Origin of the sequence: Halogeometricum rufum, assembly GCF_900112175.1 — an archaeon.
Taxonomy (GTDB): Archaea; Halobacteriota; Halobacteria; order Halobacteriales; family Haloferacaceae; genus Halogeometricum; species Halogeometricum rufum.
This window is the reverse complement of record NZ_FOYT01000002.1, coordinates 551591-657162: the sequence shown is the minus strand read 5'-3', so window position 1 is coordinate 657162 and position 105572 is coordinate 551591. Positions and strand designations below refer to the sequence as shown.

Genomic DNA, 105572 nt, shown 5'->3' with positions numbered 1-105572 from the left:
ACGCCCCGGAGCCGATTCACGGCAAGGCGTTCCCCGTCGACCACGACGGCCGCGGCGTCTTCGACGGACTGGACCAGGGCTTTCAGGCCGGCCGCTACCACTCGCTGGTCGCCACCGAGGTGCCCGACTGCTTCGAGGTGTCGGCGACGACGGACCACTTCGGCGAGGAACTCGTGATGGGCGTCCGCCACCGCGAGCGACCCATCGAGGCGGTGCAGTTCCACCCCGAGAGCGTCCTCACGGGCGTCGGCCACGACGTGATTCGGAACTTCCTCGACGTGGTCGTCGACCGCGAACGCGCCGTCGCCTGACACCGAGTCCGCTCCGGCGGCAGGACCTCTCGGACGGCAACGCCCCCACTCCTGCGCGAGGACCTGTGTCTGCGTCCCGAGCGCGTCCCGCCGTTTGCGCCTCTTGTATGTGATGGCCCCGAAACCGCCGGAAACGACCGCGACGGGCGTTCTGGCCACCAGATACAACCCCCTCACTCGTCTGTGTTCGTCCATGGTCGACATCATCGGACACGTCGGAATGGGACTGCTCTGGCTGACCGTCGCCGGTTGGCTGGCGTACGAAGACGAAGCGGCGCTCGGGTTCGTCGCCCTCGGCGCACCGTTCTCGCTCCTGCCGGACATCGACCTCTGGCTTTCGAAGGCGTTCGCCGGCATCAAACACCACGGCGTCGTCCACACCGTGCTGTTCGTGAGCGTCGCCGCCATCGCCATCGGCGCCGTGCTGGGCAAGTGGGTCGTCCCGTGGCTCCGCTCGCGCTACCTGCCCGCGAACGCCATCGGCAACGACTACCTGTACGCCATCGGCGCGGTGTGGGTCGGCGGCGTCGCCCACGTCTTCGCCGACATGCTCTCCGCGCCGGACATCGCGGACAGCATCGAACCGCTCTGGCCGCTGTACCGGCAGTCGTTCGGCATCGACGTCTTCTACTACAACGACCCGGTCGTGAACTGGGGGCTGTTCCTCGGCGGCCTCGCGTTCACGGCGATTCTGTGGTGGCAGGCCGATACCGACGACACCGCCGCGACGGCGTAGTCGCGCCTCGCTGTCGTCGCCCGTCTCGTCCCGACTCGAAACCACACGTCGAACGCGGACTCGAGGATACTCTTTCTGCGAGCGCGTCCAACGGACCCCGGCGACGGCCTCAGAGGCCGATGCCGAAGAACGAGAGCAACAGCAGGATGCCGATGATGACCGCCGCGATGGTGACGAGTCGCCACGCGATGTTCAGGACGATGCGTCCGACGATGACGACGACGGCGAGGGCCACGACGACGGCGAACGCCTGACCGAGCGGTGTCGAGAGCAGTCCGCCGAACTGCATCGGGAGGGAGGGGAGCGTCGCGAGCGCACCCGCAAGTGAAGGGTACATGGCGGATATATCAACCGCGGAGAGAATAAGTCTGTGGGCGTCGGTGCCGGACTGTCCGGCGATAGGACGGTCAGGAGAGAGGTCAGTCGGGCGATAGAACAGGTGGGCGGCCGGGTGACAGGGTCGGACGCTCGGGGTACCGTCGAGAGTCGCGACGGGGGAGGCTGACCGCCTCGGGATAGATTTAACACAGTGGTCCCGTCTGGTTTCAGTTAGAATGTCTACACGTACTGTCCGCGGGACGGTCGGCGGGATGGCGGAGTTGGCGAACCCGGCGTTCGCCGGCGGGGTCGTACTGGTGGCCGTCTCGGCGCTGGGATACGCGCTCACGGTCGCCTCGATACAGCACCACACCTACGTTCACGTGATGACGGGCCTGCTCTGGACGGGCATCGACGTCTTCCTCGGTGCCGTCCTCGGCCCGGTCGTCGGCGGCCTCGACGAGGAACAGAGCGCCGCGGTGTTCCAGCGACTGACGCCCAAGACGGCCTTTCTCCTCCCGTCGCTGGCGTTCGTCACCATCGCCTCGGGCCTCGTGCTCGCGCAGCGACTCGGCCTGTTCCCCCACTCGGAGCCGTGGCTCGCCCTCTTCACGGCCGCCAACCTGATACCCGTCTTCCTGCTGCTCGGCTGGCGGCTGAACGCGTGGTCCGACCTGCGCTGGCAGGCGCCGTTCGCCGTCGCCACCGTCGGCTCGCTGACGTGGGTCGGGCTCACGCTCGGACAGTTGCAGATGACGACGCCCGCCGTCGTCGTCGCCCTCGCCATCGTCACCCTCCTCTCGGTGCAGGGGTTCGGCTTCCTCATGCCCGGCGAGATTCGGATGTACGTCGAGATGCGCTCGCCCGACCCGGACCCGGGCGTCATCAGCGCAATCGGACAGCAGAACGCCAAGCTCGGCGGCGTGCAGGGGTTCTTCCAGCTGATACTGATTCTCGTCATGGTCTACCTCCGCTTCGGCGGGTTCTGAGTCGGTCCGACGGGGCCGTCGCGTTCCCGTCGTCGTCCCGGCGACTGAATTCCACACCGGCCGTTCTCACGGCGCGTTCAACGGTCTGAACGAGAGTAGTAATAGTTCTGATACTACGCCGGTGAACACGGGGTATATCAAATTCAAGTACCCCAACGGGTCGTCGTTGCTTATATACTCCCGGCGGTTCGTGAGCTGTCGAACCCCCCTTCGGTTCCCGTGGATAACTTCACTCCATCTGTCGATTCCCGACCCGAGCACAACACTTTCACTCCGCTTTGGCTACCGTTATTGGCAGACGAGCCGTATCCGATACCAGCCCTGTCGGAACTGACGGGTGCGGTGCCGACAGTATGAACGGAATATGACAGTTCGGACGCTGTTCACCGATACCGAAGCCTTAACGGACGCACCCACAATTACAAGCCATCGTTACAATGACCGGAACTGAGTCAGTCACACGATTCGAAATCGCCCAGCGTGGGGACACTGGGCGGGAGGAACAGTAGATGAGTCGCGCGGACCTCTCGGCGGACGACCTCGTCCTGCCCATCAAACGCACCGAGGGTGAGACGCTCGAAGACCGACTCACAGCGAACGCCTACCAGAACATCCTGCCGGCGCGCTACCTCCGCAAGGACGCCGACGGCAACCCGACGGAGGCGCAGGAGGACCTGTTCGCCCGCGTCGCCAAGAACATCTCGCTGGCCGAGGCCGTCTACGAGGCCGAGAGCCGCGACGTGGACGTCACGGTCACGCCCGAGCAGTTGAAGCCCGACCACCCGCGGCGCGACGAACTCGCCGCCGAGGTGTTCGGCAAAGGCGTGTCCGCCGAGGACGACGCCGAGACGACGCTGTCTGTCTACAACGTCAACAAGTTCGCCTACGACACCGTCGTCCCCGAACTCCCCGACGACATCCGGGCCGTCGTCGAGGAGAAGCGCGAGACGTTCCAGGAGATGATGGAGTCGCTGTCGTTCATGCCGAACTCGCCGACGCTGATGAACGCGGGCGACGAACTCCAACAGCTCTCGGCCTGCTTCGTCGACTCGCCCGACGACGACATCACGGACATCCACCAGACGGCCAAGGAGGCGGCCGAGGTGTTCCAGTCCGGCGGCGGGATGGGGTACGCCTTCTGGAAGCTCCGACCGTACGGCGACGCCGTCGGGTCGACCGGTGGCATCGCCTCCGGTCCCATCACGTTCATGCGGACGTACGACCAGATGTGCGAGACCATCGCGCAGGGCGGCGCGCGCCGCGGTGCGCAGATGGGCGTCATGCGCGTCAGCCACCCCGACGTCATCCAGTTCATCCACGCGAAGAACAAGGACGTCTCGCTGGCCCACTCGCTCCGCCTGAACGATCCCGACGACTTCACACACAACTCCTTCGCCGAGGCGCTGGAGGAGGCGCGCGAACTCATCGACGACGACGGGCGCGTGCCCAAGCACCTCCGGAACGCCGTCGAGGGGCACCTGTCGAACTTCAACATCTCCGTCGGCGTCACCGACGACTTCATGGAGGCGCTGGAGAACGACGAGGAGTTCGTCTTCACCAACCCGCGCACGGAGGAACCCCACGTCGCCACGCCCGAGACCGAGGAGATCTACGAGATGTTCGGCCTCGGCGAGTACGTCGAAGTGGGCGAGGTGCTCTCCGTCCCCGCCGAGGAACTGTGGAGCCAGATGGTCGACGGCGCCTACGAGAACGGCGAACCGGGCGTCATCTACCTCGAACGCGTCAACAAACAGCACTCCTTCGACGTGGAGAAACACCCCGACCACCGCATCCTCGCGACGAACCCCTGCGGCGAACAGCCGTTGGAGGAGTACGAGGCCTGCAACCTCGGGCACATCAACCTCTCGACGCTCGCCGACCTCGACGCACCGGACTGGCGCGTCTGGTACGACGAGCACGGCGACGACTACGACGACTTCGCCGCGGCCGTCGACGCGTTCCTCGAAGCGGCCATCGACTGGGACGAGTTCGACCACCGCATCGACGAGGGGACGCGCTTCCTCGAGAACGTCGTCACGATGTCGGACTTCCCCGTCGAGAAGATAGCGGAGAAGGTCCGCGCGATGCGGAAGATAGGCCTCGGCGTCATGGGACTGGCGCAGCTCTACATCCAACTGGGCATCCGTTACGGCTCCGACCCCGGTAACGAAGTCGCCCGACAGCTGATGACTCACATCAACCACCAGTCGAAGTGGGCCAGCCACGAACTCGCCGAGGACCGCGGCGTCTTCGAGGACTGGGGCGACTCGAAGTTCGCGGACCCGACCGAGTACCGCGAGTGGTTCGAGCACCACACCGGACTGGACGCCGACGAGTGGGCCGACGGCTTCCCCGTCCGCAACCACAACACGACGACCATCGCGCCGACGGGCACCACGTCCATGATCGGCAACACGACGGGTGGCTGCGAACCCATCTACAACGTCGCCTACTACAAGAACGTCTCCGACGACGTGCAGGGCGACGAGATGCTCGTCGAGTTCGACGACTACTTCCTCCGCGTTCTGGAGGAGAACGACGTCGACGTCGAGGAGGTCAAGCGCGAGGCCCAACAGCAGATGGCGAACAACGAGTTCGACGGCGTCGAGGGACTGGAGACGGTGCCTGACGCCATCGGCGAACTGTTCGTCGTCACGGGCGACCTGTCGGGCAAGGACCACGCGGCGGTCCAGTGCGCCTGTCAGGAGGGCGTCGACTCGGCCATCTCGAAGACCTGCAACTTCCCCAACAGCGCCTCGAAGGAGGACATGGACGAGGTGTACCGCTACATCTACGACAACGGCGGGAAGGGCGTCACCGTCTACCGCGACGGTACCCGCTCGAAGCAGGTGCTGACGACGCGCGCGAAGAACACCGACTTCTCCGACGAGGGCGAGGCCGCGGAGACGCTCGTCGAGCAGATAGAGGACGTGTTCGGCGGCATCGAGGGCTTCCTCGACAACGAGGCGGTCCGCAGCGCACTCGACGGCGAAGTCGAGCGACTCCTCGCGGCGGCCGACGGCGAGGTCGACCACGGCAAGAAGCGCCCGCGTCCGGACGTCCTCCACGGCGTCACCCAGCGCGTCGACACCGGCTACGGGAAGCTGTACGTCAACATCAACGAGGACCCCGAGACGGGCGAACCGTTCGAACTGTTCGCCAACATCGGCAACTCCGGCGGCTTCACCGCCTCGTTCACCGAGGCGCTCGCGAAGACAATCTCGACGGCGCTCCGGTCGGGCGTCGACCCGCAGGAGATAGCCAGCGAACTGCAGGGCATCCGCAGCCCGAAAGTCGCGTGGGACAAGGGCGAGCAGATAAACAGCATCCCGGACGCCATCGGCACCGCGATGCGTCGCTACCTCGACGGCGAGATAGACAAAGGCTACCCGCAGCAGCAGAACCTCACCGAACTGTCCGAGGAGGCCGGTGCCGGCGCGGAGAGCGCCGACGCGCCCGAACCGGACGGCGGGGCGGCCGTCGCGGACGACCCGAACCGCGAACAGGACACGCCCGCGAACGACGCGATGGACGACCTGTTGGCCGCGGGCGAGAGCCCCGAGTGTCCCGAGTGCGGGAACATGACGCTCTACTACTCCGAGGGCTGCAAGACGTGCGAGTCCTGCGGCTGGTCGGAGTGCTGAGCCGGTAACACGAGGGGTTCGTCCCTCTCGATCTCTCTCTCTTCGGTCTCTCTACGCTATCCGTTCGACCTGCACCAACGCCACGGGGCCGTCCCAGTCGAACGCCTCGGGCACGTCGCCGACGCCCGTGATTCCGGGGTGTGGGGTGACGACGCCGTCTTCGGCGAGGGACGGGTCGCTCGACCCCGTTCCGTCGACTCCCTCGCGGTGCTCGCCGGTGAGCGACTGCGCGGGCGGCACCAGGTCCGCGAACTGCTCGGTGTTCTGCTCGGTGCCGGCGTCGTATCCGGCCGCGAAGTACGTCAGCGACCCGTTCACCGCCTCCGGAAGCGGCACCGTGTCGAGGCCGGCGAAGCCGTCGTTGGTGGCGACGAGCATGCTGACGAAGCTCAGGTAGCGGGCGCTGGCGTCGGCGGAGACGTGGAGTTCGGCGAAGTACGGATGTCCCGTGTCGCCGGGGTCGGTGCGGGGGACGAGGGGCCCCTCGCCGACGGCCACGCCGCGGACCGCGTTGGACGACTCGGCGAACTCCGAGAGCGGTCCGAGGTTGCCGTTCTCGGCCACCTGTTTGACCGCCTCGCTCGCCGCCTCGCCCACCGCGAACACCTCGACGTCCGGTCGGTGGGCGACGACGGCGGGCGGCGTGAACGGCTGGTAGTCGGTGCGGTTCGCGACGGTGACGCGGTAGTTCCGCGCGCCGTTCGACCCGTCCTGCTGTGCGACTGCTGACCCGCCGAGGGCGAGACTCCCGACGGCGGCGACGCCCGCCGCGCCGAGAAACGCCCGCCGGGTGGTCGAGAGCTGCTTTCGTGACATCGAATTCCTCCGTCGGAACGGACGAGAACCGGGATAAAAGCCGTTTTTCGAAGTTCGTGTCGACTCTCTACACAATTCCGTTCGGAATCGGTGACTGTCCGGAGATGGGCTTCGTCGAAACTCTCGGCAACGGACGCGTACGACGTGCTGGATACAGAGGACATGTTCAGTACAGCAGCTTCATCTCTTTCACGCTGAAGAAAGCAAACCAGCTGGTCAGTAGGTGTACTAAGTGAACACGGAGACTCTACCGTGGTCCAAAAATAATTTCTGGGGCAAAGATAGTGAAACTAAACAACCCAGTCAACAAGAGAATCGCGGCGACACGCAATCTACCCGCTATCTGTCGGCGCTCCGTTGGTAGGGACTCAGCAAGTCCAGACAGAGCGAATCCAACCGCCATGCGAGCTAATGTCGGAAACACCGCGTAGAATATCGTAGTAGATGTAAATACCCAACATGACGAGCGAGCTAGCAAACATTACGAACGCGTGGGTCCTTCCAGATGGCTCACTGAACACAATGTCTCTGATTTTGGAGGGCATGGGACGGTCTATTCTCCGGATAATGTAAATAAATGTGCTAAAACGACGAGCAGCCAGCCATGGTCTTTCCATGGTGCCGAGCCACGCACAGACAGACCCAACATTGACCGATTCACAGTTCTGATTCGTATCCGAAGGTCGCTGACCGACTTGCGCCTTCTATTCAGCACGGCCCCAGCGAACTATCGGCGCCGGAGGATTTCAACGGAGCCACGATTCTCTATCCGGGTCGATTTCACGGGTGAACTGCTCGAAGAAGTTCTCGACAAAGTCCCAGCGAGACTCCCCGAGGCGTCGGCCTGGGTCGGTGTATAGCGAGTCAAGACGTTCTCGCGCCCACTCGCGTAAGAGGTCGATATCCGGTAATTCAGGATAGTCTCCTTCGAGTGTGGACGCGTCGTCGATAACTGCGTACTGCTCACCGGTGCGCCCTGAACGCTCGCCGACGATACAGGCGAGTCGTACGATCCCGACCGCGCCAGCGGCGTCGAGCTTGTCAGCGTCGAAAAGCAGTTTCGCCTCAGTTGTCTCTGGTTCGGGAGAGTTCGCCCGGATGCTATGTGCACGAAGGCAGTGCTCGACAGCGGTGACCCGGTCAGGTGCCACGTCTTCAGCCTGGAGAAGGGGTATGGCTTCGGTGGCCGCCCATTCGTCGTGATCTTCGATCTCTCCGATCCGTTCGAGTGGTCGGCCGATATCGTGGAACCACGCTGCTGCAGCCAGTACGTCTCGGTCGATACTATCGGGATGCTGGTCCGCTAACCGGAGAGATACGTCACGAACTCGTTTCGCATGGAAAATGTCGTGTGCAGGAAATGCATCCTCGTAGTACGAAAACGATAGCTCTCTGGCGAGGGGACCTAATCCGGAGGGCATTGCTGTCAGAGAGTTGCCGCAGAACGCTTAGTGGGTATGAAGTACGCAAGTTGACCTAAAACGGGTTCACGACTGAGGGTGTGGAACAAACCATACGCAACTGCTGACCGCAGAGGGTGTATGCAGCACGCCGGCTTCTTTTCTTTCGTGCTGGAGACGTTGAACCAGTCGCTCAGTGAGCCTGCGAATCGAGTGGTTTGGGTTACCGGGGAGTCAGGACCCGCGCCACTTGTGGCCGCACTCGACGCAGGTGAACAGCCGAACCTCGTAGGAACCGCCCGGCTTCGGCATCATCTCGTAGTAGGCTCGGTCGCTGTCGCAGTCGTCGGCTGGACAGGGCTCCTGCATCGTCTCGGTGGAGTTTTGGGTCGCGTCGGCCACGGCGGGTGCCCCGTCGTCCTGCTGTCCGTCCTGGATCGCCATCTCCGCTTCCGCTTGCGAGTCCCGCGACTCCTCGTTCTCACAGGAGCGACACGTCCACGTATCCCCCTCCGTATGCATCATCGAACCACACTCGTCACAGAATTGCATATAAACCAGAAAGACACTGTCGTCGGATATATGTGTTAACTTCCGATTCGTCGTGGATTTCGGGCAACTGCTCACGCTGACTGTATCGACCGGTTCTCTGTGCACGCTATTCGAGCAGATCGTCGTGCGAGGCTCGCGCTCTGTATTCAGCACAGCTACTGCAGTCTCTCACCGGTCAAAGATTTCAGCCCTGCCTACTGTGGGCTCTCTGAGCGACCGTCGAACAGCGAGGTAAACCGTGTCAGCAGTGCAAGCGCGATGGCGATGCCGAGCATCGGATATTCGACGCTGACGACCATCCACTTCAACGCTTCAGAGCTGTTCGTGAGACCGATCAGGATGGTCGCGTACTCGTCGGGATTCGTGTAGATGAGGATGACCCAGAGGTTCTCCAGCGAATCGAGAAGTCGAGAGACGACTGTCAGGCCCATCCCTATCTTCGGTATCAGGACGAGCCTACCGCGGCCTGCCAGCGCCTTCATGCAGACCGAATGGAGCGAGAAAAACAAGAAGAACCCTGCGACGATGAAGACGTAATCGAGGACGGAGAGAAGCATCACCGATTCCACGACCGGGTCGAAGGCTTGTAGTATCGTGTCCACCTCCGCCCGGGTCGTCGCGGCCTGCAAATCTGTAGTGGAATAGCCGGACGTCTCGATTCGGCGAGTCACCGGAACGAACCCCAGAGCGATCACGCCGACGAAGATGCAAAACGAGACAACGGCGACGATGCCGTGATTTTTAGCGGAGAGCGCATCCGCGTACCGTTCGAGAGGGCGAACGAGTGCATCCAGCCACTGCATACGAGAACAAGACTGTACTCGCGTTTCAGTCGATCGATAGTCCGCCTTCACGGTCCTGCTTCTCGGTCGAAACTAGGTGGCCGATTTGCGCGCTCTATTCGGCACGGCCACGGTGACATCTACAATCGCTGTCAGAAAAGGTGTGCAAGACTTAGCGGGTGTGTGCAGCAACTCAATCTCGTGTCTCTCCTCTCACTCGTAGTGAGTCCCCCGTGAGAACGAACTCGTTACAACAGCAGTGAACCTACCCCGACCGGCTCTATCACCTAGTGAGGAATTCGGGCGCGAAGGCGATGATAACGAGAAGGCTCACCAGTACGGAGATCGCCGTGAGTCGTAGGACACCGGCTGCCCGTCGACGAATTTTCGGCAGGGACTCGGCAATTCCGGACAGGGCCAGTCCGGCGCTCAAAAACAGTACGGAACTGGTCGGCGTCACAGCTCCCACGACGGCGTAGTATCCATACGCCCCCGACAACAGGAGTGCTCCACAGAGGTAGACCACTCCAAGGGGACGGCCGGAGGGCTCGCTAAACACAGTTTGGTCGACGATGGAGGGCATCGGGCGTGTAGTTTCCCGCGAAGGATACATACGAATTCGCCTTCGTACGTGCCCGTTCCCGTCCACTCGGTCAGTTCTTTCGGGTCGAATACGGCGTCGAACGAGAGGCTCAGAGCATCGAGGACGTAAAGATGCCGAGCGAATTCGCCGAGATGCTCCGGACGGGTCCCAGTTACCGACGACCGAGTGGCCCGACCGGGAAAATCGGTCGAGACGCCGTCAGAACGACAGCGCGTTCTTGATCGTCTCGGTTACCCGTTCCGAGAGGGACCGTTTCGTTTCGAGGTCCCGCGCGACGTCTTCGATCTCGTCGAAGAGTTCCGTCACTCGACGGTCCAGTTCATCCCTGATCTCTCGGACGGTCTCGAAGTCTTCCCCCTCTGGGTCGCGGAGACCCCACTCCCTGTGCTCGACGCCGTACGTAGAGGGGTGAAACTCGTTGATCGTACAGCCCATCGTGATCACGAAGTGACTGTGTTCGAGGTCCTCGACGACGACCCACTTCGGTTCCCGATCGGAGATGTCGATTCCGACTTCGTCCATCGCCTCGACGACCGATTCGTGAACCTCGTCGGCGGGTCGCGTTCCCGCCGAGTGTACCTCGACGACGTCTTCGAGTCCACGTTCGGACCCCTCTCGTTCGGCGAATGCGGCTGCCATCTGGCTCCGGCCCGCGTTTTCCACACACAGGAAATCGACGCGTAGAGTCTCTTTCGTTGCCATACCGGACATCTCTTCGTCGGAGTCCTAATGCGTTTCATATGTGGGCACAGTACTGCTCCCTACCCGTACATAGGTCGTTCGCCGGGTCGCGGTTCGGGCGAAGCGGAGACCGACGCTCGACGACTGAACTCAGCAGCAGTCGCTACCTGCGTCGCAGACCTCGCCGTACTCGAGGCGGGTCGTCTCGGTGATCGCTTCGTTGCACGCCACGAGAATCGACTCGAACTCGGAAGACGTCGACTCCGACTGAAGCGTCTGAAGTTTCTTCCCGAGGTCGGCGGCGGCAGTCAACACGTCCTCGTCGGATGTACTCAACAGCACCCACCTCCGAGCGACCGTGCGAACTCCTGACCGATTCGTTCGCTTATCGCGTCGTTGGTCCGTTGGAGGAGGTCGACGAGTTCCGCCTGCGCGTCTCGGTGCTGCTGGATCGTCTCGTTGTTCGAGAGTTCGGTCTGGAGGTCTCGCAACTCACCCATGACCGAGGGATCGAATTCGTCGTCCTGCAACGTGTCCTGTTTCTGTCGATACGTCTCGAGCAACTCGACCGCCTCGGAATCCGCTTCGAGTTCCTTCTGCGCCTCCACGAACCGCTGGCAGGTCTCGGAGTCGCGGAGCGTCTCGAGGAACTCTCGAAGCTCCGTCTCGACAGCAGGCGCTTCGGCTCGACTCTCGCTCACGACGGCGTCACCTCCTCCTGTGTCTCCTCACGAACGCTAGACAGACCGGCAATCTCCGCCCCGAACGAACGGAGTTCGTCCAGTCCGACCGGTTCGTCTCGTCGAAGTGGTGCGAGCATCGTCGGTGCGTCGAACCGGTCGCTGATCTCGTCGAGGTACCGTTCCTGCTGGGCACGACGGTTCTCGAAGAACGCGTTGTCGCCGTACTCTTGGGGAAGTAAGTAGTTAGCCACGACCAGCGAGGTCTCGATACCGACCTGGTCTCGCAGGTCTTCCGCCGCCCGGTACGCTTCCATCATCGGCGTGTACTCGGGGTACATGACGAACGCGAACGTACTCTTGTCGGGGTTCTGCATCGTCTCGATCACGTCGTCGTACTTGTCTCCCTTCTCGGGTGCTGCTCCCTTCGTCAGTGACCCGAGGTCCATGAAGCCCTTCCAGTCCGACGGGAGTTCGAGCAGTCGGAGCGTGTGGCCGGTCGGCGCGGTGTCGAAGACGACCACGTCGTACCCGTCTTCGTCGAAGTAACTGACGAACTTCTCGAGTGCCGCCATCTCCTCGGCACACGGTGACTCCAGTTCTTCCTCGACGTTCTGGATGGCGGCGTCGACGTCGATCGCACTGTCGTCTTTCTCCTCGTACATCTCGGTGACGTGGTCGAGAACGTGCGTCCGATACTCCTCGAGTGCCTCCTCCTGATCGATGCGGGCCGCGTCGAGGTTCTCCTGACCGACCGACGTGGGGTCGTGACCGACGGACTCCTCGAAGATGTCCTCGAGATGCGCCGCTGGATCGGTTGTCACGACGAGCGTCTCGTAGCCTCCTTCGGCGAGTGCGGTCGCCGTCGTGGAGGCGACGGTGCTCTTTCCGACACCGCCCTTTCCGGTGAAGAAGAGGTAGCGCGTCCCGTCGACCGGTCGCAACTGTTCTGCGACGGCATCGGGGTCTGTGAGCGAATCGAAGTCTACCGACCGTTCGTCCGTCGTCGCGTCGGGGACGGTTTCGACGTCGACTGTGGCGTCTTCGCCGTCGTAGAGGACGCCGCCGACGTTCGAGAGCAGGTCGAGCCCGGTGATCTCACCCGGCTGGAGCGGATAGGTGGCGAGCGCCTGTTCGTCGAACGTCGACGCGACGCGGTCGATGACCGACTGCTCGTCGGTTCGCTTACCGCGGAAGAAGGGGTCCTCACAGACCGATTCCGGGAGATAGCCGTTGACGACGAGCATCTGAGATTCGATCCCGAGGTCGGCGAGGTCGGCAGCGCTCCGCTCTATCTCGTCGATCGAGGAGGCCTCGGGTTTTCCGACGAAGGCGAACGAGGTCCGGTCCGCGTCTTGTAGCGTGTCGATGGCACGCTCGTAGTCGGCCTTCTTGTCTTCCATCGACGCCGCCGGACCGATACACGTCGAGCCGCCCTTCTCGAGTTCCGCGTTCCAGTCCGAGGGGAGTTCCATCAGGCGGATGGTGTGACCGGTCGGCGCGGTGTCGAAGACGACCACGTCGTACTCTGGGCTGTCCATGAAGTCGACGAAGTTGTCGAAAGCGGCGATCTCCTCGACGCACGGACTGTTGAGTTGCTCTTCGACCGTTTCGAGTTGCTCGTCGTCGAGTAACTGCCGCATGGGTTCGATCGTCTCTTGACGGTACTCCTCGGCGGCGGCGTCCGGGTCGATCTCGATGGCTGCGAGATTCTCGACCTCGTCGATCGCCGTGACCTCGTGACCGATGTTCTGATCGAAGATGTCGGAGAGGTTCGGTGCAGGATCGGTCGTCACCAGCAGTGTGTCGTAGCCGTTGTCTGCCAGCCAGGTCGCGGTCGCGCAACTCACGGTACTCTTGCCGACACCTCCTTTCCCGCTGAAGAAGACGAACTCGGTCCCGTCGTTCGTCGGTTCGACGACGGTGCGAGCGTCGGTCGGTTTCGACGTCATCGTGACGCCTCCTCAGGTCCCGTGTGATCTTCGAGGATCGACTCGAGTTCGTCGTAGTCGAGATACTCGGACTTCCCGACGATTTCGTCGTCGACGACCGTGATGGGGAGAATCGACGGCCCGTGTTCCTCGACGAGGGCAGAGATACGCTGGGTCTGGAGGAACTGGTCGATGTCGTGTTGCATGTTCGCCCGCGAGACGTCGACGTCCTCGAACGCCGTCTCCAACTGGTCGAGGGCGGCACTGACTTCGACTAGTTCGTCGTCGGGGTCGGGTCCACAGACGCCGGTGGAACAACACATCGCTTCTTCGTACAGGGTAAGTTCAGTCATTCGTGATGGTGAATCGATCGTTCAATTGTCTGGACACGGGACGGACAGCGTGGGGCACCAAATCGTGATATCGCTCCCACGCTCATATGAGTATTTTCTCAACTAATGTATAAGAACTGCGCTTTCGAGCTCGAAGGATTTCGACCGGATTAAATCCGACTACCGGTCGTTTTAACTCCAAATGAGCCCGTGAGCGGTGGCAAAAACCGATGTAGACTTCGGAAGTCATCTTAGAGAATCTGCAATCGTACTACGCTGGTGTTTCTCACACCCACTCCACAATACTTAATCACGTCTCCGTTCGACTGAGAGGTATGTCATCCACCGAGCGACTGCAGCGCTATCTCGCTAGTGAACGGGGTGGTTGTGGCGACGACGAAGTTACCGAACGGTTGGCTGAACTCGAGGAGTTAGACGCGGTCGCCGGCGGCCCGGCTCTCGAAGACGACGTCGGAGTACTCTCGGCACTCGCCAACGAGACTCGGTACAAAATCGTCCGCATTCTCCACGTCGCCGACGAGGAGCTTTGCGTCTGTGAGTTCTCTCCGCTGCTCGACGTCAGCGACAGCGCGATCAGCCACGCGCTGTCTCAGCTAACGGACGCCGGGCTACTCACCCGCCGAAAGGACGGCAAGTGGCGAAAGTACCGTGCGACTCCACGAGCCAACGCCGTTGTCGTCGCCCTCGACGGATCGCGGGGATTGTGACACAGCAACCGACGAACAGGAATCTCGTGGTCACACGTCGTCGCTGAAACGACCGACGTCACAGCGAGTCGTCTGGGAGACGGCTTCTTCTGAGCGCGTGTCTCTTGTCTCCTATTGTGTGATATAGTGAACGAGAGAGAGAACATACGAAGCCTGAAGTCGGTACTCCGGGAGGGTCGACCATGCCGAACGAGTCGACGACGAAACTCGGGTTCGTATGTGTACAGAACGCTGGCCGCAGCCAGATGTCGACGGCGTTCGCCGAACGTGAGCGGGAAGAACGTGACCTCGGTGACGAGGTCGAGATACTCACGGGTGGCACACGTCCTGCCGAGACGGTCCACGAAGAAGTCGTCACGGTGATGGGCGAACTCGACGTCGACCTCTCGGACCGAACCCCGAGAGAAGTCTCGACGGCTGAACTCGAATCGTGCGACATCGTAGCGACCATGGGCTGTTCGACGCTCGAACTCGATGCCGACGACGTCGACGTCCGCGACTGGGCGTTAGCGGATCCCGACGGACAGAGTCTCGATCAGGTGCGTGAGATTCGTGATACCATCGAACGACGGGTCGAAGAGCTGTTCGACGAAGTCGAACCACGGATTGCACAGCAGCGGTAGCCGAACGACCAGTCTCCGTCGAGACCAGACTCCCGACTGTGCGGCGATTGGAATATCGCTGAACCAAGTCGGAGGAATCGTCGTACTGGGTGCTGTAACTATACGGTTCTCCCAGCGACCGCATACGCGCGCTGTATTCGGCGTGGCCTCGACAAATCGGCGTGGCCTCGACAAACTATCGGCGGCTCCGGATTTCGAGAGAGCCCGCCGACGTGGCCGGTAGGTGGGTCGTCCCGACGGCCGTTCACCGCCGCTCACTGCACGGTCACGTACGTGAGGAAGCCGAGCGCGACCAGTTGGAGGGCGCGGAGGGCCAACACCGCCTGCTGGACGTGCGGGTCGCCGGAGTAGAAGCTCTGCATGCTGAAGAAGAAGTAGAGCGCGAGGGCGTTCTCCGCCAGCATCGCCGCGCCGAAGGCGACGAACCCGCCGACGAGCGGCGTCTTGAACGTCCGGTAGTTGTTCACCCACACTGCCGTGAGCGCCACGAGGAGGATGATGTTCACTCCCGCGAGCGCACTCGCCGCCAGAATCGTCGTCTCCATTGCCATCAGTCCAGTTGCTCCGTGATTCGGTCGAACGTCTCCCTGTGCGTCTGGAACCGGTCCGTGAGGAAGTACAGCTTCCCGTAGTCGTTGTCGCCGCCCTCGACGACGCCGTGTTCTTCGAGCAGTTCGAGGTGGTGGCGTATCGTCCGATACCCCAACTCCAGTTCCGTGGCGAGTTGATTCGCGTTCATCGGTCGGTCGGAGAGTGCTCGCACGATACGGACGCGGTTCTCTCCACCCCGCGTCCCCGCGAACAGATACCAGAGCGCCTTCTCCATCGGCCAGTCTCGTCTCTCGTTCGGCGAGCGAACGTATAGTACCGCCCCCGCCGTCGAGCGAGGGCCGGCGCCACCGACTCGCGCGGCGTCCGGGCGGTTCTCACCGACTGTCGTCGGCGACCCCTCAAGAGTCTTGTTCGAAGTTCGTGCCGAATCGCGGTCGCGTCGGCGGGCAGTGGCAACCTACTTGCCCGTCCCGCCCGTCGACTCTCCCGTGAGCGACTCGGAGACGGAAGGAGACGTCGAGGCGGTTCGCGGCCGGCCGTGTCCGCTCTGCGGCGCGTCGATGGCCCGCCGCCACTGCAAGTACGTCTGTCCCGAACACGGCGTCGTCTACGACTGCAGCGACACCTTCTGGTGACCGACGACACCCGGGCGGGGACGAACGCGACGGGGTCGCAGTCTGCCGTTTTTTCGACCCCGAGCCACACGGTGTAGGACTCCCCCGGGTTAAACCTTCGCACGAACGATTATGTCTATGCGAGTGCTAGAGATGTCCAGTAGATGCGTGGTCGCGTCGTCACTGTTCGAAGCGTGCCGCCACTCGATATCCCACAATGGTAAGACAGGACCCGGTCCAGCGAAGCAAGGCTATTCAGCGAAAGACAGGTAAGACCTTCCACCTCGCGACGAGGGTGCTTCCGGAGCGAGTTCGGCACGCGACGTACGTCCTGTACGCATTCTTCCGCGTCGCTGACGAAGTCGTCGACGCCGAGGACACCGCCGAACCGGCGGTGCAACGGGAGCGACTGGAGCAACTGCGGGCGGAGGCGTTGGGTGACCGCGAGACGGACGACCCGGTGCTCTCCGCGTTCGCCGAACTCCGCGAGGAGTACGACATCGACGCGGAAGACGTGAACGTCTTCGTCGACGCGATGCTGTCGGACATCGACAAGAGTCGGTACGAGACGTACGAGGAACTGGAGGCGTACATGGACGGCTCTGCGGCCGCCGTGGGACGGATGATGACCGACATCATGCAGACGCCCGACGCCGAGAAGGCGCGGCCGCACGCGACGAAACTCGGCGAGGCGTTCCAGATGTCGAACTTCCTGCGCGACGTGCGCGAGGACATCGTCGACAGGGACCGAATCTACCTCCCGCAGGAGACGCTCCGGAACCACGGGGTCACGGAGGAACAACTGCTGTCGTTCCGCTGTGACGACGGGTTCCGGGCGGCGATGCGCGAGGAGATGCGCCGGACGGAGTCCCTCTACCGGGAGGGCGTCCGCGGCATCCAGTACCTCCCCGACGACTGCCAGTTCGCCGTCCTCCTCTCGGCGGTGCTGTACGCCGACCACCACCGCGAGATTCGCCGCCGGAACTACGACGTGCTCTCGGTCACGCCGTCCATCTCGACGACGCGGAAACTCGCGCTCCTCGCGAAGACGAGGCTCCACTGGGCGTTCAAACGGGACCCCGAGGCGGTGTTCCGGACCGTGAGCGCCGTGCCGTACCCCGCCGAGAGCGACGACCACACCCACCGCGAGCACGGCCACTCCGGCGTGGCGCGTTCGCTGACGCCGAGCCTGTTCGGCGGACGGCTCAGCGACTGGGTCCGCAGTTTCACGCGCGGCGAGTAGGCCGCACGCAGACGGCTACGGGTCAGTCGGAACTGTTCTCGCCGGACTCCCGGCGTCGGCCGAACCGAAGCACGCGCGAGTCGAATCGCTCGGTCTTCAGGAGGCCGACGCCGAACAGGGCGGCGACGGCGACGGCGAGCCAGTTACCGAACCACGCGTTGATGCCGCCCCAGAGGATGACGAACGAGACGAGGTCGTCAAGCATGAACTCGCACTCGGCGAGGCGGCCGAGCAGGACGCGTCGGTCGTAGCCCCAGTCGAGGAGGACGACGGCGACGGTGGCGCTGAGCACCCAGCCGACGTAGTTCGAGAGCGGGACGCCGTAGAACGCGCCCGGCGGGTAGTACTCCCAGAAGCCGAGCGCGACGGCACCGGGGTCCAACACGACGTCCATCGCCAACACGGCGGCGACGACGGACCCGAGGCGGACGGCCGCGTTCTCGGCCCTGTCGCCCAGCAGGAGCAGACAGAGCAGGTACGCGTTCATCACGAGGGGGACGAAGAACACCGGCAGGCCCAGCGGAACCCCGGCGACGGTCGGCCCGAGGTCGACGCCGTAGGCGAACTCGCCGTACGGGACGCCGGTGTGGACGCCCACGTACTCGATGGCGTAGGCGTACAGCGCCAACAGGCCGACGCCGGTGGCCGCCCGGCGGGTGGTGTGCGGGAGGACGCCGACGAGGAGGGGCGAACGCATCACGAGCGTTCCGAGCAGGATGAACAGCCCGTTGAACGCGAGCGGTGCGAGCGGCGTCCCGGCGAAGACCCCTTCGGCGCTGGCGAGGAGGAGGAAGACGCCGTTCAGCGGGAAGAACACCGAGATGGTGAAGCGGTTCTCCCGGACCAGTCGGTCCAGTCGGTGCTCCCACTCCTCGCGAGTTCCCGGCAGCCGGTTCGACAGCGAGAGGCCGGATTCAGCCATACAGGAGCCTCCAGAGCGCGCCCATCGTGAGCGCCATCCCGACCAGCGTGTTCAGCGCCGGGAACCACCAGTACGCGCGGTCGACGCTGATGCCCGAGGCGGCGACGGCGACGACGGTGAGCGGGTACGCCAGCAGCACCGCGCCCAGTCGCCAGTCGACGAGGGCGAAGGCGGTTGCGGCCGCCAGCCAGCAGGCGACGCAGTAGACGTACGTCCGACGCTCGCCGAGGAACGTCGCCGTCGTTCGGATGCCCGCCTCGCGGTCCGGTTCGATGTCCGGGACGGCCGAGAACGTGTGCATCCCCATCGCCCACGTCCACGCCCCGACGAGGGCCGCCAGCGGCGGGTGACGACCCGCGACGGCCGCGAACGCCGCCGCGCCGGGGAGGACGTAGAGCCCGTTCGACAGGGAGTCGAGGAACGGCGTCGTCTTGAACCGGAACGGCGGCGCGCTGTACTCCACGCCGAGGACGAAGAACCCGGCGAGGTAGGGCCACGCGAGTCGGGGGACGACGGCGAACAGGGCGAGTCCGAGCAGCCCCGCCCCGACGACGGCGGCGGTGACGGCGGCGTCGCCCCGCCAGCGCGCCTCCCGTTCGTCCTTCTTCGGGTTCGGTTCGTCCACGTCGGCGTCGAAGGCGTCGTTGACGCCGTAGAGGAGGACGTTCCCCGGGACGAGGAAGTAGCCGAACAGGACGACGGCGGCGGTCGTGAACAGGTCGCTCGTGGCGTCGGCGGCGAACGCGACGCCGACGAGTATCGGGCCCGCGAGGTAGAGCCAAAAGCGCGGGCGCGAGAGGGTGAACAGGTACGTGAGCCGGCCGCGTGCGTTCATCGCGCCGCCCATCACGCCGTCCGCTCGGCCATCTCCTCGGCCGTCAGTTGCCCGCTGATGAGACACATCGGAACGCCGATGCCGGGCGTGGTGAACGAACCGGTGAAGTAGAGCCCCGGAACCTTCTCCGAGTGGTGGGGCGGGCGGAGGAGCGCCGTCTGTCGGAGCGTGTGCGCGAGGCCCAGCGCCGTCCCCTGCGTCGCGTTGTACCGCTCCGTGAAGTCGTCCACGCAGAACGACTCCTCGAGGACGATTCGGTCGCGCAGGTCCTCGCCGGTGTGTTCGGCGATGTCGTCCAGGACGAGGTCACGGTAGCGTTCGCGCTGTTCGGGCGTGTCGTCGAGTCCGGCCGCGACGGGGACGAGGACGAACAGGTTCGAGTGGCCCTCGGGCGCGACGGTGTCGTCCGTCTTCGAGGGGACGCAGAGGTAGTACGCCGGGTCGTCCGGCCACGCCGGGTCGTCGAAAATCTTCTCGAAGTGGTCGTTCCAGTCCGTCGGGAGGACGAGCGTGTGGTGTTCGAGTTCGGGCACGTCGCCCTCGACGCCAAGGTACAGCAGGTACGCCGAGGGGGCGTACGTCCGTGACTCCCAGTAGTCCTCGTCGTACTGCCGCTTCCCCTCGGGCAGCAGTTCCATCTCCGTGTGTCGGTAGTCGGCGTCGCTGACGACGTAGTCGGAGTAGAACTCGCGGCCGTCTTCGGTGCGGGTGACGAACGCACCCTCGCGCCCCCGAATCTCGGCCACCGGGCTATCGACGCGGAAGTCGACGCCGAGTTCCTCGCCCAGCGAGACCATCGCGTCCACGACGCCGCCGAGGCCCCCCTCCGGGTAGTAGACGCCCATGTTGAAGTCCACGTGACTCATCAGGTTGTAGAGCGCGGGCGTGTTGTTGGGCGCGCCCCCGAGGAAGACGAGGGTGTACTGCATTATCTGCTGGAGTTTCGGGTGGTCGAAGTAGCGCTCGACGTGGTCCTGCATCGACCCGACGAGCGACAGTCCCCGCGCGTTCTTCACGACGTTCCAGTCGGCGAAGTCGGACAGTTTCGTCCGGTCGGTGTAGACGAAGTGTTCCATCCCCACCTCGTAGTTCTTCTTCGACTTCTCCAGATACCGCTCGAACTGCTCGCCCGCGCCGGGTTCGTACGACTCGAACGTCTCGCGGTTCCGTTCGCGGTCCGGAACCATATCCACCTGGTCGCCGTCCTTGAAGAAGATGCGGTAGTGGGGGTCCAGGCGAGTGAGTTCGTAGTAGTCGGAGGGCGTCCGGTCGAAGTGGCCGAAGAAGTCCTCGAACACGTCGGGCATCAGGTACCACGACGGTCCCATGTCGAAGCGGAACCCGTCCCGTTCGAGGCGACTGGCCCGGCCGCCCAACTGCTCGTTCTTCTCCAGTAGCGTCACGTCGGCGCCCGCGTCGGCGAGGTAACACGCCGTCGAGAGGCCGCCGAATCCGCCGCCGACCACGACCACGGACGCTCCGTCGAGGACGGAGAGGTCCGAGACTGCGTTCATATACCCTCTCTAGGGATGACGAAACTATAAATCGACTGACTGTGGGAGCGCCCGCGGCCGGTTCCGGGAACTGTGGCTTTACCTCCGCTTCGCCCCAAGGGACCGTATGGACCTGACTGGAAGAACGGTCGTCGTCACGGGCGCGAGTCGCGGAATCGGTGCGGCCCTCGTCCGCGCGTTCGCGGGGGAGGGAGCGCACGTCGTCGCGTGCGCCCGCGACGCCGACGCCCTCGACGACGCGGTCGCCGCGGTGGACGTCGTAGACGGGTCTGCGGAGGCCGTCCGCGCCGACGTGCGCGACGAGTTCGACGTGGAACGCCTGATGGAGACGGCCGCGCGAGGCGGCCACGACGACGGTATCGCCGTCCTCGTGCCGAACGCCGCCGTGAACCACGGTTCCCCCGGCGAGACGCCGATGGGCGAGGAGTCGTACACCCGGTTCGACGACACCCTCCGGACGAACGTCCGCGGCGTGTTCGCCGCCGTCCGCGAGGCCCTCCCCCACGCGGCCGACGACGCGCGCGTCCTCGTCCCCTCGGGGTCGATCGCGGCCGACACCAAACCCGGGATGGGGGCCTACGCCGTCTCGAAGGCGGCCGTCGAGGGACTCGCCCGACAGTTCGCGGCCGACACCGCGCCCGCCGTCGGCGTCGTCGACCCCGGACTGGTGGCGACCGAGTTGACCGACGGGCAGGGGAGAGGCCCCGACGACGTGGCGCCGATGTACGTCTGGGCCGCCACGGAACTCCCCCGGGAAGAACTCGACGGCGGCCGGTTCGACCTCCGCGCGTGGAAGAAGGCGACGCGGTAGGTCGGGTGCGAGGGGGGAGTCGCGGACCGTCACCGTTATCGAATCGAGGAGGGAGAGTCGTATCGTGAGCCCTATTAACCACAACGCCGGAGTTAATAGCGTGACACGACTCTCGCGCGTCGGCGTCGGCGCCACCGTCGTCTTCGTCGGTCTCTCGGCGTACGCGGCCAGCGTCGGTGCGTGGAAGCTTCTGGGCATCACGTGGGTGGCGTTCGCGGCGATGGCGCTGGCGGCACCGCTCGGGGTGCGCCACCACGACGAGGGAGCGAACGCGCTCGTCTGGGGGTACGGCCTCGCCAGCGGTGCGATGGTGACGAGTGCGGCCGTCTTCCTCGTGCCGCAGGCGATGGGCCACCACCCGCAGTACGGCGGGTTCGGCATCGCGGCGGGGTTGCTGATCGGTTTCGCCTCGCACACGATCGGTCACCGCCTCGCCCACATGGACCTGCCCGTGGACCGCACGGTGGCCGAACTCGCCGCGCACGCCTTCTCGGCCGGCCTCATCATCGGCATCGTCTACGGCAACATGCCGGATCTCGGCCCGACGCTCGGCCTCGCCATCGTCTCGCACAAGGGACCGGCGGGCTACGCCGCCGCGCGACGCCTCGCCTCGAAGGGACGCGCCGTCTCGGCCCTCCTGCTGCCGGCGGCCGCCCTCGGCATCGCCGCCATCCTCGCGAGCGTCGTCGTCCTCCCCGAGTCCGCGCCGTTCCGCGGCCTCGTCTTCGGCTTCGCCGCCGGCGTGTTCCTCCACGTGGCGATGGACTTCCTGCCGCGCTGTGAGATCGGCAGCGAGATTCACGACCACCTCGCCGTCGACGGGGACGCCCACGCCATCCTCGACCGACTCCGACTCCACGCCGTCGCCAGCACCCTCCTCGGCGGCGTCGTCGTGTTCGTCGCGTGGCTGTTCGTTGCGTAGCGTCGCGCGCCCTCCCGGCTACGGCCCGAGGTAGCCCCACGCCTGCAGTCTGTCGCCGTCGCCGGCTATCCACCGCTCGCCGATGTCGTCGCGGTAGTAGAGGTTCGGGATGACGATGTCGTCCACGCGCTGGTAGGCTTGTCGGCGAGCGGTCTGCATCGTGTCTCCTTTGCCTGTCACGACGAGCGGCATGCCGCTCTCTCCGGCGACCCGCCACTGTCCATCGATCTTTTTTACGTCTTCCAAGTGGATTCCGTCACGGCTCTCAGTCTGGAAGACGACGGCGGCGTTTCGGGAGTTCTCGTCGTACGTCTTCTCGTCGTCGAACGGGAACGGCGGGAGGACGACGCGCACACCGATCTGATAGCCGTTGTGGACCTCTAACTCAGGGTCGTTTCCGTGGGCCAGGTCGTAGAAGAACTGCCCGGTCGAGGACTCGAACGACTCTTCCTGTAGTGCGATCGTCGGATAGCCGAATCGCGGGGTGAACTCTAGCGGATAGATGCCGGTCTCGTTGACGATGCAGTTGATGTCGATACTCCCGACGTAGCCCTCCTCGGCGAGCCAGTCTTCGAGCCTGCCGAACGTCTCCTCGAACAGTTTGTTTCGGCCGCCCCAGAACATCGACGTACCCATCTCGCCCGTCGACGGGCCGATGTTTCCTGGGAACAATTTCTTATGCTCAAAGTTGAAATTGACCTGGTCGATGAACCGCTCACCGTCGAAGAACCCACAGATGGCGATCTCCACACCCTCGACCCGACGCTGGAGTTGGAACCCCTTCATCCGGTGCCCCCACGCCTTCTCGTAGGCCTGGAGCACGTCCACCACGTCGCTGCCATCGTCCTCGTCTCCGACGTAGAGGAGTCGCTTGACGTTCTGGACCTCGCCGAGCGGTTTTACGACGTACGGCGCGGGGTTCCGTCGGATGTGGTCGATTGCCTCCCCGAAGTCGTGGAAGACGTGGTGGTCGACGGTGTCGACGCCGTGGCTCTCCAACACGTCCATCGCGTACCCGCGGTCCTCCTCCAGTCGGTCGGTGTTGGGCGTGCCGCCGACGACGGCCTTCCCTCGCTCTCTGAGTTCCTGCGCCAGTTCACCCGTCCCCACGTCGGACCCGACCCAGACGTCGTCGAAGACGACGACGTCAGCCCAGTCTACCTCGGCGCGCCAGTCGTCGGTCTTCGGGACGAAGCCGTCGCCTATCTCGCGGTCGCTCTCGGCCTCGATGTAGTACTTCACGTCGTGGCCCTCGCGATGGACCTGCCACGCGAGGTCGGTGACGAGGGCGGCGTCGGCGGAGACGAACAGGAAGTTCGGCATGACTCGACCCACGCGGGACGGGGGGAAAAGTTTGTACCGCGGTCCGGGAGCGACCGTCCCGCGTCCGGCGTCCGGACGGCCGTCACTCCGACGCGTCCGACCCGGTGAGGCGGCGCAGTTGCACCGAGATACCGAGGGCGGCGACGAGGAGGACGACGAGGTTGAACGCGGCCTGCACCGGCGCGCGGTACTCGTAGACGACGAACGTCGAGATGGTGCGCGAGATGGCCCAGTACAACTGTACCGCCGAGAGCACCGCGAGGAGCAACAGGCCCGCGAGGACGGCGTAGTTGAGGACGGTGCGCAGTCGGTCGACGGTCTCGGACCCGTCGGACCCGTCAGACGCGTCCGACCCGCCGGGGTCCGCCCCCGGGGGTCCGTCGCCGTCCTGCCGGTCGCTCCCCGACCGGTCGCCCGCCGTTCGTTCGTCCGCGGGGCCGCCGGTCGCGCGGTTCGGCCCGTCGGCCGTCCGGTTCGCCGCCTCCGTCGTCTGCTCTGTCTCGTCGGTCATCGGTGTCGCCTCCGTGCCAGAAGCGCCGCCGCCGCGAGGGCGACGACGGCGGCGACGGGCCCGAATCCGGGCTGTGACGTCGCCGTCCCCGCTTCCGTCTCGAACTCCGTCTCGCGCTCGACTCCGTCGCCGTCGCCGGACTCGAAGTCCTCGACGCGGAACTCGACCTCCTCCTCCGTCTCGTTGACGGAGATGCGCTTCGTGGGATCGAGGTTGACGGCGGTGCGCGCGGTGTCCACGACGACGCCGTCGCGCGTCAGCACGGCGTCGAGATAGTAGTTGTACTCCGTCGGCACCGTCGCCGTCGCCGTCGTCGTCGCGGTTCGTCCCGGCCGAATCGCGTCCACGTCGCTCGTCGCCCGCGTGGCGACGACGTTCGAGTCGGCCTGCCGCAGGACGAACGTCACCGCGAGGTCCTCCGAGGGGGCGTCGCCGCCGTTCGTCAGCGACGCCGCGAGGTCCAGCGTCGTTCGGTTCCCGGCGGCGTCCGCGACGGAGACCGAGAGCGGGGGGAGCGCCGCCCGGTCGCTGAACGCGACGGTCGAACGGGCGTACGTCGGCGTCAGCGCCTCCAGTCCGCGGACGGTCTTGCCGGTTCCGTCCACTCGCCGCTCGTCCTGAAACAGCACCGTCTCGATTCGGTAGCCCCCGGCGCGTTCGACCGTCACGTTCGTCGCGACGACCGTCTCGCCGTCGTCGCGGAGCGTTCCGACGTCGACCGTTCGGGTCGTCTCGACCAGTCCGGAGTCGGCGTCGACGGCGCGAACGAGGAGCGTCACGTTCGGCGTCGGATTGCCGCGGTGTCTGACGCGCGTCTCCACGCCGAGCGTCACCGTCTCGCCGCGGACCGCCGACTCGTCGTAGCCGATGTTCGTCTCGGCGATGTCGACCGGTCCGGGGCGCACCGGCCCGTCCTCGGTCGGGTCGGCGAGGACACCGGGGACCGCCACGACTGCGAGGAGGGCGAGGGCGGTCACCCCGACGGCGGCCCCCGCGAGGGCGGCGTCGCGGTTCATAGGTCGTCTGACACGTGAGTTCGGTATAGGTTTTGTGCCGTGCCGAATCGCGGCCCCGCACGGGCGGAGCGCTCGAAGGGGTGGATTTTTATCGTCGTACGACCGTCGTGGGATATGACAACGTACGTTCTGGCGACGAACCACGTGGACACGAGCGCCGTGCTCTGTGACTACCTGCAGTCGCGCCTGGCGGCGGACGACACGGTGTACGCGGTGAACTCTCTCGTCGGCGGTTCCGAGACATCCAGCGAGGACGTCCTCGACGGCGAGGAGGCGCTCAACGTCGTCAGTTCGCGTCTCGGCGGGGTCGCCGAGGTGGAGACGCACCAGTTCGTCCGCGGCAACGACCCCGACGAGGACGTCCTCTCGTACGCCGAGGAGGTCGACGCCGACGAACTCGTCATCGGTATCCGCAAGCGCAACCCCACGTCGAAAGTCGTCTTCGGCAGTACGGCGCAGTCGATTCTCCTCAACGCGAACGTGCCGATGGCCGTCGTCCCTCTCGAACAGGTCGACTGAGCGTCTCTCTCGAACGGGTCGACTGAGCGTCTCTCTCGAACGGGTCGACTGAGCGTCTCTCTCGAACGGGTCGACTGAGCGTCTCTCTCGAACGGGTCGACTGAGCGTCTCTCTCGAACGGGTCGACTGAGCGTCTCTCTCGAACGGGTCGACCGAGCGTCGGTCGGCGGACGAATCGATACGGGGCCCGAACCGACTCAGCGTCCGGGGCAGTGACCGCCGCGCGAGTCGTCGGACTCCGAGTCGCCTCGGTCGTTCCCTCCGTCGCCCTCGGCGTCGCCGCCGTCCGTGACGGCGCTCTCGCCCGTCAGTATCTCGTCGGCCAGCGTCGGCACGAACGTCCCGATGTCGGTCACCATGCCGATGGCCTGCGAACTCCCCCGGTCGAGCAACTGCGTCACCGTCGCGGGGTTGATGTCCACGCAGACAACCTTCGTCGTCGAGGGGAGGCAGTTGCCGACGGCGACGGAGTGCAGGAGGGTCGACAGCATCAGCACCATGTCGGCCTCGTGCGCCTGTTCGCGGATGGCCTTCTGGGCCTCCACCGCGTCCGTGATGGTGTCGGGGAGGGGGCCGTCGTCCCGGATGGACCCCGCGAGGACGTACGGCACGTCGTTCCGGACGCACTCGTACATGATTCCGCTCCCGATGAGTCCCTCTTCGACCGCCTCCTCGATACCGCCCGCGCGGATGACCTCGCTGATGGTGTAGATGTGGTGTTTGTGGCCCTTCCGGGGGTGTTCCATCGTCTCCATGTCCATCCCGAGCGAGGTCCCGTACAGACCGCGTTCGATGTCGTGCGTGGCGAAGCCGTTGCCGGCCGAGATCATGTCGACGTAGCCCTCCCGAACCAGACGCGCTAAGTCGTCGCCCGCGCCCGCGTGGATGAGTGCGGGTCCGGCGACGACGAGCACCTTCCCGCCCTGCTCCTTCGTCGCCTCCAACGCGTCGGCCACCTCCCTGATGAGCGACTCGGAGGGTCGCTCCGAGGAGACGCCGCCCTGCATGAAGCCGAACGGCCCCGACGAGTCGCGGGGGCGTTCCGGCGGTTCGACGCGGATGCCCGCCTCGTCGGTCACGACGCGGTCGCCCTCCTCGATGGCGTTCAGCACCTTCGTGTACGCGCGGACGCCGCCGTCCGTCTCCTCTAGCACGATGGCGCAGTCCATCTCGATGTCGTCGACCTCGACCCACTCGCCCTCGTAGCGGACTTTCGTCGGGTGGTTGGTCGTCGAGTAGAAGCCGTGGGGGACGACCCGGTCGGCGGGGGCGGGTTCGACGTGCGCGTCCACGGGGTCCGTGAGGTTCGCGCCGATCTGGTGGAGTTCGTGCAGTATCTCCTGTAAGTCGTCGTCCGTCTCGGCCGTGACGGCCATCCGGCAGTACGACTCCTTCGTCTTCGACTTCCCGACGGTGAACTCCTCGACGTCGAAGTCGCCGCCGAGGTCCATCACGATGCCGAACGCTCGCTGCATCATCCCCGAGTCGATGATGTGTCCTTCGAGTTCGACGGTGCGCGTCGCAGTCATTGTCGAAGGTGTGCGGGGGCGGCCCAAGAAGGTCACGCACGCGCCCGATACTGCCGGTCAGCGACGGGGTCTCAGAAGAGCAGTCCCTTCAGCCCGTTCGCGACGGTCCACACCGCCTGCGAGACGAAGTGACCTCGCTCGCCGTCGATGCGGATGTCGTCGTTCGTGACCGCCGACCGGAACGCGGCGGCGGGGTTCTCCGAGTCGATGATTCGCTGTACCGTCGCGCGGTCGGTCTCGATGCGGACCGTCGCGTCGTCGTCGGGTTCGGGCTGGATGTCGACGATGCGCATCTGGTCGTCCAGCGCGAACGAGAACGCCGTCTCCTCGTCGCCGTCCGTCACGTAGGCGTTCACGCGGGCCCCCGCGAGGAGGCGTTCCGCGACGCCGAGGTCCAACGAGGCCGCACGCTCGTTGTACAGTTCGGACATCTCGACGAACGTGTCGTACGTGGACGCCTCGGCCGAGGACTCGTCGCTCTGCGCCGCCACGGGGACGGCGACGGCGGCAAGTATCAACAGGGCGACGACGGCGACGCGAACTGGGCGCGAGAACTGACTGGTCATGGGTGCGCTACAGAGGCTACCGGGGAATATAACCGTAGCGGCGAATGTATCCGAATCTGACTGTTTTGTCGGTGGCGGCGTCGTCGGCCGGAGGCGGCGTCGACGAACCCGACACCCCGAACGGCGGCGGTCAGCCGTCCACTTCGGCGTCGAGGAAGGCGACGCCGTGGCCGACGACGTGTTCGAGTCCCGACCCCTCGTAGGCGTCGAAGTGACCGACGGGGAGGCTGACGAACGTCGCGTCCGCGAGTTCGTCGGCGGCCGCGGCGACCGAATCGACGGGGACCACGTCGTCGCGCGTCCCGCCGAGGAGGAGGACCGGACAGGTAACGCTGTCGAGGTCGGTCCCCGCCGTGAACCGCGTCAGGTTCAGGAGCGACCGGGCGGGCGTCTCGTTGACCCACGCCGAGTCCGCCGGCACGGTGTCCAGATAGCCGCGGCGCGCGCCGGGCGTCGAGACGAGGGCGAACTCCTCGGGGTCGCCCGCGACGGGGACGGTGTGGGGGCCGACGACGAGCGACTGGAGGCGGTCTCGGACGCCCGCCAGCACCGACTTCGCGAGGAAGCCGTAGCCCCGCGTCCCGAGAAACGACCGGCCCGAGAGGACGGGCGTCTGCGAGACGACGGCGCGCACGCGCGGGTCGTCCGCGGCCACGTCGAGGACGTGGCCGCCGCCGACGTCCACCCCCCAGAGGACGAGACGGGACCCGTCGAGCCCGTCTCTCGACCGGACGCCCTCGATGGCCGCCTCCCAGTCGGCGCGCTGGCGCGAGGGGTCGACGAGGTTGCGCGGGTCGCCACCGCTGTCGCCGTGGTGGCGGTAGTCGAACAGGAAGACGGCGTACCCCGCCTCGGCGAGTCGCTCGGCGTAGTTCGGCAGTCCGAACGACCGCTCGCCGGCGAGGCCGCCGGCCATGACGACGACGGGCGGTTCGGCCGGTCGGTCGGGGCGGTAGAGCCAGCCAGAACAGCGCTCGCCGCCGCTGTCGAACCCCATCGTCACCTTCGAGAACGACTCGCGGGAGGGGCGGCCCGCCTCCCGGCCGTCGCGTTCGGTCTCCGCCGCCTCCGCCCACTCGCCCCGCGCGGTCGGTCGCGTCACGTCGACGCCCCCTCCTCCAGCGTCGAGAGCACCAACTCCGAGAAGTCCTCGTCGCTCAACTCGTAGCCGAGGTATCGTTCGAACCACTCGGCTTCGGCGTGCCACGTCCCCTGCACGTCGTCCTCGTGCCGGCGGACCGTCGCGTCGATGCGGACGGGGTCCCACTCGTCCGCCTCCGCCCGGTCGATGAACGTCGTGAGGACGCGGCCGATTTCGGCGTGGTTCACGTGCACGTCGGGAAACGCCGTGAGATACTCCAGCGTCACCGACTCCTCACCCACGTGGAGCGACTCGACGCTGATGCCGTTGCTTCGGAGGTCACCCTCCACGCCCGTGATGGCGTCGTTCATACTCACGTCTACCGAGGCGAGGGGCTAAACGTTTGCCGCGAGATGCGACGCTGCAGGACAGTTTCGAAGAGAGAAACCAGACGCCGTCGCGCCGGTCGTGGCGGACCCATCGGGGGTGGGTCGCGCCGGGCGCGACAGGTACCGACCGGCTGGACGACTCGACTTGCCGCGGGTCGCGTCGGGGTAGGCAGTCCGACGCGAACCGCGAGTGACTCCGTCCCGGGAGGTAGGCACGTCCCGGGGTGGGTCGGTCGAGCGACGCCGCGGCCCTCGGGGGGAGCCGCGACGCGTGGTAGCCGCCGTCCGTTCGACGGCCCGCCAGCGTGGCCGATATGGCGAGTGGGTTCGTGTGGCGTTGGTGGATGGTGTGTAACGGCGCGTCCGTGCGTCACGGAACGACCCGCACACGTCGGCCCGCCAGGCGGGCTTCGGGGGACCGCGCCCACGCGCCGACAGCGATGGCTACGACGAACTCGAATATAAATCCTCGGCACCGAGAATCAATTTTGATATTAGGTGTGATCGCGTCAGATACGGCCGCTCTCGGCGGCCGAGTGTCTCGCTCACGGGTGAGCTACTCGCGCTCGCGAGATGCAGTCGTGAGAACGACATCGTCGCCGGCCCGTCAGCGCGACGGCTGCGTCGACCCGCCGCCGGCCTCTATCGGGTAGTGGTAGTCGGCGTCGAGTTCGTCGCCGCCGAGTTCGCGGTAGAGGTCGAACAGGTCCGTCACGTCGCTGACGCTGTAGTCGTACAGCAGACGCTCCAGTTCCCGGTGCGTCCGCGTCTCCTCGATACCGGCGACGACGCCCGCCACGTAGCGCTCGCCGAGGACGCGCCCGACGTGTTCGCCCTTGACGAACGACTCGTTGATGCCGAGGCCCTCGCGGTAGCCCTCGTCGAAGTCGTAGTCGTCGTACCAGACGCGCGGGTTGTCGATGCCCGCCAGTTGGTACGCCTTCCAGTCCGGCAGGACGACCTGTTCCTCCCAGAGTTCCTCGGCGTATCGGTCGGCGGCCGCCGGCGCCACGTCGACGTGCCGGCCGAGGCAGTCCGCGAGGCGTCCCGGCGCGCCCGAGAGCGTCTCCGACGCCGCCAGCGACGCCGCCCAGTTCCCCAGATGCGTCAGGTCGAACCACGCGCCGTTGTACGTCAGCGTCCGGTCGACGTCGCGGGCCTCACACCACTCGAACAGTCGCTCGAACAGGTCCGCGGTGTGGTCGTCGTCCCAGCCTCCCCGACGGAACAGCACCGCCGTCTCCCGTTCGTCGCCGTCCGCTCGGACCCCCGCGGGGCCGTCGTCGACGTACGCGAGTGCGACCGACAGCCACTCGTAGTACTCGGTGTCGTTCGCCCCGTCCGGTTCCGCGAACGGACTTGCCGTCTCGATGTCGAGTGCCAGCGTCCCCATCTCGTCGGCGAGTGGCGACGCCGCGATAAATGTCGTTCGGGATTCTCTCGGCGGCGGTTCAGGTCACGTGGGAACTGCGGGGAACGGTGCGAACGAATCCCAGTAGTGGCTCTGGCACACGGGTTCGGCGAGGCGCGAGTCGTCTCCGCGGAGGGGTCACGCGTCGAGTTCGACTTCCGTCTCGACGGCGACGTGGCCGTCTCGACCGTCGACGGGCGCGGGAACCTCCTCGCGTTCGATCGGGAGCGCTGAGAGACCGGAGGCGAACGGCGCTCTCAGACCGTCGCGACCTGGGCGAACGAGAGGACGACGAGGGGAACGTGGAACGAGGCGTGAGCCACCATCGCCGCCTCGAGACTTCGTCGCCAGTAGAGCCACCCGAAGAGGACCCCGGCCACCCCGTTCAGGAGGACCGTCCGCGCGACCAGCGCCGGGGTGAGAGCGACCGACTGAGCGAGTGCGGGGAGGTGACCCAGGCCGAACAGCACGGCGGAGACTACGATTGCGACCCACACGACGGCCGGTCGTGGCCCGTCCGCCCGACGGCCGGTGACGCGCCACCCGGCGAACGCGAGCGCGGACATGAGTCCGAACCGGAGCATGAGCTCCTCGGTCACCCCTCCGTAGAGGAACCGGACGGGCGCGTACGCGAGGACGTCCGAGACGGTCGGTCTCGTTGCTCCGATCACGGACTGCGGTAGGTCCTGCCCGACGAACGGCATCATCGCCGCGTCGAGGACGACGATCAGAACCCCGCCGAGGACGCCGATTCCGACGGCGAGTCTGACCTCTCCACGGAGGTGCCGCCAGACACCGTCGCCAGTTCCAGACCGCTCGATTACGTACGACCGCAGTCCCACCCGCGGTGCCGCGTACGCGCCGAGCAGACACGCGACGACGAGAAGCAGCAGCGGAGTGACGGCCGAGGCGACGGCGAGAAGCGGGAGCGACAGTCCGGGCGGGACGGCCGTCGGCGGTGTCGTGAGGTAGACGTAGCCCACGAGCGCCGCGATTCCGGGTACACCCAGCAGCAGAGCCACGCCGAACCGCTTGCCGAAAGAAGGGCCGTTCGCAGTCGGAGACATGGGTTCGACGACTCGCGGCGCCGAGAAAGCAGTTGCGGAGCAGTCGCCTCTCGTCGTCAGCGCCCCTCCGACCGTCGACCGGGAGTCGGTGTCGGTTCCGCGTCGGACTCGGTCTCGTACCCGAACTGACCGCCCGTTGTGACGAACAGCGCGGCGACGTACCACCGCGGCGCGACGCGCGCGAATCTGCCGTCTCACGGTTCGATACTTCGACGACCGACGGGTTGGTTCGGAATCGTGGCTTTCGAGCCAGTTCTACAGCGGGAGGATACCGACGAGAGAGAGTTGCCAGGCGAACAGGACTGCGAGCGCCGTCACCACCGAGTAGTGCAGTCGAGCCCAGCGAGTCCAGAGGCCGTCGCGCCACGCGAACCCGGCCACGGCGACTGCACCGACCGTCCCGGCGAGGGCGACCCACCTGAGGACCGTGCCGGCCCGAAGCGCCAGCGACGGCGAGGCGATCTCCGCGTTGAAGTTGACCCAGGCCAACAGGAAGACGACCAACACTCCCAGCCAGAGCAGACTCACCGTTCCCAGGAGCCAGCGGGCCGCCCGTTCGCGGTCGCTCGGCACGGCACCCCCTCGCCACCGTCGCCACACCGGGCCACCGAGCCAGAGCAGGAGGACGGATAGGAAGGCCACGACGCCCGCGCCGACGACCGTCTGCAGGACGGTGAGGCGCTCGTACCACGGGACGCGTTCGTACGTGGCCGGCCCGAAGGCGTGTCGGAACAGGTGCGTCGCGCGGCCGTCCTCGTCGAACTGGAAGACCAGCAGTTCGCTCCCGCCGACCTCCTCGTAGACGCCCGGTCGTCGCTCGACCCACGTCTGCGTCCCCGCCCCGACCCGACTGGTCGTCAGGTACCCGCCGTCGGTCGCCCCGACGGTGTAGGTCCGCGTCATCACGCCGAGGATGCGTTCCCACGACGACTCGGAAACCGTCAGCGAGCGGTAGTCGCCGGCCAGTTCGCGCGCCCGTTCGCCGGCACCGTCCGGGGGTTCGACGACGGGTTCGTCCGAGCGCGGGTAGTACCGGTCCGTGAACGCCTGCAGGAGTTCGAACCGGGCGGGGGCCCCGCCGGGACTGTTGTAGACGACGAACAGGCCGGTGTCGCGCTCGGGGTACAGCGCGAGCAGGCTCTTGAAGCGGGGCGTGTCGCCCCAGTGTCCGACGATGGTCTCGTCGTTGCGGTCCATCTCGATGAACCCGTAGCCCATCCCGTTGAGTTCCGGGACCGCCTCGGACTTCGTGAACTGTCGACGGTGCATCTCGCGGACCGTCTCCGGTTCGAGGATGCGCTCGGAGCCGTACGCTCCCTCGTTCAGGTGGGCGAGCGCGAACTGCCCCATGTCGGTCGCGGTCGTGCGGAGCGACCCGCCCTCGGGCGGAAGTGTCCATATCACGGGGTCGTGAGCCCGATACGCCCCGTTCTGGTAGGTGTATCCGACGGCACGTCGGGACTCCAGTCGGGCGGGAAGCGGTTGGGCGTAGGTCGTGTCGTCCATCGCGAGCGGCGTGAAGATGCGGTCGTCGACCAGTTCGGCGAAACTCGCGTCGGACTGTTCGGCGAGCGCGTGTCCCGCCAGCGCCGTCCCGTAGTTCGAGTACGCGACGAACTGTCCCGGCGGCCTGACGCGCGCCGGTTGATGCTCGGCGAGAATCGCCTCCATCGAGCGTATCTCGCTGGGGTCGTCCGCGACCATCCCCGCGAAGGTGTCCTCGAAGCCCGCCGAGTGAGTCCCGAGGTGACGCAGCGTGACGGGGTCCTCGTACGTGTCCGGAACCGTGACCGCGGAGTCGATCAGATAGTCGTCGACGTCGCGGTCGAGTTCGAGCCGCCCGTCCTCGACGCCCTGCATCACGGCCGTCCACGTCACGAGCTTCCCGGTCGAGCCGACGCTGAAAATCGTCTCGTCGGCGTCGACGGGTCGCCGCGATGCGAGGTCCGCGTAGCCGTAGCCCTTCGCGAGTACCACCTCGCCGTCGCTGAGGACGACGACGGCCGCACCCGGGATACGGTGCTCCTCCAACTGGCGCGCCATCGTCTCGTCGAGCCACGCCTCCGTCTCCGCCCGGTCGGCCAGTTCGACCCGGTCGGTCGAAGCACCGGACGAACCGTCGGACTGAGCCGCTGCCGTACCGACCGGCGCGCTCACGAGTGCGAGGGTCACGAGGACGACGACGACGCTGTGGACGTATCGGTGGTGCACTAGTGGGCCTCGCTGTGCCCGTGTTTCAGTTCGGGTGGGACGGTCGAACCCGGCGGTCGGGGGAGTAGCCCCGTAACCGGCGACGACGACTCGCGAGTCGAGACGCCGTCGCTCATGCCGTCTCTCGGACGTCACTGGAACGCTCGCCCTTCTCGAGCAGAGAGCCGCCGAAGGCGACCATCCAGAGCATCACGGGGTAGACGATCATCCGCTCGGTCCCGCCGTGGCCGATGGGGCCGAACGCGGCGGCGTTCCCGCCGTCGCCGAGGGCCATCAGCACCACGAAGACGAGACCGAGTGCCCCCGCGAGGACGGCCAGCACCCGCATGACGCCGTCGAGGCGAGTCGCGCTCCCGATGGCCTGCACGTTGAAGAACACGAACGCGAGCAGCGCCGCGAGCCCGTGGAGGCCGCCGGTGTCGAGCGGGAAGAGGCCGGCGCCGACCGCACCGACGCCCGCCAGCGCGAAGATGGCCAGCAGCCAGCGCTTCCCGTGGGTGCGGTAGAAGAAGTACCCACCTAGGAGGTTGAGCACGCCGACGACGACCAGCGAGACGTTGAACAGGAGCGCCGTCTCCGGGAAGACGCCGAGGTCGCTGATGGCGGCCGCGCCGAAGTCGTAGCCGGGCACCATCGCCGCCGCGAGCATGATGGCGGTCATGAACTGTGCAGCGAGTGCGAAGAAGCAGACACCCGCCAGTGTTCGGGGCGTGAACGTAACCCCCCGAATCGAGAACACCGATTCTGCCGTGGGTTGGAGTTGGCTCATCTGTCGTTCACCGTACGACTATTGGCTCGCCGAGGAGATAGCTCGAAACGCCCCTTCCCGGCGGGTGAGAACGAACGGTGGGCGTTTCGAGCGACTTGGTGTGTCGCAGTGTCGTCTACCGCGTGGCCGGCGACTGTCGGTGACGAGGACCGCCTCAGCTTTCGGTCTCGTCTCGACGCGTTCGGCGACGAGGAGGATAGCTCCGCTGACGACAGTGCCGACCGAGCTGTTTCGGTCGCCTCGGTCAGGCGTTCGCGAGAGCCGCCGAACCAGATGGCACCGCCTTGACGACGGTGACGCGTTCGAAGTTCGCCGTCGGCCGGCGCTTCGAGCGAACGAGCGCACATCTCACCGTCGTCGTTCGAGGAATCGGACGGCAGGCGCCCTCTCCGTGAGAGACTCGAAAAAATACCGGCGGTAGAGAACCGCGTTCGTCAGTTGCCGAACATCTGGCGCATCATCGGATGCATCTCCATCAACTGCTCTTCTGCGATCTCCTCGTACAGCTTGTACGTGATGGAGACCGTCAGCAGCAGTCCGGTTCCGGAGACGGAGCCGATGGTGCCGAGCATGTTCGCCATGACGGCGAGCAGTCCGACGAGTGCGCCGCCGATGACCGTCACCTGCGGGATGTACCGTTCCATCACCTTCTCGATGACCTGCGGGTTCCGTCGGAAGCCGGGGATCTGCATCCCGGAGTTCTGAATCTGCTTGGCGGTGGACTCGGGGCCCATCCCCGTCGTCTCCACCCAGAAGATGGCGAATATCGCGCCACCGACGACCATGAACACGAGGTCGATGAGGACGCGCAGCAGAATCTGCGCGGGGTCCTGCGAGGTGAGTCCGAGGAACCACATCCAGTCGCCGCGCGACTGGATGGGTGCGAGGTAGTAGAACAGGCCACCGGTGACCTGCCCGTTGCTGTACGACCCCAGCCACCCCGGGAGGCCGGTCCAGTTGTTCAGGATGCGTCCGAGGAACTGGATGTTGGCCTGCAGGGCGCGGACGAGGATCATCGGCAGGACGCTCGCGTAGATGAGCTTCACGGGGAAGCGGCCGCGGGCGCCCTTCACGCGGGCGTGCGACAGCGGAATCTCGACCCGGACGCTCTCCGCGTAGACGACGATGCCGAAGATGAGCAGCGTCGTGAACAGCGCGAGCAGTTGGCCCTGCCCGAGGAAGATGTCGGACAGGCCGCCCGGCGAGAGCGGCGACCCGATCTCGGTCGCCCCGGTCAGGATGCCGAACCACGTCGGGAAGAACCCGGACGTGCCGCCGAGACCCTGCCAGCTGAACAGCCCGGCGACGAGCTGCTGGCTGACGCCGGCGATGATGAACAGGCCCACACCGGACCCGACACCCCACTTGCTCACGATCTCGTCCATGAACAGGATGAGGACGCCGCCGACGAACATCTGCGCGAAGATGATGGTCTTCACGCCACCGACGCCGACGCCGAGCGACTGCGCGACCTGCTGGTCGGCGGGGAGGTACCCCCCGGCGAACACCATCGGGAGCCCGGTGAGACAGATCATCACGACCACCAGAAGCTTCTGCAGCCCCTGGTAGAGGATCTGGTCACGCGGGTCGTCGGTGTCGAGACCGAGCAGGTCGGCCCCGCCGAGCAGTTGCAGGACGATGCTCGCCGTGACGATGGGCCCGATGCCCAGCTGGAGTATCGACCCCTGCTGTCCGGCGAGGATGCTGCGGAACTGTCCGTAGAAGTCCCCGCTCGCGGTCTGCGTCTGCAGCCCGAACATCGTCACGTTCGTCAAGAAGAAATACATCACGAGGATGCCAGCGGTCCAGCCCAGCTTCCGGCGGAACGGGACGTGTCCCTCCGGACGGGCGACTGATGGCATCCGCGTCAGCACCGGTTCAGCGGCCTCCTTCCATCCCATAGGTTACTCTTCGGAGCCTTCCTCGTCGTCCGTGTTATCTTCTTCGGCTTCGGCCTGCGCCTCTTCTCCGCGCTCGGAGAGTTCGGCGCTGCCGTCCGCCTCTTCGAGAAGTTCGACGGCCCCGGCGGTGAACGCGTCGGCGACGACGTGCAGTTCCTGACGGACCTGCCCGCCGCCGAGCACCTTCACCACGTCGGCGTCGTAGCCGTCCTCGGCCACGTCGCGCGCGTCGATGTGGTAGGCGTCGCCGTCCTTCTCGGCCACGTCGTCGGCCGCGAGGAGCGCGGCGTCCTCGTCGAGCTTCTGCACCTTCACTTCGACGACGGTGTCCTGCGCCGCTTCGGGACGCTTGAAGCCGTGTTTGCCGAGCGGTTCGTAGTTGTGGAACTCGTGTTTGTCGCGTCCCGCACGGCCGCGGCCGCCGCGGTGACCGGCACCGCGCCGGTTCTTGTGCGTGCCGCCGCCGTGGGTTCGGGACCCGCGCTGTCGTCGTTTCTTCGAGGTCATCGCATGTCCTCCAGGAGTTCGTCTATCTGGCCGGTCGAGTGCTTCCCGAGCTGACCGCCCTCTTTGGTGACGTGCTTCTGGCCCTTGTGACCGCCGCGCGGCGGGTGCAGGCGAAGCACCGGCGAGAGACCCTGCTCGCGCAGCGTCGTCTCCTCGTCGACGAGTGCCTCCGCGAGCGCGGTCACGTCGTCGTAGTCGGTGTTCTCCGCGAGCCAGTCGTCGTCGACCGTCTCGGAGCCCTCGGCGGGCTCCGCGCGGGACCGAAGGAGCGTCTCGACCACGTCGACGCTCGGTTCGCCGTGCGCGACGTAGTCGTTGACCTTCGTGAGCATCCCGCGGTAGGTGTCCGTCTCGGGGACGAACGCACAGTGGTTCACGCTGTGGATGTTGAGCATCTTCAGCGTGTCGTGCGTCGTCTGACTCATGTTCACGTCGCCGCGGAGCTGAACGACTGCCTGCATCAGTTACCCGCCTCCCGCTGTTTCTCGCGGGCGCGTCGCGGCGTCCGCGACTGGGACGCGTTCTTCAGCGCGTTGTACGTCGCCTTCGCGAGGTTGACCGTCGTTCGCGTGTTCCCGTTCGAGCGGGTCCACGCGTCCTGCACGCCGGCCAGTTCGAGGATGTTGCGGACGGTCTCTGCCGCCGCGAGTCCGAGGCCCTGCGGTGCGGGCATGATCTCGACCGTCACGGAGCCGGCCTTCCCTTCGGCCTTGCGCGTCAGGGAGTTCAGCCCGCCGGCGGAGTCTTCCCACGACCCGGAGCCGCGGTCCACCTTGATGATGTTCAGCTTCGCCACGTCGATGGCCTTCTGGATGGCCGAGCCGACCTGGTCGTCTCGGGCCTCGGCGTAGCCGAGGAACCCGTCGCGGTTCCCGATGGCGACGACGCAGCGGAACTTCACACGCCGACCGGAGTCGGTCATGCGCTGCACCATGTTGATGTCGAGCACCTCGTCTTCGAGTCCGGGCAGCAGCTGGTCGACGATCTCCGCTTCCTTGAGCGGGAGACCCGTCTCCAGCGCCTGCTCCATCGAGGTGACGTCGCCGTCCTGTACCATTCGGCCGAGCCGCGTTCGCGGTTCCCAGCCGTTGCTGTTGCGTTGGCTCATGCGTCCTCCTGAAGTCGCTCGAGCACTTCGTCGAAGTGCTCAGGCAGGTTCGTGGCGTCGAAATCGCCGCTGTAGAGCGGCTCGTCGAGCTGCTCGGCGTACTCGGCGATGTGCTCGCCGCGGTTACGCGACCAGTCGGCCAGTACGTCTTCGTTGTGCGGGATTTCGAGGCCAGCGTCTATCGCTCCTTCCTGAACCGCGAACACCTTGTTGCCGGGCGTCGCCGTGTTCAGGCCGATGTCGAGGACGGCCTCGTCGAGGCCGGCTTCGACGGCGCGCTTCCCCGCGAGGTAGCCCGTCAGGTACGCGCTGGGGAGGTTGCCCGTGGGGGCTTCCCAGCCGTAGTCTGCGAGGTCCTCGGAGGAGGCGGCCGCGTGAGTGGTGTCTCCGTTCGGTCCGGGGGATATCAGCTGCGCCCTGACGTGCTGGTTGCTCACGCGAGCAACGAGCCGGGGTTTGCCCGATTTCAGCAGGCGCAACCTCTGGTGGTAATCCGTCCGAACCTCGCGGCGACGCCGCATCGGCACCTTGTAGCGTGGTCCTGTCGCCATTATTCTATCTCCACGTCGTAGTTGTTGTCGATGTACGCTTCGAGCCGGTCCACGCTGTCGAACTCGCCACCGGACGCCTTGTTGTACAGTTCGCGGTACTGCGTCGGCGTCAGCGGCCCGTCGTCGCGAAGCTCCTTCAGGCGACGACGCTGCGCGCGGATTCGGCTGATCCATTCGTCCTTCGAGCTCTTCCGACCGCCGGACTTCCCTTTGCGGGAGCCGGGACCCTTCCGGTGCCCGTAGGAACGCTTCTCGGCGCGTTCGCGGGCGCGGCCCTTCGAGTTACTCTTGGCGTCTTTGGTACGAATCGTACCGTCGTCCACGAGTTCGCGGATGTCTTCGCGCGTGATGGCTTCCGCGATGTCGGCCTGTGCCTCGGGGTCGAACCAGACGCGGCTCTTACCGACGTCGAGGACGTCGGCGGCCATGCGTCGCTGTGCTTTCAGGTCGGTCATTCGTCGTCCACCTCCACTTCGACGTAGGTGGGGTTGAGGACGCGAATCTCACGGTCCTCGGCCTCTTCCTCGATGCGCTCGCGCTTGCGTGCGCCGACCGAAGAGGCGATGCGGACGGCCTCGCTGTCGCCGTCGACGCCTTCGAGGTCGTCCACGTTGTGGACGTGGACTTCCTCGAAGCCGGACGGGTGCAGGCCGCGGGCGGCCTCGGGCGACCGGAAGCCGGCTTCGACTTTCGGCCCCTTGCCCTTGATGCCTCGTCGCTGCTTCGAGAGGTTCCCGCGCGGCTTGCGCCACGAGGTGGGCGTCCGCTTCTTCTTGTGGTAGTCCTGTCGGTTGAACTGCGGCTTGCCCTCGCGGAGTTTCTGCGTGAGGGCGCTCGCCGTCTCGTCGTCGAGTTCCGGGGTCTTGTCGGCGTGGCCGCGGGGACGGAGTTCCGTCTCGACGTCCTCCTCGGCCGCCTCCTCGTCCTCGGTCTCGTCTTCGACTTCGGCCTCGGTCTCCTCGGAGACTTCGAGGCCACCGACGTCGGCTTTGATGCGTGCCGCGAGGGCGTTCCCGATGCCGGAGACGTCCGCGAGTTCCGATTGACTCGCGGCCTTCACGTCTTCGACCGACTCGTAGCCCGCCTCGCGGAGTGCGTCGCCCTTCGAGGGGCCGACACCGCTGATGTCTTCCAGTTCCTGAATCTCTTCGTCGGACATTTAGGCACCTCCAGTCTGCGGCTTCTGCGTGATGTAGACGCCGTCTTGGAAGACGCGCGTGTCCTTGTCCTTCACGCGAGTGAGTTGTTCGATGTCGGCTGCGGTCTGCCCGACGTCCTCTTTGTTGGGGCCGGTCAGGACCAGTTCTTCGCCGTCGATCTGTACGTCCGTGTCGCCGCGGATCTTCGCGTGGCGCGGCGACTTCTCGCCGAGGAAGTTCTCGATAACGACCTCGTCACCCTGCACGTTCACCTGCATCGGGAAGTGGGCGTAGTAGACTTCCATCTTGTACTCCCATCCCTCGGTGACGCCGTAGAGCATGTTCTCCACGTGGCTCTCGAAGGTGCCGATGGTCGCGTTCGTCTTCGCGTCCGTCTCCTCGGACTCGATGACGACCTGTCCGTCTTCGACGGAGACGCCGATGTCGGGGTACCAGAGCGTCTTCGTGACGCTCCCGTTCGACCCTTCGACGGTCAGGTCGAGATTCTTGACCTCGGCAGAGACGTCGTCCGGTATGTCGATTTCTACTCGGTTCATTGTCTCAGTACACGTAGGCGATTACTTGGCCACCGATGCCCTGTTCGCGGGCGTCGTAGTGGCTCATGACGCCGTGACTCGTCGTGACGATGAGCGTCCCGTAGTCACGGGCCGGGAGGAATCGCTTCTCCCACTTTTCGAACTCGTCTGCGCCCGCGGAGTAGCGGGGCTTGACGACGCCACATTCGTTGATAGCGCCATTCAGTTCGACCTCGAACGTTCCGGCCTTGCCGTCTTCGACGAACTCGAAGCCGTCGATGTACTCGCGGTCGTAGAAGACCTCGAGCACGGAGCCGATGACGTTGGAGGCGGGCTGTATCTCGTGCGACAGATGCCCCACGCTCTCGGCGTTGTTCACGCCGGCGAGCGCGTTGGCGAGGGGGTCATTTCCTGCCATAGCTATCGATACTTCTTGAATCCCATGTCGCGGGCGACCTCGCGGAAGCACTGACGGCACAGATTGATGTCGTACTTCCCGACGAGTCCTTGCTTGCGACCGCAGCGACGGCACTCGTTCTCCTGGCCGGTGCGCCGGGACGCGTGCTCGCCCGTCTGTTCTGTCTCTGATTCGCTCATTCTTCTGTGACCTCCACGTCGAAGTTCGCTTCGAGGAAGGGGATGGCGTCCTCGGCGCTCATGCGGTGCGCCGAGGGGATGCTGCGCGACGCCTTGTCGCGCTTCTTCACGCGGTAGCCGGGGCGGACGAGGTTGACCGTCACGTCCAGCCCGTAGATACCGATCTGCGGGTCGTACTCCTGCGACGGGAACTCCGTGTGCTCCTCGACGCCGAAGCTGAAGTTGCCCGTCTCGTCGAACTGCTTCGCCGAGATGTCGGCGAGCGGCAGCGCCGTCTCGAGGAACTCGACGGCCTGGTCGCCGCGGAGCGTGACCTTCGCACCGATGGGGTCACCCTTCCGGGCGCCGAACTGCGTCGCGGCGCGCGTGGCGATGGTCTGAACCGACTCCTGGCCGGTGATCTCTTCGAGGATGTCCTCGGCGTTGGCCAGTTCGCGACCACCTTCGCCGACGCCCATGTGGACGACGACTTTCTCGATGCGCGGTTCGCGCATCTCGTGGAACTCGCTCTCGCTCTCGCTCATTCGTCCTCACCGTCCTCGGCGTCACCGGTGAAGTTCTCGTCGATGACGACGACGTACTGCTCGACGGTCTCGAACGTGTACGCGTCGGTCTCGACGGCGACGGAGTTGTTCCCGCTACCGGGCGTGACGGTGATCTCGGTGATCTCGCCGACTTCGCCCGCGTGCGTGCCGTCGACGGCGGTGACCAGCGCACCCTCCTCGTAGGGGAAGTGCGCGACGATCTCCTTCGTCTCGTTGTCGACGACCAGCGAGTCCTTCGAGTGGTACTGGTCGGGGTCGTCGTCTTCCTCGACGCGGACGTTCGAGCCGTCGTGCAGCGTGAGCTGCGTCGCGCCGCCTTTCACGCTCTGCTTGCCGACGACCTTCCCGAGTCGGCTGTCCGCCGACTCGGCGTCGATGGTCGTGAGCGCGAGGCGTCCGCCCTCGTCGGGGAAGACGCGGAAGTACTCGCCGCGCTCCGTGAACGCCAGGATGTCGAACATCCCGATGGGGCGCTGCTCGTCGGAGACGGCGTCCCCGTTGACGAGGACGTTGCCCTCGTTGAGCGCGTAGCGCGCTTCCTTCTTGTTGTCCACGTAGCCGAGCACGTCCCGGAGCAGGATGAGGAGGGGAACCCCTGCCTCACCGTGCGGGCCGGCGCTGGCCTTCACCGTGAACGTCCCTTCTTTACGTTCGATCGGCCACGAGTTCGGTGCCGAGAGTCGCTTCTGATGTCGCGTCATTCGTTGTCCTCCGCTTGGAGACGCTCTTCACGACGCTCGTCTTCGAGGTCCAGTTCGGTCACGCGAATGTTGCTCGTGTCGAGGGGACGAGGCACTTCCTCGCCGTCGGCCTTCGCGACCGTGACGTCCTCGACGTAGACGACCGCGTCCTTCAGGTCGACTTCGGCGACTTCGGCCTCCGTGCCGGCGTGGTCGCCGCGGAGAATCTCCACCGTGTCGCCTGCGTTGACGCGGACGTTGCGCTGACCGTACTCCTCGCGGAGGTCACCGGCCAGCGTCGCGCGAACCTGCTTCTGTCGCTCGTGAAGCGGCGCGTTCTGCGTCTCGTTTCGCTGTTTGCGTGGTTGCTTCGTCATGGTCTATACGATCATCGTCGCCGTCGAGGCGATGCTCCCGAAGCGCTCCGCGACTTCGCGTGCGATGGGGCCCTTGATCTCGGTCCCGCGAGGCTCTTCCATCTCGTCGATGATGACGGCGGCGTTGTCCTCGAACTTCACGCGCGTCCCGTCCGGTCGGCGGATCGACTTCCGCTGTCGGACGATGACTGCCTGGAGCACCTGGCGGCGCATCTCGGGCGTCCCTTTGGTCACCGAGACGGTGACCTGGTCGCCGATGCCCGCCTTGGGGTGTCGGTTCTTGGTTCCTGAGTAGCCCTTCACGCTGATGACTTTCAGCTGGCGCGCGCCGGTGTTGTCGGCGCACGTGATGAGCGAGCCTCGTGCGAGGCCCTTCGTGACGTCGGCCTTCAGCGCCTCCATCACTCCTCACCTCCGAGCGTCTCGACGACGACGTGTGCCTTCGTCTTCGACAGCGGTCGGGTCTCTGCGATACGTACCGTGTCGCCTTCCTCGAGGTCCATGCACGGGGGTGCGTGGGCCGGGATGCGACTACGCCGCTTCATGTAGCGGTCGTACTTGGGGACGCGAACGTCGTATTCGCGTTCCACAACGACGGTTTTGTCCATGTCTGTGGAGGCGACTGTGCCTTCGAGCGTCTGTCCGCGGACTCCGAGTGAGCCGTGGAACGGACAGTTCTCGTCGGAGCAGGTCTCCTCCGGTTCTTCTACGTTCAGTCCTATCGCCATGTTGTGTCACCTGCCTTCTCTGTTCGCAAGGCGGGTCGTGAGAGCAGACGTGTGCCATCCACCGTAACGTAGGCCACGCCCTGGCAACGGCCCGACTGACTGGCTTCCAATCCGCCAGCAGTTTCCGACCGAAGTTTGGACGCGGTCCCCGACGCCTTCTCGGCGTCGGCGGCTTCATCTGTGCGTGCGGGACGGTCGTCCCGCGACGGAATCTCGAACTGCAGGGTCGAGCCCTGCTTCGGCACCTGACGCACCCGTGTCCCCTCGGACGTGTCGCTCACGTCCACGTGGAGCGTCTGCATCGTCTCGACGACGACACGGCCGGCTATCCCGACCAGGTCGGGGTTCGCGGCGTCGACGACCTCCACGCGGAGGCCGTTGAGTTCGTGTCGCGTCAGGGTCTCGGGTGTCAGTGCCATCGTTGGTTCGGTGTTCGTCGTCGAAGTCGTTGGACTTCGTCAGACGGCCCGACGAGCTACTGCTCGTCGAAGTCGCCTTCTTCTTGCTGGATCGTCTTGATCCGAGCGATGGTTCGCCTCAGTTCGCTGACGCGGCCGGGGTTGTCCGGCGCGCCACCGGCGGCCTGGACGGCCTTCGCGTTGAGGAGTTCGGTCTCCAGTTCCTCGACTTCCGCCTCGCGCTCTGCGGGCGTCATGTCGCGAATCTCTTCGGCGTAGAGGATTGCCATGTATTACTCCTCCGTTTCCTCGTCGGCTTCGTCGTCTTCTTCGTCGGCCGCCTCCATCTCGGCGACGAGGTCCTCGGCTTCGGCCTCGACCTCTTCGTCGAGTTCGGGTTCGTCGGCCTCCTCCTCGAACTCGTCGGGCTGAGCGTCGTCGTCTTCGACGTCGCCCGTCTCGACGGGCTCTTCTTCCGGTGCGGGCTCGGCGCTCTCGGAGCGCGACGCCACGTCGCCCGACTCCTCGACGACTTCCTCGACGATCTCCTCGTCGATGACCTCGGAGGGTTCCTCGTCGGGAACTTCGACGTCGTCGGCGTCCTTCGAGACGTCCGGAACCTCCTCGGGTTCGTCCTCGAGGAGTTCCTCGACGCCCTCGCTCTCGACGGCCTGCTCGACCGGTTCGACCTCGGCGTCTTCCTCGATCTCGAAGTCGTCGGGAAGCTTGGCTCCCGGCGGGATGATCTTCACGTTCACGCCGATGGTGCCGAGCTTCATCACGGCGACGCCCTGCCCCTCGTCGACGACTTCCTGGGCGGGTTCGCCGTTGTGCTTGATGTAGCCGCGGTTGAACTTCTCGACGCGCGAGCGGGCGCCGGTGACCTTCCCCGCGAGGACGATTTCGGCGCCGAGGGCGCCGGCGTCCATGATGCGGTCGATGGTCGTGTGGCCCGCCTTGCGGAAGTACCAGCCGCGTTCCAAGGCGTTCGCCAGACGGTCCGCGACGATGCGCGCGTTGAGGTCGGGTTCGTCGACCTCCTGCACGTCGATCTGCGGGTCGTCGAGGTCGAAGCGCTCTTCGAGTTCCTTGGTCACCTTGCGGATGTTCTTCCCACCCTTGCCGATGACCATCCCGGGCTTCTCCGCCTTGAGCACTATCTGCGTGCCCATCGGCGTCTTGGCGACGTCCATGCCGCCGTAGCCCGCGCGACCGAGTTCGTCCGCGAAGAACTCGTCGATCTGCGAGCGCTGCAGCCCGTTCTCGATGAACTGGTGTTCGTCAGCCATTACTCCTCGACCTCCTCGATGATGAGTTCGACGTCACAGAGCGTGGTGTTGAAGGGGTCTGCACTCCCGAACGCTCGGGGTTTACGACCGGGTCGTTCTCCGACCTTGTGCGCGGCGACGTGCATGATCTCCATCGAGCGACCGTCGAATCCGTCCTCGTCGGCGTTGGACGCGACGTTCTGCAGGAGTTCGAGGAACGCTTTCGACGCCTTCTCGGGGTAGCGACCCGCGTCCCAGCCGTCGATGTCGGACCGGTGTCCGACGCCGGTGTTGTGCTGGCGGAACGGAACGGAGCGCTCGCCCTCGATGACGGCGTCGAGGTAGTCTTCGGCGTCCTCGACGGTCATGCCCTTTATCTCGCGCGAGATGGCCTTGCTGTGCTTCAGGCTGATGGGCCGGTCACGGAGCATCCCCTTGGCGGTGGTGTCCGGGTCGGCCTCGACGCTGTAGTTGATTCCCATGATTTACTTGAGCGGTACGAACTTCGAGGACCGGGTCGCACCGATACCGGCCTGCCCGTGTTCGACCGAGTTACGGGTCAACTGGAACTCGCCGAGATAGTGTCCGATCATCTCGGGTTGGACGCGGACGCGCTCGAACGACTGCCCGTTGTAGACGGCGAACGTCTTGTCGACGAACGACGGCAGGATGGGCATGTCGCGGAGGTGCGTCCGGATGGGCGAGTTGGCCGTCTCCTCGGGGTCCGCCTCGCGGACCGTCTCGAGGAGCTTCTCCTTCTGGAGCGTCAGCCCTCGGTTGATGCTTCGCCGCTGTCGTGCGGGCAACAGTTCTACGACCTCGTCGAGCTCCATCTCCTGCAACTCGTCGAGCGTGTGACCGCGGTAGGTGAACTCCTCACCTTCACGGCCGGTTCGGTATTCCGAGCTCATGTTCAGTTACCTCCTTTGCCACCGCGACCGGTGCGCTTCGAGGCGATGTCGCCGACCTTGCGGCCCGGCGGTGCGTTGCGCGAGACGGACTTCGGGCGGCCGGGGTGTTGGCGGCCGCCGCCACCGAACGGGTGGTCCACCGCGTTCATGGCGACGCCGCGAACTCGCGGCCACTTGATACCGCGTGCGCGCATCTTGTGGTGCTTCTTCCCTGCCTTGACGAACGGCTTCTCCGTTCGGCCACCGCCGGCGACGACGCCGATGGTGGCGCGGCACTGCGGGTTGAGGCGCTTGACCTCGCCGGACGGGAGCTTCACGACGGCGACGTGCCGGTCGTGGGTGAGCAGCTGCGCGCTCGTGCCCGACGCGCGAGCGAACTTGCCGCCGTCACCGACCTGCCGTTCGACGTTACACACCGGAACCCCCTCGGGGATTTCGGCGAGCGGGAGCGTGTTCCCGGGTTTGATCTCCGCGGAGACGCCGACCTGAATCTGGTCGCCGACCGCGATGCCCTCGGGTGCGAGGACGAGACGCTGGTCGCCGTCGTCGAACTCGACGGCGGCCACCGGCGCGCTGCGGGCGGGGTCGTGTTCGATGTCGACGACCGTCCCGGAGACCGTGTCTTCCGATTCAGCCTTCTTGTGCGAGAGTTCGGCCTTGTAGCGGTGCGACGGCGCCCGGAACGTGGGCGAGCCGCGACCACGACGCTGGCCCTGAATTCGTCGTCCCATTGTTAGAACACCCCGATGCGCGAGGCGACTTCCTGCGCGTCGTCGTCCTCGCTCAGACGGACGGTTGCTTTCTTGGTGCCCTTCGGGGTGACCTGCGTGTTCACCTTCTCGATGGACACCTCGTAGCGCGACTGGAGTTCCTCGACGATTTCGGGTTTCGTGGCGTCGAGGTCGACGATGAACTGGAGCTTGTTGTCGAAGTCCATCTGGTTCATCGCCTTCTCCGTGACGAGGGGGTGGTGTACGACGCTCATCGGTCGGCCACCTCCTCTATGGCGCTCTCGGTGAAGACGGTGAGGCGACCGGCGTGCGTGCCGGGCGCGAGGTCCTCGGCGTTGACGTTCGCCGCGGTGGCGACGTCGACGCCCGCGAGGTTCCGAGCCGCCTTCGACGGCTCCGAACTCGTCACGAACAGGATGGACTTGGGACGCTTGTACTTGCGTCCGCGCGCCTTGCCCTGTCCGGCGCGAACCTTCTTGTTGTCCTCGGATCGCTCGATGTCGTCGTAGACGCCGAGCGACTGCAGGAGGTCGACGACCTCCTTCGTCTTCACGAGGTCCTCGAAGTCGTCGGAGACGACGAGGGGGAGTTCGAGGTCCTCGTCGAAGCGGTGGCCGCGTTCGGCGACCAGGTCGACGTCCGTCGTGGCGGCGAGCGCCGAGCGGACGGCGAGTTTGCGCTCCTTGTCGTTTATCTCCTTCCCCAGGTCCTTCTCGGCCTTCGGCGGGTGCGCCTTCCGGCCGCTGACGGCGTGGGGAACGCGGCGGGCGCGACCGTTCTCACGCGGGTCGTGAGACATGCCGCGACCGCTCCCCAGCGACTCTGCCGGGGTTCGCATCCCCGCGTAGGGGTCGGCTCCGTACGCCTGTTTTCGGTTTGCCTGCGCGGCGAGGACGGCACGCTTGATGAGGTCCGGACGGTACGTCGTCTCGAACACCTCGGGGAGGTCGAGCGTACCGGCGTCGTCGCCGTTCAGGTCTCGGATTGTTGCCTGCATGGTTTATCCTTGGTTCGATGCGGTAGAGACGAAGCGCACCTCGGGGTCGAGGCGCGGTTGGTCGTTCGGCCGGATGGCCGGGCGGAACCGCAGCAGCCGCTTGTCCGGCCCCGGGAGCGAACCCTTCAGGAGCGCGTACGGGCCGTCGACCTCGCCGTAGCCGACGAAGCCGCCGTCGACGGAGGCGTCGTCGCCGTCGCCGATGTCGATGAGGCGCTTGTTGAGTTCGGTCCGCTGGTGGTAGCCGGTCTGACCGAGTTGCGGGACGGTCGAACGGACGCGGGAGGGGTTCCACGGGCCGAGGTTACCGATGCGGCGCCGCCAGCCCTGACGGGCGTGCTTGCCCTTCCGCTTCTGGACGCCCCACCGCTTGACGGGGCCCTGCGTTCCTTTCCCCTTCGTGACGCCCGCGGCGTCGAGGTACTCGCCCGCGCGGAACACGTCGGACATCGAGTGTTCGCCCCCCTCTTCGACGAGGTCGAGGGCGAAGTCCGAGCGCTCCTGCAGGGAGCCACCGCCGACGCGAGTCTCCATCACGTCGGGCTTCTTCTTGGGGATGTTCTTCATCGAAGCCGGGACCGTGTGCGTGATGACGCGCACGTCGTCGACCTCGCCCGCCTCGACGGCGGCACGGAGGTCGTCTGCGTCGTCATCGAACGTGTCCTCGGACGGAAGGTCGAGCGTTCGGTCGAGGTTCTCGACGAACTCCGACGTCCACACTTCCGTCAGCGGCTTCGCACCGTACGGCGTATCTTCGTAGGCTCGAACGGCTACAGCTCGCATCGGCGGGGTCTCGACGACGGTCACCGGAACGGCCTCCTCCATCCCTTCCTGGGGGGAGTTGGCTTCGTCGTTGACCATCATCACTTGGGTCATCCCTGCCTTGTAGCCAGCGAACCCCTGCAGTCCGGGGGACCCGTCGTCGTCGGGCCACGACCGGATGCGGGGGACCTCTTTTGCCGCGCGCTGGCGCGGGCTGTAGGCCATCGAACCCTTACGTGGTCTGCTTGGTTGTGGCATGTGTTCACTCCGTGAGTGTCAGGGACGCGAGGGAGGCGAACATCGCTTCCTCGGTTCGCACCACCTCGCTGCCCTGTCGCGGAATCGTATTGAGCCAGAGGTCGAACCCCGGACCGTCGGAGGGTTCGACTGTGACTTCCTCGGCGTCGACGCCGAGGATGTCCGGAAGCCCACGACCGGGCGAGCCGAAGACGACGGTCGCTCCGTCCCGTTCGAGACGGGGGGAGAGATCCGCCAGTTTCGGCACCGTCAGCGACTCGCCGAAGCGAGACGTCGCGATGGTGACGCCCGCGTCGGCGCGGTCGAGCGCTTCCTCGAGGTCCGAACGGGACACGTCGAAGCCCGGAACGGGCTCGTCGACGATCCGCGCACGGACCGGTTCTCGCGAAGAGATCCTGATGGCGACGCGCTCCCCCTCCGACACCGCCATATCCGATGGGGTGTAGAGGGAGATCGGGTGTTGCAGTCCGCAATTGACCCGAACGCGGCCGTCAGGTCCGACCTCGGTCACGATTCCCTGTTGTAACGACCCCGAACCGTCCGGTTCGGAGCCGGTCGTAGACGAGACGAGGAGGGGCGGAAGGACGCCCACGTACTCCAGTTCGTCGCGGTGCCCCCACACCTCCTTTCGGAGGTAGGGTGGCGTGGCGGCGTATCGCAACACCGTCTCGACGAACGTTCCTCCCAGCCGACGTTCGCCTTCCCGGTCGGGGAAGACGACGAGTCGGTCCGCCCGAAACACCGTCGCCGCGCGGGCGACGTAGCCGAGTTTGCGAGTCGCCTCGCGTTTGTCCTCGGCTTCCCGGACGAGGGAGGACGGTACGAGTACGCTGAGTGTCATACCGGTCCCTTCATCGTCGCGTCTAGACTGTATCGCTTGTACCGGATGCCTCCCTAAAAGGGTAGCGAATGATAGCTGGCGTTGTGAGAGCGTAACACCCTCGCGAACGGGAGATTCGCGCTCGCGCAACCGTGTGGTTCGTCACCACGATTCGTCGCCCGGTCGGACGCTCGGCGCGTTACCGAGAGGGGACGAGTTCGCCCCGGCCGTCCGTCGTCGTCGACGGCCCCTCCGCGTCCGCCAGCGCCGACTCGGAGACGTGCTCGCGACCGAACTGCACCGCCTGCGAGTTCACCGCCTCCAGTTCGACGGCCACGCTGCCGGACTCGCCCACGAACCGATACTCGCCGCGGGAGACGATACGAACGCCGCCGATGGGTCGCCGGTGTACCTCGTGCGTCCCCACGTACGCCGGGTGGGAGACGCGAATCCGCCCGTCCTCGAACCGGTAGTCGGCGTCGGTGCCGCAACTGATGGCCGCCCGAATCAGTTGGTTCGCCGCCTCGGCGTCACCGTCTCCGACCAGTTCGCGGACGCGGGTTTCCAGATTCATACGCTCCCGTAGAGGACACGTCTGGATAGCGATTGCCCCGTCGTGATTAGGGTCCACGCCGCCGTCCGTCGTTCTCGTTCACCGACCGGTTTCCGTCGTCGGCCGTGGGGTTCGTCCCCACGCCATCTCCCGATTTGCTCCGATTCGCAAGTCTTATCAATCGACCTCGCGTTACGAAGTAATGCAGTTACAGACCGCGACACGCGCTGGTAGTGTAGTGGTATCACGTGACCTTGCCATGGTCACAACCTGGGTTCAAATCCCAGCCAGCGCACTTCTCTCGAAACTCACACTGTGAGCGGCGCGTCTCGTCGCGCCGCGGTACTCGTGAGTTTCGATGTGTAAGCCCCTGAGATTTGAATCAGGGAGTGGAGCGACCGTGGTTCAAATCCCGGTGAGGCGGAGCCTCACCGACGTTCACCTCGCTTCGCTCGGTGAACTCCCAGCCAGCGCACTTCTCCGAACCTCCTCCCGTCGAGCGGTGCGTCTCCGTCCGGTGCGAACGTCGCTCCGACTTCGCCGGCGACCCCGACGCCCCGAAACTGCCACAACGCAGTTCAAACCGCCGGACCGACGGTGACACGGAGGGTGCGAACACGGCATGTACGAAGACGTCTTGAGAGCCTTCTTCGAGGAGTACGAGTGGATTCACACGACGCTGGGCATCCTCGGCAACGTCCTCTTCTTCGTCGGGAGCATCATGTTCCTGTACGAGGCGCTGAAACGACTCGGCGTCTGGCTGTTCATCGTCGGGTCGTTCCTCATGCTCGTCGGCGCCGTCGCCGCCGCCGTCGTGAAGTGGGTCCGCAATTGAGTCCTTCGCGCGCACGCGAGGCTCGAATTCGTGTGTTATTTGTACCGTCGTCGCATCGAATCGAGTGACGCGATTCGGACGCGTCGGCGACGCGCGCTGGTAGTGTAGTGGTATCACGTGACCTTGCCATGGTCACAACCTGGGTTCAAATCCCAGCCAGCGCACTTCTCCGAAACTCACACTGTGAGCGGCGCGTCTCGTCGCGCCGCGGTACTCGTGAGTTTCGGTGTGTAAGCCCCTGGGATTTGAATCAGGGAGTGGAGCGACCGTGGTTCGAATCCCGGTGAGGCGGAGCCTCGCCGACGTTCACCTCGCTTCGCTCGGTGAACTCCTAGCCAGCGCACTTCTCTGACGCTCACACTGCGAGCGGTGCATATCGTCGCGCCGTCGGACCGTGGTCTCCAACTTTTTCGGCGACGTCCGCGTTCGACCGGCCGTGGAACCGGCGTTCGTCTTCGGCGGGCTGTTCCTCCTCCTCGTCGGCGCGTATCCGACGTTGTTCCCGCACCGCGCGCAACTACGTCTCGTCGCGGGAGTGGCAGGACGACCCGCGGGGCGCGAGGCGGAAGCAGGAACGCTACGCCCGCCTCGTGGGCGGCGCTATCGCCCTCGGACTCCCTCTCCTCGTCGCCGGCGTAGTCCTGTGACGGCACGCCGGGGGCGTCTACTCGCCGTCGTCGATGGCCAACCCGAGCGTGTTCGCCGTCTCGACGCGCGCGAGCCCGTCCATCTCGCAGAACGCGTCCACCTGCGTCTCGGGCATCGAGACCAGGTACGAGCCCAGTTGCAGTTCGCGTTCGAAGGCGCCGTCCACCTCGTCCAGCGTCGCGTCCAGGTCCGACCGGTCGGCCGCGTCGAGTTCGACCACGAGCGTCGCCGTCTGGTCGGCGAACGGGTCGTCGCGCATCCGCCGCACCGGATGTGAGAGGTACATACCGAGCGTTCGGCACCGGTCCGAAAAAGCCGTTCGCGTTCGCGCGGCCGGGCGGTGAGTCCAGCTAGTGTCCCGAACGTGCGCCCATCAAGTCGTCTAACGGGAAATTCACTCGTAGAACATATTATTTCGTAACGCAACGTAACTTAACTATCGGGCATCCCATGCGAACGTATGGCTCTCTCTCGCCGGGGGGCGGGACCGGGACACGCCGCGAGGGCGCTGGCGTCGCAGGTGCATCCAGTGTTCATGCTGCCGCCACTCGCGTCCTCGCTGTTCGGCGCCGTCGTGGCCGGACGCGTCGCGTTCGGCCCGGCGTTCGTCCACGTGGCGGCGATGTTCTGCGCCGTCTACACCGCGCACGTGAAGGACGGGTTGGTGGACTTCTACGTCCGCGGCGAGGACGACGACCACCCGATGACGAGACGCGGATGCCGGGTCGGACTCGTCGCCGCGGGCGTCGGCTTCCTCCTGTGTCTCGTGGCCCTCTGGCAGATGGTCGGCGTCGGTGCCGTCCTCGTCACCCTGCCGACGTGGTTCGTCGGCTACCTCCACGCGCCGCAGTTGGACACGAACCCCGTCACCGCCACCGCCGGCTACCCGTTCGGCATCGCCCTCGCCATCGTCGGCGGCTACTACGTCCAGACGGCGGCGCTCGCGCCCGAACCGCTGGCGTACGCGTTCGTCTTCTTCGTCCTCCTCACCGGCGTGAAGGTGATAGACGACGCGAAGGACCACGACTACGACGCGAGCATCGACAAGCGCACCGTCGCCGTCGTCCTCGGACCGCGGCGCGCCCGCCGGTTCGCCCACGCCCTCCTCGGCGCCGGGATGGTCGCCGTCCTCCTCCTGACGGGCGACGGCCTGTTCCCGCCGTTCGCGCTTGTCGCCGCCGTCGCCTTCGGACTGGTCGCCGTCGCCGCCCGCGGCGCGTCGCCGAGGCTGGCGACGATGCTCCTCGTCCGCGGAACGTACGTCTTCCTCGCGCTACTGCTGATTGCGGTCTGGTTCAGACCGCTGGCCGCCGTTCCGCTCCCGGACATCGGCGTCCTCGGCGGCTACACCTACCTCGCGACCGAGGTGGTGTTCGGCGCCGTCGCGTTCGGCCTGCTGGCCCGCGCGAACGCCCTCCGACGCGCCGCCGTGACCGTCGCGGCCGTCTACCCCGTCGCCTACCTCTGGGACTGGTACACGCTCGAAGTCGGCGTCTTCGCCATCCCGCTCCGAACCGGCGCCGAACTGTTCGGCATCCCTCTCGAAGAGCACCTGTTCATGGTCGTCGTCCCCGCACTCGTCCTCGGCGTCCACGAGACGCTCGCGTCGTGGCGCGCCGAGGAGCGGACACCGGGAGAGGGCGGGGGATAAGAGAAACACGGGCGCTCGGCCGGCCGTCGGCGGTCAGTCTTCGACCCAGTAGAACAGCGACTCGCGGTCGGCGCGGCAGTCCGGGCAGTACGTCGGGAACGCGTCCAGCGACCCCGTCTCGCCGCAGTCGAGGCAGCGCCAGACGAGGAACGACTCGCCGAAGTAGCCGTCGGCCAGTCGGCGGTTTCGGACCTCCGTGAGTTGGGGGACGGCGCGGGACGCCGTCGTCGCACTCGTCGCGGGGTCGGTGACCGCCGGCACGCGGTCTATCGTGGCGGGACGGGTCGGTCGGTCGGTTCTCGCAGTCTCGGTCGTCGCCGTCGCTCGGGAGTTCGTTGCCATGACGGAGAGACGCTCGCTGAGGGCTTAAGCGTAGTCGCTCCGCTCTCGCCCGTCGTCACCGCACACTCCCCGCCACGTGGGTCACTCGTCGCGAGGCGACCACCGCAGTTCGACGCTGACGGCTCCGCCCGGGAGGAAGCGGAGCGACTCGGTGTCGGTGACGACGCGGTCCGGGACCGGAATCGGAATCTCCTCGCCGTCCACGGTGACGGCGACGTCCTCGGCGTCGCGGAGGTGCCGTTCGAGCGTCTCGACGGCCGCGACGAGTTCGTCCCGTTCGACCCCGTTGTGGCGCTTCTCCTCGGGCGGGATGCCGCCGAACACCGGTTCGACGTTCACGTCTCGACTCCGGTTCGAGAGGACGGCGTTGACGGCGGCACCGAGGAGGACGACGAGACCGCTGAAGTAGAGCCACGTCAGGAGGACGAGGATGCCGGCGACGACGCTCCGTTCGGGCGACGCGCTGGAGTAGGTGGTGTAGACGCCGAACAGCGACTCGAAGACGGTGAGTCCGACGGCGGCGGTGAGCGTGCCCGGGACCACTTCGAGGAAGCCGACGTCGGTGTCGGGGAAGACGTAGTACATGGGATAGAGCGCGAACGCCAACCCGAGAATCAGGAACAGGCGACTCACCGCCCACCCGACGTTCCCGGCGACGAGGCGGGCGACGGCGTCGTCGACGACGGAGCCGACGACGAGGACGGCGGCGAACGTGACGAGGACGAGGACGCCGTCGCCGAGTTGGTCGCCGAACGTGTTCGACGCCTCCGACTCGTAGATGTCGGAGAACGCCGTGTCGAGGCCGCGGAAGATGCGGAGCGTCCCCCACAGGAGGACCACGCCGCCGAACAGGGACACGCCCGCCGACTGGCTGGCGGCCGTCGCCTCGGCGAAGAACTCGTCGCGGGTCCCCTCGGTGAGGACGACGCCCGCCAGCGTCCGGACGCTGTCGTCCAGCGTCTGGTTACCGAGCGTGGCGGCGACGGCGAGGAGCAGCAAGAACAGCGGGAGCAACGAGACGAACGCGTGGTAGGCGATGCTGCCGGCCATGAACGTGAGCTTCTCGGTTCGGACCTCGTGCACCAGCGCTCGGAGGAGGGAGACGCTCCGTTCGACGCGCGGCACCGCAGTTAGCGAGGGGAGAGACATAGAGAACGGTACGACGGGGAGCACGAAAAGCAGCACCGGCGGGGACGTGGCGTGGGTCGGCGACGCCCGCCGACGGTGGCGGCAGTCGGCGCGCACCGACGGTACGACTATTTCGCCGGCGTGCGAGGGGACTCGTATGACAGTCATCGCGATGCTGAGCGTCGCACCGGTCGTCGAGGACAGCATGTCGGGCGAAGTTGCGAAGGCCGTCGCCGCGCTGGACGACTTCGACGTCTCCTACGAGACGAACCCGATGGGGACGGTGATAGAGGCGGACGACGTCGACACGCTGCTCGACGCCGTCGCCGCCGCGCACAAGGCCGTCGAGGGCGACAGGGTGAGCACGTTCCTGAAGATAGACGACAAGCGGGCGTCGGACCAACGCGCGCGGGACAAAGTAGACGCCGTGGAGGAACACCTCGGCCGGGAAGCAAAGAAGGAACGAAGCGGATAGGCGTCGTCGCTCTTGTTCGAGAGTGGGAGTTGTTTTACGGGACTTCTTGGGTAATCTCCCGCAGTTCGTCCGGGTCGGACCACGGTAGACACTGATTGTGGAGTTCGAACAGTCGAAACTCGTTCAGGTGAACCCAGCTATACGAGACGGCCTCTTCCTCGGCCTGCTCTCTCGTCTGGAGCCGCTCGTCGATATCCTGTCGGGATATCTCGATCCCGTTCTGTTGTGCCTGTGTAAGTAGCGACTCTAACTCCTCTTCGACAGATACCTCGTCGAGATCGTCGTTGAATCGGATATTTATCGCAGCTGTGAGGACGTCAGCTGGGCTCTCGAGTTGTTTGTCGGTCATCCACGTGTAGTCGCGCGGAAGAACGAACGACTTTTCGAAGTACGGTGTCGTGCTGATCTTGCCGAGCTCGGTGACCTCTCCACCTGCTCCCTGTTCGTATACTGCGACGATGTAGTCTGTGTACGCGGCTAACAGTGTGAATCGAATCCGAAACACGGGAAGGCGGTCGAGATCGATTTCGCGGAGGTCACCCATGAGGAACGGATACGTTCCAAGTCGTTTGTTCAGCTCGTTTTCGACGATTCGCAACCGCCGAATATACGGATCTCGGTAGCTCCCGAGGATGAAATACGATGTTTCGGGCGTCTGGAGGTGGGGGACCTCGTCGTTGGCGAAGCTCAGTATCTGAGACGTCTCGTGAGGTTCGAGTTCGAGTCCTTGTAGCGCTTCGTCCACGTTCTCGAAGATCTCACGAGGGTCGGCCGGAGGCCCCGAGTCAGTCATGGTCCTCTCTGCACTCCGCCGCCTCAAATATATTACTGACCAATTTGGTTTTTCTCTGTATAACCACATTGGTCGACCCAAACTGTTTTGCACTCTCCCGGGAACTCCTATACAAGGATGAGCGACGCGCCTGCCGCAGACAAGCGTGATCCGTTCGAGGAGCAGCGGCAGATATACCAGTTGTTATCTCAGGAGACCCGCCATCTGGTGTTACAGTATATCCTCGGTCATCCGGCACACCTGCCGTCGCTCGATGAACTGGCACACATGATCCCGAAAAACAAAGCGGCGATTCGGGACCAGTTGCAGGTTCTCCGGGAGGCAGATATCATCGAACGCTACGAGCATCCACCGAACGAGGACTCGCGGGAGCTTCCGTCGCAGTTCTATGGTCTGACCGAATACGGGGTTGAGATACTCACGGAATACAACTATTTGAGAGGTCTCCCGATTGCTCGTGCGTTGTACGACAATACGCGCCTCTCCGAAAAATCCCAGCGTCACCTCGATGCACCGCGTCCGGAACTCCCGTCGAACGTCGCCGACGCCCTGACTATCGGACCGTCGGACGAACGTGCGAATTACAGCCGCTTAGAGCAGTATATCGAGGACCGGAAGGGTGGAACTCACAGCACAGACGATCAGGTTGAAACCGCAAAAGCGTTCCATCAGGCCGGAATCGATCCGGACCACGAAGGAATCAAACGAGCCGAGTTACTCGACGAGTTGGAGCTTGAGCTCGAGTATCAGCCCAAGACGGTTCTCGATCACCTCGTCGACCTCGGTATTCTCGAGGCCACCACACCTCCCGGGCCGAACGTATTCGCAATTAGCGAACGAATCGACGAAATCGTCAACGGCCGTGTGACCGAAGAGGCGGACGAAAACCTCGACGCGCTCGTGGCACATATCGACGACGAGCTTCAATCGGTCGAACTCGGCGACGAAGCAGCCGAACTCAGTGGTCCACAGACAGCAGTGTCAGCGCCGTCAGTCGCACTTGCCGACGGGGCAGGACGGACGATCCGGAGTATATTGGCCGCAGAGTTCGACGTCGCACCAGAGCGAGTCGTTGAATTTCTCTACTCGGGGGACCCTGTCGATCGCCTCAACGCGGCCGTCGATGCAATCGAGTCGTCTGCTGAGGTCACAAAGTCCGAAGAGTACGGTCGAATCGTCTTTCTCAACCAAGCCTACCGCTATCGACTGACAGAGAAGGCGATGAATCTCTGTTAAGAGAAATCACAAAACCTCTGAGACGGACGCACGAGTGCGGACAAGTGCTGCAGAGCCATTCTGGATATCGTGTCGTTCTTGCCGACAGGTCGGAAAACGACCGAGACGCCGCCGCACGCCGTCCCGAGACTACCAACGTCTTTACGAGACGACGACCAACCCGCGTCCATGGACTCCATCAATCGCATGGCCATCGAACTCGTGGACGAGGCCATCGACTTCGCCGACGAACTCCGGATAGACGTGTACGAACTCGACTCGGGGGCGACGGCCCTCGACTTCGGCGTGAACGCCGAGGGCGGCATCGAGGCCGGACTGCTCCTCGCGGAGATAGAGACGGCCGGCCTCGCGACGGTTCAGGCCGAGATGGACGAGGTGGCGGGTGCGCCCCGCCCGCGCGTCGAACTCCAGACCGACCACCCCGCACTCGCCCTCCTGTGCTCGCAGAAGGCCGGGTGGGAACTCGCCTTCGAGTCCGGCTTCGAGGGCCTCGGCTCCGGACCCGCCCGCGCCCTCGTCGCCGAGGAGGACGAGTTCCACCAGGTCGAGTACTTCGACGAGTTCGACCTGACCGTCCTCGGAATCGAGAGCATCGAACTGCCGGGCGACGAGGTGGCCGAACACGTCGCCGAGAAGGCGGGCGTCGAACCCAGCGGTGTCTTCCTGCCGACGTACGCCACCGGGTCGATGGCCGGGAGCGTCTCGACGGCGGCGCGCGCGCCCGAACTCGCCGTCTTCCGCCTCTTCGAACTCGGCTACGACCCCCGGAAGATACTGTCGGCCATCGGCTCGGCCCCCGTCGCGCCCGTCAGTTACGACGAGGGCGTGGCGATGGGTCGGACGAACGACGCCCTCGCGTACGGCGGCGAAGTCCACCTCACGGTCACGGAGGACTCCGAGCACTTCGCCGACGTGCCATCGACGGCCGCCGACGAGTACGGCACGCCGTTCGAGCAGATATTCGAGGACGCCGACTGGGACTTCTACGACATCCCCGAGACGGTGTTCGCGCCCGCGAAGGTCACCGTCGACGTGGTGGACGGACCGACGCGCGTCTTCGGCGAGACGAACGAGGACCTCCTCGCGGAGTCGTTCGGCGTCGAGTCGTGAGCGGATGAAGTTCAAACTCGTCCCGGAACCGCCGTCGACGCTCGACTTCGTCGCGGACGCACAGCGCGCGGTTCCGCTCGTCCCGGGGTCCGAAGACGACTGTTGCGCCCGCCTGATGCGCCGACTCGACTTCGAGAGCCGGGACGTGGCCCGCACGTGGCTCACGTTCCTGCGCGCGCTGGAGTTGGCCGACGAGACGGACGACGGGAGTTTCGTTCGCCGGCGGACCGACCCCACCGAAGCGCACCTGCGGGACGCCTTCCACCGCCGCGTCTACGGCGCCTCGGACGTGGTGGCGCTCCTCGACGACGACCCCAAGACGGTCGCCGAGGTGTTCGAGGGGTTCGAGGACCGGGTGCCCGTCTGGGAACACCACCGCGCCGCGGAGAACTGGCGCGACGTGTGGACCGAACGCGTGGGGCGGCTCCTCGACTGGGCCGTGTTGCTCGGGTTCGCCGAGGAGCGAGCGAACGGGTACGTCGCGGTCGACGACGACGGCTGACTCGCAGCGCCGGCGTCAGGTGCTGCTCGTCGGACCGACTGGGTCGTCGGCGTCGCGACTCTGCTCGCTGGAGCGGTCACGCAGCCGCCGGATGCGCTCGGGAATCGGCGGGTGCGAGTAGTGGAACGCGGCGTACCACGGGTGCGGGAACGGGTTGCTCAGGTTCTCTCCGGCTAGCGTCGTCAGGGCTCGCGTCATCGACTCGGACTCGCCCATCGTCCGCGCGGCGAAGTCGTCCGCCTCGCGTTCGTGCGCCAGCGAGAGGCGGTTGGTGAGGGGGGCGAGTAGCGACAGCACCGGGCCGGCGTAGAGCAGTCCGACGGCGAGGGCGGCGTACGTCACCGTCGGGAGTCCGAACGCCGCGTACACCCACTGCGAGGCGGTGACCCACCAGAGGAAGGCGAACACGACGCCCATCTGGACCGCCGACGCGCCGAGTTGCTTCCAGATGTGACCGCGCTTCCAGTGGGCGAGTTCGTGCGCCAGCACCGCCTGCACCGACTCGCGGTCCATCTGCTCGACCAGCGTGTCGAACAGGACGACGCGCTTCGTCTCGCCGAAGCCGACGAAGTAGGCGTTCGAGTGCGAGGAGCGCCGACTCGCGTCCATCTCGTACACCTGTTCGCACTCGAACCCCGCGCGGTCGAACACGTCCTCGACGGCCTCACGGAGCGGTCCCGACTCGACGGGGTCGAAGTCGTTGAACAGGGGCGCGACGAAGCGCGGATAGACGACCATCATCAGGAGCGAGAACCCGACGACGACGACCCACCCGGCGACGGGCCACAGCGTCGGGAGGGCGTCGACGACGGCGAGGACGACGCCGCCCACGACGCCCGAGAGGACGACGGTGACGAGGAGTCCGACGACGAAGTCCCGGAGCCAGAGTCCGGGCGTCTGGTTGTTGAAGCCGAACCGCTCCTCGACGACGAACGTCTCGTAGAGGTCGAACGGCGCGCCGAGGAGACGGACGAGCACCACCGCGCCGACGAGGAGGACGACGCCCTGCAGCACCGTCGGCAGGCCCGTCTCGACCAGCAGTCCGACGACGTCGCCGAACAGGCCCGAGAGGACGACGGCGAGGACGGCGAGGACGCCGAGCCACGACTGCGCGCGCGACAGCACCGTCTTCGCACGCTGGTACGCCAGCATCCGGTCGGGCGAGTCGACCCCCAACTGCTCGCGAACCCACGCCTCCGACTCGCGGACCGCGCGAGCGCCGTGTCTGAGGTTCAACGCGTCCAGTCCGCTGAAGAGGAGCTCCGTCCCCGCCAGGAGGACGACCAGCGAGAGTGCGGCGAGCGACACCATGTCGGGGGGATAGGCGTCGTACCGGTTAAACGCCGCGCCGCCGTGGCGTGGTCGGGCACCGCCGACGCCCTGCACCGCCGGCGGTCGTCCGACCGCGCGACCCGACCGAAACGTTCGTCCGACGGGAGTCCGACGTGGTCGTGTGACAGATTCGTCCGTCGAAGCCGTCCTGTTCGACCTCGACGACACGCTCGTCCGGTACCGCCGGTCGACGGCGACGGTGCTGTCCGAGGCGTTCGAGGCGTGCGGGGTGGGACCGCTGTTCCCCGTCGACGCCTACTACGACCGGTTCGACGAGTTCGCCGACTGGGACACGCCGATGGCCGAACTCCGCCGGAACTGCTTCGCCGCCATCTGCGAGGCGCGCGGTCACGACCCCGACGTGGGGCGACGGGTCGCCGACGCCTTCGCGGCGTCGCGTGACCACCGGAACGTCGAACTGCTCCCGGAGGCCGAACGCGTCCTCCGAACGCTCGCGGACCGCTACCGCGTCGGCGTCGTCACCAACGGCCCGAAGGACGCGCAGTCGAAGAAAGTCGACGCCAGCGGCGTCGGTGACATCGTCGAGACGGTGGTGTACGCGGCGCACGAGACGGCGCCGAAACCGGACCCGGAACCGTTCCGCGTCGCGCTCGACCGACTCGACACCGCGCCCGAACGCGCCGTCCACGTCGGGAACTCCGTCGAGTCCGACGTGCGCGGGGCCGCCGCCGCGGGTCTGCGCTCGGTGTGGATTCCGGCGTCGCCCCCGGACGCCGACGCGGCGACGGCGAGCGCCGACCACCGACTCGACGGGTTGGCGGGACTACTCCCGCCGCCGTGGTGAGACGCGGCCGACCGGCGGCCGTTCGACCGACGCCGAACCCGTCCCGTCGCGTTCGCGACGCTCGAAGACGACGCGGCCCTCGGGCAGCGACACCTCGGCCACCTCGTATCCCGCTCGAAGCCACGCTCGCGAGTGCGGGTGCGACGACTCGTCGTTCGTCCACCAGCGCTGCCACCGCCGCGCCTCGGTCGGGAGGTGGCCGTCGAGGACGACTTCCAGGTCCGCGAACGTCCGCTCGATTCGGTCGTGTTCGTGGTCCGCGAGGTAGGCGCGCAGTTCGGCGAACTCGTCGGCCTCGGCGTCGTCGGCCGGGGCGTCCACCGGCCGCTCCGAGCGTTCAGCGCGGTCCGCAGTCCCGCACTCGGTCGGTTCCGGTCGCTCCAGCGGCGTCGAGGGCTCGGTCGTCTCGGCACGCTCGCTCGCCTCCGGACGCTCCGTCGTCGACCGGGCCGACCCCGTCCGTTCCGCTTCGGGCGCGGCGGGGACGAACTCCGACTCCGTCCCGTCGACGGACGGACGGGGCGTCGACGGGTCGGCGTCGGTCGTCGGTGACCCGGCGTCGGTCGGCCGCGCCTCTCTCTCGGTCGTTCGCGCCTCCGTCTCGGCCGCCGGGCGTTCGGCCCCCTCGGCTGGCGTCTCGGCCTCGGACGCCCCGGTCTCGGCGGTTCCGTTCCCCTTGTTCCAGGCGGGGTCGAGCGCCGTCACCAGGTCGTCTTTGATGATGCGGCGGAGCGCCCGGTTCTCCTCTTCGGTGCCGCCGAAGTCGTCCGTCGCGTGCAGGTGCAGCGACACACGGTCGCCCGCGCGGGCGGCGTGGAAGATGGCCGTGTTCAGTCGGCAGTTGGTCTGCTGGCCGCCCGCGAAGCAGTTCGCCGGGGAGATGCGGCCGTAGCCGTTGGCGAACTGCTCGTAGAGGTCCTTCGTCTCGCCGACGTAGACGACGTCGTCCTCGACGGCGATGGCGTAGACGCCGGGGCAGTGCGTCCCGTCGTCGGGGACGCCGAACGAGCAGAACGGCCCCCAGCCGTAGTCGTGGACGGCCTTCTCGTCGCGCCTGTCGTAGTCGGACTGCGGGACGTGCACGTCGACGACTCCCCTGTCGGTCCGGTCGGGTTCGACGTCGCAGACCCGACCGAACGCGTACCCACTCAGTTCCATGGGTGGCCTCTCGGCGGGAGCGACAAAAGCTTTCAGAACAGATTACAGTCTCTGATAACCGAACGAGATGTGCGGACGGCTCGGCGTCGGTCCGCGGCGGCGACGCCGCGTCAGTCCTCGTGAATCGCCGTGACGGTGCCGACGCCCTTCGAACTCCCCTCGCGGAAGACGAACCGCTGGCCCTCCTCGACGAGGTACGGGCGGAACTTGAACTCCACCGTCGCCTCCCCCGTGTCGCCGGGGAGGAGTTGGCCGCCGTCGGGGTGGAAGACCACCGCCTCGCTCACGGTTTCGAGGTGGACGACCGGTTCGTAGCCGTCCCGGATGCGGGTCGGGTGGTTCAGCACCATCACGTCCGCCTCGAACGACCGCACGGGCGTGGGGTCGGCGTCGGCGGGGAGCAGCACCATCCCGCGCTCTATCTCCGACTCCTTGACGCCTTTCAGGGCGATGCCGACGATGCGGCCCGTCTTCGCCCGGTCCACGCGGTGGTAGTGCATCTCGATGGAGCGCACCTCCACCTCGCGGAACGACCCGTCGGCCATCGGGCCGACGAGGAGTTCGTCGCCCGCCTCGACGCTGCCGGAGTTGACGGTTCCGGAGGCGACGGCGCCGACGCCGGTGACCGAGTACGTCCGGTCGATGTACATCCGGAAGTCCTCGCGGGCGTCGGCGGTGGTCTTCGGCAGGCGCTGGAAGAACGCGTCCAACTGGTCGAGGCCCTCCATCGTCACCGCACTGGTCCGGAGGACGGGGACCACCGAGGGGCTTATCTCCTCGACGGCCGCCTCGACGCCGTGGCGTTCGACGCGGAGGGGGGTGCGTTCGACGTCGCGCAGGAGGCGTTCGACCTCGCGTTCGACCTCCTGCACCCGGTCCTCGCTCACGGCGTCCACCTTCGTGATGGCGACGACGGTGGGCAGTTCCATCGCCAGGAGGATGCCGAGGTGTTCGCGCGTCGTCTTCGTCGGGCCGTCGTCCGCCGCGACGACGAGGAGGCCGTAGTCGAGTCGCTGGCCGACGAGGCCGCGAATCGTCGTTCTGAGCCACGGTTCGTGACCGACGGTGTCGACGAAGGAGACGAGGCGGTCGGACTCCTGGACGACGCGGGCGCGGTCGGACTTGCGGTGGGGGTTGCGGAGGTGGACCGGGCCGTCGTCGCCGAAGCCGTAGACGGCGTACGAGAGGTCCGCCGAGAGGCCGCGTTCGACCTCGTGCGGTTGCACGTCGAGGAAGCCGCGCGTGCTCCCCTCGCCGTTGTCGGCCTGTCCGGTGACCAGAGAGCCGACGAGCGTGGACTTGCCGTGGTCGACGTGACCCGCCGTGCCGACGACGATGTGGTCGTCGTCTGCGTCGAGGGCGGTGCCCTCTGTCACCGTCGCGACGCCGACGAGGCCGCGGGACGGCGACTCGCCGACGCCCCACGTCTCCACGTCCTCGATGTGCGCGCCGGCCTCGTCTGCGAGGATGGAGAGCACGTCCATGGACTCGGAGAACGCGTCGGGAGAGATGCCCGCGATGCCGCCGTCGTCGGTGACGCCGACGACGTACGTCGCCGTGCCGTCGCCGGAGAGCACCCGGTGTCGGAGTTGAGCGGCCAGACTCTCGAGGCGGCCGTCCGCCAGGTGGACGGCGCGGGAGAGTCGCTCTTTGAACTCGATGTTTCCGCCTTCCTCTTCGCCGCGCTCGAGGGCCTCGTGCAGAGCGGCCCGGTCAGCGCTCATGGGCGCGGATATGAGAGGACCGACTAAAACCCTTTCCGTGCATGAGTTTCGTTATCACAGTAGAGATACCCCGCGTATAGAGTCGAGCGTTCGAAATTCGCGGTGGCGTGAGAGAGACAGCCACGACTCTCGCTGGAGAGGACGACCGGTCCGCGCGCGTCGGGCGGCGCTCAGTCGGAGAGTCGTTCGTACGCGCGGTTCACCCGCTTGAACGCCTCCTCGCTGCCGGAATCGGTGTCGGGGTGTACCTCCTTGACCTTGCGACGGTAGGCGTCCTTCACGTCCGACGCCGTCGCGGAGGGGTCCAGCCCCAGCGTCCGATACGCGTCCCGCACCGACGGCCGGTTCGTCGTCGAGGGGTCGGCCCGGCGCGAACGCCGGTCGGTTCGGCGTCCGCCCGCGCCCCCGGTGTCGCCGGCGGCCGCCCGGCGGCCCGGACCGAACCCCCGGAAGTCGTTCGGGCCGCGCGAGGCGTCGTTCGGCCCCGTACGCGCCCGTCGTCGGGTCCGCCCCTCTCGAATCCGCGCCTCGAACCGCCCGCTGGCGTGGTCCCACATCAGGTAGGTGGCGACGACGAACGGGACGGCGACGACGAGGAGGAACAGCTGGTAGGCGAAGCCGAGCACGACGAGCAGCATGGAGATGCCCGCGAACACCGCGGCGAGGCCCAACACCAGAGTATCCCGGTCCACGGTCGGAGTTAGGTTCGGAACACCGTAAGCGTCTCGCCGCGGGAGACGAACCGCCGCCCCCAAGAGGTAGATACCCGCCGCGCCAACTCCCGGTATGAGCCTCTCAGGACTCTGTCAGGTGTGCGAGTCGCGCGAGGCGAAACACACCTGTACGCAGTGCGGGACGGCGGTCTGTGACGAGCACTTCGACCGGACCAGCGGTCTCTGCGTCCGGTGTGCGGACACGTCGGGCAAGCGGGACGTCTCGCCCACCACGGACGAAGTGGACGAGGACGACTTTCACCGCATCTGACGGGCGGAACGGCTACCCCGCTCGGCGCCGTCTCTCCGACGTGAACGAGACGACGGACGGTCACGACGCGGACGGCCACGCGACGGGTGACCACGCGACAGGCGACCATGCGGCGGACGGTCACGACTGTCCCGCCTGCGACCGGCGGTTCCCGGACGAAGACGTCCTTCGAGACCACCTGTACAGCGTCGGACTGGTCTACTGAGCGTCGCGGTACCGGTTGAGTCGGCGCTTGAGCCGACGCGCCGCGTCGCCGGCGGCCCCCGCGAACGCCTCTCCGCGGTCCTCGCCGGCGAAGATGATGCCGCGCGAGGAGTTCACGAGGCCGACGCCGTCGGCGAGGCCGAACTCCACGGCCGCCTCGGCGTCGCCGCCCTGCGCCCCGATGCCGGGAACGAGGAACGGCAGGTCCGGCACCTGTTCGCGAATCGACTCCAACTCCTCGGGGGCCGTCGCGCCGACGACGAGGCCGACGTTCCCGTGCTGGTTCCACAGGTCCGCGAGGGCGGCGACGCGTTCGTACACGCGTTCGCCCGAGGCGAGTTCGAGGTCCTGCAGGTCCTCGCCGCCCGGGTTCGAGGTGCGACAGAGGACGAACACGCCCTTCTCCGACCGGTCGAGGAACGGTTGCAGGGAGTCTCTGCCCATGTACGGGTTGACGGTGATGGCGTCCACCTCGTCCAGCAGTTTCGCGTACTGTCGGGTCGTGTTGCCGATGTCGGCCCGCTTGGCGTCGAGGAGGACGGGCACGTCCTTCCCGTGGGCGTACGCGACGGTCTCCCGGAGCGACCGCCAGCCGTCGCCGTCCTCGTAGAACGCCGCGTTCGGCTTGTAACACGCCGCGTGTTCGTGCGTCGCGTCGATGATGCGGCGGTTGAACGCCCACTGCGGCAGGTCCTTGTCCGCGAGGTGGTCGGGGATGCGCGACCGGTCGGCGTCGAGGCCGACGGAGACGACGCTGTCGACGCTGTCGATGCGGTCGGCCAGACGGTCGAAGAACGCTCGTGTCATCGCCGGAGGTGCACGCTCCGCCGACGAGAAGATTGCCCTTCGCACCGGTAGATTGATGTAGACGTTCGTGATACTTCTCCCGAACGAATGGCACCCGACCGAGAGCGGTCCGCACGCGCCGAGGACGACGACGGGTCGCTCTCGCCCTCGGATGCCGACCCGGCCGTCCTCCTCGTCGGCGACGCCGACGAGACGGCCGCCGCACTCCGTGAGTCGGGGTTCGCCGTCACGCCCGTCGCCGCCGAGACCGAGGCGACGACGGAGTTCGACTGCCTCGTCGTCGTCGCCGACAGTGCCGCCGCCCTCTCGGACCTCGATTCGGTCCACTCCGCCGTCCCCGTCGTGTTCGTCGCCGCCGGCGAGACGGACGCCGCGGCGGCGTTCGAGGCGGGTGCCGACGAGTTCGTCCCGGCCGCAAACGCCGCCGACCCGACGGTCCTCGACGCCCGCGTCCGCGGCGTCGTCGCCCGCGCGACGAACGCCCTCCTCGAAGCCGACCTGGCGCGCGAGCGAAGCCTCCTCGACGCCATCTTCGAGACGGTGCCGGCGCACCTGTACGTGAAGGACCGCGAGGGGCGGCACGTCCGCGTGAGCGAGGCGTACGTGGACGACACCGAGCGGTTCCTGGGCAAGACCGACTACGAGGTGTTCCCCCACGAGTCGTCCAGAGAGACGTACGAGGACGACGTGCGCATCATGGAGACGGGCGACCCCCTGTTCGACCAGGAGGAGCCGATAATCTCCTCGGACACGCACAAGTTCTCGCTGCGACACCTCCTCGAGGAACACGGCGACGTGGAGACGGCGACGGGCAACTGGGTCCTCACCTCGAAGGTACCGTGGCGCGACGAGGACGGCACGGTGGTGGGCCTTGTCGGGTTCACCGTCGACATCTCCGAGCAGAAGGCGCAGCGAAAACGGCTCGAACGGCAGAACGAACGGTTAGAGGAGTTCGCCGGCATCGTCAGCCACGACCTTCGCTCGCCGCTGAACGTGGCGCAGGGCTACCTCGAACTCCTCGCGGAGTCCGTCGACGACGCCGACGCGCGGGCCAACCTCGAACGGGTGGAACAGGCGCACCGTCGCATGGCCCGCCTCATCGAGGACGTACTCTCGTTGGCCCGACAGGGCACGATAGTCGACTCGCCCGACTCGACGCACGTCGGCGACGCGGCGACGCACGCCTGGCAGACGGCGGTGACCGGGAGTCGCGCGACGCTTCGGGTGGAGACGGGCGACCTGACCGTCGAGGCGGACGTCGGGCGCCTCTACGACCTGTTCGGGAACCTGTTCGCGAACGCCGTCGAACACGTCGGCGACGACGTCACCGTCCGCGTCGGCGCACTCGAGGACGGCTTCTTCGTCGAGGACGACGGCCCGGGCATCCCCGCCGAGGACCGCGACACCGTGTTCGAGACGGGGTACTCCACGGACCCCGACGGCACCGGGTTCGGACTCGCTATCGTGCGGCGAATCGCCGAAGCGCACGGTTGGACCGCCTCGGTCACCGAAGCGGTGTCGGGCGGCGCGCGCTTCGAGTTCCGCGCGGAGTCGCACTCGAACGGCCCGTTCGAGGACGCCGGCGACCCCCGTGCCGGTCGCTACGGGTCCGCGGCCCGTTCCGAGGACGTCGGCCGCTGACCGGGTGCAGGTGGTCGCGGCGCCCGTCGACGACCGGGACCGGACCGTCACGACGCCGGTTCGAAGACGTACGAGTGGCGGACGTCGCTGTCGTAGTAGAGCGTCCCCTCGGGCCGTCGGAGGAGTGACGCGATGGCGTACAGGTCGCCCGCGGCGCCGGCGGTGTTGAACACGAGAGCGACGAACGCCGCGAACGCGAGGAGGGGGACGGGCACGAACAGGAGGGGGAGCAGGAGGGCGTCGAGGAGGAGCAACGGCGCCGCGGTGACGACGAGGACGTCCTCGCGCCGCTGAAACTGGTGGAATGCGCAGGCGTACGCCGCGCCGAGGAACGGCGCGACGCCGTAACTGACGCGGTAGCCGTACCGCCGGTAGGCGAGTCCGTGGACGAGTTCGTGAACCACGACGGTGGCGAGGACGGTGCCGACGAAGACGCCCGCGGCGAGTCCGAGTCGGAGCGAGAGGGTGAATCCGGTCTCCGTCTGCTGCACGTCGAACACCGTCTCGAAGACGGCGGGGCCCTGCACGGCCCACAGAACCGAGCCGAACAGCAGTATCCCGACGGCGACGAGGGCGACGGACAGCACCATCAGGACCGGGAGCGAGTACTCGAACGCCGTCGGCTCGGCGTACCCCGCGGGCGTCTCCGGGACCAGCGCGTCGTCGGGGTCGAATCGGCTCTCCGGCATCAGTTCGCCCGGACGGGCCGACGGTTCACTCGGTACACACGGACCCGGACGGGCGGCGGCGACTTCCGTGTTTCCGCCGGCGACGGCGGGCGCGAGCGAGATGGTCACCGCCGCTCCCCCGCGAGGACGCCGTCGGGGAGGGGTTCGACGCCCTACGCGTCGCGTTCGTACACCACGTCGCCGGCGACGACGGTGGCCGAGACGTCGATGTCGCGTATCGAGTCGGCCTCCCACGGCGACTCGGCCAGCACCGTCAGGTCGGCCGCCTTCCCCGCCTCGATGGTTCCGAGTCGGTCCTCGTCGAACCCGGCGTACGCCGCGCCGGCGGTGTACGCGCGGAGGGCCTCCGTCACGCCGAGTCGTTGCTCCGCTTCGGGGGCGTTCACCGCGTGGTGGACGCCGAGGAGGGGGTCCAGCGGCATGCAGTCGCTCCCGAACGCGAGGGGGACGCCCGCGTCGGCGAAGGCGGCGTAGCGGTTCGTCTCCGTCCGCCGGTCGCCGAGGCGCGAGTCGTACAGGCCGCCCTCGCCGGCCCACTTGAGGAAGTTCGGCTGGACCGAGGCGACGACGCCCGACTCGGCGAACCGCCGAATCGCCTCGTCGTCCGCGAGTTCCGCGTGTTCGACGCGGTGTCGGCTCTCGCCCGGACTGTCGCAGTCCTCGTACGCGTCGAGGACCGCACGCACCGCCTCGTCTCCGATGGCGTGCGCGGACAGTTGGAGGCCGTGCGCGTCGGCCCGCGAGACGACGTCCGACAACTCGTCGGGGTCGACGACCCACGACCCCGTCTCCGACGGGTCGTCGCTGTACGGTTCGGAGAGTTTCGCCGTCCGCCCGCCGAACGACCCGTCGGTGAACGTCTTTATCGCCCCGGTGCGGACCATCTCGCTCCCGTGGTTCGTCCGCAGACCGGCGTCTACCACGCTGTCGAGGTGGTCGGCCCAGTAGTTGATGCGGACGCGGAGCGTCAGGTCGCCCCGCCGGTCCAAGTCGCGGTAGACGCCCGGTTTCGCCGAGTTGCGCGTCATGTCGTGGACGCCGGTGACGCCGCGTTCGTTCGCCGCCGCCTGCGCCGCACGGAGGAGTTCCTCCGTCTCCGCCCGGTCCGGTTCCACCGCCTCGTACACCGCGTCGACGGCCTCCTCCACGACGACGCCGGTGGGGTCGTCGCCGTCGTATCGCACGTCTCCGTCCGGCATCTCGGGCAGGTGGCGGTCCAACGCGACCGAGTTCAGCGAGGCGACGTGCATGTCCTCGCGGAACGCGGCGACGGGCCGGTCCGTCGAGACGGCGTCGAGGTCATCGCGCGTGAGGTACCGCGACTCGGCCCACGCGCTCTCGTCGTAGCCGTATCCGAGGACCCACTCGTCGGCGTCGTCGCCGCCGAGTTCGGCCGCCCGTTCGCGGAGTCGATTCACGCAGTCGTCGGGGCCCGCGGCGTCCGCGAGGTCCGCGTGGACGAGGGACCGCCCGACCATGTCGAGGTGGGTGTGCGCGTCGACGAACCCCGGGAGGACCACGTCGCCCCCGAGGTCGACTGTCTCCGTCTCGGTGCCGACGAGGAACTGCACGTCGTAGGACTTGCCGAGGCGGACGATTCGGCCGTCGCGGACGGCGATCGCCTCGTGCGTCTCGTCGGGGTCGCAGAGCGTGTGCACCTCGCCGTCGAGGAGGACGAGGTCCGCGGCGTCTGTCATGTGTGGGGAGGTGGCGGGGGAGGGCAAAACGGTTGGGGTGGCGGTCATCCGACGGCGTCGGTCCCGCGGGAAGACGCGTAGAGGCCGGGAACCGGTAACGGTTAGGGAAGTCGCGAAAAACTCCCGCACATGACCGACGCTACGACGGCCGAAGCACTCGCCGAACGCGTCCGGGAGGGCGAGTTGCGACTCCACGAACTCGAAGACCACGCGGACGCCGACACGGCGACGGCGGCCCGCCGCCTCCTCGTCGAAGCGCAGTCGGGGGCGTCGCTGGACGCCGTCGGCGACTACGGCTTCCCGGCCGAACGCGCCGACCCCAACATCGAGAACATGGTCGGGACCGTGCAGGTGCCGATGGGCGTCGCCGGCCCTGTCGAGATACGCGGCGGCAGTCTCGACGGCGAGCGCTACCTCCCCCTGGCGACGACTGAGGGGGCCCTCCTCGCGAGCGTCAACCGCGGCTGTTCGGTCCTGAACGAGGCCGGCGGCGCGAACGCGCGCGTCCTGAAGTCCGGGATGACCCGCGCCCCCGTCTTCCGCGTCGCCGACGTGGTGGCGGCCGAAGCGCTGGTCGAGTGGGTCCGCGACAACGAGGACACCCTCGCGGAGGCGGCCGAGGAGACGACCAGTCACGGCGAACTACTGGACGTGACGCCGTACGTCGTCGGTGACTCCGTCTACCTACGCTTCCGCTACGACACGAAGGACGCGATGGGGATGAACATGGTCACCATCGCCACGCGGGCGGCCTGCGACGTGGTCGAAGCGGAGACGGACGCCTCCCTCGTGGCCGTCTCGGGCAACCTCTGCACCGACAAGAAACCCGCGGCGATAAACGCCGTCGAAGGACGGGGACGCTCCGTCACCGCCGACGTGACCATCCCGCGCGAGGTGGTCGAAGACCGACTGCACACGACGCCCGAGGCGGTGGCCGAGTTGAACACCCGCAAGAACCTCGTCGGGTCGGCGAAGGCGGCCAGTCTGGGGTTCAACGCCCACGTCGCCAACGTCGTCGCCGCGATGTTCCTCGCCACCGGACAGGACGCCGCGCAGGTGGTGGAGGGGTCCAACGCCATCACCACCGCGGACGTGCGGGACGGCGACCTGTACGTCTCCGTCTCCGTCGCCAGTCTCGAAGTCGGCACCGTCGGCGGCGGGACGAAACTACCGACGCAGGCCGAGGGACTCGACGTCCTCGGCGTCCGGGGGGGCGGTGACCCCGCGGGGTCGAACGCCGACGCCCTCGCGGAGGCCATCGCCGTCGGCGCTCTCGCGGGTGAACTCAACTTACTCTCCGCACTCGCGTCGCGGCACCTCTCCAGCGCGCACGCCGAACTCGGGCGGTAGCGCGCCCCGTCGCCCGCGTTCCTCACTCGGCCGCTCTCCTCGAATCGCCCGTCAGCAGGCGCCACGGCCGGGCGACGACGGCCGTCCCGACGACGAGGAGGACGACGCCGGCGACGACGAGGGCGAGGCCGGGGTCCGTCGCGAACCCGAGGGCGATGCCGACGGCCACCGACACCCACCCGAGACCCGACAGCGACAGGCCCGCCCCGCGACGGCGTTGCCCCCGGACGACGGCCGCCGCCGCCAGCGCGGTGTAGCCGACGAGGAACGCGAACCCGGCGAGGACGAGTCGCTGGCCGAGGAGGGCGAGGACACCGCCGGCGACGAAGCACGCCCCGACGATGGCACGGACGGCGACGCCGACGGGCGCGGGCAGCGAGTCGCTCATACCTCCTCTCCGCGCGGCGACCGACAAAGCGTTTCGTTTTCCGTCGCCGGCGTTCGCCGTCACTCTGCCCGCGCGCCCGTCGCCACCGCCGCACCACTTCCGCCGGAGCGGTCACTTTCGCCGCGCACCCATGGCTCGGTTTTACCCGTCTCTCGGCCCTCTCTCCGGATACGTTCGCGGCGGGCTCCCCGTCCCGCCGCGGACGCTCCGCGTCATGTCCCCACGAACGAACGCGCCAGCGACGCCCCCCGCTGGCACCGGTCCGCCGGACGCGCCGGCCGATGCGCGCGACGCCGAGAGCGACGCCGCCGGCGACTCCGGAGACGGCTCCGCCGACCTCCGGACGGCGACGCGTCTGTTGCGCCTCGTGAAACTCCTCTTGGGCACCGTCGTGTCGCTCCTGACCGCGCTGAAACTGCTCGGCCTCCTCTGAGGCTCCGCGGGAGTATCAGAGCAGGGCGGCGATTCAGAGCAGTCGGTACCGACCGCGCGACTCCGACACCTCGCCGCGTCTGGTCAGTTTTTCGAGGAGGTCACGCGCCGCCGCGTCGGGGACGCCGCGCTCTGCGGCGTAGGCGGCCACCTCGTCCTCCGTCGGCCGGTCCGTCGCCCGAATCGCCTCGCGAACCACGTCGACGCGATTCGGCGACGACGACGCCCCGCCCATCGCCCGTTCGCCCGCCGACGCGACTTCGTCGGCGTCGAGACCCGACGCTTCGAGGTACTCCTCGTCGTCGACGCCGGACTCGGCGACCGACTCCTCCATCTCAGAGACGTGCGCCGTCTCGGCGAACGCCTCGCTGTCGCCGTGCTTCTTCGCGAGGAGGGCGGCGCGGGCCTGTCTGGCCGCTTCGCGGTCCTCCGTCTCGATGAACGTCCGCAGTTTCTTCGTCTGGTGCGTCCGCCCGCACCGCGGACAGTTGGCCGTCTTCGACTGTCTCGGGTCGGTGAGCAGCCACATGCTGCCGCACTCGGTACACCCGACCACCGCGTACATACGCTCGCTTCCGCGTCGTCGGATTTGAACCTTGGCACCGGGCGTACGTTTATACCGGGTCGGGCGTCCAACTCTGCATGGAACGCGTCTCCACCGACTCGGTCGAAGCGGTCGAAGCCGTCCCGGACGTCCACCTCTCGGTCCTCGCCGGGAGCGACCGGGTGAACGTCCAGCACTTCCGCATCGAACCGGGGGCGACGGTGCCCGCGCACAGCCACGATCAGGAGCAGGTCGGCTACGTCGTCAGCGGCGAACTCACCTTCGTCGTCGGCGAGGACGAGCGAGAAGTCGTCGTCGGCCCGGGCGACTCGTACGCACTCGACGCCGACGAACTGCACGGTGCCGAGAACCGCGGCGACGTCCCAGTCGAGGGCCTCGACGTCTTCAGCCCGCCGCGGCGGATGGCCGACTGGGGCGAGGGCGAGTAGCGTCGCTCGCGCGGCGAAAAGAGAGGAGAATTTCGGGCGCGAGAAGCGCTCGTTACGCGAGTTCTGGCTGCTCGAACAAATCGCTTATGCGAGTTCTTCGATGTTCTCGGAAATCTACGATTTCCGAGCGCACGAAACGCTCTCTACGAGAGCGTTTCGATGTTCTCGACGACGGCCTCGGCGAACTCGCTCGTGGCGAGTTTGTTGCCGCCCTCGATCTGCCGTTCGAGGTCGTACGTCACGTCGCCCTCGGAGATGGTCTTCTCGACGGCGTCGCGGATGAGCTTCCCGGCGTCCTTCCAGCCCATGTACTCGAACATGAGGCGGCCGGAGAGGATCATCGCCGTCGGGTTCACCTTGTCCTCGCCCGCGTACTTGGGCGCGGACCCGTGGACGGGTTCCGCGAGGCAGAGGCCCTCGCCGAAGTTCGCGCCGGGGGCGATGCCGAGTCCGCCGATCTGCGCGCCGGCGGCGTCGGACATGTAGTCGCCGTTCAGGTTCATCGTCGCGATGACGCCGTACTGGTCGGTCCGCGTCAGGAGCTGCTGGAGCATGTTGTCGGCGATGCGGTCCTTGACGACGACCTTGTCGTCGGGCTGCTCGCCGTCGTACTCCTCCCAGAGTTCGTCCTCGGTGATGGTCTCCTCGGCGAACTCCTCCTCTGCGAGTTCGTAGCCCCAGTCACGGAACGCGCCCTCGGTGAACTTCATGATGTTACCCTTGTGGACGAGGGTGACCGAGTCGCGGTCGTTCTCGAGGGCGTACTCGATGGCCTCGCGGACCAGCCGCTTCGTCCCGAACTCGGTGATGGGCTTGATGCCGATGCCGATGGGGCCGTCGTGCATCACGTCGTCCTCGCCCATCTCGTCCTCGACGAACTCCTTGACCTGCTGAACCTCGTCGGTGCCGGCCTCCCACTCGATGCCGGCGTACACGTCCTCGGTGTTCTCCCGGAACGTGACCATGTCCATCGCCGAGGGGTTCTTCACGGGCGACGGGACGCCGTCGAGGTGGTACGTCGGGCGGACGTTCGCGTAGAGGTCGAGCTTCTTTCGGAGCGCGACGTTGAGCGAGCGGAAGCCCGCGCCGACGGGCGTGGTGAGCGGACCTTTGATGGCGACGCGGTGGTCCCTGATTGCCTGCACCGTGTCCTCGGGCAGGTTCTCGTCGTACTTCTCGCGGGCGGACTCGCCCGCGTACACGCGGAGCCACTCGATGGAGCGACCGGTCGCATCCGCGGCGGCGTCGAGTACCTTCTGGGCGGCCGGACCGACGTCCGTGCCGATGCCGTCGCCGTGGATGATGGGGATAATCGGGTTGTCGGGAACCGACAGCTCGCCCGTCTCCTCGTCGGCGAGCGTGATCTTCTCCCCGTTCTCGGGAACTTCGATCTGGTCGTAGCTCATGAACAGACGGGTGTTCCCGGACCGGCGGTAAAGTATTGCCGTTATCGTTCAGGACGGCAAGTCTTGGATTTCCCGGCGAACGTGGCCGCTTCGTCCCCTCGCGGCCGTTCGGGCGAACGCGACTTCCGCCGATACGGCCGCCGACTCGCGGCAGGCGACGGCGGGTGTCGGTGCCGTTTTGCGCTCCCCGTTCGTCGCCGACGACATGCGAGTCATCGTTCACGGCGGGGCGGGCGGCGTCCCGGACGACCCGGAACCCAGACAGGAGACGGTGGACCACGCGGCGGCGACTGGCGCGTCTCGGGCTGACCCGGTCGACGCCGTCGAAGCGGCCATCCGCGTCATGGAGTCGGACCCGGCGTTCAACGCCGGCGTCGGCGGGGCGGTCCAGTCCGACGGACGGGTGCGGACGGACGCGGGCGTGATGACGAGTGCCCGCGAGACGGGTGCCGTCGCGGGCATGCCGGGCGTCGAGCACGCCGTCTCCGCCGCCCGCGCCGTGATGGAGGAGACGCCGCACGTCTTCGTCGCGGGCGAACCGGCGGTGGACGTGGCCGCCGACTTCGGCGTCGAGACCGGAGTGGACCTCTTCACCGACGAGACGAGGCAGCGCTGGGACGAGGCGGACCCGCCGGCGGGGTCGCCGCGCGACCACCTGTCGTGGCTCGACGACAAGTTCGGGCAGTCGAGCGCAACCGCCTCGAACGACGCGGACCTCTCGGACCACGACACCGTCGGGGCCGTCGCCTTCGACGGGGAGGCGTTCGCCGCCGCCACCTCCACCGGCGGGCGGTGGTTCGCCCTCGCCGGCCGCGTCGGTGACGTGCCGCAGGTCGGGTCCGGGTTCTACGCCGCGCCCGCGGGGGCCGCCTCCGCGACGGGCGCGGGCGAGGACATCGCCAAGACCACGCTCACCCGCCGCGCGGTCCGCCACCTCGAACGCGGCGAGGACGCCCAGTCGGCCGCCGACCTGGCCATCGAGGAGTTCGGAGAACTCACGGGCTCCGGCGCGGGCGTCATCGTCGCCGGTCGCGAGGGCGTCGGGAGCGCGTTCAACACCGACGGCATGCAGACGGGCGTCGCCGAACGGTAGGTCGACCGACTGCCGCGGGCCACGAACTTACCCGTCGTCGCGCCGTAGCGTCGGCCGATGACCTCCAAGTGGACTGCCGACGACGTCCCCGACTGCTCGGGGAAGACGATGGTCGTGACCGGCGCGAACAGCGGACTCGGCTACGAGGCGACGCGAGCGCTGGCGGCGAAGGGCGCTCACGTCGTGATGGCGGTCCGGAGTCCCGAACGCGGGCGCGAGGCCGCCCGAGACGTCCGCGAAGCGGTGCCCGACGCCGACCTCACGCTGGCCAGACTCGACCTCGCGGACCTCGACTCCGTCCGCCGGTTCGCCGACTGGTTCCGAGCGGAGTTCGACGACTGCCACGTCCTCGCGAACAACGCGGGCCTGATGGCGATTCCGCGCCGGGAGACCGAACAGGGCTTCGAGATGCAGTTCGGCGTCAACCACCTCGGCCACTTCGCCCTCACCGGCCTCCTCCTCGACACCCTCCGCGACACCGAGGGCGAGACGCGCGTCGTCGCCCAGTCCAGCGGCCTGCACGAGAACGGTGAGATGGACTTTTCGGACCCCATGGGCGAGGAGTCGTACGACAAGTGGGACGCCTACGCCCAGAGCAAACTGGCGAACCTCCTGTTCGCGTACGAACTCCAGCGACGACTGGAACTGGCGGGCGTCGACGACGTGGTGAGCCTCGGCTGTCACCCCGGTTACGCCGACACGAACCTCCAGCGTCGCGGGCCGGAGATGGAGGGGTCGTTCGTCCGGAAACTGGGGATGGGGCTCGCGAACCGCGCGTTCGCGCAGAGCGCCGAGATGGGCGCGCTCCCCCTCCTGTACGCCGCCACCGCCGACGACGCCCGCGGCGGGACGTACGTCGGCCCGACCGGCTTCCAGAACATGCGCGGGCACCCCGGCGAGAACGAGTCCAGCGAGGCGTCGCGCGACGAGGACGACGCCCACCGACTGTGGGAACTGTCGGAGCACCTGACCGGCGTGACGTACGGCATCTGAGTCGGCGCGGCCCGGTTCGAGTCCGTGCGGCCCGGTGCGACGCGGAAGGGGGAGGACTGCGGGGTCACGACGCGAGACGGCGACGGCCCGCCGCGGTCGTGTCCCGGCGGGGCACACCCCGGACGCGTGTACGACACCGCGCACGTATCGACGCGGTGGTGGGACGACACCGCGCACGTACCGACGCGGTGGTGGGACGACACCGCGCACGTATCGACGCGGTGGTGGGACGACACCGCGCACGTATCGACGCGGTGGTGGGACGACACCGCGCACGCATCGACGCGGTGGTGTCTTGTACCCGCCCGCCCACGTACCGGACGCATGAGCGACGCCGACTCTCCGGACCGAATCACCGTCTACTCCGACTACGTCTGCCCGTTCTGCTATCTCGGGCGCGAGTCGCTGCGACAGTATCAGGCGACCCGCGAGGACGAACTCGAAATCGACTGGCACCCGTTCGACCTGCGCAGTCAGAAGCGGAACCCCGACGGCACCATCGACCACTCGGTGGACGACGGCAAGGACGACGACTACTACGAACAGGCCAAGGAGAACGTCCGTCGCCTCCAGGAGAAGTACGACGTGGAGATGGACCTCGACATCGCCACCGACGTGGACTCGCTTCCCGCGCAGGTGGTCTCGTACTACGTGAAGGAGCACTACGACTACGAGACGTGGCTGGCGTTCGACGAGGCGGTGTTCGACGCCCTCTGGCAGGACGGCGCGGATATCGGCGACGAAGCGGTACTCGTCGAACTCGCCGCGGACGCCGGCGTCGCGGGCGAGGAGGTCCGGTCGGCGCTCTCGGACGAGGCCCTCCGCGAGGAGGTCCGGCGGACGTTCGGCGAGGCGAGACAGCAGGGCGTGACCGGCGTGCCGACGTTCGCCTACGACGGGTACGGCGCCCGCGGCGCGGTGCCGCCCGAGCATCTGAAGCGGTTAGTCGAAGGGACGTAGCACGCGCCGGCGTCTCGCCTGCGGTTCAGCCCTCGGTCTCGTCTCTCAGTTCGGTGCGACGAATCTTGCCCGTGACCGTCTTCGGCAGTTCGTCGCGGAACTCGATCTCTCGCGGGTACTCGTGGGCCGAGAGTTCGGTCTTCACGTGGTTCTTGATGTCCTCCTTCAACTCCTCGGACGGTTCGGTCCCCTCGCTGAGGACGACGTACGCCTTGACGATGTTGCCGCGTTCGCGGTGGGGTTTGGGGACGACGGCCGACTCCGCGACGGCCTCGTGTTCGCCGAGCGCGCTCTCCACCTCGAACGGGCCGATGCGGTAGCCCGACGAGAGGATGACGTCGTCGGCGCGGCCCTCGAACCAGAAGTAGCCGTCCTCGTCCTTGTACGCGAGGTCACCGGAGAGATACCACTCGCCGCTGGGACCGTCCACGAAACAGTCGGCCGTCTGCTCGGGCTTGTTCCAGTACTCCGCGAAGAAGCACGGGTAGTCGCCGCGTTCGGCTATCTCGCCGGTCTCGCCCGGGTCGAGCACCTCGCCGGTGTCGGGGTCGACGATGTCGGCTTCGATGCCGGGGAGCGGCTTCCCCATCGACCCCGGCTTGAGGTCCATCGTCGGGTAGTTGTTGATTATCATGTTCCCCGTCTCCGTCTGCCCGTACGTGTCGAGGATGGTGACGCCGAGCGTCTCGCGACCCCACTCGACGACGCCGGCGCTGAGCGGTTCGCCGATGGAGAGCGCGTGCCGCAGGTCCACGTCGGCGTCGGCCAGCAGTTCGTCTCGCTCCCTGAGCATCCGGTACGCCGTCGGGACCGAGAACAGGACGTCGACGGGGTACTCGTCGAGCAGTTCGACCCACGCCTCGGGGTCGAACTCGCCCTCGTAGGTGAACAGCGACGCGCCCCAGAACCACGCGCCCAGCGTGTTTATCGCGCCGGTCAGCCAGCCCAGGTCGCCGGTGCTCCAGTAGAGGTCGCCGGGTTGCAGGTCCACGGCGTACTGCTGCGTCGCCGCGACGCCGGCTATCCAGCGCTGCTTGTGGAGGACGCCCTTCGCCAACCCCGTCGTCCCCGAAGTGTAGTAGAGGAGCGCGTCGTCCTCGCCGCCGGTGTCGGCGGCCTCGTGCGTCGTGCTCGCGTCGTCGAGCGCGGGGCCGAACGCGATGTCGTCGACGGGCGCGCCGCCGCCGCGGTCCACGGTGACGACGTGTTCGACCGACGGCGCGTCCGTCAGCGCCTCGGCCACCGTGTCGCGGTTGTCGGTCGTGGTGACGACGACGCTGGCGTCGCAGTCGTCGAGGCGGTAGGAGATGCCGTCGGGACCGAACCGCTCGTTGACGCTCCCCCAGACCGCGCCGTGTTTGAGCGTCCCGACGAGGGCGACGTAGTGTTCGGGGATGCGCGGCATGTACGAGAAGACGCGGTCGCCGCGTTCGACGCCGAGTTCCGCCAGAACGTTGGCGAACTGGCTCGACCGGTCGGCCAACTCCCAGAACGTCGTCTTCGTCAGTTCGCCGTCGGTGCCGACCTGGTAGAGGGCGACCTTCTCGCGGTCCTCGGCGTGCCGGTCGACCGTCTCGTGCGCGACGTTCAGTCGCTCGGGTGCGTCCCAGTCAGCCTCGGCGTACACGTCGTCCCACGAGAACGACTCCCGCGTCGCGTCGTAGTCGGTCAGGTTGTGGCCGTTCGACATACGGGTCGACCGACAGCCGTGACGAACATAATCTTCCCTTATGATTGGCTGAATCTATCGGAGGGAAATAACGGGTGACCCGCGCCGCCGGCGGGCGTCCGCCCCAGCGTAGAAACCGCTCCGGCACCAACGACCGGTATGAGCGACACCGTCCGATGTTGGCTGGTCGAACGGGGCTACAACGACCGCGACCTGGTCATCCTGACGTACGCGACGCCCGAGGGCGACCGGGTGTTCAGGAACGAGTTGGCCGCGCAGGTCATCGACACGAAGACGGTCACCGCCGCGAAGGACGTCGACCCCGGGAATCTCGAACCGGTCGCGGACCCGGAGACGCGCGACCGCTACGCGGCCGAGGCCGACCGAGTCGCGAGCGACCACGACCCCGACGACGAAATCTGAAGGTCGACGACGCGTCCCCTTTTTACGCTCGCGGTCCCGAGAGTGAACCACTCCGAATGTCGGCCCCCGCCTCCGAACCCGCCGATGCGACCGACCCCGCGGACGCCGAACCCGGTGCCGCCGATTCCGACGCCGCCGGCCCCGACGCCGACGCGGACCGACCGTCGGGCCTCCGCGTCAGGCTCCGGTCGCTGTGGCGACTCCTCGTCGTCGTCCGCGCGTTCCTCCCCCTGTTCGTGGGGATGGCGCGCGACAGGCGCCGGTTCCTCCTGTTCGGCCGTCGCCGCCGCCCCGACTCGACGACGCGGCGGCGGCGGGCGACGTCCCTCCGCGACAGCCTCGTCTCCCTCGGCCCGACGTTCATCAAACTGGGGCAGATTCTCTCGACGCGGCCGGACGCCCTCCCCGGCGAGTACGTCGACGTCCTCTCGTCGTTGCAGGACGAGGTGCCGCCGGACGACTGGGAGACGGTCCGTCCCCGCGTCGAGGCGGAACTCGGCCCCGTCGACGAGGTGTTCGACCGCTTCGACCGCGAACCGATAAGCGGGGCGAGTCTCGGGCAGGTGTACACCGCCGTCGCCGACGGCGAGGAGGTGGCCGTCAAGGTGCTCCGCCCCGACATCCGCCGCGTCGTGGCGGCGGACCTGCGCGTCGTCGAGACGCTGATGCCCGTCCTCCTGTTCTTCGCCCACCCCGGCCAGCGATTCACGTTCGAGAACCTCGCCGACGAGTTCGCCGACACCATCCACGAGGAGATGGACTACGACCACGAGGCGCGGATGCTCCGCGAAATCGGGGCCAACTTCGCGGACGACCCGAAGATTCGCGTCCCCGACCCCGTCGACGCCTACTCGACGCGGAACGTCCTCACGATGGAGTACGTCGAGGGCGTCAAGATAGACCGCGTGCGGGAGTTAGACCGACTCGGAATCGACCGCGAGGCACTCGCCCGCCGCCTCGAACGGACGTACATCCAGATGATTCTCGAAGACGGCGCGTTCCACGCCGACCCCCACCCCGGTAACCTCGCCGTCCAGTCGGACGGCACGCTCGTCTTCTACGACTTCGGCATGACCGGTCGCGTGGACGCCGCGACGCGGGACCACATGTACGACTTCTACGTCGGCGTCGCGCGCGACGACATCGACCGGGTGATAGACGCCTTCGTCGCCATGGAGGCGCTGGACCCCGCGGCCGACCGGGAACTGATGCGCGAGACGTTCGCCGTCGCCATCGAGACGCTCCGCGGGCAGGACGTCGACCAGTACCGCGTCCAGCAGTTGGTGTCGCAGTTCGAGGAGACGCTGTACGACTTCCCGCTCAGACTGCCGCAGGACCTCGCGCTCGTCGTCCGCGTCTCGACGGTGCTGGAGGGCGTCTGCCGGACGCTCGTCCCCGAGTTCGACTTCGTGGACGAGGTGACCGACTACGTGAGAGAGCGCGGGATGGGCGGCGAGGAGGGCGAACCCTCGATGGGCGAGCGGTTCGCCCGCGAGACGGTCGAAGAGGCGGGCGAACAGGTGCAGGAGACGGCGCGGACGCTCCTGTCGGTGCCGCCGAAACTGAACTCGGTGCTCGGGCTGGTCGAACGCGAGAACGTCCGGGTGAACGTCGTCCTCGACGACTCGGACGCGCTCTCGGCGTTCGGCCGCAAGGTCGTCTCGGGCATCCTCCTCGGCGGGAACCTCCTCGCCGTCGCCCTGCTGTACGCGCTGGAGAATCAGCTGACCGCGGGCGTCGTCGCCCTCGGCGTCGTCCCGTTGGCGTTCCTCCTCTACCGGACGTTCCGCCGCAAACGCGGCGTGCGCGTCCGCGGCGACCCGCAGTTCACGAGACAGGGACTCCGCGCCCGCCGCGGAGAGGCCCCCGGCGGCGAAGACGGCGACTGACTACTCGCCCTCGGCCGTCGCCGCGCCGGCCCCGTCGCCCTCGTCTTCGACCGCCGCGGGGTCCTCGCCCGTCGGCGTCGCGCCGAGCCACTGGTCGGCCCAGCAGTTTATCTCCTCGAACACCGGGGCCAGCGACTCCCCCTTCGACGTGAGCGAGTAGTACGTCGCCACGGGCGCGTCCTCCTCCAGTCGCCGGGAGACGAACCCGAGTTCCTGCAGGTCGTCGAGGACGCGCGAGAGCGTCCGCGAACTCGACCCCGTCGAACGCTTGAGTTCGTTGAAGCGCTTCTCGCCGTCCTGCAGGTCGTGGAGGACGATGAGTCGCCACTGGGAGCCGATCTGCTGGATGGAGTCGATGACGCCGCACGCTTCCTCGCTGTATCTCTCGTCGTCGTCGTCCGGGGACATTGATGTCACGTGGTGACTCGTACGTCCGGGAACCTACATATGGTTTCGGTTCCGTACTAAGTATCAGAGTGAAACCGGCGAGAGCCGGCCTCGACACCCATGAACACCGAAGGCATCCACCACGTGACGGCCGTCGCGGGCGACCCGAGCGAGAACGTCCGGTTCTACACCGACGTGCTCGGACTCCGCCTCGTCAAGCGAACGGTCAACTTCGACGACACGCACACCTACCACCTCTACTACGGCGACGAGACGGGGTCGCCCGGCACGGCGCTGACGTTCTTCCCGTTCGGCGAGGGCCGCCCCGGCCGGTCCGGCCGCGGACAGGCCGTCGCGACGGCGTTCGCCGTCCCCGAGGGGAGTCTCGACTACTGGCGGGAGCGACTCGAATCGCACGGCGTGACCGTCGACGACGTCGAGACGCGGTTCGGCGCGGACGTCCTCCCGTTCGCGGACGGCGACGGCCAACCCCTCGAACTGGTCGAGAGCGAGTCCGCCGTCGACCCGTGGGCGGACGGCCCCGTCCCCGTCGACGCCGCGGTTCGCGGCTTCCACGGCGTGACGCTCCAGTCGGCCCGCCCCGACGCGACCGGTCGCGTCCTCGAACTCCTCGGCCTCGAACGGACCGCGGAGACGGCCGACCGCGTGCGCTACGTCGCCCCCGGCGACCGGGCGACGGTCGTGGACCTCCTGACCCGCGAGTCGCCGCGCGGCCGCCCCGGCGTCGGCACCGTCCACCACGTCGCGTTCCGCGTGCCCGACGCGGAGACGCAGATGGCGTGGCGCGAGACGCTCTCGGAGGCCGGTCAGCACGTCACGCCGCAGAAGGACCGCCAGTACTTCCAGTCCATCTACTTCCGCGAACCCGGCGGCGTCCTGTTCGAGATAGCCACCGACGGTCCCGGATTCACCGCCGACGAGTCCGTCGAGTCGCTCGGGTCGGAGCTCAAACTCCCGTCGTGGCTGGAAGACGACCGCGAGGAGATTCGGGCGCACCTGCCCCCACTCGACGCCGTCACGGAGGAGGCCGCCGACTGATGGCCGACGCCGACCCGCACGCCGACCAGCCGATTCTGACCGCCGGCGCCGACCCCGAGGAGGCCGACGCCGCCGTCGTCCTCGTCCACGGCCGCGGCGCGACTGCCCGCGGGATGCTCCAGTTCGCCGACGAGTTCGGCCGCGAGGGCGTCCACTACGTCGCCCCGCAGGCGGCGCGCGGCACGTGGTACCCGAACTCGTTCATGGCCCCCCGGGAGTCGAACGCCCCGTTCTACGAGTCGGCGCTGGCGCACCTCGCCCGCGCCGTCGAACGCGCCCGCGAGACGACCGGTCTGCCGGCAGAGAAACTCCTGCTGACGGGGTTCTCGCAGGGGGCGTGTCTCCTCTCGTCGTACGCGGCGCTGAACCCCCGCCGCTACGGCGGCGTCGTCCTCCTCTCCGGCGGGTTCGTCGGCCCCGAGGGGGAGACGTTCCACTTCGAGGGGTCGCTCGACGGCACGCCCGTCATGCTCGGCGTCAGCGACGACGACCCGCACATCCCCGTCTCGCGCGCCGAGGAGACGGTGGATGAGTTCGAACGGATGGGTGCCGACGTTCGGTTCGACGTGTACGAGGGCCGCGGCCACGGCATCTTCCCCGAGGAAGTGGAGTTCCTGCGAACCCTCGTCGGCCGCCTGCTCGGCGAGTAATTCGCGGCGTTCAGACCCGCTTTCCTGGCTCTGTTGAAACCTACAGATACTGACAAGTATCGCGTGTCGACTGTAGAGGGTGTCTACAGCAAACCTACTGGAACCTACCACAGACGAGACACCTATCTACGTTGGATGCGAAGTGCTAGCATAGCATGTCCTCAACTAGTAACCGTATTCACGTCCCAGATCGCAAGGTGGCCGAGGGCGTCTACCGGTTCGGAACGCGTCGGATCAACTGGTATATCCTCGAAGGGGACGAGGAGGTGACGATCATCGACGCGGGGCTCCCCGCCCACTGGCCGCAGCTAGTTGCCTGGCTCGATGAAAACGGCTACGAACTTGACGACGTTGCCGCGCTCGTGCTGACACATGCAGACGTAGACCACGTCGGCTTCGCCAAGACGTTGGCCAGCCAGAACGTTTCTGTCTACTGTCATCCAGACGACTTACCCCTCCTTCGCAGCCATCCACAGAGTCCTCCGAGATGGTACCTACGGAACCTTTGGCGGCCACGGTTCTTCGCCTACGTTCTTGAGATGTTCCGCGATGGCGTCAGGTCCGTCGAACCGCTTGCCGATGTTGATCTGCTCTCCGAGGGGGATGTGCTCTCTGTGCCAGGCGAACCGCGTGTGATCTTTGCGCCCGGTCACACGCCGGGGTCGTGTGTATTATTCGTCGAGGACCGCGAAATTCTCTTCTGTGGCGACGTGCTCGCCACGCGGGACATCTTCACCCAAAAGGAGGGAGATCCGCAACTACTCGGTGCCGCCGATGAAGACCCCGAGGAGGCCGAAGCGTCGCTCGCTCGCCTCGAAGGGTTGGGATCAGTGACTCTACTGCCCGGACACGGGAACCCCTGGTACGGAGATATCGACACGGCGCTCGCTCTCGCTCGCTAACGCCCGTTCTCACTTGCTCGTCGAGCGAGCTTAAACGCCATCTCTTTGACGGATTCGCGCCCTACACTTAGCGATTCAACGACGGCATTCTGCCCGATATGCGCTCTGTATTCAGCACGGCCTCGACAAACTATCGTCGGCAGAGGATTTCAACAGAGCCGCTTTCCTCCCGTTCCGACCGTCGACCGAGGAATTATCAACACTCGAAATAGTTGTGTGGTCGATGACGATAACGGGCCAACGGTTCAACGGGGATGCGGAGGTGCTACACCGGACCGCCGTCCGGACACCGCTCCCGGACGAGGACGCCGAACGCCTGTTCCACGAGAACATGATGCGCGTCGCGGACGCCAGAGAGCGGAAGGCGGACCTGCTCGCGGACCCCGACGTCCCGTTGCTGGCGGCCTACGAGGCGGAGTTCGACCGGGTCGCCGAGAGCTTCCGCCGGCGACTCCGGCAGTTCGCGGGCGACGACTACGAGTCCGTCGCCGTCGCCTACAGCCGCGGTGAGCGGGACGACCGAATCGGCGCGCTCGCCGCCTACTACTTCGAGGGGCTCTGGCGGATACAGCAGCGCACCACCGTCACCGACGTGCTGTTCTTTCCCATCATCCTCCGGTACCCCGACAGCTTCACGGTGAACGCTCGCTTCGCGAGCGGATACCGGACGACGGAGTCGGTCCGCTACGAGTCGCCGGAACACGACGCCACGGACCTCGACCCCGAACACGCCGAGGCGTACCACGCGGAGAGCCAGTACAGCCAGCGGCGAGCGGCCGAATACGTCCGCGAGACGGCACAGATCATCCGCGAGGAGTTCCCCGACCCCGACGAGACGCCGTTCGAGGAGCGACGGTACGGCGGTATCGTCTCCGCCGAGGGGAGACAGGGAACGCGCTTCTCGGCGATGCTGACGCGCGTCGAACCCGACCCGGAGCGCTTCGACGACCGGGTCGGCGAACCGACGCTGGTCGCGGAGGGACCGGAGGCCGAACGGACCGAGGCGGAACTGCTCCTCGACGGCGACGTCGTCCTCTGAGGCGGAGGGTCTGGCGGCGCTCTCCCACATAAACGTCGGGGGCCAGTCGTCCGGTCGGCGACGGGCGGCGGAGGTTGAAGTGACGCACCGACGACACACGGACGAGATGGACGACACAGACAGCCTCCACGACGACGCCCTCCGACGCCGCGCGTTCGCGTCCGCCGCCGTCACCGGTCTCGCCGGACTGGCGGGGTGTACGGGAACGGTCCGGCCGTTCGTCGGGAAGCGCGAGACGACGACGGACGCCGCGACGGGCGTGCAGTCGCTGGTCGTCGCGGCCGACGTCGGCGACGTGACGGTCACGCCGAACGCCGACCTGTCGGCCGGCGCGGTCCGCGCGCACGTCACGAAGCGCTCCTCGTCGCTCCTGCGTTCGCTCTCGTCGGCGACGTTCTCGCTGACGACGACGGACGGCCGGGCCGAGGCGCGCGTCCGGACCGAGGACGGCGTCGTCAGACTCGGGCCGACGCCGAACGTCCGACTCCGCATCGAGGCGCACCCGTCCGTCGTCGTCGCGGCCGCCCGGTCGTCGGACGGCGACGTGACCGCTCACGGGACGGGCGGCGACGCCGTCGTTCGCACGACCAACGGCGACGCGACGGCGACGGACGTCGACGGGTTCGTCCGCGTGCAGAGCGTGAACGGCGACGTCCGCGCGCACTCCTGCGACGGCGTCCGCGGCGTCGTCTCGAAGAACGGCGACGCGGAGGCGACGGTCCGCGCCCTGCGCTCGGACGCCGACGTGGGGGCGACGAACGGCGATGTCCGCGCGTCACTCGGCGCGTCGCTCGGCGCCCGCGTCGTCGCGGAGACGACGCACGGCGACCTGACCGTCTCGGCGACGCTGGACGACGCGCGACGGTCAGACCGGCGCGTCGCCGGCACCGTCGGCGACGGCGGGCCGACGCTCCGGGTATCTTCGGAAACCGGCGACGTGTCGGTCACGTAGGCGGCCGCTGGTCTCCTTCGGCGGATTCGCGGCGACGCACGAGAAGCGACTGCGCCGGCGAGGGACCTGGACGACGCGAGCGACGCGCCTCGGCCGTTCGGCTCCGTTCGTGGGGGGTCGAGGTGACCGGAGCGAAAGCGGGCGCGAGGGCGTCGAGCGGGTGGCGGACGATACGTGGGTGAGGGCGTCGAACGTCAGGGGGGCCGACAGCGGCGGGACCGACTGGGGGAGAGCGGCGTCTCGACCACGGACGAGGCGACGACGAATCGGCGCCTCGGTCCCGCGGCGTGGGAGGGGGCGTGTCGGTCGTCTGCCGGCACTCTGGAGGAGCGACGGGAGCGACGTATAGACGCCCGGCAACTCGCCGAGCGGGCGACTCTGCCCAAGATATAAGTCGGTCTAGTCGAGCGACCGGTAGACCGCGAGGAGACCGAGCGTGTGCGACAGGAGGACGGCGACCAGCACCGACGCGTCGGAGAGTTCCGCGACGTCCGACAGCCCCGTCACGAAGACGGGGACGACGGCGATGAGCGCGACGCCGACGGCGAGCGCGCGCATCGTCTCGCTCTCGTGGCGGCGGTAGCCCCGGTAGGCGAGCGACGCGACGAACGCGCCGACGGCGGCGGTGACGACTGTCGTGGCGAAGGCGATAGTGGAGAGGTTCATCGTTCGTAGACGGTGTAGAGGACGGCGAGGAGGCCGAGCAGTTCGCTGACGCTCGCGGCGATGATGCGCACCGCGGAGTCGACGCCGGCGGTGGTGAGACCGACGCGGAGGAGCATCGGGACGGCCGTGAGCAGGCACATCCCGACGGCCAGTTGCAACAGCGGACGGGTGCCCGTGCGGAGGTAGCCCCGCGCGAACCGGTAGGTCACCAGTCCGGAGAGGACCAGCGACGCCGCGAACAGGGCGAAGGCGGCGAACACCATCGGCGCCGACCCGCCCGTGACGGACACCTGTCCGGTCGTCGTCCCCATCATCGTCCGGACAACTCCTCGTACAGACTCGTAAAGCGGTCGGCGGCCGTCTCGCCCGTCTCGCGTTCGACGTCCACGACGAACCCGTCGGGAGTGAGTTCGACCGTGACGCGGTGGAGGCGGGCGGCGTACACCTCGTAGTGGTGTCCGTCGGGGTCGAGTCGCTGCTGGCCCTCCAGCAGGTCTCGTTCCCGGAGGCGTTCGATGCGGCGGTATATCGTCGAGGGGGAGGCGTCGCACGCCTCGCTGAGCGCGTCGGCCGAGCGAGGCTCCTCGCACGTCTCGACCAGTATCTCCCGCGCGTACCGGTCGTCGAGGAGGCTCACGAGTTCCTCCTCGGCGTCGCCGTCTCCCTCGACCATCGCTTCGAGCTTTCCTGTCATTCGACAAAAAATACTGCGCATCGAGCACGGCGGCTCGTCGGGGGGCGCGAGCGTCGGGCGCGGTCGGTGACTGGCGGTCCACACGGCTCCACGTTCCGAACGACGCTTCCGCCGGACCCGGCGTAATACCGTTCGAGGACTTTCCGAGGCGGCGACTCTACCGAACGCTTATGCCGCCGCGCACGAGTGTCACCGGTGAATCATGTCGAGTGACGCTCGACTCCCAACGCCCTCCCCCTGGCCGACAGGCTCCCTCCGGTCGGCCGCCGCCGCACCGCTCCGCCCGCAGACGTATCGCAACCTGCTGTACCTCTCGCTCGCGTTTCCGCTCGGGCTGACCTACTTCGTCTTCCTCGCCGTCGGGTTCGGCGTCGGCGTGAGCCTCGCGTTCGTCGTCGTCGGGATTCCCCTCCTCGTCGCCGTCCTCGCCGTCGCCCTCGGTCTGGCGTCGGTCGAACGGAAGCTGGCGACGCTGCTGCTCGGCGTCTCCGTCACCCCGCCGGCGACGCCCGACTCCGACTCGCTCGTCGAGCGAACGAAGCGACTCGTCGTCGGCCTGCGGACGTGGAAGGCCGTCGCCTACCTCGCCAGCAAACTCGTCTTCGGCGTCGTCTCCTTCACCGCCATCACGTCGCTGCTCGTGACGGCCGTCTCGCTGCTCGCCGTCCCGTTCGTCTACGACCGACCGGGCGTCTACGTCGGACTACTCGCCTCCGAACCGGCCGTCTTCCGCCCCGAGATGTTCCTCGGCTGGGACGGCGCCCTCGTCGGCGTCCGCGCCGCCTTCAGCCTCACCTCGTGGCAGGTGACGACGCTCGCGGAGGCGACGGCCGTCGCGGGCTTCGGCGTCGTCCTCGCCGTCGTCACGCTGAACCTCCTGAACGGCCTCGCGTGGCTCTCGGGCCGGTACACGGTGTGGCTCCTCGGCGGCGAACGCGACGACGCGTCGGACGCGGCCGCCGCCTGAGCGGCCGTCACCAGTCGTCGCCGGCGAACCCCTCTCGCCGTATCGACTCGTGTCGCGCGTCGGTCCGCGCCAGCGACATCAACACCTCCTGCGCGACGAGTTCCGCGTCGTCGCCGGGGCGGCACCGCTCGTACGCGCCGTCGGCGGTCATCCGCCACCGCTTGCGGTTGTCGGCCAGAAGCGTCTGCAGCACCACGTCGAGTTCGTGCTGGAGTTCCGGGCTCTCGACGGGGACGACGGCCTCCACCCGCCGGTCGAGGTTGCGCGTCATCCAGTCCGCGGAGCCGATGTAGTACTCCGGTGCGCCCCCGGCCCCGCTCTCGTCGCCGTCTCCGTTCCCGTCACCGTCTCCGCTCTCGTCGCCGGTTCCGTTCCCGCCACCGGCGGCGGCGTCGCCCGTCGAGGCTGCACCCCGCGCGTTCTCGAAGTAGAAGACGCGCGAGTGTTCGAGGAAGCGACCGACGACGCTGGAGACGGTGACCGTCTCGGAGAGTCCCTCGACGCCGGGTCGGAGGCGGCAGATGCCGCGCACCACGAGGTCGATTTCGACGCCCGCTCGCGACGCCTCGTACAGTTCGCGGACTATCTCGGGGTCCTCCAGCGAGTTCATCTTGGCGACGATGCGGGCGTCTGCCCCCGCGCGGGCGTTCGTCGCCTCGCGGCGAATCAGGCGCACGAGCTCGTTTCGGAGGTTCTCCGGCGCGACGAGCAGCGTCCGGTAGTCGGTGTGGCGGGCGTGCCCGGTGAAGAAGTTGAACAGGTTCACCAGGTCGCGCCCGACGCTCCGGTCGGCGGTGAGCAGTCCGAGGTCGGTGTACGTCTTCGCCGTCTCGGAGTGGTAGTTGCCGGTTGCGACGTGCGAGTAGAGGCGGACCCCGTCGTCCTCCTCGCGGACGACCAGCGCCGTCTTCGCGTGCGTCTTCAGCCCGACGGTGCCGTAGGCGACGTGGATGCCCTCCTCCTCCAGTCGGCGGACCCACCGGAGGTTGTTCTCCTCGTCGAACCGCGCCTTCAACTCGACCATCACCGCCACCTGCTTGCCGCGGGCGGCGGCGTCGATGAGCGTCCGGACGACGCTGGAGTCGGGTGCAGTGCGGTAGATGGTCATCTTGATGGCGAGGACGTCCGGGTCCCGGGCCGCCGCGGAGAGGAACGTCTGCACGGTGCCCGAAAAGGAGTGGTACGGGTGGTGGACGAGGACGTCGCCGGCCCGAATCTCCGCGAACAGCGACGCCGGGTCGTCGGCCGCGTGGTCGGCCAGTCGGGGGTGCGGTTGCGGCGTCCACGACGGCAGTCGCAGGTCCGGCCTGTCGAGGTCCGCGAGGCGGAAGCAGAAGCGGTAGTCTATCGGCCCGTCGCGTTCGTACACCTCCGCCTCGTCGACGCCGAGGTGTTCGACCAACAGGTCGCGGACGAACGCCGGCGTGTCGGCGTCGAGTTCGAGGCGGACGACGGTGGCGAACCGTCGCTGTCTGAGGACGTCCTCGATGGCCTCGATGAGGCCCTCGGCCACCTCCTCGTTGCGCCGCACCTCGGCGTTGCGCGTCACCCGAAACAGCGACGTGCCGACCACCTCCACGTTCGGGAACACGAGGTCGAGGTTCGCGCGGACGACGTCTTCGAGGAGGACGAACCGCTCGCCCGCCTCGCCGGTGGGTCCCTCCCCGGCCACGCCGCCGACGTCGACGAGTCGGGGTCGGTTCGGCGGCACCTTCACCCGGGAGAATCGCAGGTCGTCGTCCTCCTCCTCGCGCGTGAGGACGGCCACCGAGAGGCTGAGGTTCGAGACGAACGGGAACGACGCCGTCGGGTCGAACGTCAGCGGCGTCAGCGTCGGGAGGACGGACGCCTCGAAGTACGACCGGAGGCGGTCGCGTTCGGCCGCCGTCAGGTCGTCGTAGTCGAGGATGCGGACGCCCGCGTCGGCGAGGGCGGGGCGGACGGCTTCGCGGTAGCAGCGCTCCTGTTCGGCGAACAGGTCGTCCGCCCGCGAGAGGACGGCCGACCACTGCGCCCGCGGCGTCCGCCCGTCAGGCGAGGGCTCCGTCACGCCGGCGGCGATCTGCTGTTTGAGGCCGCCGACGCGCTTCATGAAGAACTCGTCGAGGTTGCCGGTGAGGATGGCGAGGAACTTCGCGCGTTCGAGCGGCGGGTTCTCCTCGTCGAGCGCTTCGTGGAGGACGCGGTGGTGAAAAGAGAGTTCGCTCAGTTCGCGGTTGAGATACCACGCGGCGTCGCTCACGTGCGCGTCCTCGAACGACGCCGGGGCGTCGGGCGCGATAGCCGGCGTCCTTGCGGCGGCGTCTCCCGACGCCGGTTCCTCCGAATCCATGGACGGAGAGTGTTCGCCGAGTGACTTTACGGGTTCGCCGCCCGCTCAGCGGTTCGCCGTCACTGCATCGGGGCGACGGCGGGGCGGACCCACTTCGACGCCGCCCGCTCCTGCACCGTCTCCTCGGGCGACACGGTGACGAACTCGTCGTCGTGCCAGTCGTAGGCGGTGAGTTCGTTGCCGTAGACACAGCCGGTGTCGAGGCCGACGGCGTGGCGGCGGTAGACGGGCGCGGCCAGCGGCGTGTGGCCGAAGAAGACGCGGTGGGGTCCCTCGTGAACCTCCCACCAGTAGGGCTCGCCGTCCGCGCCGTCGAGTTCGCGGCAGTTCTCTAACTCGTCGACGGAGTGGTCGGCCAGCGGTTTCCGCGGGTCCACGCCGCCGTGGACGACGAGGGTATCCGCCCACGAGATGGCGACGGGGAGGTCCCGAATCCACGCCATCTGGTCGTCGGTGAGTTCGTCGAGTTCCTTCGTCCCGCGGATGAGTTTCTCCTCGTTGTTGCCGCGGACGGTGAACATGTTCTCGGCCTCGCGGACCAGCGACACCACGCCCGCGCTGTCGGGTCCCTTGCGGACCAGGTCGCCGACGAAGACGACCAAGTCGTCGTCGCTGACGCCGAGTTTCTCGAGCATGCGCTCCAGTTCGGACCGGCAGCCGTGCACGTCGCCGACGACGTAGACGTCGTCCCAGTCGTCCACGTCGAGTCGCCGGTGTGGTACGTCCGCGTCGAACCCTGGCTCACTCATCGTTCCTCTGACGCGAGGGTACGGAGTCAATAAACCGTTGCTAGGAGGTGCTGTGTGCTCTATATAGTCACGAGAGGGAGATGCACGACCGGTCCGACGGCCCGCCGAGAGCGCCGCGTTCGGCGGACGGAGACGGGGTCCGCAACCTCTTTCATTCGCTCGCGCCAACGACGGGCCATGAGCATCGGACCCCTCGACGAGGAGACGGTCGAGAACTACCGAGAGGCCGGGCAGGTCCTCCGGCAGGTTCTCGACGAGACGGCCGAGATGGTGGAACCGGGCGTGACGCACCTCGAAGTCGCCGAGTACGCCGAAGAGCGAATCTACGAACTCGCCGACGGCTGTGCCTTCCCGACCAACATCAGCGTGAACGAGGAGGCGTCCCACGCCACCCCGGGCCGCGACGACGACACGGAGTTCGGCGAGGACATGGTCTGTCTGGACTGCGGCGTCCACGTCGACGGCTACATCGCCGACGCCGCGGTGACGGTGGACCTCTCGGGCAACGCCGAACTGAAGGAGGCGGCCGAGGAGGCACTCGACGCCGCCCTCGACGCCGTCGCCCCCGGCGTCCAGACGGGCGCCGTCGGCGCGGAGATAGAGGACGTGATTCGAGGCTACGGCTATACGCCGGTCCTCAACCTCTCGGGACACGGCGTCGAGCAGTGGGACGCCCACACGGGCCCGAACGTCCCGAACCGCGGCACCGAACGCGGCGTCGAGTTCGAAGTCGGCGACGTGGTGGCCATCGAACCGTTCGCGACGACGGGGTCGGGGAAGGTCACCGAGGGGTCCAAAGAGGAGATTTACAGCCTCGAACGCGACCGGTCGGTGCGCAACCGCGCGGCGCGAGAGGTCCTCGAACAGGTCACCGAGGAGTACCGGACGCTCCCGTTCGCCGCCCGGTGGCTGGACTCCTCGCGCGCGGACATCGCCGTCCAGCGACTGAAACAGCAGGGCGTCCTGCACGGCTACCCCGTCCTGAAGGAGGACGACGGCGAACTCGTGAGTCAGGCCGAACACACCGTCGTCGTCACCGAGGACGGCTGCGAGATACTCACCGAGTAGGGCGGCCGGTCCTCACCCGCCGTTCATCCGAACCGACTCCTCGGCCCCGCAGACGGTGCAGACGGAGACGCGGTAGGGTTCCCGAGAGAACGGCGCGGTGGTCGGGTCTCCGCTCTCCGTCACGAGTTCGACGCCGACGCGGTGCGGCGTGTCGCGCCCGCAGTCGCGGCACGGTTCGACGAACTCGGAGGGGTCGGGTTTCGTACTCATCGACACCTCTACGTCGCAATCTGGTATGAACGTATTCGACAGCGACGCGAACGGTCTTCGAACGCTTCGGGTCGCCCGCCGGGTCCGGATAGCCGGGTCTATAACGCCGGCACTCCCGGATGAGAGACATGGACCAGATATTCGCCCCGTGGCGCATCGAGTGGGTCGAACGCGACGGCGACGGCGACGGCGACTGTCCGTTCTGCGCGCTCCCCGACGCCGACGACGACAGGGCGAACCGAATCGTCGCGCGGAGCGACCGCTCGTTCGTCCTCCTCAACAACTACCCGTACAACCCCGGCCACGCGATGGTCATCCCCTACCGCCACGCCGGGTCGTGGGGCGACCTGACCGACGCGGAACTGCTCGACCACGCGAAACTGAAGGCGCGGACGCTGGAGGCCCTCGACACCGCCCTCGGCCCGGACGGGGCCAACGCGGGCGAGAACCTCGGCGGCGGCGCCGCCGGCGGGTCCATCGACGACCACCTGCACACGCACGTCGTCCCGCGGTGGAACGGCGACACGAACTTCATGCCCGTCGTCGGCGACACGAAGGTCATCGTCGAGGCGTTGGACGACACGTACGACCGCCTCCACGAGGCGTTCGCGGCGCAGGACGGTGCCCACGCGGACGGCGACGACGACGCCGTCGCGTTCGACTTCGGGGCGGGCGACGACTGAGCGCCCGGCCCGGACGCCCGACGGCGGCGTCGCCGTCATAGCAAACGTAATGCGTGTCCCTCGGCAATGTCCGGTGATGAGCGGCGACCGAAGCAGGGTGATGCGCCGGGTGGGGTTCGTCATCCTCGCGGTGAACGTCGGACTCGCCCTCGCGAAGGCCGGCGTCTGGTGGTCGACGGGGAGCCTCGCCGTCGGGTCCGAAGCCGTCAACAGCGCCGCCGACGCCGTCTACAGCATCATCGTCCTCGCGGGCCTGTACCTGACGACGCAACCGCCCGACTTCGAACACCCGCACGGCCACGAGCGAATCGAACCGTTCGTCTCCCTGTTCGTCGCCGTCGGCGTCTTCGCGGCCGGCGCGGGCGTCCTGTGGAACGCGACCACCTCCGTCCTGAACGGGACGTACGGGCGCACCGCCGGGACGGCGGGCGTCGCCGTCCTCGTCGTCTCCGCCGTCGTGAAGTACGGCCTCTACCGCTACTGCCTCCGCATCGGCGAGCGAACCCACTCGCCCGCCATCGTCGCCACCGCCCTCGACAACCGCAACGACATCCTCACCGCCGGCGCGGCCCTCGTCGGCGTCCTCGGCGCGAGTTACGGCGTCCCCATCCTCGACCCCATCGCCGCGGGCGTCGTCTCCTTGGGCATCGTCTACACGGGCTACGAAATCGTCCGCGACAACGTGAACTACCTCGTCGGCGCGGCGCCGCCGGACGACCTGACGGCGGAGATTCTCGAACGCGCACTCGAACACCCCGAGGTGCGGGGCGCGCACGACGTGGTCGCCCACTACGTCGGCCCGGAGATAGACGTGAGCCTCCACATCGAGGTGGAGGGCGACATGACGCTGTTCGAGGCGCACGACATCGAGTCGGCGGTGGTCGAGTCGATACGCGACTTGCCCGAGGTGGACGACGTGTTCGTCCACGTCGACCCGAAGGAACTCGGCGAGTGGAAGGAGGACGACCGGACGACCCGCCTGTTCGAGCGACGCGCCCGCGAGAAGTAGCTACAGTTTCCCGGCGATGGCGAGTCGCACCCACCCGAGGAAGGGGACGCGGACCTGCGCCTTCGCGCGGACCCACTCGGGCGCGACGGGCGGCGCGAGTCCGGTCGCCTGGTCGTACCGCGCCACGTCGTCGCCCTTCGTGATGTAGCCCGCGTTCGGCGCCGGGCAGTTCGTCAGTTCCGCACAGCTATCGACGCCCGCACCGATGGCGTCGGGGTCGGCCCTGTCGTACCAGTTCTCGCCGGCATCGACGCGGAACTGCGCGCGGTGGATTATCGGCGACCCCGTCCTGCCGGGCGGCATGTAGACGACGACGTCGCCCCCGTCGGAGAAGCGGGTGTACCCCTCCGCCGCCGCGCGGGTGACGATGCCGTGTTCGTCCGCCGCCCCGCCGGCGTAGCGGTTCGTGTCGGAGACGAGCACCATGTCGCCGGTGTCGATGTGCGGTTCCATGCTACCGCTCTCGACGGCGACCATCGGGGGCCAGATGCCCGTCACCGCGAACAGAATCGCGCCGACGAGGGCGACGGCGGCGACGGTCTGGAGGACGTCGCGGACGTACAGGGGGAGGCGGGGACCGGAGTCGTCGGCCATCACCGACTGTGAGCGAAGCACCGACAAAAGGTCGGCGGTCGGGATGCCAACGGTCTTGCCCCGCGGCCGCGTCGGCCCGCGCATGGACGACGACTACGAACTCGTCCGGTCGGTCCCCGACGCGGAGACGTTCTGCGCCCTCCGCGAGGCGGCCGGGATGTCGCCCCGAAGCCTCGACGGCGCCCGCCGCGGCCTGCCGAACACGCTGTTCGGCGTGCGCGTCGAGTACGAGGGCGGGGCCGAGACGGACCCGGACGCGAGGGACGGACCCCGCGAGGTGGTGGGGATGGCCCGCGTCGTCGGCGACGGGGGCACCGTCTACCAGATAACCGACATGGCGGTCCACCCCGACCACCAGGGCCGAGGGCTGGGGAGCGCGATGATGGACGAACTCGTCGCCTACCTCGACCGGGAGGCCCCCGAACACGCCTACGTGAACCTCTTCGCCGACGTGGACGGCTTCTACGAGCGCTGGGGGTTCGCGGACACGGCGCCCGAGTCGGTGGGGATGTACCGGCGGTTCGACGGCGACGCGCCGTGACGCGCGGGCGGCGGGACCGTAGCTATATCGGGCCGGCGTCCCACACCACGGGTATGTCCGACGACAGCCGTATCCACCTGGACGACGCGGAGGTACACCTCACCGCAGACGTCGACGGCGTCGACTCACCGTACACCGGCGGCATCTGCATCCTCCCGAGCGGGTTCGTGGAACTGCACGACGCCGACACCTACCTGCCGCCGCACGCCGTCGCGTACGTGACCGAAGAATGACTGCACCCCGACGTGTCTGTCGGAACCTCGGTTCGGGGTGAAAGCCGCTCTCCCTCGTCTTCGGAGTCGGGCCGGTCGCGCCGTACGGTTGGTGCGCTACCGACAGCCGGAGGTCAGGGCTGGAGGAGCGTGTGCATCTTTCGGAACGTGTGCTGGCCGGCGAGGCCGTCGGCGGCCAGCCCGTGGTTTCGTTGCCACGCCCGTAGCTTTCGCTCGGTCTCCGGCCCGAACACCCCGTCCTGCCGCGCTCCGATTACGCCCTGAAGCCTGCGCACGTCGTCTCCCCGACTCCCCGACCGGAGCGTCCGGTTGATGATTGCGTTAGCGGAGAGGGTCGACTGCATCTTCCGGTGCGTCTGTGGGCCGGCGATGCCGTCGGCGGCCAACCCGTGGTTTCGTTGCCACCCCCGTAGCTTCCGCTCGGTCTCCGGCCCGAACAGCCCGTCCTGTCGCGCTCCGATTACGCCCTGAAGCCGACGGACGTCCGCGCCCTCGCTCCCGGTCTCGAGGCGTCGATAGATGCTCGGATTACCACCACGGAGTCTGTTGATCGCGCGGATCGTGTTCGGGCCCGCGACCCCGTCGGGGTGGAGCCCCATTCCCTGCTGCCAGGATTTCAGCGCAGCACTGGTCTGAGGGCCAAACCGACCGTCTCGCTGGACACCGAGGAATCGCTGTAATCGGCGAACGTCGGCTCCCTGACTCCCGACTCGAAGTGTCCGGTGGACTTTCGGAGGCTCACGGTCGTGCCGGCGAATCGCTCGATGCGTCCCGGCGTCTACGATTCCGGTCGCGGCTAAGCCCTGCTGTCGCTGGAAACGCTTCACCGAAGACTTCGTGAAGGGTCCGTACTTCCCATCCGGCTTCACGCGGAGGAACTTCTGGAGTTGCTCGACGTCCTCTCCACGGTCCCCGTACCGAAGCGTTCGATACACTCGGGACGACTCGTTCGGTCCCGGAATCTCCTCGCACTCCTGCGGGTTGTATTTTAGATATTCCAACGAGTGGAACGTCGTAGGATAGGACCCACCGAGAGGGACGTTTCCACCGGACCCCGGTTTAGTCAGCCGAACGCCCCCTCCCCAGGAGAATTCGACATCGTTCTTCGTCCCACAGACGCGACCGCCGCGTGGCAGGAGCTTTTGGCCCACTTTGCGATAGAGCGATCGACGGTCCGCCTCTTCGATCGGGAGGGTACTCGATGCACACCTGACGATGTCGATTCGGGCGTGGTCGGCGAACACGTCGAACGGCCCGTCGATCTCGTCGAGCTTTCCTTCGGTGACGAAGTCGTCGCCGAGGGAGAATACGCCACCGGCGTAGCCGTGTGCCACGATCGTCATATCGGATATCTTTCCGTTCTCTCGAATCTGGTCCGGTTCCGACAGCTCCCGAAGCTTCTCACGGAGGTCGTCGAACCCACCGGTCTTCTCGGTGGGGAGGAATCGAGAACCCAGAGGCGCGGCGTTCGCGATTGCTTTCTTCGCGGCCTGTCGAAGCGTCCCCTCGATCGAGCTGTCGAGTACGTAGAACCGCTGCTTTGCTGAGGTCATGATGTTCACTCGTCGAAACGACGTGTAGATGTAATACAGCTGAGAGTATGTACGCGTCGCTCGTTCTCCTGGTATCGGAACGACCACAGAAGCGATATATAGTACCGCGACAGGATCCGAGAGTGGTTCGCGGCTGAGATGTCGACACAGACACCGGTACGTGCGATGATGTGTCACTCGACTCGCAGCCGAGGCAAAGTTTAATATTTGTTCTATTGTTGTCACTTCTTATGAGTACTCTCGGTTCCACCCACTCGGCCTTAGACGAGAAGTTGCAATGGATGCTCGACGCACCGTTCTTCATCGACGACACGCAACTCAACGCATTCTACGATGCGGTCCTCCAGCCCCAGGTGTCGAGAGAAGAGTCGATACACATCGAGATTACGGAGGAGACGGCGCGGAACCTGGGTGCGAACCTGGACATCGACGTCAATCCCCTGGCGCTCGCTGGGAGCCTGGCCAACGTACTCGGTCCGTTCAACGTCAAGGCGAGCGGGGGGTTCGGGTTCAGTCGAGACAGTAGCCAGACCGAGACGAAGACGATCGATCTGCAACCGATCGAGACGCCGCAACGGCAGTTGATCCAGTTGACGACGCAGTATCTGGTGAACCACTCCGACCGGATATTCTTCGTCGACGACGCGAAGCAGGACCGAGACTGGTTCGACCCCGCCGAGATCGAACGGGTGCCTCGGGAGGTCGTGTTCCTCGACCTCCCCTCCGAAGAGAGGGCGAAAGCGAAGAACACTCCCAAGACGAAGCTCATCCCGATGGCCGTCGAGTTCGCCGACGGCACGATCGAGACCCTCTACGACAAACTGGGAGCGAAACGACGGGGCGATTCGTGGGCGCCCTACATCCAGAACTTCTCCCCGGAGGAAGCCGTCGAGGTCCTCGAAGAGGCCGCCGAGGGGAAGGGCCGAATCGAGTGGATCAACTTCCGCGTCCCCCTCGACGAGGACATCACGGCCAGGGTCCACTTCGAACCCCGTGGCGCGTACAACAACGGTACGTTCGCGTACAACCTGATCTACCTCGGCTACAAACACGGCCTCCGCCTCGTCGGAACCGTCAATCGGGAACCGGACGTCCGGGTACTGGCCGGCTACAGAAAGTGAGTACGTCGCTCCGTCCGAGTTCTGTTCCCGTTCGTCCGCTCCGACCGAACGGGACTCCCTAAGCACGACTCTCGAAATCCGTCGTCCGCCGCGTTTCGAAGAGATGGTTCGTCTCGCGGTCTACACCGACTTCCCGAACGCGTACACCGACTGGTGGCCCGTCACTTCGGAGTGACCCCGCACGGCCACCCCGGCGAAGCAATAGTCTTGCTCGTTGCTGTCGTTTGGCATCTCATGGGGATACCACTCCGTCGAGAGTCGACCGAAACGGACCGACTCCTCGCACTGAGCGACGGCGTCATCGCTATCGCCATCACGCTGTTGGTGCTCGAACTCACCGTTCCGGAGGTGCCGCCGGGGACCCCGACTGCCGCAGTTCCGACCCTCGTCTTCGAACAGTGGCACGAGTTCGTCGGATACGTCCTCAGTTTCCTCGTCATCGGGTCCTACTGGGTCAACCACCGTCGTCTCTTCGTGCACATCGAGAGACACGACAGGGGCGTCGTGTGGCTCAACCTCGTCTTCCTCCTCGTGCTCGCGTTCGTTCCGTTCGCATCCAGCATGTTCGCGACGTATCCGAACCAGTTCGGCGTCATGTTCCTCGCTGGTGCTCTCGCCCTCACCGGTCTCTGTCTCACGCTCCTCTGGTCGTACGCCTCGCGGCAACGACTCCTCAAAGAGGGGCTGGCGTCCCGCACCGTACAGATTCAAGCCGCACGGTTCCTCGCCTCCCCGTTCGTGTTCGTCCTCTCGATAGGCGTCGCCGCGTTCGACCCCGCTCTCGGCATCCTGACGTGGCTGCTGTTGGTTCCCATCAACGTCGCGCTCCAGTCGCGACTGGCCGACAGTCTCGAAGCGCCCATCGACAGGTCGGAGGACAGACCGGACGGCTGACTCCCGAGCGACGACGTGCGCCGGTCCCGTTCCGCCGCACTCGCCGCCCGTCTACACCGGCTTCCCGAACGCGTACACCGTCTGGTGACCCGTCACCTCGACGTCGAGGAAGTCGCCGGGTTCGACGCCGTGTTCGGAGGCGTTCTGCACGATTATCTGCCGGTAGGCGTCGTCGCGGCACTTCACGGAGTCGCCGGTGCCCTCCTGGACGACCATCACCCGTCGCGTCTCGCCGACCATCGACTCGTACGCCTCGGCGACGACGTCCATCTTCAACTCGGACATCGCCTTCGAGCGCTCCTTCTTCACCGTCCCGCCGAGGCCCTTCATCTCGGCGGCGTCGGTGCCGGGGCGCTTCGAGAAGCGCGTGACGTTCACCTTCTCGGGGCGCACCTCGCGGAAGAGCGCCATGCTCTGCTCGTGGTCCGCCTCCGTCTCGGTGGGGAAGCCGACGATGAAGTCCGTCGAGAGCGTCCAGTAGTCGAGTCGCTCGTCGAACGTCTCCACGATCTCGACGAACTTGTCCACGCGGTGCTGTCGTCGCATGTCCGCCAGCACGGTGTCGGACCCCGACTGGACGGGCAGGTGGATGAAGTTGTAGAGTTCGTCGTGTTCGGCGAACACGTCGGCCAACTCCTCGTGGATGCCGTGGACGCCGCCGGGGTTCGCCATCCCGAGGCGGACGCGGAACTCGCCGTCTATCTCCGAGCAGATGCGGTCGAGCAGTTCGGGGAGCTTCCTGTCCCCGTCGTCCCAGCCGTACACGCCCGTGTCCTGCCCGGTGATACGAATCTCCTTCGCGCCGGCGTGGACGAGCGCCCGCGCCTTCTCGACGTTCTCCTCGACGGGCGGCGAGTCCACGCGCCCGGTGGCGAACTTCGTGATGCAGTACGAGCAGTTCGACATACAGCCGCGGGCGATGGGGAGGATGCCGACGACGCCGTCCAGCACGGGTTCGGTGTCCGGCCCCGGGGTGGGGCACTCGCCGTTCGTCACCGCACTCGGCACGTCGTCCCAGTGGAGTATCTGGGCGTCCACGTCCTCCTCGCGGAACTCCTCTCCCTGCGCCAGCGCCATACAGCCCGTGACGATGAGGTCCGCCGTCTCTTCTTCCAGCTCTTTGGCCCGTCGGAGCATGTTGCGCTCCGTCTTCTCGACGACCGTACAGGTGTTCATGATGGCGACGTCGGCTTCCTCGGGCCCCTCGACGCGGTAGTGGCCGGCATCGCGGAGCGCGCTCTCGATGGCGCGGCTCTCACCGCGGTTGGAGGTGCAGCCGTACGTCTCGATGTGATATCGGGCCATTCGGTCGTTCTGAGGTCTCTCCTGCGCGGCCAAAAGGCCGACGGTTGGGGGCGACGGGCGGCGCCGGACGCCCGAGGCGACGGTGACGGCATCGGCGACGGTGACGGCGTCGGCGACGCACGGAAACGCTCATGCCCCCCCCCGACTGTCACGAACGAGTCGATGCCCTCCACCACGTCCAGACGGCGCTTCCTCGCGGCGTTCGGTGCAGTCCGGTGGCGGGTCCCCGTCGACGGCTACGTCGAGAGCGGGGTCACCGTCGCCGACGGCGCCTTGTTCTTCGCGACGAAGGGCGGCGAGAGCGAACGCGGCGAGGACGCCGAACCCCGCGTCTACGCGGTGGAGTGACTGTTCGGGGCCGACGGCCGACCCGCGCTCACCTCACTCCGCGGGGAAGCCCGAGACGATGTCGACGCCCGACGACGCGCCGATGCGTTCCGCGCCGGCGTCGAACATCGCCATCGCCTCCTCGTAGGAGCCGACGCCGCCGCTGGCTTTCACCGGGAGGTACTCCGCCATCAGTTCCACGTCGGCGACCGTCGCGCCGCCGTCTGCGAACCCCGTGGCGGTCTTCACGAAGTCGGCGTCGGCCTCGACGGCCGCCTCGCAGGCGCGGTGTTTCTCCTCGTCGGTGAGAAGCGCCGTCTCGAGGATGACCTTCACCGGGATGGGGACGGCGGCGACGACTTCGGCGACGTCCGCGGCGACGGCGTCGTCGTCGCCGGCCTTCAGTCGGCCGACGTTTATCACCATGTCCAGTTCGTCGGCGCCGTTCTCCCACGCGTCGACGGCCTCCGCGCGCTTCGCGGCCGTCGAGTGCTGGCCGTGCGGGAAGCCGACGACGGTGGCGAGCGTCACGTCCGGCGCGTAGTCGGCCGCCTCGGCGACGTAGCACGGGGGGATGCAGGCGTTCATCCCGTACTCGGCCGCCTCGTCGAGGACTGTCTCAACGTCCGCGAACGTCGTCTCCGGCCCGAGGACGGTGTGGTCGATGCGCGCGGCGAACTCCGTTCGGTCCATGCGGGGAGGTGACCGCGCCGGTACGTAAAAGGGACCGATAGCCGGCTTCGGCGGCCACCGCGGGGTTTCGTAAGGCTTTCACGGACGCCCGCCGCGCCACAGAGCATGGCGATACTCCCCGAAGGGTTCGCGCTGCCACCGCTGCCGTACCTCGTCGGCCTCCTCGTCGCCGTCGCCGCCGTCGTCGCCGCGGCGGCCCGCCGCCGCCCCGCCGTCACGCCGCGGCGCGTCCTCGCGTTCGTCCCGTGGATGGTGCTCGGCTCGGCCGTCCACGTTCTCTACGCCGTCGACGCCCTCCCCGCCGTCCTCCGCCCCCTCGGCGGCACGCCCGCCGTCTACCTCTCCGTCGGCGTCCTCGGCGTCGGCACGTTCCTCGCGTGCGCGGCGTGGGCCGCGGACGCCGTCGCGCCCGTCCTCGCCGGCGTCGGCACCCTCCTCGCCGCCGCCGCCGTCGCCGCCGCGTTCCTCGTCGGCGCGTCCGACGGGACGCTCGCGCCGTTCGTCCCCGCTCTCGGACTCGTCGCCGCCGCCGCCGTCGCCGCCGGCGCGTGGGTCCTCCTCGCCCGCGTCTACCCGGAGGCGCGAATCACCGCGCCGGTGGGCGTCCTCGCCGTCTTCGGTCACTCGCTCGACGCCGTCTCGACCGCCGTCGGCATCGACGTCCTCGGGTTCGCCGAACGGACCCCGCTCTCGCGGGCCATCATCGAGTTCGCGGCGACGCTCCCGACGGAACCGTTCCTCGGGACGGTGTGGCTGTTCGTCCTCGTCAAACTCCTCGTCGTCTCGGGCGTCGTCGCCCTGTTCGCCGACTACGTGCGCGAGGACCCGACGGAGGCGAACGTCCTCCTCGGCTTCGTCGCCGCCGTCGGCCTCGGCCCGGGCGCGCACAACCTCATCCTGTTCAGCGTCCTCGGCGGCGCGTGAGGGCGAGGAGCCGACCCCCGCGTCGAGACGCGGCTTATTTCGGTCGCCGCGTCCGTCCCTCTCCCGTGTCCCCCGCCGAGTCCCCTCCCTCGTGGACCGACCCGCGGTACGTCGCCGCCGTCGTCGGCGTCCTCGCGACGGGCGCGGTCGTGTTCTACAGCGCGCTGACGCCGACCGGACCGACCGTCGAGGAAGTCGTGTTCGCGCTTCTGGCGGTGATGCTCCCGGCGACGGCGGCGTACGAGGTGGCCCGCCGGTTCGGGTAGGCGGACCCCTCGACACCGCGTCCCCCGTCCGACCGCGCGCGTCGCCCGCCAGACCCCTCGACACCGTTCTCTCTCCCATCGGACCGCACCTCGCCGCGTCGTTCGTCGCAGTTGGCTTTTTGTAGGTGCCGGGGGATTCCACACGTCTGCCATGCCACGCGTCGTCTGCGCCGGCCACGTGAACTGGGACGTGACGCTCCGGGTCGACTCGCTCCCCGAACCCGACGGGGAGTCGACCGTCGACTCCCGGACCGCCGCGGGCGGCGGGAGCGCCTCCAACGTCGCCGTCGGCCTCTCCGACCTCGGCCTCGACACCTCGCTGCTCGGGAGCGTCGGCGACGACGAACGCGGCCGGGCCGCCCGCGCGGAGTTGACCGAGAAGGGCGTCGACTGCCAGCACGTCGTGACGTCGCCGGACCTCGAGACGACGACGAAGTACATCGTCGTCCAGCCGGAGGGCGAGGTGATGGTGTTCGGCTGTCCGGGCGCGAACGAGGCGTTCGCGGCGACGGACCTGCCCGAGTCCGTGCTCCGAGACGCCGACCACCTCCACCTCACGAGCCAACCGCCCGAGACGGCCACGCGACTGGCCGACCGGGCGTCGGCCGCCGGCGTTCCCGTCAGCTTCGACCCCGGCAGACGCATCGACGACCGGGGGTACGAGGAGGTAGTGACCGAGGTGGACTACCTGTTCTTGAACGACCGCGAGGCCGCCCTCGCCCTCGACGCGTTCGACCTGACCGACCGAACGCTCGTCCTCAAGCACGGCCCGGACGGCGCGGAGGTTCGCCTCCCCGGCGGCCGCGTCGCCCACCCGGGCTACCCCATCGACGCCGTGGACACGACGGGGGCGGGCGACGCCTTCGCCGCGGGGTTCCTCGCCGCCCGCGTCGCCGGCGACGACTTCGAGCGGTCGCTGGCCGTCGCCAACGCCTGTGGGGCGTTCGTCTCGCGCGTCCCCGGCGCGCGCGAGGAACTCTCGTGGACGGAGATCGAGGCGTTCCTCGGCGAGTGACGATGCCCGTCCGTTTTTGCCCCTCCGCGCCGTAGCACGACCGATGTCGCCTACACTCCCCGGCCAGTTGGCCGGGCCGCTCGGGAGGACGCTCGCGTTCGTCGGTCTGAGCGGGCTCTCGGGCCTCGTCGCCGCACTCGTCATGGGGCTCCCGATGGCGAGGCAGGAAGAGGGGTTCACGCCCGCCTACATCGCCGCCTCGATACTCCGGGGAACGACGCCGGACGAGGTGTCCGAGGTGGACGCCCACGTCGTCCACTACGGCGCGGGCGTCGTCGCCGGCGTCCTCTACGCGGCCGCGTACGCCGCTCTCACCGCCGTCGTCCCGCCGTTGCTCTCGGCGGGGTCGGTGATGGTCCTCCCGCACGCGCTGGCGACGATAGCCGTCGTCGGCTTCGTCTACGTCTTCTTCGCGCACTTCGTCCTCCCGAAGGCCGGCAAGCGCGTCTACGAGGAGCGCTCGACGGCCGTCCGCGGCCAGTGGCTCCGCTCGTCGTTCGTGTTCGGGGTGACGCTCGTCGTCGTGCTTCCGCTACTCACCGCCGGTCTGTAGTCGGGTCGGCCGCCGCCTTCGAGAACTGCAGACGCGTCCGGTCCGGTCAGTCCGCCGGCTGTTCCGTACCTGTCCGCGCCGACGGCCGTTCCGGCGCGGCGACATCGGCTTTGAGTGCCGGGTAGGCCCCCAGCAGTTCCGCGGCGGACTCGCCGGCGGTCCACCACCGGTCCGTCTCGGCGCGTTCGAGCCACCCCATCTCGGCCATCTCCCGACAGATGGTCCGTATCTCGCCGACGGCGTACTCGAACTCCGTCGCCACGCGGTCGGCTTCGACGCGCCCGCGTCGTCGAAGTGTCTCGAGAATGTGGCCCCACACTCTCGCGCGGTCCTCTACGTTCGAACTCGGTCCATTCCGCATTCGTACCCGTGGCGTCCGAGTCCGCACCCATAACTGCAGCGCCCCGATTTTCACCGCTGAGAGCCTTGGTGTCAGCTGGCGGACAAGTCAGTCGTCGGTCGGCGTCCGGCCCGAGTCACGAGGACGGGTGCGGCGGCCCGCGTCGCCGTCGGCGGCCGGTCCGCCGGCG

Annotated in this window: 129 protein-coding genes and 2 tRNA genes (2 of these 131 running past the window's edge); 50 read left to right on the top strand and 81 right to left on the bottom strand. The window is 67.2% G+C overall.

Features of this window, described 5'->3' with window-relative positions; genetic code table 11:
• Both trpG and BM310_RS13045 read left to right on the top strand, forming a co-directional pair.
• Positions 1-311 carry the 3' portion of an anthranilate synthase component II gene (gene trpG, locus BM310_RS13050; RefSeq protein WP_089808386.1) on the top strand. Its footprint begins 313 nt before the window's first position, so 311 of the gene's 624 nt are visible here — the last part of the coding sequence; its start codon lies off the left edge, out of view; its stop codon occupies positions 309-311.
• A gap of 193 nt (positions 312-504) precedes the next feature.
• The gene (locus BM310_RS13045; RefSeq protein WP_089808384.1) at positions 505-1047 is read left to right on the top strand and encodes a metal-dependent hydrolase; all 543 of its coding nucleotides are present in this window, start codon (positions 505-507) and stop codon (positions 1045-1047) included.
• A 109-nt stretch (positions 1048-1156) separates the two neighbouring features.
• Here BM310_RS13045 and BM310_RS13040 read toward each other — a convergent pair whose 3' ends face one another.
• Entirely contained in the window at positions 1157-1384 is a 228-nt protein-coding gene (locus tag BM310_RS13040; RefSeq protein WP_089808382.1) for a hypothetical protein, read from the bottom strand.
• A gap of 253 nt (positions 1385-1637) precedes the next feature.
• Between BM310_RS13040 and BM310_RS13035 the strand changes: the two genes are divergently transcribed.
• Both BM310_RS13035 and BM310_RS13030 read left to right on the top strand, forming a co-directional pair.
• On the top strand, positions 1638-2354 hold the full coding sequence (locus BM310_RS13035; RefSeq protein ID WP_089808380.1) for a hypothetical protein: 717 nt from the start codon (positions 1638-1640) through the stop codon (positions 2352-2354).
• 509 nt (positions 2355-2863) lie between these two features.
• The gene (locus BM310_RS13030; RefSeq protein ID WP_089808378.1) at positions 2864-5998 is read left to right on the top strand and encodes an adenosylcobalamin-dependent ribonucleoside-diphosphate reductase; all 3135 of its coding nucleotides are present in this window, start codon (positions 2864-2866) and stop codon (positions 5996-5998) included.
• 51 nt (positions 5999-6049) lie between these two features.
• Here BM310_RS13030 and BM310_RS13025 read toward each other — a convergent pair whose 3' ends face one another.
• From BM310_RS13025 to arsD, 10 genes are all read right to left on the bottom strand, one after another.
• A complete protein-coding gene (locus BM310_RS13025; protein ID WP_089808376.1) occupies positions 6050-6814 on the bottom strand; it encodes a spondin domain-containing protein in 765 nt (254 codons plus the stop codon).
• Positions 6815-7560: 746 nt separating this feature from the next.
• Positions 7561-8235 (bottom strand): HD domain-containing protein, encoded by a 675-nt coding sequence (locus BM310_RS13015; protein ID WP_089808374.1) that lies wholly within the window; start codon positions 8233-8235, stop codon positions 7561-7563.
• A gap of 213 nt (positions 8236-8448) precedes the next feature.
• On the bottom strand, positions 8449-8766 hold the full coding sequence (locus BM310_RS13010; protein WP_089808372.1) for an RPA12/RPB9/RPC11 RNA polymerase family protein: 318 nt from the start codon (positions 8764-8766) through the stop codon (positions 8449-8451).
• Between the two features lie 194 nt (positions 8767-8960).
• Entirely contained in the window at positions 8961-9569 is a 609-nt protein-coding gene (locus BM310_RS13005; protein ID WP_177232614.1) for a hypothetical protein, read from the bottom strand.
• A 262-nt stretch (positions 9570-9831) separates the two neighbouring features.
• Positions 9832-10131 (bottom strand): hypothetical protein, encoded by a 300-nt coding sequence (locus tag BM310_RS13000; RefSeq protein WP_089808370.1) that lies wholly within the window; start codon positions 10129-10131, stop codon positions 9832-9834.
• Positions 10132-10350: 219 nt separating this feature from the next.
• Positions 10351-10854 (bottom strand): arsenate reductase/protein-tyrosine-phosphatase family protein, encoded by a 504-nt coding sequence (locus BM310_RS12995; RefSeq protein WP_342714025.1) that lies wholly within the window; start codon positions 10852-10854, stop codon positions 10351-10353.
• 129 nt (positions 10855-10983) lie between these two features.
• Positions 10984-11175 carry a halo-CC-star protein HcsS gene (gene hcsS / locus BM310_RS12990; RefSeq protein ID WP_089808366.1) on the bottom strand — a complete coding sequence of 64 codons (192 nt, stop codon included), beginning with the start codon at positions 11173-11175 and terminating at the stop codon, positions 10984-10986.
• Entirely contained in the window at positions 11166-11534 is a 369-nt protein-coding gene (gene hcsL / locus BM310_RS12985; protein WP_089808364.1) for a halo-CC-star protein HcsL, read from the bottom strand. Before hcsL ends, hcsS begins: the two co-directional genes overlap by 10 nt.
• On the bottom strand, positions 11531-13465 hold the full coding sequence (gene arsA / locus BM310_RS12980) for an arsenical pump-driving ATPase (RefSeq protein ID WP_089808362.1): 1935 nt from the start codon (positions 13463-13465) through the stop codon (positions 11531-11533). The genes hcsL and arsA overlap by 4 nt, the downstream gene beginning before the upstream one ends.
• On the bottom strand, positions 13462-13797 hold the full coding sequence (gene arsD, locus BM310_RS12975; RefSeq protein WP_089808360.1) for an arsenite efflux transporter metallochaperone ArsD: 336 nt from the start codon (positions 13795-13797) through the stop codon (positions 13462-13464). The genes arsA and arsD overlap by 4 nt, the downstream gene beginning before the upstream one ends.
• A gap of 314 nt (positions 13798-14111) precedes the next feature.
• Here arsD and BM310_RS12970 point away from each other — a divergent pair, with 314 nt between their 5' ends.
• Both BM310_RS12970 and BM310_RS12965 read left to right on the top strand, forming a co-directional pair.
• Positions 14112-14504, top strand: a complete 393-nt coding sequence (locus BM310_RS12970) for an ArsR/SmtB family transcription factor (RefSeq protein WP_089808358.1) — start codon at positions 14112-14114, stop codon at positions 14502-14504.
• Positions 14505-14686: 182 nt separating this feature from the next.
• Positions 14687-15127, top strand: coding sequence for a low molecular weight phosphatase family protein (locus BM310_RS12965; RefSeq protein WP_089808356.1), 441 nt, complete (start codon positions 14687-14689; stop codon positions 15125-15127).
• Positions 15128-15381: 254 nt separating this feature from the next.
• On the opposite strand, the gene BM310_RS12960 is transcribed toward BM310_RS12965, so the two are convergent.
• Positions 15382-15678, bottom strand: a complete 297-nt coding sequence (locus BM310_RS12960; protein ID WP_089808354.1) for a hypothetical protein — start codon at positions 15676-15678, stop codon at positions 15382-15384.
• Positions 15678-15953 (bottom strand): ArsR/SmtB family transcription factor, encoded by a 276-nt coding sequence (locus BM310_RS12955; protein ID WP_089808352.1) that lies wholly within the window; start codon positions 15951-15953, stop codon positions 15678-15680. Before BM310_RS12955 ends, BM310_RS12960 begins: the two co-directional genes overlap by 1 nt.
• Positions 15954-16167: 214 nt before the next feature.
• Here BM310_RS12955 and BM310_RS21430 point away from each other — a divergent pair, with 214 nt between their 5' ends.
• Complete coding sequence (locus BM310_RS21430; protein ID WP_177232613.1) at positions 16168-16314, top strand: HVO_2523 family zinc finger protein; 147 nt, start codon at positions 16168-16170, stop codon at positions 16312-16314.
• A 196-nt stretch (positions 16315-16510) separates the two neighbouring features.
• Positions 16511-17536: a phytoene/squalene synthase family protein gene (locus tag BM310_RS12945; protein WP_089808348.1), complete on the top strand. Its 1026-nt coding sequence runs from the start codon at positions 16511-16513 to the stop codon at positions 17534-17536.
• Between the two features lie 22 nt (positions 17537-17558).
• Here the strand turns inward: BM310_RS12945 and cruF are convergent, their stop codons facing one another.
• From cruF to BM310_RS12930, 3 genes are read right to left on the bottom strand one after another with little or no spacing between them, the layout of a single operon-like run.
• Entirely contained in the window at positions 17559-18458 is a 900-nt protein-coding gene (gene cruF, locus BM310_RS12940) for a bisanhydrobacterioruberin hydratase (protein WP_089808346.1), read from the bottom strand.
• A complete protein-coding gene (locus BM310_RS12935; RefSeq protein ID WP_394328060.1) occupies positions 18451-19293 on the bottom strand; it encodes a prenyltransferase in 843 nt (280 codons plus the stop codon). Before BM310_RS12935 ends, cruF begins: the two co-directional genes overlap by 8 nt.
• An 11-nt stretch (positions 19294-19304) precedes the next feature.
• Positions 19305-20807 (bottom strand): phytoene desaturase family protein, encoded by a 1503-nt coding sequence (locus tag BM310_RS12930; RefSeq protein WP_089808342.1) that lies wholly within the window; start codon positions 20805-20807, stop codon positions 19305-19307.
• A 112-nt stretch (positions 20808-20919) separates the two neighbouring features.
• On the opposite strand from BM310_RS12930, the gene BM310_RS12925 reads away from it, so the two are divergent.
• Together BM310_RS12925 and BM310_RS12920 are read left to right on the top strand one after the other, a co-directional pair.
• Complete coding sequence (locus BM310_RS12925; RefSeq protein ID WP_177232654.1) at positions 20920-21618, top strand: SDR family NAD(P)-dependent oxidoreductase; 699 nt, start codon at positions 20920-20922, stop codon at positions 21616-21618.
• A gap of 100 nt (positions 21619-21718) precedes the next feature.
• Positions 21719-22540, top strand: a complete 822-nt coding sequence (locus tag BM310_RS12920; protein ID WP_177232612.1) for a ZIP family metal transporter — start codon at positions 21719-21721, stop codon at positions 22538-22540.
• Positions 22541-22558: 18 nt separating this feature from the next.
• Here the strand turns inward: BM310_RS12920 and BM310_RS12915 are convergent, their stop codons facing one another.
• The 3 genes from BM310_RS12915 to BM310_RS12905 all read right to left on the bottom strand — a co-directional run bounded on the left by BM310_RS12915 (position 22559) and on the right by BM310_RS12905 (position 25390).
• Positions 22559-23863 (bottom strand): phosphoribosylamine--glycine ligase, encoded by a 1305-nt coding sequence (locus BM310_RS12915; RefSeq protein ID WP_089808336.1) that lies wholly within the window; start codon positions 23861-23863, stop codon positions 22559-22561.
• A gap of 82 nt (positions 23864-23945) precedes the next feature.
• A complete protein-coding gene (locus tag BM310_RS12910) occupies positions 23946-24374 on the bottom strand; it encodes a hypothetical protein (RefSeq protein ID WP_089808335.1) in 429 nt (142 codons plus the stop codon).
• Positions 24371-25390: a DUF7490 domain-containing protein gene (locus tag BM310_RS12905; RefSeq protein WP_089808333.1), complete on the bottom strand. Its 1020-nt coding sequence runs from the start codon at positions 25388-25390 to the stop codon at positions 24371-24373. The genes BM310_RS12910 and BM310_RS12905 overlap by 4 nt, the downstream gene beginning before the upstream one ends.
• Before the next feature lie 114 nt (positions 25391-25504).
• Here BM310_RS12905 and BM310_RS12900 point away from each other — a divergent pair, with 114 nt between their 5' ends.
• Positions 25505-25909: a universal stress protein gene (locus BM310_RS12900; protein WP_089808331.1), complete on the top strand. Its 405-nt coding sequence runs from the start codon at positions 25505-25507 to the stop codon at positions 25907-25909.
• A gap of 197 nt (positions 25910-26106) precedes the next feature.
• On the opposite strand, the gene BM310_RS12895 is transcribed toward BM310_RS12900, so the two are convergent.
• The 5 genes from BM310_RS12895 to BM310_RS12875 all read right to left on the bottom strand — a co-directional run bounded on the left by BM310_RS12895 (position 26107) and on the right by BM310_RS12875 (position 30867).
• The gene (locus BM310_RS12895) at positions 26107-27438 is read right to left on the bottom strand and encodes an ornithine cyclodeaminase (protein ID WP_089808329.1); all 1332 of its coding nucleotides are present in this window, start codon (positions 27436-27438) and stop codon (positions 26107-26109) included.
• A gap of 71 nt (positions 27439-27509) precedes the next feature.
• Complete coding sequence (locus BM310_RS12890; RefSeq protein ID WP_089808327.1) at positions 27510-28004, bottom strand: hypothetical protein; 495 nt, start codon at positions 28002-28004, stop codon at positions 27510-27512.
• A gap of 130 nt (positions 28005-28134) precedes the next feature.
• Complete coding sequence (locus BM310_RS12885) at positions 28135-29106, bottom strand: alpha/beta hydrolase (protein WP_245778492.1); 972 nt, start codon at positions 29104-29106, stop codon at positions 28135-28137.
• Positions 29103-29456: a hypothetical protein gene (locus BM310_RS12880; protein WP_089808325.1), complete on the bottom strand. Its 354-nt coding sequence runs from the start codon at positions 29454-29456 to the stop codon at positions 29103-29105. Before BM310_RS12880 ends, BM310_RS12885 begins: the two co-directional genes overlap by 4 nt.
• Positions 29457-30081: 625 nt before the next feature.
• The gene (locus BM310_RS12875) at positions 30082-30867 is read right to left on the bottom strand and encodes a hypothetical protein (RefSeq protein WP_089808323.1); all 786 of its coding nucleotides are present in this window, start codon (positions 30865-30867) and stop codon (positions 30082-30084) included.
• Between the two features lie 105 nt (positions 30868-30972).
• Here BM310_RS12875 and BM310_RS21425 point away from each other — a divergent pair, with 105 nt between their 5' ends.
• A complete protein-coding gene (locus BM310_RS21425; protein WP_177232611.1) occupies positions 30973-31119 on the top strand; it encodes a hypothetical protein in 147 nt (48 codons plus the stop codon).
• Between the two features lie 23 nt (positions 31120-31142).
• Here BM310_RS21425 and BM310_RS12870 read toward each other — a convergent pair whose 3' ends face one another.
• The 29 genes from BM310_RS12870 to BM310_RS12730 all read right to left on the bottom strand — a co-directional run bounded on the left by BM310_RS12870 (position 31143) and on the right by BM310_RS12730 (position 50320).
• Positions 31143-31952, bottom strand: coding sequence for a CPBP family intramembrane glutamic endopeptidase (locus BM310_RS12870; protein WP_089808321.1), 810 nt, complete (start codon positions 31950-31952; stop codon positions 31143-31145).
• Positions 31953-32207: 255 nt separating this feature from the next.
• A complete protein-coding gene (locus tag BM310_RS12865) occupies positions 32208-34163 on the bottom strand; it encodes a serine hydrolase domain-containing protein (protein ID WP_089808319.1) in 1956 nt (651 codons plus the stop codon).
• Positions 34164-34275: 112 nt separating this feature from the next.
• Entirely contained in the window at positions 34276-34932 is a 657-nt protein-coding gene (locus BM310_RS12860) for a DUF998 domain-containing protein (protein WP_089808317.1), read from the bottom strand.
• 434 nt (positions 34933-35366) lie between these two features.
• On the bottom strand, positions 35367-36833 hold the full coding sequence (gene secY, locus BM310_RS12855) for a preprotein translocase subunit SecY (RefSeq protein WP_089808315.1): 1467 nt from the start codon (positions 36831-36833) through the stop codon (positions 35367-35369).
• Positions 36834-36836: 3 nt separating this feature from the next.
• Positions 36837-37340, bottom strand: a complete 504-nt coding sequence (locus BM310_RS12850) for an uL15m family ribosomal protein (RefSeq protein ID WP_089808313.1) — start codon at positions 37338-37340, stop codon at positions 36837-36839.
• Positions 37337-37801, bottom strand: coding sequence for a 50S ribosomal protein L30 (gene rpmD, locus BM310_RS12845; RefSeq protein ID WP_089808311.1), 465 nt, complete (start codon positions 37799-37801; stop codon positions 37337-37339). The genes BM310_RS12850 and rpmD overlap by 4 nt, the downstream gene beginning before the upstream one ends.
• Positions 37801-38448: a 30S ribosomal protein S5 gene (locus BM310_RS12840; protein WP_089808309.1), complete on the bottom strand. Its 648-nt coding sequence runs from the start codon at positions 38446-38448 to the stop codon at positions 37801-37803. Before BM310_RS12840 ends, rpmD begins: the two co-directional genes overlap by 1 nt.
• The gene (locus tag BM310_RS12835) at positions 38445-38999 is read right to left on the bottom strand and encodes a 50S ribosomal protein L18 (protein ID WP_089808307.1); all 555 of its coding nucleotides are present in this window, start codon (positions 38997-38999) and stop codon (positions 38445-38447) included. Before BM310_RS12835 ends, BM310_RS12840 begins: the two co-directional genes overlap by 4 nt.
• Entirely contained in the window at positions 38999-39454 is a 456-nt protein-coding gene (locus BM310_RS12830) for a 50S ribosomal protein L19e (protein WP_089808305.1), read from the bottom strand. Before BM310_RS12830 ends, BM310_RS12835 begins: the two co-directional genes overlap by 1 nt.
• A complete protein-coding gene (locus BM310_RS12825; protein WP_089808303.1) occupies positions 39451-40158 on the bottom strand; it encodes a 50S ribosomal protein L32e in 708 nt (235 codons plus the stop codon). Before BM310_RS12825 ends, BM310_RS12830 begins: the two co-directional genes overlap by 4 nt.
• Positions 40159-40695: a 50S ribosomal protein L6 gene (locus tag BM310_RS12820; protein ID WP_089808301.1), complete on the bottom strand. Its 537-nt coding sequence runs from the start codon at positions 40693-40695 to the stop codon at positions 40159-40161.
• Positions 40696-40699: 4 nt separating this feature from the next.
• Entirely contained in the window at positions 40700-41092 is a 393-nt protein-coding gene (locus BM310_RS12815; protein ID WP_089808298.1) for a 30S ribosomal protein S8, read from the bottom strand.
• A gap of 2 nt (positions 41093-41094) precedes the next feature.
• Positions 41095-41271, bottom strand: a complete 177-nt coding sequence (locus tag BM310_RS12810; RefSeq protein WP_089808297.1) for a 30S ribosomal protein S14 — start codon at positions 41269-41271, stop codon at positions 41095-41097.
• Positions 41268-41795 carry a 50S ribosomal protein L5 gene (locus BM310_RS12805; RefSeq protein ID WP_089808295.1) on the bottom strand — a complete coding sequence of 176 codons (528 nt, stop codon included), beginning with the start codon at positions 41793-41795 and terminating at the stop codon, positions 41268-41270. The genes BM310_RS12810 and BM310_RS12805 overlap by 4 nt, the downstream gene beginning before the upstream one ends.
• Positions 41792-42517, bottom strand: a complete 726-nt coding sequence (locus BM310_RS12800; RefSeq protein WP_089808293.1) for a 30S ribosomal protein S4e — start codon at positions 42515-42517, stop codon at positions 41792-41794. Before BM310_RS12800 ends, BM310_RS12805 begins: the two co-directional genes overlap by 4 nt.
• Positions 42514-42873: a 50S ribosomal protein L24 gene (gene rplX, locus BM310_RS12795; RefSeq protein WP_089808291.1), complete on the bottom strand. Its 360-nt coding sequence runs from the start codon at positions 42871-42873 to the stop codon at positions 42514-42516. The genes BM310_RS12800 and rplX overlap by 4 nt, the downstream gene beginning before the upstream one ends.
• Positions 42874-42876: 3 nt before the next feature.
• A complete protein-coding gene (locus tag BM310_RS12790) occupies positions 42877-43275 on the bottom strand; it encodes a 50S ribosomal protein L14 (RefSeq protein WP_089808289.1) in 399 nt (132 codons plus the stop codon).
• Positions 43275-43601, bottom strand: a complete 327-nt coding sequence (locus tag BM310_RS12785; protein ID WP_089808287.1) for a 30S ribosomal protein S17 — start codon at positions 43599-43601, stop codon at positions 43275-43277. Before BM310_RS12785 ends, BM310_RS12790 begins: the two co-directional genes overlap by 1 nt.
• Positions 43592-44020: a ribonuclease P protein component 1 gene (locus BM310_RS12780; RefSeq protein ID WP_089808285.1), complete on the bottom strand. Its 429-nt coding sequence runs from the start codon at positions 44018-44020 to the stop codon at positions 43592-43594. The genes BM310_RS12785 and BM310_RS12780 overlap by 10 nt, the downstream gene beginning before the upstream one ends.
• A gap of 56 nt (positions 44021-44076) precedes the next feature.
• The gene (gene rpmC / locus BM310_RS12775; protein WP_089808283.1) at positions 44077-44289 is read right to left on the bottom strand and encodes a 50S ribosomal protein L29; all 213 of its coding nucleotides are present in this window, start codon (positions 44287-44289) and stop codon (positions 44077-44079) included.
• A 3-nt stretch (positions 44290-44292) separates the two neighbouring features.
• On the bottom strand, positions 44293-45288 hold the full coding sequence (locus BM310_RS12770; RefSeq protein ID WP_089808281.1) for a 30S ribosomal protein S3: 996 nt from the start codon (positions 45286-45288) through the stop codon (positions 44293-44295).
• Entirely contained in the window at positions 45288-45749 is a 462-nt protein-coding gene (locus BM310_RS12765; RefSeq protein ID WP_089808280.1) for a 50S ribosomal protein L22, read from the bottom strand. The genes BM310_RS12770 and BM310_RS12765 overlap by 1 nt, the downstream gene beginning before the upstream one ends.
• Positions 45750-45752: 3 nt before the next feature.
• Complete coding sequence (locus tag BM310_RS12760; protein WP_089808278.1) at positions 45753-46178, bottom strand: 30S ribosomal protein S19; 426 nt, start codon at positions 46176-46178, stop codon at positions 45753-45755.
• 2 nt (positions 46179-46180) lie between these two features.
• Complete coding sequence (locus BM310_RS12755; RefSeq protein ID WP_089808276.1) at positions 46181-46909, bottom strand: 50S ribosomal protein L2; 729 nt, start codon at positions 46907-46909, stop codon at positions 46181-46183.
• 2 nt (positions 46910-46911) lie between these two features.
• Positions 46912-47163 (bottom strand): 50S ribosomal protein L23, encoded by a 252-nt coding sequence (locus BM310_RS12750; protein ID WP_089808275.1) that lies wholly within the window; start codon positions 47161-47163, stop codon positions 46912-46914.
• Positions 47160-47906 carry a 50S ribosomal protein L4 gene (gene rpl4p / locus BM310_RS12745; protein WP_089808272.1) on the bottom strand — a complete coding sequence of 249 codons (747 nt, stop codon included), beginning with the start codon at positions 47904-47906 and terminating at the stop codon, positions 47160-47162. Before rpl4p ends, BM310_RS12750 begins: the two co-directional genes overlap by 4 nt.
• Positions 47907-47909: 3 nt before the next feature.
• A complete protein-coding gene (locus BM310_RS12740) occupies positions 47910-48926 on the bottom strand; it encodes a 50S ribosomal protein L3 (RefSeq protein WP_089808271.1) in 1017 nt (338 codons plus the stop codon).
• 4 nt (positions 48927-48930) lie between these two features.
• The gene (locus BM310_RS12735; RefSeq protein WP_089808269.1) at positions 48931-49767 is read right to left on the bottom strand and encodes a putative RNA uridine N3 methyltransferase; all 837 of its coding nucleotides are present in this window, start codon (positions 49765-49767) and stop codon (positions 48931-48933) included.
• A 178-nt stretch (positions 49768-49945) separates the two neighbouring features.
• Entirely contained in the window at positions 49946-50320 is a 375-nt protein-coding gene (locus BM310_RS12730) for a hypothetical protein (RefSeq protein ID WP_089808267.1), read from the bottom strand.
• Positions 50321-50523: 203 nt separating this feature from the next.
• Here BM310_RS12730 and BM310_RS12725 point away from each other — a divergent pair.
• The 3 genes from BM310_RS12725 to BM310_RS12715 all read left to right on the top strand — a co-directional run bounded on the left by BM310_RS12725 (position 50524) and on the right by BM310_RS12715 (position 51298).
• Positions 50524-50594 (top strand) — tRNA-Gly (locus BM310_RS12725).
• Positions 50595-50921: 327 nt separating this feature from the next.
• Positions 50922-51134, top strand: coding sequence for a YrhK family protein (locus tag BM310_RS12720; protein WP_089808265.1), 213 nt, complete (start codon positions 50922-50924; stop codon positions 51132-51134).
• A 93-nt stretch (positions 51135-51227) separates the two neighbouring features.
• A tRNA-Gly gene (locus BM310_RS12715) sits at positions 51228-51298 on the top strand.
• Positions 51299-51798: 500 nt separating this feature from the next.
• Here BM310_RS12715 and BM310_RS12710 read toward each other — a convergent pair.
• Positions 51799-52068 (bottom strand): hypothetical protein, encoded by a 270-nt coding sequence (locus tag BM310_RS12710; RefSeq protein ID WP_245778491.1) that lies wholly within the window; start codon positions 52066-52068, stop codon positions 51799-51801.
• Positions 52069-52242: 174 nt separating this feature from the next.
• Between BM310_RS12710 and BM310_RS12705 the strand changes: the two genes are divergently transcribed.
• Positions 52243-53433 (top strand): lycopene cyclase domain-containing protein, encoded by a 1191-nt coding sequence (locus tag BM310_RS12705; protein WP_089808261.1) that lies wholly within the window; start codon positions 52243-52245, stop codon positions 53431-53433.
• 33 nt (positions 53434-53466) lie between these two features.
• Here BM310_RS12705 and BM310_RS12700 read toward each other — a convergent pair whose 3' ends face one another.
• Positions 53467-53775: a hydrogenase maturation nickel metallochaperone HypA gene (locus tag BM310_RS12700; RefSeq protein ID WP_245778490.1), complete on the bottom strand. Its 309-nt coding sequence runs from the start codon at positions 53773-53775 to the stop codon at positions 53467-53469.
• Between the two features lie 81 nt (positions 53776-53856).
• Entirely contained in the window at positions 53857-54924 is a 1068-nt protein-coding gene (locus tag BM310_RS12695) for a YihY/virulence factor BrkB family protein (RefSeq protein ID WP_089808259.1), read from the bottom strand.
• Between the two features lie 136 nt (positions 54925-55060).
• Between BM310_RS12695 and BM310_RS12690 the strand changes: the two genes are divergently transcribed.
• Positions 55061-55378, top strand: coding sequence for an MTH1187 family thiamine-binding protein (locus BM310_RS12690; RefSeq protein ID WP_089808257.1), 318 nt, complete (start codon positions 55061-55063; stop codon positions 55376-55378).
• A gap of 34 nt (positions 55379-55412) precedes the next feature.
• Here the strand turns inward: BM310_RS12690 and BM310_RS12685 are convergent, their stop codons facing one another.
• Complete coding sequence (locus tag BM310_RS12685) at positions 55413-56171, bottom strand: hypothetical protein (RefSeq protein WP_089808256.1); 759 nt, start codon at positions 56169-56171, stop codon at positions 55413-55415.
• 117 nt (positions 56172-56288) lie between these two features.
• Here BM310_RS12685 and BM310_RS12680 point away from each other — a divergent pair, with 117 nt between their 5' ends.
• The 3 genes from BM310_RS12680 (at position 56289) to BM310_RS12670 (ending at position 59019) form a co-directional block, all read left to right on the top strand.
• Entirely contained in the window at positions 56289-57407 is a 1119-nt protein-coding gene (locus tag BM310_RS12680) for a helix-turn-helix domain-containing protein (protein ID WP_089808254.1), read from the top strand.
• A gap of 168 nt (positions 57408-57575) precedes the next feature.
• On the top strand, positions 57576-58517 hold the full coding sequence (gene mch, locus BM310_RS12675; protein WP_089808252.1) for a methenyltetrahydromethanopterin cyclohydrolase: 942 nt from the start codon (positions 57576-57578) through the stop codon (positions 58515-58517).
• A 4-nt stretch (positions 58518-58521) separates the two neighbouring features.
• On the top strand, positions 58522-59019 hold the full coding sequence (locus BM310_RS12670; RefSeq protein ID WP_089808250.1) for a hypothetical protein: 498 nt from the start codon (positions 58522-58524) through the stop codon (positions 59017-59019).
• Between the two features lie 15 nt (positions 59020-59034).
• On the opposite strand, the gene BM310_RS12665 is transcribed toward BM310_RS12670, so the two are convergent.
• Positions 59035-60330 carry a M48 family metallopeptidase gene (locus BM310_RS12665; protein ID WP_089808248.1) on the bottom strand — a complete coding sequence of 432 codons (1296 nt, stop codon included), beginning with the start codon at positions 60328-60330 and terminating at the stop codon, positions 59035-59037.
• A 142-nt stretch (positions 60331-60472) separates the two neighbouring features.
• Here BM310_RS12665 and BM310_RS12660 point away from each other — a divergent pair, with 142 nt between their 5' ends.
• Entirely contained in the window at positions 60473-61156 is a 684-nt protein-coding gene (locus tag BM310_RS12660) for an HAD family hydrolase (protein ID WP_089808245.1), read from the top strand.
• Here the strand turns inward: BM310_RS12660 and BM310_RS12655 are convergent.
• The 3 genes from BM310_RS12655 to BM310_RS12645 form a co-directional block, all read right to left on the bottom strand.
• Entirely contained in the window at positions 61136-62314 is a 1179-nt protein-coding gene (locus BM310_RS12655; protein WP_089808243.1) for a GIY-YIG nuclease family protein, read from the bottom strand. The genes BM310_RS12660 and BM310_RS12655 overlap by 21 nt on opposite strands.
• A gap of 110 nt (positions 62315-62424) precedes the next feature.
• Entirely contained in the window at positions 62425-64038 is a 1614-nt protein-coding gene (locus BM310_RS12650) for a GTPBP1 family GTP-binding protein (RefSeq protein WP_089808241.1), read from the bottom strand.
• A 170-nt stretch (positions 64039-64208) separates the two neighbouring features.
• Positions 64209-64730, bottom strand: coding sequence for a J domain-containing protein (locus tag BM310_RS12645; RefSeq protein ID WP_089808239.1), 522 nt, complete (start codon positions 64728-64730; stop codon positions 64209-64211).
• Between the two features lie 94 nt (positions 64731-64824).
• Here BM310_RS12645 and BM310_RS12640 point away from each other — a divergent pair, with 94 nt between their 5' ends.
• Complete coding sequence (locus BM310_RS12640) at positions 64825-65022, top strand: hypothetical protein (protein ID WP_089808237.1); 198 nt, start codon at positions 64825-64827, stop codon at positions 65020-65022.
• A gap of 40 nt (positions 65023-65062) precedes the next feature.
• A complete protein-coding gene (locus BM310_RS21420) occupies positions 65063-65227 on the top strand; it encodes a hypothetical protein (protein WP_177232610.1) in 165 nt (54 codons plus the stop codon).
• On the opposite strand, the gene pyrF is transcribed toward BM310_RS21420, so the two are convergent.
• Positions 65221-66033, bottom strand: a complete 813-nt coding sequence (pyrF, locus tag BM310_RS12635) for an orotidine-5'-phosphate decarboxylase (RefSeq protein WP_089808235.1) — start codon at positions 66031-66033, stop codon at positions 65221-65223. The genes BM310_RS21420 and pyrF overlap by 7 nt on opposite strands.
• A gap of 87 nt (positions 66034-66120) precedes the next feature.
• Here pyrF and BM310_RS12630 point away from each other — a divergent pair, with 87 nt between their 5' ends.
• The gene (locus BM310_RS12630) at positions 66121-67674 is read left to right on the top strand and encodes a sensor histidine kinase (RefSeq protein WP_089808233.1); all 1554 of its coding nucleotides are present in this window, start codon (positions 66121-66123) and stop codon (positions 67672-67674) included.
• A 47-nt stretch (positions 67675-67721) separates the two neighbouring features.
• Here the strand turns inward: BM310_RS12630 and BM310_RS12625 are convergent, their stop codons facing one another.
• Together BM310_RS12625 and BM310_RS12620 are read right to left on the bottom strand one after the other, a co-directional pair.
• The gene (locus BM310_RS12625; protein WP_089809223.1) at positions 67722-68363 is read right to left on the bottom strand and encodes a DUF3267 domain-containing protein; all 642 of its coding nucleotides are present in this window, start codon (positions 68361-68363) and stop codon (positions 67722-67724) included.
• Positions 68364-68515: 152 nt separating this feature from the next.
• Positions 68516-70060, bottom strand: a complete 1545-nt coding sequence (locus tag BM310_RS12620; protein ID WP_089808232.1) for an amidohydrolase — start codon at positions 70058-70060, stop codon at positions 68516-68518.
• Positions 70061-70189: 129 nt separating this feature from the next.
• On the opposite strand from BM310_RS12620, the gene hmgA reads away from it, so the two are divergent.
• Positions 70190-71410: a hydroxymethylglutaryl-CoA reductase (NADPH) gene (hmgA, locus tag BM310_RS12615; protein ID WP_089808230.1), complete on the top strand. Its 1221-nt coding sequence runs from the start codon at positions 70190-70192 to the stop codon at positions 71408-71410.
• A 22-nt stretch (positions 71411-71432) separates the two neighbouring features.
• Here the strand turns inward: hmgA and BM310_RS12610 are convergent, their stop codons facing one another.
• Positions 71433-71798, bottom strand: a complete 366-nt coding sequence (locus tag BM310_RS12610; protein WP_089808228.1) for a hypothetical protein — start codon at positions 71796-71798, stop codon at positions 71433-71435.
• Positions 71799-72012: 214 nt separating this feature from the next.
• Between BM310_RS12610 and BM310_RS12605 the strand changes: the two genes are divergently transcribed.
• Positions 72013-72231, top strand: a complete 219-nt coding sequence (locus BM310_RS12605; RefSeq protein ID WP_245778489.1) for a hypothetical protein — start codon at positions 72013-72015, stop codon at positions 72229-72231.
• A gap of 33 nt (positions 72232-72264) precedes the next feature.
• Here BM310_RS12605 and BM310_RS12600 read toward each other — a convergent pair whose 3' ends face one another.
• Positions 72265-72795, bottom strand: a complete 531-nt coding sequence (locus BM310_RS12600; RefSeq protein WP_089808224.1) for a DUF5817 domain-containing protein — start codon at positions 72793-72795, stop codon at positions 72265-72267.
• Between the two features lie 77 nt (positions 72796-72872).
• Here BM310_RS12600 and BM310_RS12595 point away from each other — a divergent pair, with 77 nt between their 5' ends.
• Positions 72873-73223 (top strand): cupin domain-containing protein, encoded by a 351-nt coding sequence (locus tag BM310_RS12595; RefSeq protein ID WP_089808222.1) that lies wholly within the window; start codon positions 72873-72875, stop codon positions 73221-73223.
• A gap of 143 nt (positions 73224-73366) precedes the next feature.
• On the opposite strand, the gene icd is transcribed toward BM310_RS12595, so the two are convergent.
• Positions 73367-74629 carry an isocitrate dehydrogenase (NADP(+)) gene (icd, locus tag BM310_RS12590; RefSeq protein WP_089808220.1) on the bottom strand — a complete coding sequence of 421 codons (1263 nt, stop codon included), beginning with the start codon at positions 74627-74629 and terminating at the stop codon, positions 73367-73369.
• 205 nt (positions 74630-74834) lie between these two features.
• Here icd and BM310_RS12585 point away from each other — a divergent pair, with 205 nt between their 5' ends.
• From BM310_RS12585 to BM310_RS12575, 3 genes are all read left to right on the top strand, one after another.
• Positions 74835-75722 (top strand): isoaspartyl peptidase/L-asparaginase, encoded by an 888-nt coding sequence (locus BM310_RS12585; protein WP_089808218.1) that lies wholly within the window; start codon positions 74835-74837, stop codon positions 75720-75722.
• Positions 75723-75779: 57 nt separating this feature from the next.
• Entirely contained in the window at positions 75780-76715 is a 936-nt protein-coding gene (locus tag BM310_RS12580) for an oxidoreductase (RefSeq protein WP_089808216.1), read from the top strand.
• A 324-nt stretch (positions 76716-77039) separates the two neighbouring features.
• Complete coding sequence (locus tag BM310_RS12575) at positions 77040-77675, top strand: DsbA family oxidoreductase (RefSeq protein ID WP_089809221.1); 636 nt, start codon at positions 77040-77042, stop codon at positions 77673-77675.
• A gap of 25 nt (positions 77676-77700) precedes the next feature.
• On the opposite strand, the gene BM310_RS12570 is transcribed toward BM310_RS12575, so the two are convergent.
• On the bottom strand, positions 77701-79365 hold the full coding sequence (locus BM310_RS12570) for an acyl-CoA synthetase (RefSeq protein ID WP_089808214.1): 1665 nt from the start codon (positions 79363-79365) through the stop codon (positions 77701-77703).
• 138 nt (positions 79366-79503) lie between these two features.
• Between BM310_RS12570 and BM310_RS12565 the strand changes: the two genes are divergently transcribed.
• Positions 79504-79767 (top strand): hypothetical protein, encoded by a 264-nt coding sequence (locus BM310_RS12565; protein ID WP_089808212.1) that lies wholly within the window; start codon positions 79504-79506, stop codon positions 79765-79767.
• Between the two features lie 56 nt (positions 79768-79823).
• Positions 79824-81656 carry an ABC1 kinase family protein gene (locus BM310_RS12560; RefSeq protein ID WP_089808209.1) on the top strand — a complete coding sequence of 611 codons (1833 nt, stop codon included), beginning with the start codon at positions 79824-79826 and terminating at the stop codon, positions 81654-81656.
• Here BM310_RS12560 and BM310_RS12555 read toward each other — a convergent pair whose 3' ends face one another.
• Complete coding sequence (locus BM310_RS12555; protein WP_089808208.1) at positions 81657-82064, bottom strand: winged helix-turn-helix transcriptional regulator; 408 nt, start codon at positions 82062-82064, stop codon at positions 81657-81659.
• A 99-nt stretch (positions 82065-82163) separates the two neighbouring features.
• Here BM310_RS12555 and BM310_RS12550 point away from each other — a divergent pair, with 99 nt between their 5' ends.
• The 5 genes from BM310_RS12550 to BM310_RS12530 all read left to right on the top strand — a co-directional run bounded on the left by BM310_RS12550 (position 82164) and on the right by BM310_RS12530 (position 86645).
• Positions 82164-83102, top strand: coding sequence for a ring-cleaving dioxygenase (locus tag BM310_RS12550; protein WP_089808206.1), 939 nt, complete (start codon positions 82164-82166; stop codon positions 83100-83102).
• Positions 83102-83752, top strand: a complete 651-nt coding sequence (locus BM310_RS12545) for an alpha/beta hydrolase (protein ID WP_089808204.1) — start codon at positions 83102-83104, stop codon at positions 83750-83752. The genes BM310_RS12550 and BM310_RS12545 overlap by 1 nt, the downstream gene beginning before the upstream one ends.
• 197 nt (positions 83753-83949) lie before the next feature.
• Positions 83950-84654, top strand: a complete 705-nt coding sequence (locus tag BM310_RS12540; RefSeq protein ID WP_177232609.1) for an MBL fold metallo-hydrolase — start codon at positions 83950-83952, stop codon at positions 84652-84654.
• Between the two features lie 223 nt (positions 84655-84877).
• Positions 84878-85693, top strand: a complete 816-nt coding sequence (locus tag BM310_RS12535; protein ID WP_177232608.1) for a hypothetical protein — start codon at positions 84878-84880, stop codon at positions 85691-85693.
• A 106-nt stretch (positions 85694-85799) separates the two neighbouring features.
• Positions 85800-86645, top strand: a complete 846-nt coding sequence (locus tag BM310_RS12530; RefSeq protein ID WP_089809218.1) for a DUF4097 family beta strand repeat-containing protein — start codon at positions 85800-85802, stop codon at positions 86643-86645.
• A gap of 399 nt (positions 86646-87044) precedes the next feature.
• On the opposite strand, the gene BM310_RS12520 is transcribed toward BM310_RS12530, so the two are convergent.
• The 3 genes from BM310_RS12520 to BM310_RS12510 are packed head-to-tail and all read right to left on the bottom strand — an operon-like array spanning position 87045 to position 88005.
• Positions 87045-87311, bottom strand: a complete 267-nt coding sequence (locus tag BM310_RS12520) for a DUF7521 family protein (RefSeq protein ID WP_089808198.1) — start codon at positions 87309-87311, stop codon at positions 87045-87047.
• Positions 87308-87625 (bottom strand): DUF7521 family protein, encoded by a 318-nt coding sequence (locus tag BM310_RS12515; protein ID WP_245778488.1) that lies wholly within the window; start codon positions 87623-87625, stop codon positions 87308-87310. The genes BM310_RS12520 and BM310_RS12515 overlap by 4 nt, the downstream gene beginning before the upstream one ends.
• Positions 87622-88005, bottom strand: a complete 384-nt coding sequence (locus tag BM310_RS12510) for a winged helix-turn-helix domain-containing protein (RefSeq protein WP_231751507.1) — start codon at positions 88003-88005, stop codon at positions 87622-87624. Before BM310_RS12510 ends, BM310_RS12515 begins: the two co-directional genes overlap by 4 nt.
• A gap of 202 nt (positions 88006-88207) precedes the next feature.
• On the opposite strand from BM310_RS12510, the gene BM310_RS12505 reads away from it, so the two are divergent.
• Entirely contained in the window at positions 88208-88972 is a 765-nt protein-coding gene (locus tag BM310_RS12505) for a sensor domain-containing protein (protein WP_089808194.1), read from the top strand.
• A 7-nt stretch (positions 88973-88979) separates the two neighbouring features.
• Here BM310_RS12505 and ppk1 read toward each other — a convergent pair whose 3' ends face one another.
• Together ppk1 and BM310_RS12495 are read right to left on the bottom strand one after the other, a co-directional pair.
• Positions 88980-91304 (bottom strand): polyphosphate kinase 1, encoded by a 2325-nt coding sequence (gene ppk1, locus BM310_RS12500; RefSeq protein ID WP_089808192.1) that lies wholly within the window; start codon positions 91302-91304, stop codon positions 88980-88982.
• A gap of 59 nt (positions 91305-91363) precedes the next feature.
• Positions 91364-92053 (bottom strand): metallophosphoesterase family protein, encoded by a 690-nt coding sequence (locus tag BM310_RS12495; RefSeq protein ID WP_089808190.1) that lies wholly within the window; start codon positions 92051-92053, stop codon positions 91364-91366.
• A gap of 177 nt (positions 92054-92230) precedes the next feature.
• Between BM310_RS12495 and map the strand changes: the two genes are divergently transcribed.
• Positions 92231-93121 (top strand): type II methionyl aminopeptidase, encoded by an 891-nt coding sequence (map, locus tag BM310_RS12490; RefSeq protein WP_089808188.1) that lies wholly within the window; start codon positions 92231-92233, stop codon positions 93119-93121.
• Positions 93122-93133: 12 nt separating this feature from the next.
• Here map and BM310_RS12485 read toward each other — a convergent pair whose 3' ends face one another.
• Positions 93134-93331, bottom strand: coding sequence for a DUF7835 family putative zinc beta-ribbon protein (locus BM310_RS12485; protein ID WP_089808186.1), 198 nt, complete (start codon positions 93329-93331; stop codon positions 93134-93136).
• A gap of 128 nt (positions 93332-93459) precedes the next feature.
• On the opposite strand from BM310_RS12485, the gene BM310_RS12480 reads away from it, so the two are divergent.
• Positions 93460-94014, top strand: a complete 555-nt coding sequence (locus tag BM310_RS12480; protein ID WP_089808184.1) for an HIT family protein — start codon at positions 93460-93462, stop codon at positions 94012-94014.
• A 76-nt stretch (positions 94015-94090) separates the two neighbouring features.
• Entirely contained in the window at positions 94091-95023 is a 933-nt protein-coding gene (locus BM310_RS12475) for a cation diffusion facilitator family transporter (protein WP_218156436.1), read from the top strand.
• Here BM310_RS12475 and BM310_RS12470 read toward each other — a convergent pair whose 3' ends face one another.
• The gene (locus BM310_RS12470) at positions 95024-95617 is read right to left on the bottom strand and encodes a S26 family signal peptidase (RefSeq protein WP_089808180.1); all 594 of its coding nucleotides are present in this window, start codon (positions 95615-95617) and stop codon (positions 95024-95026) included. It abuts the gene before it with no gap.
• 82 nt (positions 95618-95699) lie between these two features.
• On the opposite strand from BM310_RS12470, the gene BM310_RS12465 reads away from it, so the two are divergent.
• Together BM310_RS12465 and BM310_RS12460 are read left to right on the top strand one after the other, a co-directional pair.
• Positions 95700-96158, top strand: a complete 459-nt coding sequence (locus BM310_RS12465) for a GNAT family N-acetyltransferase (protein ID WP_089808178.1) — start codon at positions 95700-95702, stop codon at positions 96156-96158.
• A 53-nt stretch (positions 96159-96211) separates the two neighbouring features.
• A complete protein-coding gene (locus BM310_RS12460) occupies positions 96212-96391 on the top strand; it encodes a hypothetical protein (protein ID WP_089808176.1) in 180 nt (59 codons plus the stop codon).
• A gap of 113 nt (positions 96392-96504) precedes the next feature.
• Here BM310_RS12460 and BM310_RS12455 read toward each other — a convergent pair whose 3' ends face one another.
• Complete coding sequence (locus BM310_RS12455; protein ID WP_143105163.1) at positions 96505-97944, bottom strand: peptidoglycan-binding domain-containing protein; 1440 nt, start codon at positions 97942-97944, stop codon at positions 96505-96507.
• Positions 97945-98114: 170 nt separating this feature from the next.
• Between BM310_RS12455 and BM310_RS12450 the strand changes: the two genes are divergently transcribed.
• Both BM310_RS12450 and BM310_RS12445 read left to right on the top strand, forming a co-directional pair.
• Entirely contained in the window at positions 98115-99065 is a 951-nt protein-coding gene (locus tag BM310_RS12450) for a hypothetical protein (RefSeq protein WP_143105162.1), read from the top strand.
• A 234-nt stretch (positions 99066-99299) separates the two neighbouring features.
• Positions 99300-99959: a TMEM175 family protein gene (locus tag BM310_RS12445; protein WP_089808170.1), complete on the top strand. Its 660-nt coding sequence runs from the start codon at positions 99300-99302 to the stop codon at positions 99957-99959.
• 51 nt (positions 99960-100010) lie between these two features.
• Here BM310_RS12445 and BM310_RS12440 read toward each other — a convergent pair whose 3' ends face one another.
• Positions 100011-101264, bottom strand: a complete 1254-nt coding sequence (locus BM310_RS12440; protein WP_089808168.1) for a tRNA (N(6)-L-threonylcarbamoyladenosine(37)-C(2))-methylthiotransferase — start codon at positions 101262-101264, stop codon at positions 100011-100013.
• A 162-nt stretch (positions 101265-101426) separates the two neighbouring features.
• Here BM310_RS12440 and BM310_RS21855 point away from each other — a divergent pair, with 162 nt between their 5' ends.
• Positions 101427-101612, top strand: coding sequence for a PQQ-binding-like beta-propeller repeat protein (locus tag BM310_RS21855; RefSeq protein WP_089808166.1), 186 nt, complete (start codon positions 101427-101429; stop codon positions 101610-101612).
• Positions 101613-101645: 33 nt separating this feature from the next.
• Here BM310_RS21855 and deoC read toward each other — a convergent pair whose 3' ends face one another.
• Entirely contained in the window at positions 101646-102284 is a 639-nt protein-coding gene (gene deoC / locus BM310_RS12430; protein ID WP_089808165.1) for a deoxyribose-phosphate aldolase, read from the bottom strand.
• A gap of 105 nt (positions 102285-102389) precedes the next feature.
• Here deoC and BM310_RS12425 point away from each other — a divergent pair, with 105 nt between their 5' ends.
• The 4 genes from BM310_RS12425 to BM310_RS12410 all read left to right on the top strand — a co-directional run bounded on the left by BM310_RS12425 (position 102390) and on the right by BM310_RS12410 (position 105042).
• Positions 102390-103208 (top strand): DUF63 family protein, encoded by an 819-nt coding sequence (locus tag BM310_RS12425; protein WP_089808163.1) that lies wholly within the window; start codon positions 102390-102392, stop codon positions 103206-103208.
• Between the two features lie 65 nt (positions 103209-103273).
• Positions 103274-103474, top strand: coding sequence for a hypothetical protein (locus BM310_RS12420; protein ID WP_089808160.1), 201 nt, complete (start codon positions 103274-103276; stop codon positions 103472-103474).
• Between the two features lie 151 nt (positions 103475-103625).
• Positions 103626-104489, top strand: a complete 864-nt coding sequence (locus tag BM310_RS12415; protein WP_089808158.1) for a carbohydrate kinase family protein — start codon at positions 103626-103628, stop codon at positions 104487-104489.
• A gap of 43 nt (positions 104490-104532) precedes the next feature.
• Positions 104533-105042, top strand: a complete 510-nt coding sequence (locus tag BM310_RS12410; protein ID WP_089808156.1) for a hypothetical protein — start codon at positions 104533-104535, stop codon at positions 105040-105042.
• Positions 105043-105088: 46 nt separating this feature from the next.
• Here BM310_RS12410 and BM310_RS12405 read toward each other — a convergent pair whose 3' ends face one another.
• Complete coding sequence (locus tag BM310_RS12405) at positions 105089-105304, bottom strand: hypothetical protein (protein ID WP_231751727.1); 216 nt, start codon at positions 105302-105304, stop codon at positions 105089-105091.
• A 186-nt stretch (positions 105305-105490) separates the two neighbouring features.
• Positions 105491-105572: the 3' portion of a hypothetical protein gene (locus tag BM310_RS12400; RefSeq protein ID WP_089808155.1), read on the bottom strand. It continues 401 nt past the right edge of the window; the window shows 82 of its 483 coding nt (coding positions 402-483); the start codon falls outside the window, past its right edge; it ends in the stop codon at positions 105491-105493.

Bases quoted from the DNA above. Each gene is read 5' to 3' on its own strand.
- BM310_RS13045 (WP_089808384.1), top strand. From the start codon at position 505: ATGGTCGACATCATCGGACACGTCGGAATGGGACTGCTCTGGCTGACC.
- BM310_RS13040 (WP_089808382.1), bottom strand. From the start codon at position 1,384: ATGTACCCTTCACTTGCGGGTGCGCTCGCGACGCTCCCCTCCCTCCCG.
- BM310_RS13035 (WP_089808380.1), top strand. From the start codon at position 1,638: ATGGCGGAGTTGGCGAACCCGGCGTTCGCCGGCGGGGTCGTACTGGTG.
- BM310_RS13030 (WP_089808378.1), top strand. From the start codon at position 2,864: ATGAGTCGCGCGGACCTCTCGGCGGACGACCTCGTCCTGCCCATCAAA.
- BM310_RS13025 (WP_089808376.1), bottom strand. From the start codon at position 6,814: ATGTCACGAAAGCAGCTCTCGACCACCCGGCGGGCGTTTCTCGGCGCG.
- BM310_RS13015 (WP_089808374.1), bottom strand. From the start codon at position 8,235: ATGCCCTCCGGATTAGGTCCCCTCGCCAGAGAGCTATCGTTTTCGTAC.
- BM310_RS13010 (WP_089808372.1), bottom strand. From the start codon at position 8,766: ATGCAATTCTGTGACGAGTGTGGTTCGATGATGCATACGGAGGGGGAT.
- BM310_RS13005 (WP_177232614.1), bottom strand. From the start codon at position 9,569: ATGCAGTGGCTGGATGCACTCGTTCGCCCTCTCGAACGGTACGCGGAT.
- BM310_RS13000 (WP_089808370.1), bottom strand. From the start codon at position 10,131: ATGCCCTCCATCGTCGACCAAACTGTGTTTAGCGAGCCCTCCGGCCGT.
- BM310_RS12995 (WP_342714025.1), bottom strand. From the start codon at position 10,854: ATGGCAACGAAAGAGACTCTACGCGTCGATTTCCTGTGTGTGGAAAAC.
- arsA (WP_089808362.1), bottom strand. From the start codon at position 13,465: ATGACGTCGAAACCGACCGACGCTCGCACCGTCGTCGAACCGACGAAC.
- arsD (WP_089808360.1), bottom strand. From the start codon at position 13,797: ATGACTGAACTTACCCTGTACGAAGAAGCGATGTGTTGTTCCACCGGC.
- BM310_RS12970 (WP_089808358.1), top strand. From the start codon at position 14,112: ATGTCATCCACCGAGCGACTGCAGCGCTATCTCGCTAGTGAACGGGGT.
- BM310_RS12965 (WP_089808356.1), top strand. From the start codon at position 14,687: ATGCCGAACGAGTCGACGACGAAACTCGGGTTCGTATGTGTACAGAAC.
- BM310_RS12960 (WP_089808354.1), bottom strand. From the start codon at position 15,678: ATGGCAATGGAGACGACGATTCTGGCGGCGAGTGCGCTCGCGGGAGTG.
- BM310_RS12955 (WP_089808352.1), bottom strand. From the start codon at position 15,953: ATGGAGAAGGCGCTCTGGTATCTGTTCGCGGGGACGCGGGGTGGAGAG.
- BM310_RS12945 (WP_089808348.1), top strand. From the start codon at position 16,511: ATGGTAAGACAGGACCCGGTCCAGCGAAGCAAGGCTATTCAGCGAAAG.
- cruF (WP_089808346.1), bottom strand. From the start codon at position 18,458: ATGGCTGAATCCGGCCTCTCGCTGTCGAACCGGCTGCCGGGAACTCGC.
- BM310_RS12935 (WP_394328060.1), bottom strand. From the start codon at position 19,293: ATGAACGCACGCGGCCGGCTCACGTACCTGTTCACCCTCTCGCGCCCG.
- BM310_RS12930 (WP_089808342.1), bottom strand. From the start codon at position 20,807: ATGAACGCAGTCTCGGACCTCTCCGTCCTCGACGGAGCGTCCGTGGTC.
- BM310_RS12915 (WP_089808336.1), bottom strand. From the start codon at position 23,863: ATGCCGAACTTCCTGTTCGTCTCCGCCGACGCCGCCCTCGTCACCGAC.
- BM310_RS12910 (WP_089808335.1), bottom strand. From the start codon at position 24,374: ATGACCGACGAGACAGAGCAGACGACGGAGGCGGCGAACCGGACGGCC.
- BM310_RS12905 (WP_089808333.1), bottom strand. From the start codon at position 25,390: ATGAACCGCGACGCCGCCCTCGCGGGGGCCGCCGTCGGGGTGACCGCC.
- BM310_RS12900 (WP_089808331.1), top strand. From the start codon at position 25,505: ATGACAACGTACGTTCTGGCGACGAACCACGTGGACACGAGCGCCGTG.
- BM310_RS12895 (WP_089808329.1), bottom strand. From the start codon at position 27,438: ATGACTGCGACGCGCACCGTCGAACTCGAAGGACACATCATCGACTCG.
- BM310_RS12890 (WP_089808327.1), bottom strand. From the start codon at position 28,004: ATGACCAGTCAGTTCTCGCGCCCAGTTCGCGTCGCCGTCGTCGCCCTG.
- BM310_RS12880 (WP_089808325.1), bottom strand. From the start codon at position 29,456: ATGAACGACGCCATCACGGGCGTGGAGGGTGACCTCCGAAGCAACGGC.
- BM310_RS12875 (WP_089808323.1), bottom strand. From the start codon at position 30,867: ATGGGGACGCTGGCACTCGACATCGAGACGGCAAGTCCGTTCGCGGAA.
- BM310_RS12870 (WP_089808321.1), bottom strand. From the start codon at position 31,952: ATGTCTCCGACTGCGAACGGCCCTTCTTTCGGCAAGCGGTTCGGCGTG.
- BM310_RS12860 (WP_089808317.1), bottom strand. From the start codon at position 34,932: ATGAGCCAACTCCAACCCACGGCAGAATCGGTGTTCTCGATTCGGGGG.
- secY (WP_089808315.1), bottom strand. From the start codon at position 36,833: ATGGGATGGAAGGAGGCCGCTGAACCGGTGCTGACGCGGATGCCATCA.
- BM310_RS12850 (WP_089808313.1), bottom strand. From the start codon at position 37,340: ATGACCTCGAAGAAACGACGACAGCGCGGGTCCCGAACCCACGGCGGC.
- rpmD (WP_089808311.1), bottom strand. From the start codon at position 37,801: ATGCAGGCAGTCGTTCAGCTCCGCGGCGACGTGAACATGAGTCAGACG.
- BM310_RS12840 (WP_089808309.1), bottom strand. From the start codon at position 38,448: ATGAGCCAACGCAACAGCAACGGCTGGGAACCGCGAACGCGGCTCGGC.
- BM310_RS12835 (WP_089808307.1), bottom strand. From the start codon at position 38,999: ATGGCGACAGGACCACGCTACAAGGTGCCGATGCGGCGTCGCCGCGAG.
- BM310_RS12830 (WP_089808305.1), bottom strand. From the start codon at position 39,454: ATGACCGACCTGAAAGCACAGCGACGCATGGCCGCCGACGTCCTCGAC.
- BM310_RS12825 (WP_089808303.1), bottom strand. From the start codon at position 40,158: ATGTCCGACGAAGAGATTCAGGAACTGGAAGACATCAGCGGTGTCGGC.
- BM310_RS12820 (WP_089808301.1), bottom strand. From the start codon at position 40,695: ATGAACCGAGTAGAAATCGACATACCGGACGACGTCTCTGCCGAGGTC.
- BM310_RS12815 (WP_089808298.1), bottom strand. From the start codon at position 41,092: ATGGCAGGAAATGACCCCCTCGCCAACGCGCTCGCCGGCGTGAACAAC.
- BM310_RS12810 (WP_089808297.1), bottom strand. From the start codon at position 41,271: ATGAGCGAATCAGAGACAGAACAGACGGGCGAGCACGCGTCCCGGCGC.
- BM310_RS12805 (WP_089808295.1), bottom strand. From the start codon at position 41,795: ATGAGCGAGAGCGAGAGCGAGTTCCACGAGATGCGCGAACCGCGCATC.
- BM310_RS12800 (WP_089808293.1), bottom strand. From the start codon at position 42,517: ATGACGCGACATCAGAAGCGACTCTCGGCACCGAACTCGTGGCCGATC.
- rplX (WP_089808291.1), bottom strand. From the start codon at position 42,873: ATGACGAAGCAACCACGCAAACAGCGAAACGAGACGCAGAACGCGCCG.
- BM310_RS12790 (WP_089808289.1), bottom strand. From the start codon at position 43,275: ATGGAGGCGCTGAAGGCCGACGTCACGAAGGGCCTCGCACGAGGCTCG.
- BM310_RS12785 (WP_089808287.1), bottom strand. From the start codon at position 43,601: ATGGCGATAGGACTGAACGTAGAAGAACCGGAGGAGACCTGCTCCGAC.
- BM310_RS12780 (WP_089808285.1), bottom strand. From the start codon at position 44,020: ATGGCACTGACACCCGAGACCCTGACGCGACACGAACTCAACGGCCTC.
- rpmC (WP_089808283.1), bottom strand. From the start codon at position 44,289: ATGGCAATCCTCTACGCCGAAGAGATTCGCGACATGACGCCCGCAGAG.
- BM310_RS12770 (WP_089808281.1), bottom strand. From the start codon at position 45,288: ATGGCTGACGAACACCAGTTCATCGAGAACGGGCTGCAGCGCTCGCAG.
- BM310_RS12765 (WP_089808280.1), bottom strand. From the start codon at position 45,749: ATGGGAATCAACTACAGCGTCGAGGCCGACCCGGACACCACCGCCAAG.
- BM310_RS12760 (WP_089808278.1), bottom strand. From the start codon at position 46,178: ATGAGCTCGGAATACCGAACCGGCCGTGAAGGTGAGGAGTTCACCTAC.
- BM310_RS12755 (WP_089808276.1), bottom strand. From the start codon at position 46,909: ATGGGACGACGAATTCAGGGCCAGCGTCGTGGTCGCGGCTCGCCCACG.
- BM310_RS12750 (WP_089808275.1), bottom strand. From the start codon at position 47,163: ATGAGCGTCGTACACCACCCCCTCGTCACGGAGAAGGCGATGAACCAG.
- rpl4p (WP_089808272.1), bottom strand. From the start codon at position 47,906: ATGCAGGCAACAATCCGAGACCTGAACGGCGACGACGCCGGTACGCTC.
- BM310_RS12740 (WP_089808271.1), bottom strand. From the start codon at position 48,926: ATGCCACAACCAAGCAGACCACGTAAGGGTTCGATGGCCTACAGCCCG.
- BM310_RS12735 (WP_089808269.1), bottom strand. From the start codon at position 49,767: ATGACACTCAGCGTACTCGTACCGTCCTCCCTCGTCCGGGAAGCCGAG.
- BM310_RS12730 (WP_089808267.1), bottom strand. From the start codon at position 50,320: ATGAATCTGGAAACCCGCGTCCGCGAACTGGTCGGAGACGGTGACGCC.
- BM310_RS12720 (WP_089808265.1), top strand. From the start codon at position 50,922: ATGTACGAAGACGTCTTGAGAGCCTTCTTCGAGGAGTACGAGTGGATT.
- BM310_RS12710 (WP_245778491.1), bottom strand. From the start codon at position 52,068: ATGTACCTCTCACATCCGGTGCGGCGGATGCGCGACGACCCGTTCGCC.
- BM310_RS12705 (WP_089808261.1), top strand. From the start codon at position 52,243: ATGGCTCTCTCTCGCCGGGGGGCGGGACCGGGACACGCCGCGAGGGCG.
- BM310_RS12700 (WP_245778490.1), bottom strand. From the start codon at position 53,775: ATGGCAACGAACTCCCGAGCGACGGCGACGACCGAGACTGCGAGAACC.
- BM310_RS12695 (WP_089808259.1), bottom strand. From the start codon at position 54,924: ATGTCTCTCCCCTCGCTAACTGCGGTGCCGCGCGTCGAACGGAGCGTC.
- BM310_RS12690 (WP_089808257.1), top strand. From the start codon at position 55,061: ATGACAGTCATCGCGATGCTGAGCGTCGCACCGGTCGTCGAGGACAGC.
- BM310_RS12685 (WP_089808256.1), bottom strand. From the start codon at position 56,171: ATGACTGACTCGGGGCCTCCGGCCGACCCTCGTGAGATCTTCGAGAAC.
- BM310_RS12680 (WP_089808254.1), top strand. From the start codon at position 56,289: ATGAGCGACGCGCCTGCCGCAGACAAGCGTGATCCGTTCGAGGAGCAG.
- mch (WP_089808252.1), top strand. From the start codon at position 57,576: ATGGACTCCATCAATCGCATGGCCATCGAACTCGTGGACGAGGCCATC.
- BM310_RS12670 (WP_089808250.1), top strand. From the start codon at position 58,522: ATGAAGTTCAAACTCGTCCCGGAACCGCCGTCGACGCTCGACTTCGTC.
- BM310_RS12665 (WP_089808248.1), bottom strand. From the start codon at position 60,330: ATGGTGTCGCTCGCCGCACTCTCGCTGGTCGTCCTCCTGGCGGGGACG.
- BM310_RS12655 (WP_089808243.1), bottom strand. From the start codon at position 62,314: ATGGAACTGAGTGGGTACGCGTTCGGTCGGGTCTGCGACGTCGAACCC.
- BM310_RS12650 (WP_089808241.1), bottom strand. From the start codon at position 64,038: ATGAGCGCTGACCGGGCCGCTCTGCACGAGGCCCTCGAGCGCGGCGAA.
- BM310_RS12640 (WP_089808237.1), top strand. From the start codon at position 64,825: ATGAGCCTCTCAGGACTCTGTCAGGTGTGCGAGTCGCGCGAGGCGAAA.
- pyrF (WP_089808235.1), bottom strand. From the start codon at position 66,033: ATGACACGAGCGTTCTTCGACCGTCTGGCCGACCGCATCGACAGCGTC.
- BM310_RS12630 (WP_089808233.1), top strand. From the start codon at position 66,121: ATGGCACCCGACCGAGAGCGGTCCGCACGCGCCGAGGACGACGACGGG.
- BM310_RS12625 (WP_089809223.1), bottom strand. From the start codon at position 68,363: ATGCCGGAGAGCCGATTCGACCCCGACGACGCGCTGGTCCCGGAGACG.
- BM310_RS12620 (WP_089808232.1), bottom strand. From the start codon at position 70,060: ATGACAGACGCCGCGGACCTCGTCCTCCTCGACGGCGAGGTGCACACG.
- hmgA (WP_089808230.1), top strand. From the start codon at position 70,190: ATGACCGACGCTACGACGGCCGAAGCACTCGCCGAACGCGTCCGGGAG.
- BM310_RS12610 (WP_089808228.1), bottom strand. From the start codon at position 71,798: ATGAGCGACTCGCTGCCCGCGCCCGTCGGCGTCGCCGTCCGTGCCATC.
- BM310_RS12605 (WP_245778489.1), top strand. From the start codon at position 72,013: ATGTCCCCACGAACGAACGCGCCAGCGACGCCCCCCGCTGGCACCGGT.
- BM310_RS12600 (WP_089808224.1), bottom strand. From the start codon at position 72,795: ATGTACGCGGTGGTCGGGTGTACCGAGTGCGGCAGCATGTGGCTGCTC.
- BM310_RS12595 (WP_089808222.1), top strand. From the start codon at position 72,873: ATGGAACGCGTCTCCACCGACTCGGTCGAAGCGGTCGAAGCCGTCCCG.
- icd (WP_089808220.1), bottom strand. From the start codon at position 74,629: ATGAGCTACGACCAGATCGAAGTTCCCGAGAACGGGGAGAAGATCACG.
- BM310_RS12585 (WP_089808218.1), top strand. From the start codon at position 74,835: ATGCGAGTCATCGTTCACGGCGGGGCGGGCGGCGTCCCGGACGACCCG.
- BM310_RS12580 (WP_089808216.1), top strand. From the start codon at position 75,780: ATGACCTCCAAGTGGACTGCCGACGACGTCCCCGACTGCTCGGGGAAG.
- BM310_RS12575 (WP_089809221.1), top strand. From the start codon at position 77,040: ATGAGCGACGCCGACTCTCCGGACCGAATCACCGTCTACTCCGACTAC.
- BM310_RS12570 (WP_089808214.1), bottom strand. From the start codon at position 79,365: ATGTCGAACGGCCACAACCTGACCGACTACGACGCGACGCGGGAGTCG.
- BM310_RS12565 (WP_089808212.1), top strand. From the start codon at position 79,504: ATGAGCGACACCGTCCGATGTTGGCTGGTCGAACGGGGCTACAACGAC.
- BM310_RS12560 (WP_089808209.1), top strand. From the start codon at position 79,824: ATGTCGGCCCCCGCCTCCGAACCCGCCGATGCGACCGACCCCGCGGAC.
- BM310_RS12555 (WP_089808208.1), bottom strand. From the start codon at position 82,064: ATGTCCCCGGACGACGACGACGAGAGATACAGCGAGGAAGCGTGCGGC.
- BM310_RS12550 (WP_089808206.1), top strand. From the start codon at position 82,164: ATGAACACCGAAGGCATCCACCACGTGACGGCCGTCGCGGGCGACCCG.
- BM310_RS12545 (WP_089808204.1), top strand. From the start codon at position 83,102: ATGGCCGACGCCGACCCGCACGCCGACCAGCCGATTCTGACCGCCGGC.
- BM310_RS12535 (WP_177232608.1), top strand. From the start codon at position 84,878: ATGACGATAACGGGCCAACGGTTCAACGGGGATGCGGAGGTGCTACAC.
- BM310_RS12530 (WP_089809218.1), top strand. From the start codon at position 85,800: ATGGACGACACAGACAGCCTCCACGACGACGCCCTCCGACGCCGCGCG.
- BM310_RS12520 (WP_089808198.1), bottom strand. From the start codon at position 87,311: ATGAACCTCTCCACTATCGCCTTCGCCACGACAGTCGTCACCGCCGCC.
- BM310_RS12515 (WP_245778488.1), bottom strand. From the start codon at position 87,625: ATGATGGGGACGACGACCGGACAGGTGTCCGTCACGGGCGGGTCGGCG.
- BM310_RS12510 (WP_231751507.1), bottom strand. From the start codon at position 88,005: ATGACAGGAAAGCTCGAAGCGATGGTCGAGGGAGACGGCGACGCCGAG.
- BM310_RS12505 (WP_089808194.1), top strand. From the start codon at position 88,208: ATGTCGAGTGACGCTCGACTCCCAACGCCCTCCCCCTGGCCGACAGGC.
- ppk1 (WP_089808192.1), bottom strand. From the start codon at position 91,304: ATGGATTCGGAGGAACCGGCGTCGGGAGACGCCGCCGCAAGGACGCCG.
- BM310_RS12495 (WP_089808190.1), bottom strand. From the start codon at position 92,053: ATGAGTGAGCCAGGGTTCGACGCGGACGTACCACACCGGCGACTCGAC.
- map (WP_089808188.1), top strand. From the start codon at position 92,231: ATGAGCATCGGACCCCTCGACGAGGAGACGGTCGAGAACTACCGAGAG.
- BM310_RS12485 (WP_089808186.1), bottom strand. From the start codon at position 93,331: ATGAGTACGAAACCCGACCCCTCCGAGTTCGTCGAACCGTGCCGCGAC.
- BM310_RS12480 (WP_089808184.1), top strand. From the start codon at position 93,460: ATGGACCAGATATTCGCCCCGTGGCGCATCGAGTGGGTCGAACGCGAC.
- BM310_RS12475 (WP_218156436.1), top strand. From the start codon at position 94,091: ATGAGCGGCGACCGAAGCAGGGTGATGCGCCGGGTGGGGTTCGTCATC.
- BM310_RS12470 (WP_089808180.1), bottom strand. From the start codon at position 95,617: ATGGCCGACGACTCCGGTCCCCGCCTCCCCCTGTACGTCCGCGACGTC.
- BM310_RS12465 (WP_089808178.1), top strand. From the start codon at position 95,700: ATGGACGACGACTACGAACTCGTCCGGTCGGTCCCCGACGCGGAGACG.
- BM310_RS12460 (WP_089808176.1), top strand. From the start codon at position 96,212: ATGTCCGACGACAGCCGTATCCACCTGGACGACGCGGAGGTACACCTC.
- BM310_RS12455 (WP_143105163.1), bottom strand. From the start codon at position 97,944: ATGACCTCAGCAAAGCAGCGGTTCTACGTACTCGACAGCTCGATCGAG.
- BM310_RS12445 (WP_089808170.1), top strand. From the start codon at position 99,300: ATGGGGATACCACTCCGTCGAGAGTCGACCGAAACGGACCGACTCCTC.
- BM310_RS12440 (WP_089808168.1), bottom strand. From the start codon at position 101,264: ATGGCCCGATATCACATCGAGACGTACGGCTGCACCTCCAACCGCGGT.
- BM310_RS21855 (WP_089808166.1), top strand. From the start codon at position 101,427: ATGCCCTCCACCACGTCCAGACGGCGCTTCCTCGCGGCGTTCGGTGCA.
- deoC (WP_089808165.1), bottom strand. From the start codon at position 102,284: ATGGACCGAACGGAGTTCGCCGCGCGCATCGACCACACCGTCCTCGGG.
- BM310_RS12425 (WP_089808163.1), top strand. From the start codon at position 102,390: ATGGCGATACTCCCCGAAGGGTTCGCGCTGCCACCGCTGCCGTACCTC.
- BM310_RS12415 (WP_089808158.1), top strand. From the start codon at position 103,626: ATGCCACGCGTCGTCTGCGCCGGCCACGTGAACTGGGACGTGACGCTC.
- BM310_RS12410 (WP_089808156.1), top strand. From the start codon at position 104,533: ATGTCGCCTACACTCCCCGGCCAGTTGGCCGGGCCGCTCGGGAGGACG.